Origin of the sequence: Halomonas lysinitropha, assembly GCF_902500215.1 — a bacterium.
Taxonomy (GTDB): domain Bacteria; phylum Pseudomonadota; class Gammaproteobacteria; order Pseudomonadales; family Halomonadaceae; genus Halomonas; species Halomonas lysinitropha.
The window spans coordinates 1-82,581 of record NZ_CABVOU010000041.1 but is presented as its reverse complement, the minus strand read 5'-3'; the positions used below and the strand labels follow the sequence as shown (position 1 = coordinate 82,581).

Annotated in this window: 74 protein-coding genes and 3 pseudogenes; 28 read left to right on the top strand and 49 right to left on the bottom strand. The window is 63.2% G+C overall.

Annotated elements, in window-relative coordinates:
- Positions 1-743 precede the first annotated feature (743 nt).
- Positions 744-959: pseudogene (locus HALO32_RS18320) on the top strand (ISL3 family transposase); the annotation flags it as partial.
- Between the two features lie 191 nt (positions 960-1,150).
- Here HALO32_RS18320 and HALO32_RS17995 read toward each other — a convergent pair.
- Positions 1,151-1,600 (bottom strand): hypothetical protein, encoded by a 450-nt coding sequence (locus HALO32_RS17995; protein ID WP_192576525.1) that lies wholly within the window; start codon positions 1,598-1,600, stop codon positions 1,151-1,153.
- A gap of 597 nt (positions 1,601-2,197) precedes the next feature.
- On the opposite strand from HALO32_RS17995, the gene HALO32_RS14630 reads away from it, so the two are divergent.
- From HALO32_RS14630 to HALO32_RS14620, 3 genes and pseudogenes are all read left to right on the top strand, one after another.
- Positions 2,198-3,051, top strand: a protein-coding gene (locus tag HALO32_RS14630; RefSeq protein ID WP_151444641.1) for an IS5 family transposase whose coding sequence is annotated in 2 segments (ribosomal slippage) — positions 2,198-2,540 and positions 2,540-3,051 — 855 coding nt in all. Because the reading frame shifts where the segments join, the coding sequence is not laid out codon by codon here.
- A 3-nt stretch (positions 3,052-3,054) separates the two neighbouring features.
- Positions 3,055-3,150: pseudogene (locus HALO32_RS14625) on the top strand (transposase); the annotation flags it as partial.
- Between the two features lie 173 nt (positions 3,151-3,323).
- A complete protein-coding gene (locus HALO32_RS14620) occupies positions 3,324-3,743 on the top strand; it encodes a hypothetical protein (protein ID WP_151444640.1) in 420 nt (139 codons plus the stop codon).
- A 563-nt stretch (positions 3,744-4,306) separates the two neighbouring features.
- On the opposite strand, the gene HALO32_RS14615 is transcribed toward HALO32_RS14620, so the two are convergent.
- The 6 genes from HALO32_RS14615 to HALO32_RS14590 form a co-directional block, all read right to left on the bottom strand.
- A complete protein-coding gene (locus tag HALO32_RS14615) occupies positions 4,307-5,452 on the bottom strand; it encodes an OST-HTH/LOTUS domain-containing protein (protein ID WP_151444639.1) in 1,146 nt (381 codons plus the stop codon).
- Between the two features lie 181 nt (positions 5,453-5,633).
- Positions 5,634-6,119 (bottom strand): hypothetical protein, encoded by a 486-nt coding sequence (locus HALO32_RS14610; RefSeq protein ID WP_151444638.1) that lies wholly within the window; start codon positions 6,117-6,119, stop codon positions 5,634-5,636.
- A 5-nt stretch (positions 6,120-6,124) separates the two neighbouring features.
- Complete coding sequence (locus HALO32_RS14605) at positions 6,125-6,454, bottom strand: hypothetical protein (RefSeq protein WP_151444637.1); 330 nt, start codon at positions 6,452-6,454, stop codon at positions 6,125-6,127.
- Positions 6,447-7,781, bottom strand: coding sequence for a GIY-YIG nuclease family protein (locus HALO32_RS14600; protein ID WP_151444636.1), 1,335 nt, complete (start codon positions 7,779-7,781; stop codon positions 6,447-6,449). Before HALO32_RS14600 ends, HALO32_RS14605 begins: the two co-directional genes overlap by 8 nt.
- Positions 7,778-9,853, bottom strand: a complete 2,076-nt coding sequence (locus HALO32_RS14595; RefSeq protein ID WP_151444635.1) for a DEAD/DEAH box helicase — start codon at positions 9,851-9,853, stop codon at positions 7,778-7,780. Before HALO32_RS14595 ends, HALO32_RS14600 begins: the two co-directional genes overlap by 4 nt.
- 3 nt (positions 9,854-9,856) lie before the next feature.
- Positions 9,857-12,604, bottom strand: a complete 2,748-nt coding sequence (locus HALO32_RS14590; protein WP_151444634.1) for a DNA methyltransferase — start codon at positions 12,602-12,604, stop codon at positions 9,857-9,859.
- Between the two features lie 472 nt (positions 12,605-13,076).
- Here HALO32_RS14590 and bioA point away from each other — a divergent pair, with 472 nt between their 5' ends.
- Positions 13,077-14,360, top strand: a complete 1,284-nt coding sequence (gene bioA, locus HALO32_RS14585) for an adenosylmethionine--8-amino-7-oxononanoate transaminase (RefSeq protein ID WP_151444633.1) — start codon at positions 13,077-13,079, stop codon at positions 14,358-14,360.
- A gap of 12 nt (positions 14,361-14,372) precedes the next feature.
- Here the strand turns inward: bioA and HALO32_RS14580 are convergent, their stop codons facing one another.
- Both HALO32_RS14580 and HALO32_RS14575 read right to left on the bottom strand, forming a co-directional pair.
- Positions 14,373-16,397: a CocE/NonD family hydrolase gene (locus HALO32_RS14580; RefSeq protein WP_151444632.1), complete on the bottom strand. Its 2,025-nt coding sequence runs from the start codon at positions 16,395-16,397 to the stop codon at positions 14,373-14,375.
- 26 nt (positions 16,398-16,423) lie between these two features.
- Positions 16,424-17,728, bottom strand: coding sequence for an ATP-grasp domain-containing protein (locus HALO32_RS14575; protein WP_151444631.1), 1,305 nt, complete (start codon positions 17,726-17,728; stop codon positions 16,424-16,426).
- A gap of 238 nt (positions 17,729-17,966) precedes the next feature.
- Here HALO32_RS14575 and HALO32_RS14570 point away from each other — a divergent pair, with 238 nt between their 5' ends.
- The 5 genes from HALO32_RS14570 (at position 17,967) to HALO32_RS14550 (ending at position 24,022) form a co-directional block, all read left to right on the top strand.
- Positions 17,967-18,965: a hypothetical protein gene (locus HALO32_RS14570; protein WP_192576524.1), complete on the top strand. Its 999-nt coding sequence runs from the start codon at positions 17,967-17,969 to the stop codon at positions 18,963-18,965.
- A gap of 17 nt (positions 18,966-18,982) precedes the next feature.
- Positions 18,983-19,285, top strand: a complete 303-nt coding sequence (locus HALO32_RS14565; RefSeq protein ID WP_151444630.1) for a winged helix-turn-helix domain-containing protein — start codon at positions 18,983-18,985, stop codon at positions 19,283-19,285.
- A 5-nt stretch (positions 19,286-19,290) separates the two neighbouring features.
- Positions 19,291-20,349: an alpha/beta hydrolase gene (locus tag HALO32_RS14560; RefSeq protein WP_151444629.1), complete on the top strand. Its 1,059-nt coding sequence runs from the start codon at positions 19,291-19,293 to the stop codon at positions 20,347-20,349.
- Positions 20,350-20,696: 347 nt separating this feature from the next.
- Positions 20,697-22,628 carry a hypothetical protein gene (locus HALO32_RS14555; RefSeq protein WP_225810058.1) on the top strand — a complete coding sequence of 644 codons (1,932 nt, stop codon included), beginning with the start codon at positions 20,697-20,699 and terminating at the stop codon, positions 22,626-22,628.
- Between the two features lie 146 nt (positions 22,629-22,774).
- Positions 22,775-24,022 (top strand): ATP-grasp domain-containing protein, encoded by a 1,248-nt coding sequence (locus HALO32_RS14550; RefSeq protein WP_151444643.1) that lies wholly within the window; start codon positions 22,775-22,777, stop codon positions 24,020-24,022.
- Between the two features lie 148 nt (positions 24,023-24,170).
- Here HALO32_RS14550 and acuI read toward each other — a convergent pair whose 3' ends face one another.
- Positions 24,171-25,154: an acrylyl-CoA reductase (NADPH) gene (gene acuI / locus HALO32_RS14545; protein ID WP_151444627.1), complete on the bottom strand. Its 984-nt coding sequence runs from the start codon at positions 25,152-25,154 to the stop codon at positions 24,171-24,173.
- A gap of 222 nt (positions 25,155-25,376) precedes the next feature.
- On the opposite strand from acuI, the gene HALO32_RS14540 reads away from it, so the two are divergent.
- Positions 25,377-25,784: a hypothetical protein gene (locus HALO32_RS14540; RefSeq protein ID WP_192576523.1), complete on the top strand. Its 408-nt coding sequence runs from the start codon at positions 25,377-25,379 to the stop codon at positions 25,782-25,784.
- 40 nt (positions 25,785-25,824) lie between these two features.
- On the opposite strand, the gene HALO32_RS14535 is transcribed toward HALO32_RS14540, so the two are convergent.
- A complete protein-coding gene (locus tag HALO32_RS14535; protein ID WP_151444626.1) occupies positions 25,825-26,193 on the bottom strand; it encodes a hypothetical protein in 369 nt (122 codons plus the stop codon).
- A 188-nt stretch (positions 26,194-26,381) separates the two neighbouring features.
- Here HALO32_RS14535 and HALO32_RS14530 point away from each other — a divergent pair, with 188 nt between their 5' ends.
- Positions 26,382-26,858, top strand: a complete 477-nt coding sequence (locus HALO32_RS14530; protein WP_151444625.1) for a nucleoside deaminase — start codon at positions 26,382-26,384, stop codon at positions 26,856-26,858.
- 9 nt (positions 26,859-26,867) lie between these two features.
- On the opposite strand, the gene HALO32_RS14525 is transcribed toward HALO32_RS14530, so the two are convergent.
- From HALO32_RS14525 to HALO32_RS14500, 6 genes are all read right to left on the bottom strand, one after another.
- Positions 26,868-27,719: a glutathione S-transferase N-terminal domain-containing protein gene (locus tag HALO32_RS14525; RefSeq protein WP_151444624.1), complete on the bottom strand. Its 852-nt coding sequence runs from the start codon at positions 27,717-27,719 to the stop codon at positions 26,868-26,870.
- A gap of 192 nt (positions 27,720-27,911) precedes the next feature.
- A complete protein-coding gene (locus tag HALO32_RS14520) occupies positions 27,912-28,877 on the bottom strand; it encodes a zinc-binding metallopeptidase family protein (RefSeq protein ID WP_151444623.1) in 966 nt (321 codons plus the stop codon).
- Between the two features lie 186 nt (positions 28,878-29,063).
- A complete protein-coding gene (locus HALO32_RS14515) occupies positions 29,064-30,875 on the bottom strand; it encodes an acyl-CoA dehydrogenase C-terminal domain-containing protein (RefSeq protein WP_151444622.1) in 1,812 nt (603 codons plus the stop codon).
- 204 nt (positions 30,876-31,079) lie between these two features.
- Positions 31,080-31,847, bottom strand: a complete 768-nt coding sequence (locus HALO32_RS14510) for an SDR family NAD(P)-dependent oxidoreductase (protein ID WP_151444621.1) — start codon at positions 31,845-31,847, stop codon at positions 31,080-31,082.
- 16 nt (positions 31,848-31,863) lie between these two features.
- Entirely contained in the window at positions 31,864-33,519 is a 1,656-nt protein-coding gene (locus tag HALO32_RS14505) for an AMP-binding protein (RefSeq protein WP_151444620.1), read from the bottom strand.
- A gap of 267 nt (positions 33,520-33,786) precedes the next feature.
- Positions 33,787-34,356, bottom strand: coding sequence for a TetR/AcrR family transcriptional regulator (locus HALO32_RS14500; protein ID WP_151444619.1), 570 nt, complete (start codon positions 34,354-34,356; stop codon positions 33,787-33,789).
- Positions 34,357-34,491: 135 nt separating this feature from the next.
- Between HALO32_RS14500 and HALO32_RS14495 the strand changes: the two genes are divergently transcribed.
- A complete protein-coding gene (locus HALO32_RS14495) occupies positions 34,492-35,679 on the top strand; it encodes an acetyl-CoA C-acyltransferase (RefSeq protein WP_151444618.1) in 1,188 nt (395 codons plus the stop codon).
- 470 nt (positions 35,680-36,149) lie between these two features.
- Here HALO32_RS14495 and HALO32_RS14490 read toward each other — a convergent pair whose 3' ends face one another.
- The 3 genes from HALO32_RS14490 to HALO32_RS14480 form a co-directional block, all read right to left on the bottom strand.
- Complete coding sequence (locus HALO32_RS14490) at positions 36,150-37,010, bottom strand: sensor domain-containing diguanylate cyclase (RefSeq protein ID WP_151444617.1); 861 nt, start codon at positions 37,008-37,010, stop codon at positions 36,150-36,152.
- Between the two features lie 128 nt (positions 37,011-37,138).
- Positions 37,139-37,942, bottom strand: a complete 804-nt coding sequence (locus HALO32_RS14485; RefSeq protein ID WP_151444616.1) for an ABC transporter permease — start codon at positions 37,940-37,942, stop codon at positions 37,139-37,141.
- Entirely contained in the window at positions 37,933-38,547 is a 615-nt protein-coding gene (locus HALO32_RS14480; protein WP_225810056.1) for an ABC transporter ATP-binding protein, read from the bottom strand. Before HALO32_RS14480 ends, HALO32_RS14485 begins: the two co-directional genes overlap by 10 nt.
- A 176-nt stretch (positions 38,548-38,723) precedes the next feature.
- On the opposite strand from HALO32_RS14480, the gene phnD reads away from it, so the two are divergent.
- The 11 genes from phnD (at position 38,724) to HALO32_RS14425 (ending at position 48,180) form a co-directional block, all read left to right on the top strand.
- On the top strand, positions 38,724-39,692 hold the full coding sequence (gene phnD, locus HALO32_RS14475; protein WP_151444614.1) for a phosphate/phosphite/phosphonate ABC transporter substrate-binding protein: 969 nt from the start codon (positions 38,724-38,726) through the stop codon (positions 39,690-39,692).
- 79 nt (positions 39,693-39,771) lie between these two features.
- Positions 39,772-40,596 carry a phosphonate ABC transporter ATP-binding protein gene (phnC, locus tag HALO32_RS14470; RefSeq protein WP_151444613.1) on the top strand — a complete coding sequence of 275 codons (825 nt, stop codon included), beginning with the start codon at positions 39,772-39,774 and terminating at the stop codon, positions 40,594-40,596.
- Entirely contained in the window at positions 40,593-41,402 is an 810-nt protein-coding gene (gene phnE / locus HALO32_RS14465) for a phosphonate ABC transporter, permease protein PhnE (RefSeq protein WP_151444612.1), read from the top strand. The genes phnC and phnE (HALO32_RS14465) overlap by 4 nt, the downstream gene beginning before the upstream one ends.
- Entirely contained in the window at positions 41,399-42,232 is an 834-nt protein-coding gene (gene phnE, locus HALO32_RS14460; RefSeq protein ID WP_151444611.1) for a phosphonate ABC transporter, permease protein PhnE, read from the top strand. The genes phnE (HALO32_RS14465) and phnE (HALO32_RS14460) overlap by 4 nt, the downstream gene beginning before the upstream one ends.
- 91 nt (positions 42,233-42,323) lie before the next feature.
- Positions 42,324-43,409 (top strand): ACR3 family arsenite efflux transporter, encoded by a 1,086-nt coding sequence (gene arsB, locus HALO32_RS14455; protein WP_151444610.1) that lies wholly within the window; start codon positions 42,324-42,326, stop codon positions 43,407-43,409.
- A gap of 3 nt (positions 43,410-43,412) precedes the next feature.
- Positions 43,413-43,697 carry a CC/Se motif family (seleno)protein gene (locus HALO32_RS14450; RefSeq protein ID WP_151444609.1) on the top strand — a complete coding sequence of 95 codons (285 nt, stop codon included), beginning with the start codon at positions 43,413-43,415 and terminating at the stop codon, positions 43,695-43,697.
- Between the two features lie 50 nt (positions 43,698-43,747).
- Positions 43,748-44,950 carry an MFS transporter gene (locus HALO32_RS14445; protein WP_151444608.1) on the top strand — a complete coding sequence of 401 codons (1,203 nt, stop codon included), beginning with the start codon at positions 43,748-43,750 and terminating at the stop codon, positions 44,948-44,950.
- 111 nt (positions 44,951-45,061) lie between these two features.
- Positions 45,062-46,246 carry a thiolase family protein gene (locus tag HALO32_RS14440; RefSeq protein WP_151444607.1) on the top strand — a complete coding sequence of 395 codons (1,185 nt, stop codon included), beginning with the start codon at positions 45,062-45,064 and terminating at the stop codon, positions 46,244-46,246.
- Entirely contained in the window at positions 46,243-46,821 is a 579-nt protein-coding gene (locus tag HALO32_RS14435; protein WP_192576522.1) for a sigma-70 family RNA polymerase sigma factor, read from the top strand. Before HALO32_RS14440 ends, HALO32_RS14435 begins: the two co-directional genes overlap by 4 nt.
- 94 nt (positions 46,822-46,915) lie before the next feature.
- Positions 46,916-47,926 carry a permease gene (locus tag HALO32_RS14430; RefSeq protein ID WP_151444605.1) on the top strand — a complete coding sequence of 337 codons (1,011 nt, stop codon included), beginning with the start codon at positions 46,916-46,918 and terminating at the stop codon, positions 47,924-47,926.
- A 17-nt stretch (positions 47,927-47,943) separates the two neighbouring features.
- Positions 47,944-48,180, top strand: coding sequence for a thioredoxin family protein (locus HALO32_RS14425; protein WP_151444604.1), 237 nt, complete (start codon positions 47,944-47,946; stop codon positions 48,178-48,180).
- A 288-nt stretch (positions 48,181-48,468) separates the two neighbouring features.
- Here HALO32_RS14425 and HALO32_RS14420 read toward each other — a convergent pair whose 3' ends face one another.
- On the bottom strand, positions 48,469-49,065 hold the full coding sequence (locus tag HALO32_RS14420; RefSeq protein ID WP_151444603.1) for an inorganic diphosphatase: 597 nt from the start codon (positions 49,063-49,065) through the stop codon (positions 48,469-48,471).
- A 118-nt stretch (positions 49,066-49,183) separates the two neighbouring features.
- Between HALO32_RS14420 and HALO32_RS14415 the strand changes: the two genes are divergently transcribed.
- Together HALO32_RS14415 and HALO32_RS14410 are read left to right on the top strand one after the other, a co-directional pair.
- On the top strand, positions 49,184-50,164 hold the full coding sequence (locus HALO32_RS14415) for an arsenic resistance protein (RefSeq protein ID WP_151444602.1): 981 nt from the start codon (positions 49,184-49,186) through the stop codon (positions 50,162-50,164).
- Between the two features lie 36 nt (positions 50,165-50,200).
- Complete coding sequence (locus HALO32_RS14410) at positions 50,201-50,983, top strand: ZIP family metal transporter (protein ID WP_151444601.1); 783 nt, start codon at positions 50,201-50,203, stop codon at positions 50,981-50,983.
- A 168-nt stretch (positions 50,984-51,151) separates the two neighbouring features.
- Here HALO32_RS14410 and HALO32_RS14405 read toward each other — a convergent pair whose 3' ends face one another.
- The 13 genes and pseudogenes from HALO32_RS14405 to HALO32_RS14350 all read right to left on the bottom strand — a co-directional run bounded on the left by HALO32_RS14405 (position 51,152) and on the right by HALO32_RS14350 (position 62,822).
- Complete coding sequence (locus HALO32_RS14405; RefSeq protein WP_151444600.1) at positions 51,152-51,466, bottom strand: chaperone modulator CbpM; 315 nt, start codon at positions 51,464-51,466, stop codon at positions 51,152-51,154.
- 3 nt (positions 51,467-51,469) lie between these two features.
- A complete protein-coding gene (locus HALO32_RS18250) occupies positions 51,470-51,826 on the bottom strand; it encodes a DnaJ C-terminal domain-containing protein (protein WP_267902499.1) in 357 nt (118 codons plus the stop codon).
- A gap of 58 nt (positions 51,827-51,884) precedes the next feature.
- Positions 51,885-52,379 (bottom strand): annotated as a pseudogene (locus HALO32_RS18245) (DnaJ domain-containing protein); the annotation flags it as partial.
- 192 nt (positions 52,380-52,571) lie between these two features.
- Complete coding sequence (locus HALO32_RS14395) at positions 52,572-52,868, bottom strand: metalloregulator ArsR/SmtB family transcription factor (RefSeq protein ID WP_233279921.1); 297 nt, start codon at positions 52,866-52,868, stop codon at positions 52,572-52,574.
- 157 nt (positions 52,869-53,025) lie between these two features.
- The gene (gene arsJ, locus HALO32_RS14390; RefSeq protein WP_151444598.1) at positions 53,026-54,252 is read right to left on the bottom strand and encodes an organoarsenical effux MFS transporter ArsJ; all 1,227 of its coding nucleotides are present in this window, start codon (positions 54,250-54,252) and stop codon (positions 53,026-53,028) included.
- Positions 54,245-55,261 carry an ArsJ-associated glyceraldehyde-3-phosphate dehydrogenase gene (locus tag HALO32_RS14385; RefSeq protein WP_151444597.1) on the bottom strand — a complete coding sequence of 339 codons (1,017 nt, stop codon included), beginning with the start codon at positions 55,259-55,261 and terminating at the stop codon, positions 54,245-54,247. Before HALO32_RS14385 ends, arsJ begins: the two co-directional genes overlap by 8 nt.
- Positions 55,262-55,325: 64 nt before the next feature.
- Positions 55,326-55,751 carry an arsenate reductase ArsC gene (locus HALO32_RS14380; protein WP_151444596.1) on the bottom strand — a complete coding sequence of 142 codons (426 nt, stop codon included), beginning with the start codon at positions 55,749-55,751 and terminating at the stop codon, positions 55,326-55,328.
- A gap of 68 nt (positions 55,752-55,819) precedes the next feature.
- Entirely contained in the window at positions 55,820-57,022 is a 1,203-nt protein-coding gene (chrA, locus tag HALO32_RS14375; RefSeq protein WP_151444595.1) for a chromate efflux transporter, read from the bottom strand.
- Positions 57,023-57,065: 43 nt separating this feature from the next.
- Positions 57,066-57,908 carry a phosphate ABC transporter ATP-binding protein PstB gene (gene pstB / locus HALO32_RS14370; protein WP_151444594.1) on the bottom strand — a complete coding sequence of 281 codons (843 nt, stop codon included), beginning with the start codon at positions 57,906-57,908 and terminating at the stop codon, positions 57,066-57,068.
- A 27-nt stretch (positions 57,909-57,935) separates the two neighbouring features.
- The gene (gene pstA / locus HALO32_RS14365) at positions 57,936-59,102 is read right to left on the bottom strand and encodes a phosphate ABC transporter permease PstA (protein ID WP_151444593.1); all 1,167 of its coding nucleotides are present in this window, start codon (positions 59,100-59,102) and stop codon (positions 57,936-57,938) included.
- Between the two features lie 18 nt (positions 59,103-59,120).
- On the bottom strand, positions 59,121-60,377 hold the full coding sequence (gene pstC / locus HALO32_RS14360) for a phosphate ABC transporter permease subunit PstC (protein ID WP_151444592.1): 1,257 nt from the start codon (positions 60,375-60,377) through the stop codon (positions 59,121-59,123).
- A 105-nt stretch (positions 60,378-60,482) separates the two neighbouring features.
- Entirely contained in the window at positions 60,483-61,511 is a 1,029-nt protein-coding gene (locus HALO32_RS14355; protein ID WP_151444591.1) for a substrate-binding domain-containing protein, read from the bottom strand.
- A 126-nt stretch (positions 61,512-61,637) separates the two neighbouring features.
- Positions 61,638-62,822, bottom strand: a complete 1,185-nt coding sequence (locus HALO32_RS14350) for a Bcr/CflA family multidrug efflux MFS transporter (RefSeq protein ID WP_151444590.1) — start codon at positions 62,820-62,822, stop codon at positions 61,638-61,640.
- Between the two features lie 134 nt (positions 62,823-62,956).
- Between HALO32_RS14350 and tal the strand changes: the two genes are divergently transcribed.
- Positions 62,957-63,895, top strand: coding sequence for a transaldolase (gene tal, locus HALO32_RS14345; protein WP_151444589.1), 939 nt, complete (start codon positions 62,957-62,959; stop codon positions 63,893-63,895).
- 14 nt (positions 63,896-63,909) lie between these two features.
- Here the strand turns inward: tal and HALO32_RS14340 are convergent, their stop codons facing one another.
- The 9 genes from HALO32_RS14340 to HALO32_RS14300 all read right to left on the bottom strand — a co-directional run bounded on the left by HALO32_RS14340 (position 63,910) and on the right by HALO32_RS14300 (position 76,690).
- Positions 63,910-64,419: an STAS domain-containing protein gene (locus HALO32_RS14340; protein WP_151444588.1), complete on the bottom strand. Its 510-nt coding sequence runs from the start codon at positions 64,417-64,419 to the stop codon at positions 63,910-63,912.
- The gene (locus HALO32_RS14335) at positions 64,406-65,620 is read right to left on the bottom strand and encodes a PP2C family protein-serine/threonine phosphatase (protein ID WP_151444587.1); all 1,215 of its coding nucleotides are present in this window, start codon (positions 65,618-65,620) and stop codon (positions 64,406-64,408) included. The genes HALO32_RS14340 and HALO32_RS14335 overlap by 14 nt, the downstream gene beginning before the upstream one ends.
- Positions 65,621-65,632: 12 nt before the next feature.
- Positions 65,633-66,400 (bottom strand): MlaA family lipoprotein, encoded by a 768-nt coding sequence (locus tag HALO32_RS14330; protein ID WP_151444586.1) that lies wholly within the window; start codon positions 66,398-66,400, stop codon positions 65,633-65,635.
- A 37-nt stretch (positions 66,401-66,437) separates the two neighbouring features.
- Complete coding sequence (locus tag HALO32_RS14325; protein WP_151444585.1) at positions 66,438-67,559, bottom strand: beta-ketoacyl-ACP synthase III; 1,122 nt, start codon at positions 67,557-67,559, stop codon at positions 66,438-66,440.
- Positions 67,556-71,524, bottom strand: a complete 3,969-nt coding sequence (hrpA, locus tag HALO32_RS14320) for an ATP-dependent RNA helicase HrpA (protein ID WP_225810059.1) — start codon at positions 71,522-71,524, stop codon at positions 67,556-67,558. The genes HALO32_RS14325 and hrpA overlap by 4 nt, the downstream gene beginning before the upstream one ends.
- Positions 71,525-71,795: 271 nt before the next feature.
- Positions 71,796-73,472: an AMP-binding protein gene (locus tag HALO32_RS14315; protein WP_151444583.1), complete on the bottom strand. Its 1,677-nt coding sequence runs from the start codon at positions 73,470-73,472 to the stop codon at positions 71,796-71,798.
- Between the two features lie 101 nt (positions 73,473-73,573).
- Positions 73,574-74,362 (bottom strand): class II glutamine amidotransferase, encoded by a 789-nt coding sequence (locus HALO32_RS14310; protein ID WP_151444582.1) that lies wholly within the window; start codon positions 74,360-74,362, stop codon positions 73,574-73,576.
- A complete protein-coding gene (locus HALO32_RS14305) occupies positions 74,355-76,208 on the bottom strand; it encodes a vWA domain-containing protein (RefSeq protein ID WP_225810055.1) in 1,854 nt (617 codons plus the stop codon). The genes HALO32_RS14310 and HALO32_RS14305 overlap by 8 nt, the downstream gene beginning before the upstream one ends.
- Positions 76,209-76,243: 35 nt before the next feature.
- Positions 76,244-76,690 (bottom strand): hypothetical protein, encoded by a 447-nt coding sequence (locus HALO32_RS14300; protein ID WP_151444581.1) that lies wholly within the window; start codon positions 76,688-76,690, stop codon positions 76,244-76,246.
- A 71-nt stretch (positions 76,691-76,761) separates the two neighbouring features.
- Between HALO32_RS14300 and HALO32_RS14295 the strand changes: the two genes are divergently transcribed.
- Positions 76,762-79,023, top strand: coding sequence for a S9 family peptidase (locus HALO32_RS14295; RefSeq protein ID WP_151444580.1), 2,262 nt, complete (start codon positions 76,762-76,764; stop codon positions 79,021-79,023).
- Positions 79,024-79,027: 4 nt separating this feature from the next.
- On the opposite strand, the gene HALO32_RS14290 is transcribed toward HALO32_RS14295, so the two are convergent.
- The 6 genes from HALO32_RS14290 to HALO32_RS14265 form a co-directional block, all read right to left on the bottom strand.
- Positions 79,028-79,477: a YcgN family cysteine cluster protein gene (locus HALO32_RS14290; protein ID WP_151444579.1), complete on the bottom strand. Its 450-nt coding sequence runs from the start codon at positions 79,475-79,477 to the stop codon at positions 79,028-79,030.
- 107 nt (positions 79,478-79,584) lie between these two features.
- Positions 79,585-79,896 carry a YcgL domain-containing protein gene (locus tag HALO32_RS14285; RefSeq protein ID WP_151444578.1) on the bottom strand — a complete coding sequence of 104 codons (312 nt, stop codon included), beginning with the start codon at positions 79,894-79,896 and terminating at the stop codon, positions 79,585-79,587.
- Positions 79,893-81,020: a ribonuclease D gene (gene rnd / locus HALO32_RS14280; protein ID WP_151444577.1), complete on the bottom strand. Its 1,128-nt coding sequence runs from the start codon at positions 81,018-81,020 to the stop codon at positions 79,893-79,895. Before rnd ends, HALO32_RS14285 begins: the two co-directional genes overlap by 4 nt.
- 26 nt (positions 81,021-81,046) lie before the next feature.
- Positions 81,047-81,652 (bottom strand): recombination mediator RecR, encoded by a 606-nt coding sequence (gene recR / locus HALO32_RS14275; protein ID WP_151444576.1) that lies wholly within the window; start codon positions 81,650-81,652, stop codon positions 81,047-81,049.
- A 13-nt stretch (positions 81,653-81,665) separates the two neighbouring features.
- Entirely contained in the window at positions 81,666-81,992 is a 327-nt protein-coding gene (locus HALO32_RS14270; protein WP_151444575.1) for a YbaB/EbfC family nucleoid-associated protein, read from the bottom strand.
- 45 nt (positions 81,993-82,037) lie between these two features.
- On the bottom strand, positions 82,038-82,581 hold a 544-nt coding region (locus tag HALO32_RS14265), incomplete at its 5' end, for a DNA polymerase III subunit gamma/tau C-terminal domain-containing protein (RefSeq protein ID WP_325063460.1).

Genomic DNA, 82,581 nt, shown 5'->3' with positions numbered 1-82,581 from the left:
CGTCCTCTGCCAGGGGAGAGATGAAGCGACTTGCCATGCTGCCGTCCTAAGCTGAAATCCTATCGGCACTATGCATGAAAATATCTGCCTAGTCACTTACCATGATGAGCCCTACGGCGCTGAGTCACGCAGGAGCAGCACAGCATTTTCTGAGAGCAGGTGCTTTGATGGTCCCTCGGCGCGATAACCGAAGGCATGGATGCTCGAGTCCCCGATGCGGTGTTGCACGTTGCGAAAATCGCCATGCCATCAGCCTGAGGCGTCTCGATGAGGACATTGCAATGACTTGGGCAAGCCACATGTGCTTATCAGAACAATAAGCGCATGGTCAATGTCGTAGGTCTCGTATTTGTCGCCAGGGAGCGTCTTGCTTAGGCATGTTTACTATAGCTCACCCCAAGATAAAGCAATTCATTTCTGTGCGAGATTTTTTTTCACGTTACGGGAGTGATTGGTGAGTTTATAACATAAAAGATTGTCGAATATTAGGGCTCTCCGTCGCTGGGTGTGGAATTCGTCCTCTGAGCTGGGCCAGGATATGACCTCCAACGGACAGGAAGTATGGCATGGACGGCACCTTGGTCTGCCCTAGTCTGGTGCTGGAAGAGCTCTGTGTTCTCAATAAGCAGCACTTGGATACTTTCCACCCCACGGCCTCATTATCTCGTCGAGGCCAAGCCAAGCCAAGCCAAACCAGGCAGCCTATTCTGTCAGGAGTGAGAGGAGCAGTAACCGGCCAGGCACTGCTCAAGCCGATACCGAAAGCCCTGACGACGCTCGAGTGCCATGCCGATCAGATATCCGGCCTGACCAACGCTCGCTTGGAAGGCATGACCGGTCTTTTCCAGGCGGACAGGTCACGTGCACGCGGCTACCTGAACGAGGCCGACTCCATAGCGATGATCTACCTGATCGGTAGTTCCGTGGGCCGCCTGCTGGATCAGGGAAAATCTACATGAAACGACGAAGAACCGATGTCAGACCGTCCCGGGCCTCAACCTGTCATCAAAACAGAGATTGCAGCACTCATCGGAAAGGGGAGCCGCTAAATCTAGCCCAGCTCGTAGCTATCCCTAAGACTTTTCCACAACTCGGCTTAGTTGTCGGAGGCCATGATGGACTTCTGACGCACTGAGCTAAGAGGAAGGTCTTACAGTTTCCGATGACGAGTGTGGCCACCAAGCATCAATAGTTCAAATGACAAGGCCAGCTTCGTTGAGCCGGCCTTAATAACGCCAATGGGTGTCAGCAAGCGACTAGCTGCGACCGCCAGGACCACCGCCGTTGCCACCAGGACCACCACCGTTGCCACCAGGACCACCACCGTTGCCCCCAGGACCACCACCGTTGCCCCCAGGACCACCGCCGTTGCCGCCAGGACCACCGCCGTTGCCACCAGGACCACCGCCGTTGCCACCAGGACCACCACCGTTACCGCCAGGACCACCACCGTTACCGCCAGGACCACCACCGGAACCACTGCCTCCAGCACCGCTGCCACCGCCGGAACCACCGCCACTGCCGGCAGCATCAGCGTTACCTCTACCCCCCGCGTTACCTCTAGCGCCGCCAGCAGCGGTGCTGTTAAGACCGCCTGCATTGCCTCGGGCCTCGGTGCTTCGACCCTCACTAGCGGTGTCGCTGGTAGCCTGACCATCGACTCCAACACCACCCTCGGTCACTGCCTCGCTAGCCGTATCGAGGCCAAAGTCGGCCTCATCGGGAGCATTCTCTTCCTGAACATCTGCCAATGTCTCCTGAGCCTGCTGAGTGGGGACGGTCTCAATCTCCTCCACGAGCATCCCATCCACGTCATCGTTCGAAAGGTTCTGGTCCTGGGCTACCACCGCCAGGGGCAGCAATCCGATGGCCAGGGTCAGTGAGGTCAAAATTTTTGCCTTCATGTCATGTCCTCTTTCGCGTGAGGCGTTGAATCGTATCAGTCACTTGGGTATGAGCCCCTTAGACAACGTTTCACCCTTCAGTCACTTGCGGCCGGCCTCTTGTCACTCGAGCCCTGTTATCAGGCTGCGCTTGAACCTGGGAGTAAGCAAGTAAGCAAGCGCTCATTTTTATCACTCGTGGACTAAAAGAATGTTGGGCTCAGAAGTCCCTGACGGGTGGTGCAACTAACTAGGCTTTGTCCGAAAACTCGAATTTGCTAATGTCACCTATGCTGCTGAGGCATAAGTGACCCATGGCAGGACGCTACGAGATCTCCGAGAACGGCTGGGACCTCATCGAGGACATCGTGTCGCCACCGCAGAGAACAGCGCGCCCCCGCCGCGATGACCGCCAGGTGCTGAACGGTATCTTCTGGATCCTCTGCTCAGGCGCCAAGTGGCGCGATCTGCCAGAACGCTACGGTCCTTGGAAGACGGTCTGCGATCGCTTCCGTCAGTGGCGCGACGATGGCACCTTCGAGGCCATCCTGGCGCGCCTCCAGCTTCGCTTGCGAGAGGATGGCCTGATGGACCTGGACACCTGGATGATCGATTCGACATCGATCCGAGCCACCCGAGCCGCCTCAGGAGGCGGTAAAAAGGGGGACATCAAGAACCCATAGACCATGCCCTGGGGCGCAGCCGAGGCGGCCTGACGACCAAGATTCACATGGTATGTGATCGGCATGGATGGCCGCTGACCTTCACGCTCTCGCCTGGGCAGGACTCGGATACACGGCACTTCATCCCGGCCATGGAACACGTTCATCTGCCTGGAACGAGGGGCAGGCCACGTAAACGCTGTCGCCATATTGTGGCGGACAAGGGCTATGACAGCGATACGCTTCGCCGCTACTGCGACCAGCACCGCATGAAGCCGATCATTGCCCAGCGTAAGATGAAGCGAAAGCCGAGCCCTGGCGCCCCAAGGGGCTTTGACAAGCCCCGCTATCGAGAACGCAACATCATCGAGCGCTGTTTCGGCTGGATCAAAGAACTGCGCCGCGTCTGCACCCGCTACGACAAGTTGGCCAGCAGCTTCAAAGCGATGGTATGCCTGGCCTGCATAGATCGCTGCTTGCGTGCCAACTTTTCAGACAGAACCTAGATCCTATGTTCGGGCGCCAAGTGGCACGACCTTCCTTAGCGTTACGGTCCTTGGAAGACGGTCTATGACCGTTTCCGACACTGGCGACATGACGGCTCCTGCCTGGCCACATGGTAGGTTCATCAAGAGGAGCAGGTAAATCCGGTGCCAATCAGGCGGTGAATACATCTGGTCGTTCACCAAGTGTCTGAAGCAGCGATACGAAAATAAAACTCTTCCCCTTGACACTCAACATTGGTTAAAATCCGCATCTCACCTAACGGAGCACCTTAATGAACCAACAAACAGACCTTTCGGCTCTCAAGGAAAAGCTAAATAAACTGCGTGAATACTTTTCCGAGTATCTTTCGGCTGCCGAGCTAGCTTCAAATTTACCAACCACCCACAGCCCTGAGGAGATCCATTCAGCCTTGCTGCTTGCTGGCATGCAATCCAGAGATAAGCAAGGAAAGTATTTTCTTACCGACTCCGGGAAATCTTGGGGTGCGTATGACAGCACAACTCAAGAGAGCGTATGGGAAAAAGATGTCATCGGAATAATCTATCCATTCCTTCAAATCTCAGATGCCATTAAAAATGGATGGTTAGATTATGGTATGGAGAGCATGATAGAAATGCTCGCCACTTACGAAGCAGACGATAAAGCCAAACTTAGCTTATGGAAAGACTTAAACTCCATAATCGATATTTAAAACTCTAAAATATTTATTCAAGGGATCGCTAAAAAACTTTTCGGCTCTTCGTCGTTCGATCGGGAATTCGCTCCCCCTTAACTTGGCCAGTATATGACCCCACGAGGAAATAAACCATGTTATGGGCAACACTCAGGTTCTGTCCCATGGCCTGGGCCTCTTCAATTCAAACCATAAACGCAGCGCCTGCATACTTCCCACCCCCGCCTTGATCTCCATGGCCAGGCCATTCACCCTAGTTTGTCAAGAGTGTGGAGGGCAGTAAGCAGCCAGGCACCGATCAAGAAGATGGCAAAGGCCCTAACGACGCTGGAGCCGTAAGCCGAGCAAGAGATGAAGCGCTGGATCGACCACCGCACGTCTGGAAGGCATGACGGTCTGTTCCGGGCAGCCCGATCACGCGCACAAGGCTACCGGAACAAGGCCAACTTTATTGCGATGGTCTACCTGATTGGTTGTTCCGTGGGACGCAGGCTTGATCAGGCCAAATCCACATGAAACGACGAAGAACCAACTTATGGCTGTTTTTCAGTGGCCATATCGATTCACATCATTTTCGCTGACTATCTAATCCTAACATGTATTTCGTATGACTCAGGACTATTTTTCATTGGAGCCTCACTCACCTCAACATAATCTAGAGACTTAATTAAACCAGACAACTTCTTGAACCCATAATTTTTGGGTTTGAACAGGGGGTCTTTTTGGTAAACCAAGCTCCCAACACTCCCTAACTTTGCCCATCCTTCATCATCTGTTTTGGCATTAATCGAGGAAGTTATCAGGAAGCGAACTTCATCAATTTCTCTAAATTCAGCTTTCGGGTGATTCTCTTCATCCTTTTCGTTCTTATTGCTATAAGTGCCTTCAGCATCTCCCAAATCATTCTGATCACAAATTAAAAAACCAGTAACGTGCCCGTAAAAACTAATTTCAATGACATTATGTGCCTTTCTCAAATGCTTTCTATATTTCTTCTGAGCATCGAATACTGATTTACACAGCTTGCATGCATATGATTCTTTCTGCTCTATTTCTTTCTTTTTTACAGCATACTTCTTCCTGACTCCATCTGATTCTTTTCTTAAAGAGGCCCTTCGCTCTTCTATATACCGTGCACCATCGATCTTTGCCATCCTTCCTTGAAATATCATCTTTAATTCAGAATCATTAACCGGCCATATCTCTTTTGTTGAAGTGTCAGTAAAACACAAGATACCGGCAAAGCGTCTAGCATCGCCTTTCAATGTAATGGAGTATATTCCACCATCTTCGAAACCACCTTTGACGTTTGTTGTGAGGAATTCTTGTGAAAATCTGCACGAATCCACTACAAATAATTTAGTTGACTGGCTTCGATATTTTTGATTTCCATTTCCTGATTTAAAAAGTGCTCGCCTTTCCTCGCCGGCAGTTTCATAATCGAAACATGGATGCTTATACCAAGGAGGTGAGAGAGGCGGATCTAGCCAAACCGAGCCTCCATTATGCCTAATAAAAAACACATTACTTCCACACTTCGGACATGTAGTTGCTCGGTTATCAGTTTCCGTATCACTGTAAGTTGTAAGACTGTGGTTCATTCTACCTATTGCGTATCCACCGCCTTGCCAACCACCGGGGCTTTTTCCTTTATGACCATCACCTCCCCATCCACAACGACAACCTGGCGGATGGTTCCAAGCATTACATCCCATAGCAACTCCCAAACTTTGTTTATCCTTATTTCTTCACTAGACGTCTATTCGTATTATCCATACGATTCTGCGCGACCGTGCCACCTATAATCCGCTTAAGGATCTCCCTTGCCGTGCCCAGCTCTACGTCAAACCACTCGCCGGGGCGATAATCACCCCATTTCAGCTATGCGCCGAAAACCGTGTTGGCCACTCAAGGGGCCTCGGAACTCAACCGCTTGCGTTCCTGTTCGACGACATCTCGGAAGAAGGCATCCTCTGCTCCGATGCCCCGCTTGTCGGGATTCGGCAAAAGCACACTGATCAAGACGTAGCGCACCGTGTTTGGGTAGCTCACCAGCAAGGCCTCGAGCTGCTCCTGGATGGCGTTGTGCCACTCGAACGCGAAATCTCTGGCTTCGACGAACTCGTCTTCCCCGAACAATGTGACTTGTTTGCAACTGGTCTTGTGCTCGCGCAACCAGGCTAGCCGAAAGCGTGCGGCCAGCAGGTCGTGGAGCCACTGAAGGTCACAGTGGTCGTAGGTCTCGATCGGCAAAAAGGGGGGCAGCTCCGGTGCGAGGTCATCCACACGGTGCACCAGGCATTGCACTAGAATCTGCAGGACACTCCAGTAATCGTCGTGCTGTTTCCCGGCGAGCGCCATGTCATCCGCCTCGAACCAGTAGCTCACGATCACGCCGGCTAACTCTTGACTGTCGGTTTATGAATGACGGGAACGGTGCCGTAGTGCTCTTCATCGACCACCAGCCAGAGCTTGGAGCGGCAGCCTTGGCAGATGATCGTTTCCTTTCCGTCCAGGCGAGCGTCTTCCAGCACCTTGGGATGGAACTCATTGGGACAATTCGGGCACTCCTGCGGCTCCATGGCTTCACGATTGATCCACCTGACGTGCTCCATCCCCATCTTACGGATCAAGTCAGGGATCTCATCTCGCGGAATGCCGGCGCGAAGAAGGCGCTCGTAGACGAGGCTCCACTGCACCGTATTGGTAAGCTCACGGCGACTAACCATGGCGCTTCTCCACTAGACGCCCTGTCGTATTGTCCATCCGATACTGCGCAATCGTGCCGTCCACGATTCTCTTGACGATCTCCCGTGCGGCATCCAACTCGACGTCGAACCACTCACGAGGCCGGTAGGTGCTCCCATCTCGGCTGTGCAACAAGACGTTGACGCGCTGGTGGTGAAGCATGGCGTGGACCAGACGCTCGAACCTGCGGGGATCGAGGTTGTAGCACTCAAAAGACGCCACGGTCTGCACGGGCGCTTCCAGATAGGTCTGCTGCCGCTCTGCCCCGGTGATACGCTTGTCCAGTTCCTTCTCTGTGTAGCCGATCTTGTGGAGGTTGCGGATGCCACGCAGTGCCGTGTCTTGGCTCAGCGAGCGGAGGATGTAGATCACCCCGGTGCGCTTGTCGTGGTGCGTGATGCCCTGCATGACATCAAGGGTTGTGTCGGGACGCAAAATTCGCCGCCCCGTCTCGTCCTTGTAGAGCGCCCTGGCGAGTGAGCGCAGCAGCAGGTTGGACTCGGTGCCGTTGTCAAAAACGACTCTCAGGCGGGGGTTGAACTTGCGGCCTGCGCCTACGCTCTCTTCGCCCACCTGATCGGCGATACACAGCATGCCGTTGAGGACGAACATGTCGCCCTCGTCGATCTGCGACTCCATTTGGAACGGCACTGCCTCGGCGTCACCTTCACGCAGCTCCTCACGCACCTGGTCGAACAGGTTCTCGAAGCGGTAAAAGTCGTCACAGTGGGCTCGCTGGGCGATCTCGTCCGGCATGTCCCGCTCGTTGCCCTCGGGCACATGGGTCAGGTCAAAGATCGACTCGACGCTATCGTCGCCTCCGCTCAGCAGCCCGAGGGTGTCGCTGTCCCAGATGTCGTCCAGCGAAGTGACACTATCCGGTGAGACGGGCGCTTCCTTAGGAGTGGCAGGAGAGGCTTCCGATGTATCATCGCGGCCACTTTGCCCTGCCCTTGCGCTCTTGGCAGGCTCGTCTTGGCTCGCATCCTCAGAATCGCCCGTAGAGCGTCCCAGGAGGCCGAGCGTGTCCCAGTCAGCCAATCCCTCCACTTTGCTAAGATCGCGCCTCAGAGCGGCCAGTTGGACGGCTAGCGTGGCTTCGTTGAGGTCTTTCGCATCCTGCTGTGGTTTGCGTCCGTTCTTGGTTACGAATGCCTCGATGTTCTGAAGCGTCGCCACCAACCGCTGATCAGAACTCGGTGCTGACGACCTGGGTGGTGCAACAGTCAGCAGACCCAACTCATCGGACTCGGCGAAGATGTCGTCCAGCGAGCGTCGTTTGGGCGGCTCTCGACGGGTGCGAATCATGCCGACGCACTCCTCATCCGCTCCCGCTTCTTCTGCTGTATATAGGCCAGCGCCTCGGCATAGCGGACCTCCATGTGATCATCACTGTGCACCGAGGGCGGATGTCCCTGCTCCTTGGTGAAGGCGACGATCTTGGGCCACAGCACCACCGCTTCTTCTTCGGTCATTTGCGTGCGATTGCCGACCACCGTGTCCTGAATGGTCTTGAGGACGGGGGCAGTAAGCGCCTTTGACAAGATCTCGTAGGCACCCTGGAAAGGATTGATCTGGTTGATCAGGTCGATGTTGAGGTGCTCGATGTTGACGAACTTCTCGCCGATCTTGAGGAACTGACGGTTGCCCTGGGGTTCGCCGTCGTCGGCGTCATCACCGAGATTACGGCCATCCGGAGCGGCACCGGGATCGACAGGCACGCCATCGTCGCCGTAGACCTGCCCTGGCTCGTGAATCTCTGCTCCCTCTGGCAGCTCATCCTCATTAAACAAGCCACCCGTGGCTCGGGCGCCCATCGTCGTCACCACGGTTTCTCGCAACAGCTCACGCTCACCATCATCGAGGTCGGGATGAAGTTGCTCGATGATCTTCGGCAACTCTACCTGGTTGATCACCTCGGGTTCGGTGGTAACCGTCACCGCAGCGGCGGCCACCTCGGGCTTCTGAAGCAGTGCGGCGATGATGTCCTCCTGCCCGCCGGATTCCAGAATGCCCATCACCTTGTCGGAGACAGGCGCCTGGGTGTCCTCAATGATCACGGTGCCCGGCTCTCCCTTCTCGTCCGGCCTCATGCGTGAACGCGGCTTGAACGACACGCTGGGGGCCAGCACCTGCTCCATGAGCAACGAAACCGTAATGGCCTTGAGTAGGTTGTTGACGCTGACTTTCACGTCCTCGTCGTCGGCATCAGGCTGGGCAATCAGGTTCGTGAACTGCGCATGGGTCTTGCCTTCACTGTCACGAGTAGCACGCCCAATGATCTGGACGATCTCGGTCATTGAGTTGCGGTAACCGATGGTCAGCACATGCTCGCAGAAGGGCCAATCGAAGCCCTCCTTGGCCATGCCCAGGGCGATGATGACGTCGACGTCCTCGAGCTTGGTAACATTGCGAAGGTATTCCTGCACATCGCGCCGGATGGGGGTGTCGGTCACCAGATCGGCAACTTTGAGCAGCTTCCCAGATGGATGACGCACCGTCACGATGCCGGTCTGGCTGTCCTGCACCTCAACATCGCCCAGCGCATCGAGGATGTGGTCGACCTCGCCATACTTATCCTTGGTGCTCTCGCCACTGTTGACGTTGGGGATATGGACGATGGTCTTCTTGTCCGGGTCCAGGACTTCGTGGACCGCCTTGATGTATGGCCCTTGATAGAAGTGGTAGCCAATCCCCAGGGACTTCAGATAGCGGTAGCCGTTGAGCTGCTCGTAGTAGGTGTAGGTCACCTTGTCGAAGCGAGCTTCATCGTCGGGCAACAGGATCGGGGCGGCGTCGCCTCGGAAGTAGCTGCCCGTCATCGCGACGATGTGCGCGGTGGAGCCCTGCATCAAGTCATCAATCAGCCCACCGAGCTTGTTACTCTCGTCGACAGAGACATGGTGGAACTCATCGATGGCCACCAGGCAGTTATCGAAGTCCGAGGACTTCAGCTTGGCGAAGGCGTAGCGCAGCGTGGCGTGGGTGCAGACCAGGATGCGGTCGTTGGGGTCGGCCATGAAACGACAGAAGGCATCCACCTTGCCGCTGTCGTTGCCTGCACGGCACAGGTCGTTGCGATCCTCGACGTGCCAGTCCCAGTAAAAACCATGAGAGGTGAGATCGGTGTCCTTGAACGACGCCCCGTTGGACATCTCGGGCACCGCCACGATGACCTTGCGCAGGTCCAGGCGGTTGAGCTTGTGGAGGGCCAGGAACATGAGCGCCCGAGACTTGCCGGAGGCTGGCGGTGCCTTGAGAAGCAGATACTGGCTGTCACGCTTCTCGTAGGCTCTCGCCTGCATCTCGCGCATCCCCAGCGCGTTGCTGGTGGCGCTCTTGCCGGTGCGCTCGTATTCGACCTTGATCAGCTCCGCCATGCCTTAGCCCTCCATGGTGGTGGCTTTGCGGGTTTTCTTGTTTCCGCCAACCTTGGCCGCCTTCTCGGCTTCGATCAACTCCTCGTAGCGGGCCAGCAGATACTCCTGTCGCTCGGCAGTGTCACGAAAAGGTCGATCGCGGTAGAGATTCTCCAAAGCCTGGTCGAGCACTTGGTGAGCCACCAAGAGATTATCGGGCATCTTGCTGGGGTCGTAGAGCTGCGCCATTATCTTGTCAGGGTGCGCTGCGCGAGCGAGGATGACCTCACGGCCTAGTCTCTCAATATCTCGGCGCTGGCGTTCAGTGACCTCGGGCCAAGGGAAGGTGTTGTAGACAAGCGAGGCTGAGTATCGATAGTCGCTTTTAAGACGCCCCCCTACAAGTCGAAGCCAGTCCATGTGAATTTGCGAGGAAAGAATGGAAAATTCGTAGAGAGAGCCCTGAGGTATCATTAGGTTGGAGTCGCCGCAAATAACCGAATGGTCGTAAAACCCTACCGGGGCATAATATCTTTTCTCGGAAGTGTGACGCGGAACTAGGATGTAGTTCCCTGACGCGGGCTGAGCGAGCTGACCAAATACATGAGGAGTATTTGCCATCTCTCGGGTAGAAGATGCTTTGCTTTGCTCGCGCATCTTCCTCACTCCGTTAACACGCTCTCTCACAGCAGGCTCTTTCATTACATCTTCAAGTTCATAATCTGCCATCCAAAGGCACCACCTCTCCTTACCTTTGATGAATTCGTCCGAGCCTATCCAAGACCTGATAAATTTCTCGGAAGCTGGTGAGCGCGCGACAAGATCATCCTTTTCCTCTTTTGTCAGGAAAAGAAACCCTCCATCTCGCGCCATACTACCAAACACCATCTTGGGGCGACCACAAAGTGATGTGCCGCGACTTTGAACAACAATGTCATCACCCTCTATTAGGTAGGGCGAAATATTCCTGACTTCCTGGATATGCCAAGCATTATCAATATTCCGATAAATATTACGCCTAACGATACAATTTTTTGATAGCCCCACAATTATAACGTGGACTCCAGCGTTTCCAGCGGCATTGTTTTTCCATGGAAACGTATGGTAAGCAAAGCTTATATGAACACCGGACTCAAGAACCAAGGGCCACAAAATGCATACTTGCTCTCCTTGGCAGATTGAGTTCGTGGCGACGAAAGCGAGCTCCGAGTTCTCATTGAGGTAGCGTGCACCCTTGAAGAACCATGACCCAACGTAGTCCATTTTCTTATAGCTATTTACGCCATGATACAGATATTCCATATCCTCGAGCTGGCTTTGCGAGCGGCCGCGTCCTCTCCCAGCAAACGGAGGGTTACCGCAAACATAGACTTCATGACCACCATCATTCGGGCAAACATTCTGCCATTCAATCTTCAGGCTATTGCCTAACACGAGATTACCTGAATCTTTCAAGGGCAATAGTGGCTTAACATGTCCGAACTCCTTGGCAAACAAGGTGTTCATCTGATGTTCGGCGAGCCATAGCGAGAGTTGTGCAACCTCATGAGCGAAGTCATCAATCTCGATGCCGTAAAACTGGCTCAGCCGAATCCCACTAATTAACATCTCTTGCTGGCCGGACACATCCTGTAGCGCCCGAAAAACCGCCATTTCTAGGCGACGGACCTCCTTATAGGAGATGATCAGGAAGTTGCCGGAGCCCATCGCCGGATCGAAAACGCGAATCCGCGTCAGTCGCTCCAGCAGCGCCGCTAGTTTTTTGCGGCTGCCTTTCGCCTTGTGCAGCTCCGTGTAGAGCTTGTCGAGAAACAGCGGACGGATCACCTTCATGATGTTCGGCACGGAAGTGTAGTGCTGCCCCAGTGCGTCGCGGCTCTCCTCATCTACAACTGCCTGGAACATCGAGCCGAAGATGTCGGGGTTTACCGCTTCCCAGGCGAGCTGACCGCACTCGATCATCATCCGGCGACCCTTGCCACGAATCTCAGGCACGGGTATGTCATCTCGGAACAGACCGCCGTTGACGTAGGGGAACTGGGCTACGTGGACAGGCAGATCAGACGGGCGCTCACCCTCTGGCTGGTTCATCACCTGGAACAGCTGGGCAAGCAGGTCCGACAATCCTTCCCCGCTCTCACCGCTGGCCTCGGTGATGACCTTGGTGAAGGCGTTCTTCGGGAAGATCCCAGTGTCCTCGGCAAAGTAGCAGAACAGCAACCGCGTCAGGAAGACGTTGAGGGCATGCAGCTGCTCCGGGGTGCTGAACTCGTTGACCTCCTTCAGACGGTCGAACAGCCGCCCCATCTTGGCTGCCGCCTTCAGGTCGGCAGACGCCTCCTCGAAGTGCTTGGTGCGTTCCAGGCCCGCCATAGGGGCGAAGAACAGGTATTGAGACGCCAGATCACTGAAGGGCACCTCTAAGCGCTCATCTGTCCTGGTGTCCAGTGCCGTGAATTCCCGCCAGTCGGTCACCACCAGGAAGCGGCACTTGTGACGTGGAGGTTCTTCCTCGTCTGCCAGCACCTGCAAGGCCTCGTGGACGCTCTCACCCTGTCTGACCGGCATGAAGTAGAGCCAGTTCTTCAGGGCAACGTGCCCCTCTTCCTTGCGGCTGGCCACGTTGCGTTGGCCACCGTTGCGGACCTGGGTGATGGTTGCCCTGGGGAAGCCGTAGGCATCGAGGAAGGCGTAGATGAACTCACCGCTGTCGGCATCAGGCCGGGTCGCAGCGGTGAGGGTGTCCATGCAATAGGTCTGATCGAAGGCCATGTGCCCTGTGCTCCCTGCGTGCTGGCTTTGGTGAAGCCTGTAATTCGTTATTCTTAGAGACTACTCATGCACACAGGGGATGTCACTCGAGCGGAGCGCTGGAGGCTGGGGGCAGTCAGCAATTGGGGCAAACCGGTATCTCAGATGACGAGCGCTGCCCAATGACGCTGTAAACCAGCAGAAGAGCAACTAGGTTACACCTTGCCGTCACGCTCACGCCTCGCTAGGATAACCGCACCAACCCACTCACTGTTGGGTGTCACACTTCCACACAGCTGGTTAGCAATCGCTAACCCTCAAGGTTATGATCCATGGGCAGTTTTGGTGCCGGTTGGCGTAGTGAGTTCCCCTCTCCCCATCCGCACCATCTGTTCTCCCCGTTAGCTATACGCACCTCTCCGTCATCTCTCCGAGATGTGCGGCGTTTTCGCGTGGCCCTCATACCGCTTCACCGCTGCCACGGAGTCCTCTGATGACCGCTCCCCTCTCCTCACCCGTCTGGCACCCCTACGCCCATCTCAAGACCCAGCGCGCGGCTCCCAAGGTGGTCGGCGGCGAGGGGCCGCGCTTCACCCTGGGGAGTGGCGAGACGCTGCTCGATGCCACCTGTTCCTGGTGGTGCATGATCCACGGCTACGCCCACCCGCGGCTGGTGGCGGCAATCCACGAACAGGCCGGCGAGCTCTGCCACGTGATGCTCGGCGGGCTCACCCACGAACCCGCCGACCGCCTGGCCCGGGAACTGGTGCGCGTCACCCCCGAGGGGCTCAACCACGTTTTCTACTCCGACAGCGGCTCGGTGGGCATGGAGGTCGCCATGAAGATGGCCGTGCAATACCACCAGCTGCGCGGCAAGTCGGCTAAGCACCGCCTGCTCTCACTGATGAAGGCCTACCATGGCGATACCGCCGGCTGCATGGCGGTCTGCGACCCCGAGGAGGGAATGCACTCGCTGTTCGCCGGCTACCTGCCCCACCACCCCTTCGCGCCGGCGCCTACCGCCCCCTTCGATGCCGAGCCCGAGGCGGTGGCGTCGGATCTTGCCGCGCTGCGCGAGGTACTGGAACGCCACCACCACAAGGTCGCCGCCCTGCTGATGGAGCCGCTGCTACAGGCGGCGGGCGGGCTCAACATGACCTCGCCCCTCTATCTGCGGGGAGCGCGCGAGCTGTGCGACGAATTCGATGTGCTGCTGGTCTTCGACGAGGTGGCCACCGGCTTCGGCCGCACCGGGCGGATGTTTGCCGCCGACCATGCCGACGTCACGCCTGACATCATGGTGCTCTCCAAGGGACTCACCGGCGGATATCTCGGCCACGCAGCAACGCTGGCCACCGATCGGGTCCACGATGCCTTCGTCGGCGACACCCCCGAGCACGCCTTCATGCATGGCCCCACCTTCATGGGCAACCCGCTGGCCTGCCGGCTGGCCCTGGAAAGCCTGGCGGTGTTCGAGGAGGAGGACTACCTCGGCAAGATCGAAGAGCTCAATCGGGTACTGCGCGAGACCCTACTTGAAGACGTTGAACTCGCGGTGCACCCGGCGGTGGCCGAGGTGCGAGTGCTGGGCGCCACCGCGGTGATCGAGACCCACGAAACGGCGGACCTCGCCGGGGTGGGCGACTGGGCTCGCGAACAGGGCGTATGGCTGCGTCCCATCGGCCGCTGGCTCTATACCATGCCCGCCTACATCACCGAGGAGCGCGACATGCGTCGCATCACGTCAGTGATGAAGGCGTGGTTCCTGAGACGCTGATCGCGCCGGTCGCTAGACCAGCCGACGCGGAATCGTCAGATCCCAGCTGCGGCAGTGAACGCGCCGCTCGCCCTCATAGGCATCCAGGGTGGCATGCAGCTCGAAGGCCACGGCTGTCGACGTCAGCACGGTGCGGGTCACCGTGCTCACCTCCCAGTCGCCCCGCTTCAACGAGCGCTCCCAGAGCGTAGTGGCCTTCAGGGAGTCGAAATCATCGTCCCGGGACTGATAGGTCTCGACCGCGCGTGTCGCCACCTCCAGCCCGCTGTCCTCGAGCCGAATCCGGCCGCTGTCGTTGATCACCTCGAGCGTCGAGAGATCCTCGGCGAGATCGCGATGGACATACCAGTTGTGGTGGCCGGGCTCGAGCTGCGTGGTGTCGATAGAGGGGGCGGCCTCGGCCTCGGCAAACGCAGGCAACTGGTCATCCTCGTCGCGCGGCGGGCGCTGGGGCAGGTGCAGCGCGCTACCCTTGTCGAAGATCGTCAGTCGCACCCGCTCGGGAGGCGCCCACGCCAGCGGCCAGTAGGAGGTGGAAAGCGAGAGCCTGAGCCGGTGGCCGCGGGGAAATACCTGGGCGGCATCGTTGAGCTGTACGCGGACCCGGTAGCGACGGCCCGGCTCCAGGGCGGAAGGCGCCTCATTGCTGTCGCGATGGGTCAGATTGAGCAGGCCATAGGTCACTCGGGTGGCCTTGTCGTCCGGCGCCACGTCGGAGAGCCGGACCGCCAGCATGGCCACGGGGCGGTCGGCCGAGAGCTCCAGCTCCACTTCCGGCGCTCCCATTATCTCCAGGGCGTCATCGAGCGGCGGCGTGTCGAAGGTCAGGGCGCCGCCATCCTCCTCCCGCTGATCATGGGCCAGGTCGGGGCCCGCCGCATAGGAGCACCACTTGCCGGCGAACAGGCCACAGGTCAGGGGTGACTGCATGGTGAGCGCAGTTTCCTCCCGGCGCCGCTGGCCATCCAATGCCAACCTCCCTGGTGCCAGCGGCAGGCGCCAATGGGTCACATTGGGCGATGGCCAGCTGGGCTCTGCCACCCAGCGTCCGGGCCGGCAGCCCACGCTGGTCGTCGGCGGGATGCTGTCCTGCATCCAGACCCTCACCGCGGGGTCCTGCTCCACGCCGCGGTCTATACCCTTCAGGCACTGGTCCCACCAGCGCAGGCACTCCTGCAGGAAACCGATGGCCGGCCCCGGCTCGCCGAGATGGGGATACTTGTGACTCCAGGGCCCAATCAACCCCTTGCAATGCTCAGGCAGGTTCGCCACCAGCCGCTTGACGGCGTTGGAGTAGCCGTCCGCCCAGCCGCTGACGGCCAGTACCGGCACCTCGACGCGGGAGAAGTCTTCGCAGATGGAGCCATGCTGCCAGTAAGCATCACGGTGCTGGTGTTCGAGCCAGGTCGCAAGCCATAGACCACTGCCCTCGAGCCGCTGGTGCCACATCTCTCGCCAGGCGTCACCGACCACGGTGGGATCCGGCGGCAGCGAATTGTAGGCGAACATGGTGGAGGCCCAGGAGAGATTGTCGCCCAGCAAGCAGCCGCCCATGTAGTGCACATCGTCCGCGTAGCGGTCGTCCGTGGAACAGACGCTGACCACCGCACCGAGTTCCGGGGGGCGCCGATAGGCCAGCTGCAGGCCATTGAAGCCGCCCCACGAGATGCCGATCATCCCCACCTTGCCGTCACACCACGGCTGGGCGGCAATCCAGCGCAGGATCGCCTCGCCGTCGACCAGTTCCTGTTCCAGATATTCGTCGGTGAGTACGCCACCGGAATCCCCGCTGCCGCGAATGTCCACCCGCAGCGAAGCATAGCCATGCCCGGCAAAGTAATGGTGGTGCATGGCATCCCGCCGCGCTGAGCCATCACGCAGGCGGTAGGGGATATATTCCAGAATGGCGGGGACCGGCGCCGTCTCGACGCCCTCCGGCAGCCACAGGCGGGCACAGAGTTCGATTCCGTCATCCATGGGGATCCAGACGGGATCCCGGCATTCGACCGCATAGGGAAAGTCGGTTACGACGCGCACGACGGCCTCCTAAAAGAAGTGAACGTTCAGGAATGATCCGAAGAAGAGAGTGGCTCGATCTCGAAGGAGAGCATCTGTCGGCACTGCTCGATCCGCTCCGCCAGCGCCTCACGGTTTTCCCCGCCGATGAACAGCACGCCGAGCTCAAAGGAGAAGGAGTCCTGGTGCCTGAGGTCCGAAAGCTGCATGCCTTCATGCACGTTGAGGTCCACCAGGGTACCCGGAAACCTCTCCTCGACCTGGCGGATCTCCTCGTCCGACGGCACCCGTCGCACCCAGCCGTCCTCGAAGACACGCAACATCTGCTTGGCAGCGATGGGGTAATCGCCCTCACGGTGGGGCATGCGGGGCGGAATGCCCAGCGCCGTGTCTACCATCACCTGCATGTGCGGCGCGCCGTCAACCAGCTGGAAGATCGCCGCATGGGAGCGCGAAATCCGGGCATTGATCTCGAGCAGCCAGATACGATCGCTCTTGTCGTCCAGGAAAAACTCGATATTGAACGGTCCATCGTCGTAGCCGATCCAGGTGAGGAAGCGGCGTGCAATCGAGAGCAGCTGCTCCTTTACCGCGTCGGGTAGCGAAGAAGGATACTCGTAACGCAGCAGCACAGAGGGGTGCGTGTCATCCCGCAGGCTATCAATGATGCCTACCTTGTGAACCTCCTCGTTCTGAACGTAGCCCTCCAGGGTGCATTGGCGACCGGCGGAGATGATTTCCTCGGCGATACAGTGATGCCCGGTGACAGCCGCCACCTCCGCGGGGAGCTCGGCCAGCGCCATGACCTCATCGAAAGGCCGGCCGAAGCGTCCGATGCCACGGCGAATCGACGGCAGCACCTCGCGCAGCTGATCGCCATTCTCGACAAGAAAACCGAGATGCGAGGAGTGGGCCTTGATCGGCTTGATCCAGAAAGGGAAGTCGATACTTAAGGATTCGACGGCCTGGTCGTCGAAAGGGTCAATGGCCTGGAAGGCCGGCACGCACTCCGGTACGGCTCGGGCCTGTTCAAGGCGGCTCCAGTACTTGTGCTCGCACTTGAGGAAGGCTTCAAGCGATGGGCCGGGCAGGCCCTTTTCCCGGCGCAATACAGGCAGCAGGCCGCTGGTGGGGAAATCCCAGTACCCGACGATGGCATCCACCGAGCCGGAAAAGCGCTCGAGCTGCGCCAGGGCGGTCGCCGTGAGGCGTTCAAAAGGATACTCATCGGCATGCACGACCTCGTCGAACGACAGCAGCTCATGGAAAGCATAATCCTCGACATGGCGCAGATGCGGTAGCATCTGCTCGCTCAGCGCATCGTGACCGATGATAAAGACATTCCAGCTCATATAGCTTCCTCACTACTGCATGGACGACGCTGATGGCAAAAGCCCACCAAGTACAAAACAAGATTTCTTCTATCTCCTACAAGCATGGCAACTGAGCTGTCAGCATGCCTTAATATAGATCAACGTATTCTTGTCTGATGCACGCACCGGGGTGGCCATGCAAAGAAGGCGCGTGGCGATGGTGGAAAGGGTAGCAAAGCCGGTAGACTTCCCCGAAACAGGGCGAGTGAGGTGAGAAATGACGGAATTCCGGCTACTGGTCGCCATTTCGCTGGTGGCCCTCGGCCTCACTGCCCATGCCGACACACCGGACGTCGACGACGATGACAGCGACCTGCCGGAATGGGCCGAGGAACGGATCGGGCCCTTTCATACAGGCCTTTCGCGCTGGGTGGAGAGTACCTCCCGTCGCATCGATGGCTTCTTCGGTACCACCGATGCGCTGTCCGTGGACACCGATTCCTATCTCCGCCTTAGCCAGGAATGGGACTGGCGCGAAGGCCGGCCCTTCGATCAAGACCTGGGCGCTCGTTTCCGCCTCGACCTGCCCACTACCGAGGAACGCCTGCGACTGATCATCGAAAGCGAGCCCGACGAGACCCGCGGCACCCTGTCGGAAAGGGAGTCGGCGCTCACCGATGACCGTGCCGATAGCGTCAGTGACCTGCTGGTGGGCCTGAGCCGGCTCGGCGACAAGGACAAGAGCCGCCACTGGAACACCCGGGTGGGGGCCGGTATCAAGTTGCGCCTGCCGCCGGAACCTTACGCTCGCCTGACCAGCCAGCGACTCTGGACGCTGGAAGAGGGCCCCTGGCAGCTGCACAGCGACAACCGTTTTTCCTGGTTCAACGAAGACGGTTACTCGGCGCGTACCCGCTGGGATCTGGGCCGCCCCGTGGACGAGAAACGTCACCTGCGCTTTCTCACCAACGTTCAGTGGCGCGAGACGAAGGATACCCTGGAGTTCAGCCAAGCCGCCGAGCTCAACCAGCGCATCAACGACCGCAGTGTACTGCGCTACTCCGCCGCAGTGCTTGGTGAAAGCCTCTCCCACACCACCATCGAGGACAGCTACTTGCAGTTGCGTTTCCGCCGCGATATCCACAAGGGGTTCACCTTTCTGGATGTCGCACCCTCGCTGCACTTTCCCCGGGATGCCGACCGCGAGCCGCGCTGGGGATTGACCCTACGCCTGGAGATGTATTTCCGCCGCCATATCGACCGCGTCAGCCTGTAGCGCCAAGGATCCTTTGCATGTCCCTGAGCAAGACTCGCACCAGCTTCTACCGCCGTCTCTATGTGGCTCACCTGGTGGCCACCGGTACCGCCAGCGTTCCGGCGATCACCGTGGCCACCGGCATGCCCCGGCGCACCGCCCAGGATACTCTCGGGGCGCTGGGTGAGCTGGACATCCGCTGCGAGTTCGAGCATCAGCCCGGCGAGCGCCACAACATCGGCACCTACGTCATCCGGGACTGGGGACCGATCGACCCGGCGTGGGTAGCGGCGCACGCCGAGCGGCTGCGAGACACCCTGGGCTATCCGCCTCGGCCATGAGGAGCATGGTGAAGGCCTGGTCCGGCGCAAAGACACTCATCGCCCGGCGGCTCGCCCTGGAGCTGGTACCGCTTGGCGTGCTGCTCCTGCTGGCCGGCTGTGGCGAAGGGGCCGTCCGCGAGCCGCCAGTGCCTGGCGTCGAAGAGGCCCGGTTGGCGGAGAACCAGGTGATTACCGAGGACGGCTACCGGCTGCCACTTCGCTACTGGCCAGGCGATGGCGAGCCACAGGCCATCGTGCTGGGAATCCACGGTTTCAACGAGCACGGCGGCACCTTCCAGCTCCTCGCCGAGGCCCTATCACCCCGAGGCATCGCCCTTTATGCCCATGACCAGCGCGGCTTCGGCAGCACCGCCCAAAGAGGCATCTGGCCCGGTCACGCGCGACTGGCGGACGACGTCACCCTGCTCGCCAAACTGCTGAGCGAGCGCCATCCCGCGACCCCGCTCTACCTCGTCGGCCATAGCATGGGCGGTGCCGTGGCGATCCTCGCCCTGAGCGGCGACAACCCGCCCCCCGTAGAAGGCAGCGTGCTGATCTCACCCGCGGTGTGGGGCTTCGAGGTCATGCCCTGGTACCAGCGCCTGGGCCTGTGGCTGGGCGTGCGTCTCTTCCCGGCACTGAGCTTCTCCTCCAGTGCGGTGCAAAACCTCGGCATCGAGCCTACCGATGACCCCGAGATCAAGCGCCGGCAGGCCGAGGACCCGCTGATCCTCAATGATGCGCGAGTCGACACCTTGCACGGAGTGAGCCTTGCCATGGACGCCAGCCTGGACGCCGCCCGTCGCATGCCCGCCCCGGCGCTGATCCTCTACGGTACGGAAGACCACATCATCCCGCCGGAGGCGATCTGCGCCCTGCTCGAGCGTCTGCCCGAGAAGGCGGCCATCCGCCTGGTGGTCTACCCACAGGGCTATCACATGCTCACCCGCTACACGCAGCGCGAACGCACCGAGGCCGACATCGCGGCCTGGCTGAGTGACCCCACCGCTCCCCTGCCCTCCGGTCACGAACGAAACCGCCGGGAGGCACGCCAGGCCCTCTGCGATGATGTCTCCGGTTGATGCCCACGGCATGCAGTCGTGCATGGGCTCGATGCGTCAGCGCAGCCTCGCCCGGTATCAGGGACACCACGACCCGGCGTGGTACGCGGAGCGCCGTCTCGTCCGGGATGAGCAGACCATCGCCAGCCTGACAGCTCAGAGAAAGCAGCTTTTTTATAAAAGAAATAGATTAAACAGGATTTTACGCGAGTATTTGTCGTTGTCACAGCGGCTGGCGCAGCACGATATCCTGCGCCTGGCCTATCCAAATGCGATTGACATGTCGCGAGCTAGGACGGATTGTAGGATAAATGAGAGAAAATGTTGATGATTCCTCCCGCCATGACGATGGCTCTTCAGACGCGCTGGTGAGGCAGCTTGACGCGGCGATCGAACGCCTGTCCGCCGCCAATGCCATTGCCGAAGTCTCTCCTGTATTCGAGGTCATCGATGCGGCACGCCCCCTGATGTTCGATGCCAGGGGACTGGAAATTCTCTATTCGCGAGTACCGGCGATAGAGGCCGCCGGCTTCTTCGGTGGCAGCGACTGGGATTATCCCCAGACACTGGTGCCTTCGCTCGCCGTTCGTACCGTGCGTCATGGCGACCCGGTCGCCACCCTGGTCGAAAGCCTGAGCCAGATTCGTCTGCTGGCCGTCGCCAAGGGAGACTATTCGCACCCGTCCATTTCGGCTGAACATGCTCATCACTTTCTTGCTCAGGTGATGGCCATGAACCTCGACATCGTGGTCAGCGAACTGCAAGAAAGCGACCGGCTGCGGCCTGACCGGCTCGGTTACGCAGTACAGACCCTATATCACTACCTGCTTCAGCACCTCGGATACCAGAACCTTCTGGGTCACCTGGTGGCCGAAGTCTGGCGAATCCTGGCGCAGCGTCCGGTCCAGGTCGATGGCGTCAAGCAGATGGTGACCCAGATTGCCATCTGCCTCCATAATCCCGACGCGGCAACCGGCGAGGCTGGAGACGATGCCGTGCAGCTGATCGATGCCGTGTTCAGCCCCACCGAGGGCTGCCGCGAAGATCCCGGCTTCGACGTCTACGCCGAGCGTCTGGCGAACATGGACGATGCCGCCCTGTTGCAGGAAGCCATTGCCTTTGCCCAGGCCATGCACAGCACCGGCCTGGTCTCGCCCTACATGCCGGGATTCATACGCTACTTGCGCAACCGGTGGAACGAGCTGATCCCCACGGCGCTCGGCCTGAGCTACACGGGGGCAGACGCCTTTCATTGTTACCCGGCGTTGATTCACAAGCTGATCGACGAGGCAATCTTTGCCGAAACCAGCCAGGCCGCCTATGGTCTCGCCATGATGCTCGAGCGCGGCATTCTGTACTCGCCGCCCGTGGCCCCGTCGCTGTGGCGGCAGCTGAGACTATCAGTGTGCGATGCCGCGGCACAGAAGATCGCTGACGTCTTTGGAACCCGTCGCTCGCCAGAGTGCTTTCTGCTCGCCGACGTTCTCAATGTGCTCGGTCGTCCGCTGGGCGTGGGTCAGGGTAATTACCCCACCTGCCAATCGACGCGCGCCTTGTCCATGTGGGCCTTTAATACGCCGGCCGACCTGCTGAGGATCGTCGCCTGGGCGGCACGCGACGACGAGATCGTGATGCGCTTCGAAGGGAACAATATTTCCTCCCGCGAGCTCGGTGCCGGCCTGTCAGCCGAGCCCCCCGTCGATGTGGACGCCGTCTCTTTGCTTACCGTACCCCACCTGGATCGCATCTACTTCGAGATGGGACGCCGCAGTGTCGGGCGCGGAGAGGACCCGCACAAGTGGGTCAACCCCGAGTTTCATGGCGACTATGTCGGCCATGGATTCCGCATCGCCGTCGATGTCTTTACCTGTAAATTGAAGGACTTCGAGGGATTTATCCGCGACTTCTACGCGGCGTACCACCCCTTCTACAACGGCAACATCCCGGTGATCAATCCGCAGCCAGCGGGCATTGCCGTGACCGATAGCGCCAACCGTTTTCTCGGCTGGCACGCCATCACCATCCAGCGCCTTGCGCTCGACCCAAGCCAGGTCATGCGCGTGTACTTCTTCAACCCCAACAACGACAGCGGGCAGGACTGGGGACAGGGGATCGTTACCTCGACCCAGGGCAATGGCGAACTCTACGGGGAGGCCTCACTACCGGTTACCCAGTTCGCATCACGACTCTACGTCTTTCATTACGACCCGCTCGAAAAGGGAGACCCGAGCCTTATTCCAACCGATGAAGTAGATCGGGCCATGCGTCTGGCCCAGGATAGCTGGGCATCGGGGCGATAGCCCCTGGATGCCCGGCACTATAAGCTCGACAGGACCGCTAATAATCGAGCGTCAATTTCCTGCTAAACGCAGAAGGAGTGCACTGTATGTCATCAGTACCAGAAACCCCCATCCCCGAGCACGTTTCGAGCTGGACCGACCCGACCATGGATTCGGTGCGCGGAACCGAAACACCCAAGGATCCCAACAAGGGCTACATTGCGCTGCTGGGCTGGAGCGTCAACGCCATCAAGGCCGCTCAGAAATTCGACCGCCGCTACGTGGTGGTAGCGCCCGATTGGGCCGCCGACTTCTGCGAAGCCAACAAGATTCCGTTCATTCCCTGGGATTTCATTCGCCTGAATGATCGATCCCTGGAGATTGCGGAACGGCTCAAGGAGGAAGGCGTCGATGTGGCCATCCCGCTGTTCGAGGAAACCGTCGAATGGTCAGGCGCAATAAACTCCGTGCTGATGGACAACCCGCGCATGTACGGGCAGTCCATCCTGTTCCGCGACAAGGCACTGATGAAGCGCCGCGCTCAGCTTGGCGGCATTCGTGTGGGGATCTTCGAGGAAGCCCACGAGAAGGAGGACGTCGTTCGTTTCATGAAGCGCGTCAATCAGACGCTGCTCAAGCTCGATGGCGACCCTGATGACCCGATTCACGTCAAGGCCTTCGACAAGGCCGGGTGTCTCGGCCATCGCATGATTCGTACGATGGAAGAAATCGAGCATATTCCGGATGAAGAGTATCCGCTGCTGATGGAAAGCCACCTGGACGGCTGGGAGTTTGCCGTGGAGGCCTGGATCCATGACGGCAAGATCAAGTTCCTTAACATCTCGGAATACGTCACCCTGGGCTATTCAGTGTTCGTTCCCGCCACGAAGGAGCTCGAGAGCTGGCGCAACGCGATCACCAAGCAGATCGAATTGCTGATCAAGACCTTCGACATCAAGTTCGGCTTGATCCATCCCGAGTACTTCGTCACGGCGGACGGCGAGATGTATTTTGGTGAAGTCGCCTATCGTCCGCCCGGTTTCAAGGCCTTCGAGCTCATCGAGCGCGCCTACGGTTTCAGTGCCTATCAGGCATCGATGCTGGTCTTCGATCCCAAGAGCACCAAGGCAGAGGTCGATGCCTTCTTCCCCAAGGAAGTGGAAGGCGCGCAAGGCTATGCGGGTTGCTTCGGCGTCTATCCGCGCCGTCGTGTGGTCAGCAAGCTGGAGATGCCCAAGGAAACCATCGAGCATCCCTACTTCGAATCCCACGAGCTGGTGGCACCGGCCGAAGAGACGGTGCCGGACCGCTCGGCGTTCGGCACTCACTGGGGTCTGGTGTTCTTCTTCGGGGATGACCCGATCACCATGCGGGACCTGCTCAAGGCCCAAGAGGACCTGGACTTCTACGTCTAGTGACGCCTCGACGGCCGTCTCGAATGGAAACGGCCTCTGACCAGGGGCAGGGCTCAGACCCTGCCCTTTTTCCTGCAAGCTGATTCATCAGGGCGGCGACGAAACTCGCCCTCTCCCCCACCGTCCGCTGGCCCCGCTATCCGCCCGTCTAGCGAGCCATGTCGACCACGACGCGTCCGCGGACCTTACCCGCCAGCAGGTCGCCGGCCTTGTCAATGGCTTCGTTCAGGGCAATCGTATCGGTGATGGCCTCCAGCTGTTCGGGAGCCAACAGCTCACCTAGCCGCCGCCAGGCTTCGACGCGATCCTCATAGGGCCGCATCACACTCTCGATCCCCACCAGCGTCACGCCTCTCAGGATGAAGGGTGCAACACTGGCTGGCAGATCCATTCCCTGTGCCAGTCCGCAGGCCGCGACGGTACCGTCGTAGCGGGTCCCGGCCAGGACATTGGCCAGGGTATGGCTGCCCACCGAATCGATAGCCGCCGCCCAGCGCTCCTTGGCCAGGGGCCGCCCCGGCTCGGAGAGCGTCTTGCGCTCGATCACCTCCTGGGCCCCCAGGCTTTCGAGATATGCCGTTTCCTCCAGGCGTCCGGTGGAGGCCACGACCCGGTAGCCCAACCGTGCCAGAAGCGCGATGGCGTAGCTGCCGACGCCGCCATTGGCGCCGGTGACCAGCACCTCGCCCCGCTCCGGCGTGATGCCCTGACGCTCCAGTGCCATCACCGACAGCATGGCGGTGTAGCCGGCCGTGCCGATGGCCATGGATTGCCGAGCGCTGAAGGTGGTCGGATGAGGAATCAGCCAGTGACTGTCCAGCCGGGCCTTCTCGGCCAGGCCGCCCCAGTGCGTTTCCCCGACACCCCAGCCATTGAGCAGCACCCTGTCGCCGACCTGGTAGGCCTCGGCCTGCGAGCTCTCGACCGTGCCCGCCAGGTCGATCCCCGGCACCATGGGAAACGAGCGCACCACCGGCCCCTTGCCGGTAATGGCCAGGGCATCCTTGTAGTTGAGCGTGCTGCATTCGACCCGCACCGTGACGTCTCCCTCGGGGAGCCGCGACTCCTCGAGGGTTTCCAGCGCCACGTGCTGGCCGTCGTCTTGCTTGTCGATCAGGATTGCCTTGAACATCTTGAACCTCCTTGATAAGCCGATTGATAGACCGGTTGACCCTTAGACGACTTCACCCGACACCCGAGCCCGCCCGGCCCCATTTATCGCGAAAGTCTGGACGGAAGCGACGGGCTCCGCCACTCTCATGCCTGCCCCACGGACCCACATTGACAGCCAGGGCCAGCCGAGCCTATTATCGATAATTATTCTCATCAAAAGAGTGTTGCCGGGTCGGCCAGCATGAACGCCAAACATTCCAGGACGTACTATACCGTCGTCTTCCTGCAAGTCTCCTTCCAGGCCATCAAGCACTCCATGGCCGGCAAGGCGAGCGACGAGCTGCCCTGCTGGCTGGACGGCAGGATGTTGAAGATGCTCTGTCGCGACCTGAAGACATGCCGCGACCAGGCCCCCGCCCATGAGGAGGCCCATCGAGGCCTGGAAGCCGCCTGTGCCCAGTGCGATGCATTGCTGGCCCACTGCCCGGGGGGTCTGAACAGCACCCTCTGCCACCGACACCTGGATGCCATCCTCGTCGGCCTGCAGCGCGCTCTTCTCGCGCTGGACGCCCCGCCGCCCGTCGAACACCCCGGTCTCTGGCACAACGCCGCCCGCCATCTGCTTCAGGGCTGGCGGCGCCTTTCGTGATGGCGTCTTTGCATGATAAGGGTCAGCTCAAAGGGCAAGTTCAGGCCCCGGGAACTGACCTGACCCGATAGCCCAGCGCCTCGAGCGAGCGTTGCCACGAGGACGTCATTGCCGGGGCATGATGATCGCTCGCATCTCCCTCTTGACCCGTCAGCACCGCCACGCCAGCTTCCTCATGGGCGCACAGCAAGCGCTCGCGGCATCGCCGGCATGCCCAGCAATCCCCTCCGCCGGCTTGCGGGGAGACATCGAGTTCGTCGGCACCCTGGCCAATCTGGATGGCATCCAGCGGCCAGAAGGTAACGGGCTCGTCAACGGCATCCAGGCCGAGGCCAAGGGGAGCACCGCATACCAGCAGCGATACCGCCCCACAGTCACACGCGATTTGCCCGTAGGGTCCGTTGCTCATGAAGCGCTCCCTGTCGAAAAAGGGTCAATTTCAGAACCAAGCAACTCGCCCCCCTTCCCTTGCAAGAACCCCAGCCTAGCTCAGTCGTCTTCGGGATTCCAAGGGCAAGCCTCAACAGCCTGGGCAGTGAAATTTTTCAACCGCGCCCCTATGCTGGGAATCAATGCGAACCTCATGGAGCAAGGACGATGATCACCACAACTGACAGACAACATCTTGAGCGCTGCGTGGAACTGGCCGAAGAGGCCCTGGAGGCCGGCGACGAACCGTTCGGATCGGTGCTGGTGAGTGGCGATGGTGAGGTGCTGGTGGAAGACCACAACCACGTGGCCGGCGGGGATGCCACCCAGCATCCGGAGTTCTTTCTGGCACGCTGGGCGGCGGAGAACCTGCCCCCCGAGGAGCGCGCGCGGGCCACCGTCTACACCTCCGGAGAGCACTGTCCCATGTGCGCGGCAGCCCACGGTTGGGTAGGCCTTGGACGGATCGTCTATGCCAGCTCGTCCGAGCAGTTGGAGACGTGGCTCGAGGCGCTGGGCGCGGCTCCGCCCAGGGTTCGCCCGTTGCCGATTCAGGCCATAGTGCCGGATGCCCAGGTCGAAGGCCCGGAGCCGGAACTCGCCGAGCGCGTGCACAGCCTTCACCGTCGGCTGCATGACACCTGAACCCGCGAATCAGCCTCCGGCCAGCACCTGCTCGACATAGGCCTCACAACGCTGGTGGGCCGGCCGCATCCGCAGCCCTTCCCAGTAAACCTCGAATTCGGGCCGGCGAGGAAGGGTGCCGAAGTGCATGCCCCAGCCGAGGTGCGAGCCAACGTAGACGTCGGCGGCACTGAACGCCTTGCCGGCGATATAGCGACGACCCTTGACGGCAGACGCCAGGGTGTCGATCAGAACCCAGTAGTCACCACAGCCCAGCTGGCCCTGCTGCTCGACCGTGGGCTGCACGCCAAGGTTGTTGAGCGAGATGGCCGTCTCGAGTGGGCCGGCGGCGAAGAACAGCCAGCGGTAATAGTCGCCCCGAACGGCAGGCGGCGGCGCAAGGCCGGCCTCAGGGAAGGCATCGGCGAGATAGGCGCAGATAGCAGGCGCCTCAGTGACCACCGTGTCTCCATGCCGAATGGCCGGCACCTTGCCCATGGGATTGAGGGCCAGGTAATCCGGCGACTTCATGCTGGTGCCATATTCGAGAATCACCGTGCGATAGGGCACGCCGAGTTCCTCGAGCATCCAGTGGACGATCCCGCCCCGGGAGAGCGGGTGGGTATAGAAGGTGATCTCGGCCGGCTCCCGCGCAGCGGGCTCGGCCAGTGCCACGGGAGGCAGTGTCACCTCGGGAGGCAGCACATAGCCCTGGCCGGGCGTGTTAACCACCTCGATCCCCACCGCCCGCAACGCGGCGATATCCTGGTAGAGAGCCCTCAGGCCGATCCCCAGACTCTCGGCGAGTTCCGGCCCGCCGATCGGGTCGGTGTGGTGGCGCAACACCCGGATCAGGTCTTGCAGGCGGGTCGTTCGGGACATGGGAGCAGCTCCTCGGGCAGGTGACAGTCTCTCGCCGCCTCAGGGAGCGTCGAGGCGGTCATCATGCCTCTGACTCGGGATCGATACCAGTCAACCCGCCAAGAAACGGCAGACACCATCCCTGGCGTCGGGCCTTCTCCGAGGCCAGGCAACGGCACCCCCTGGAAGCCCAATCCAGAGTTTGAATCCGACTCAAAGCCCTTGAGCGCCTCGACGGAGCCAGTCGTGCATGAAGACCAGCTTGCGGCGAACCTTTTCGGAAAGCACGAAGGGATAGAGATCCGGCAGCCCCATGGCGCGATTGATGTGGTTGACCGCCATGACCTGGTGAGTCGCAATGTGAATCAGGTTCTCGGCGTCTGCCTCCATGTAGGGATCCCAACCGAGATGCGGCAGGTCAGAGGAGGACAGGCCGGCGGCAACGAAGCTATCGGCGATATCCGTAAGGTGCAGCAGGTGGGACGCGGTTTCGGCCCAATCCTCGTGGGGATGTGCCGAGGCATAGGTGCTGACGAAGTGCGAGCGCCAGTCGGGGGGTGGCCCATTGTGGTAATGGCGTGTGAGTGCGGCGGGATAGTCCTCCCGCTCATCACCGAACATGGCGCGGAAGGCGTCGAGGAAATCGTCCCTCAGGCTGAGACGCCACCAGAGCATGTGACTGATCTCGTGACGCATGTGACCGATCATGGTGCGGTAAGGCTCTTCCAGGGCCTCACGCCGCGTGGTGCGCAGGACAGGGTCGGCCTCCGCCACACTGATCGTCACCACGCCTCCGACATGCCCCATGGGCACCGGGGTGTGCCCCTCGGCCAGCATGTGAAAGACAGGCCGCGCGCCCGGATCCTCGGGCCGAAACCAGTTCCAGCGCCCCAGGTTATCGAGCACCCAGCGCTTGGCGGCCTCGGTCTGGGCCCAATGGGGTACGGCATTGGGAATGGACGTATCCGGGGCCAGCTCCGTCATGGCACAGGCGCGACAGAAGGCGCCCTGCTTGGGGGCGATCCAGTTGCAGCCGATCACGTCGCGATTCGCGCAATACGGCGGCATGGTGATGAAAGCCCTGGCCTGAGGGTCGTAGGCAACGGGCGTGCCGGTAGCGGTCGCGAGGTTGTCGAACCAGAGGGACCCGGCACCGACCGGATTGGCGAACACACGCATAAGGAAGTCACTCCAGGAAGAACGGCAGAGCGAAGAGATCGCTCGACGCATTACGTAGCATCCTGATCTTCTCGCGCCCGACAATCAAACCGTCAGTGCCGTACCGCACATAGGGTAAGAAGGCCGTAAAGGCCATCCCCCTCCTCCACAGCGATCCTTGCCGATCGGGAAGGAACCCGATTCGTATCAGATCTCGAAGCCCAGGCCGAAGTCCTCGGCACTGATCGCCATCAGCGGCTCGGCGCCCGCCTCGATGGCCGCCTTGTGGGCGCGGGTGCGTGGCAGCAGGCGCTGGTAGAAGAAGCGTGCGGTATCGAGCTTGGCGCGGTAGAAGGCCGCCTCTTCGGTGCCCTCGGCCAGGGCGACACGGGCCTGTTTCGCCGCACGAGCGAAGAGGTAGGCCAGGGTCACATAGCCGGCATACATCAGGTAGTCGACGCTGGCCGCCCCCACCTCCTCACGATCGTTCATGGCCTTCATGCCGATGGCCATGGTCACATCGCCCCACTCCTGATTGAGCTTGGCCAGCGGACGCACGAATTCGGCCAGGTCGCTGTTGCCCTCCTCGTCCCGGCAGAACCTGTGGATCTCCCGGGTGAAGACCTTGAGGCTCTCGCCCTGGCTCATCAGCACCTTGCGGCCCAGCAGGTCGAGGGCCTGGATGCCGGTGGTGCCCTCATAGAGACGAGTGATGCGCGCATCGCGTACCAGCTGCTCCATCCCCCACTCCTGGATGTAACCGTGGCCGCCGAACACCTGAACGCCCTCGTTAGTGGCCTCGAAGCCCACCTCGGTGAGAAACGCCTTGACGATAGGGGTCAGCAGACCGAGCAGGGTCTCGGCACGCGCCTTCTCGGCGGCGTCAGTGCCGTGTTCGACGGTATCGATCATCTGCGCGGTGTAGAGCACCAGCATCCGGCCGCCCTCGGCGAAGGCCTTCTGGGTCAGCAGCATGCGGCGTACGTCCGGATGGACGATGATCGGGTCGGCGGCCTTCTCGGGCGCCTTGGCCCCCGAGAGCGCGCGCATCTGCCATCGGTCACGAGCGTAGGCCAGAGCGTTCTGGAAGCTCGCCTCGATAAGCCCCAGGCCCTGGATACCGACGCCGATTCGCGCGGCGTTCATCATGGTGAACATGCAGGCCAGGCCCTTGTGGGGTGCACCCACCAGGTAGCCTTTCGACGCGTCGAAGTTCATCACGCAGGTGGCGTTGCCGTGGATGCCCATCTTGTGCTCGAGCGACCCGCATACCACGCCGTTGCGCTCGCCCGGGTTGCCGTCGGCATCGGGAAGGAACTTCGGCACCACGAACAGCGAGATCCCCTTGGAGCCTTCAGGCGCATCGGGCAGCTTGGCCAGTACCAGGTGGACGATGTTCTCGGCCAGGTCGTGCTCGCCGGCGGAGATAAAGATCTTCGTTCCCGTTACCGCATAGCTGCCGTCGTCATCGGGCACGGCGCGGGTCTTGATCAGGCCGAGATCGGTGCCGCAGTGCGGCTCGGTGAGGCACATGGTGCCGGTCCAGGTGCCCTCCACCAGCTTGCTCAGGTAGGTGGCCTTCTGCTCGTCGGTGCCGTGGTGGCGCAGCGCATCGGCGGCACCGTGGGAAAGACCCGGGTACATGCCCCAGGCCAGGTTGGTGGCACAGACCATCTCGTTGAGCACCATGGCAAGCGACGGCGGCAGCCCCTGCCCGCCATGCTCGGGTTCGGCGGCGAGGCTCGGCCAGCCGCCCTCCACGTACTGGGCGTAGGCCGCCTTGAAGCCCTTCGGCGCCTTCACCTCGCCGCCCTCCAGCCGGCAGCCCTCGCGATCGCCGCTCTGGTTCAGCGGCAGCAGCACCTCGCGGGCGAAGCGCCCACCCTCCTCCAGGATGGCGCCGACCACGTCGGGGCTGGCCTCTTCACCGCCGGGCAGGCGGGCGTAGTGGGCCGGATAGTCCAGCATCTCGTCCATCACGAAGCGAAGATCGCGCAGGGGGGCCTGGTAGTCGGGCATCTCGAACTCTCCATAATAGGGCGCCTGCAGTCGGGCGCAGGAAGACGGCAGCCGCCGCTTTCAAACATGTGTTTGAAATTAGCCGCCGACAGAAAGAGAGTCAAGCGTTCGTTTAAAGAAGAGGGAAGCATCAAGGGGTCAAGGTGCAAGGAAACCTCCCCTTGCGGCCTTGACCCCTTGATTCCTGGCGACTGGCCGAAGGCCTTACTGCATCCGGATACCGCCGTCCAGGCGAATCACCTCGCCGTTGAGCATGGCGTTGTTGATGATCTGCTCGGCCAGGCGGGCAAACTCGTCGGGCTTGCCGAGCCGCTTGGGGAAGGGCACGGAGGCGGCCAGGGCCTGGGCAGCCTCGTCGGGGATCTCGCTCATCATCGGCGTCTCGAAGACGCCGGGCGCAATGGCCATCACCCGAACCCCGTGGCGCGAGAGCTCCCGGGCGGCCGGCAGACTCATGCTCACCACGCCGGCCTTGGAGGCGCTGTAGGCGCACTGCCCCACCTGGCCGTCGAAGGCGGCAATGGAAGCGGTGTTGATGATGACGCCGCGTTCACCGTCTTCTCCCGCGGCGTTCTTCGCCATGGCCGCGGCGGCCAGGCGCATCACGTTGAAGGTACCCACCAGATTGATCTGGATGGTGCGGTTGTAGGCGTCGAGGTCGGCGGGGTTGCCCTCGCGATCGACCAGCTTGGCTACGCTGACCACACCGGCGCAATGCACCACCCCGGCGAGGCCGCGGCCTTCGCTAAGTTCGACGGCGGCGTCCACCGCCGCCTGGATCTCGTCGCCGGAGGTCACGTCACCGCGTATCGCCCGGGAGGCCTCGCCCAGCCGTTCGGCATGGGCCTCCACGGCATCACTCAGGTCGCAGAGCACCACGCGTCCGCCGGCGGCAACCAGGCGTTCGGCAGTGGCCGCCCCCAGCCCGGAGGCGGCACCGGTAATCAGGAAGGTATTGTCCTTCACTTGCATGTCAGGGTCCTCATCGTCATTTGGCCGAGGCCGGGTCGGCGGCATCGGCGCGCAGCTTGAAGCGCTGGATCTTGCCGCTCGGCGTCTTGGGCAGCTCCTCGACGAACTCGATCACCCGCGGGAAGGCGTGAGTCGAGAGACGCTCGCGCACCAGTTGGCGAATCTCGTTGGCCAGCTCGTCGCTGGCCTCGAAGCCCTCGCGAAGCACGATATAGGACTTGATGATCTCGCCGCGAATCTCGTCAGGCTGACCGACGGCGGCGGACTCTGCCACCGCCGCGTGGGTCATCACGCTGTTTTCCACGTCAGTGGGCCCGACACGATAGCCCGCGGTGGTAATGATGTCGTCGTCGCGGCCGGCGAACTGGAAGGTGCCGTCCTCGTTCTTGATCACCACGTCGCCGGTCAGGTAGTAGCCCTCGGCGAAGGGGTGCTTCTCCTGCCAGGTATAGCCCTGAAAGAAGTGGACCGGGGAGTTCTCGATGTCCACCGCCAGCACGCCGGGCTCGCCCGGGGGCAACTCATTGTACTCGGCATCAAGGATCGCCAGGCGGTAGCCGGGCATCGGCACGCCCATGGCCCCGACATGCTTGGGATGATCCAGCGCATGGTGGTTGTTGCAGGTCATGCCAGTCTCGGTCTGGCCGTAGTGGTCCATGACCGGGCAGCCCAGCGAGCGCTCGACCCAGGTGACCACCTCGGTGTTGAGCGGCTCGCCGGCCGAGCTTGCGGCGCGCAGCTCGAGGGTCTGATGGGCGTCGTCGAACAGGCCGGAGGCCTTCATCAGCCGGTAGGCGGTGGGCGCAGCGGCGAAGTTGGTGATGCGATGGCGCTTCATGAAGGCCATCGCCCCCTCGGCGCTGAAGCCTGCCTCGCAGAAGTGGGTCGTCACGCCCAGCAGCAGCGGCCCGGCAATGGCGTAGTAGAGGCCATAGGCCCAGCCCGGGTCGGCCATGTTCCAGAAGCGATCACTCTCGCGCAGGTCGACGGCCAGTTCCATATAGAGGGCGAAGGCCGGCATGCCGGCCAGTGGCACCGCCACGCCCTTGGGCTTGCCCACCGTGCCGGACGTGAACATCTGCAGGAAGGGCTCGTCGCGGGAGAGGCGGGGCGGAGTGGCCTGGATCGGCGCATGGTCCAGTGCATCCTGCCAGTCCAGGTCGTCGGCGTGTCCGGCGTCGGGGCCACCCACGGCGAGCACCGGCGGACACTGGGTCAGGCCATCGAACTTGAAGCGGTTGGCCTGATCGGTGATCAGCAACCTGGTGTCGGCGCGTCCCAGGCGGTAGTCCACGGCATCCGGACCGAAAGCAGTGAACAGCGGCTGGTAGACGGCGCCGATGCGCCACGTCGCCAGCACCGCCACCAGCAACTCGGGCGAGCGCGGCAGCATGCAGGCGATGCGATCCCCGACGCCCAGGCCACGCTCGGCAAACCAGCCGGCGAGCTTGGCGCTCTCGGCGTCGAGTTCGGCGTAGGTCAGGGTGTTGACCTGGCCCTGGGTGTCCTCGTGCACCAAGGCCAGGACATCGCCCCGGCCGGCGCGCAGGTGGCGCCCGCAGCAGGATTCGAAGGCGTTGGCCTTGCCGTCGCGGTGGTCATCGAGGCGCGCGATGACGTCATCGACGGAGAAGGTCTCGAGGTAGCTCTGGTAGTCGGGAAGGGTGCTCATGTACTGCCCTCTCGCGGGTTGTGCTTGTAGTGGCGACAAACGTTGACGAAAAATGCTGGCAAAGAAGGAAACGGCAGCGCCGACGCTGGCGCACGCGCCTGCCTTCTGATTAGATGCAGTTGACGTAAGCGTCAACCTAGCAAGCGCTTGGTACAAGCTAGAGGCTCCCGAGGAACGGGGCAAGCCCTGAACGGCAGGAGAGGACTAGACGATGGTCGAGCGTGACCGACGACGTCGCGCCAAAACGCTTTTTCGGGAACCGAGGGGTCAGACGGGCCGATGAGTAATCATGGCAACCAGCTCATGGGCCAGGTCATCCGGTGAACGTGGACCAGAAGGATCGTACCAGCGCACCGTCCAGTTCAGCGCGCCCATCACGAAGCGGGCCACCAGGAAGCGGTCACCATGGATCAGGCCGGCGGCCAGGGCCTCGTCGATCACCGTTTCCCAGAGCGCCTCGTAGGCATCGCGCAGATGGCTCAGGTGATCGCGGGCCTCGGGGTCGAGGCGGCGCCACTCATAGAGGGCGACGACATGGGCGTTTCGGTCGGTGAGCAGGGTTTCCAGGTGCGCGCGCGCCATGGCCTGCAACCGTGCTTCGGCAGAGTTGTCGCATTGTTCGAGGGCTGCCTTGGCGATGATCAGGGCGTTCTGGGTGCCCTCCTCGATCACCGCCGTCAGGATCTCCTGCTTGTCGCGGAAATGATGGAAGAGGCTACCGGACTTGATACCCATCTCCTGGGCGAGCATGCGCACCGTCGTGCGGTCGAAGCCCGCCTGAACGAACAGCTGGGCGGCCTGGCGCGTCAGTTCCTTGCGGCGCGGTGAGTCATTCATTACATTCATCGGAATTTACACTAGCGCTTGCTTGGTTGACCCTGAGAAAACCACAGCCCCGATGCCGGGTCAACGTGGCACACCATCACCACGCGGCTCCATCGGGAACCGCACGCTACACCGGGAGAACCCACCATGAGCCACTCCAACGATATCGTTTTCCTCTCTGCCGCACGCACGCCCATGGGCGGCATGCTCGGCAGCCTCACCAGCCTCACCGCACCGCAACTGGGTGCCACGGCGATCAGCGCCGCCATCCAACGCGCCGGCATCAGCGCCGACAGCATCGACGAAGGCATCATGGGCTGCGTGCTGCCAGCCGGCGTCAAGCAGGGGCCGGCACGCCAGGCCATGCGCCAGGCCGGCATCCCCGACAACATCGGCGCCACCACCATCAACAAGCTGTGCGGCTCGGGCATGAAGGCCACCATGCTGGTCCACGACCTGATCCGCGCCGGCAGCGGCGAGGTGATGCTGGCCGGCGGCATGGAGTCCATGTCCAATGCGCCTCACGTGCTGACCAAGGCCCGTGCCGGCTATCGCCTGGGCCACGGTGAGTTGAAGGACCACATGTTCCTTGATGGCCTGGAAGACGCCGAGACCGGCAAGCTGATGGGGGGCTTCGCCCAGGACGTCGCCAGCGACCGGGGCTACGGCCGCGAACGGCTCGACGACTTCGCTATCGCCTCGCTGGAACGCGCCATGGAGGCCACCAACGCCGGCCACCTCGACGCCGAGATGGCCCCGGTCACCGTCACCAGCCGCAAGGGCGAGAGCGTGGTCGACCACGACGAGCAGCCTTTCCAGGCCAGGCTCGACAAGATCCGCGAGCTGCGTCCCGCCTTCGCCAAGGACGGCACCATCACCGCCGCCAACTCGAGCTCCATCTCCGACGGTGCCTCGGCGCTGATCCTGGCCAGCCAGGCGGCGGCCGATCGCCTGGGTGCCAAGCCCCTCGCGCGCATGCTCGGCCACAGCACCAATTCGCGTCACCCCAGCGAATTCACCATCGCCCCGGTGGGCGCCATCGAGAAGCTGATGAAGAAGCTCGACTGGAGCGTGAACGACGTCGACCTCTTCGAGATCAACGAGGCCTTCGCCGTGGTGACCCTGATGGCCATGGACGACCTGGGCCTGCCCCACGACAAGGTCAACGTCTTCGGCGGTGCCTGCGCCCAGGGCCATCCCATCGGCTCTACCGGCTCGCGGATCATCGCGACCCTGATCCATGCCCTGCGCACCAAGGGCGGCAAGCGGGGCATCGCCAGTCTGTGCATCGGCGGCGGCGAAGCCACGGCCGTGGCGGTCGAGCTGGTCGATTGAATGGCGCAGGAGTTCTGGGTCGACACCCCTCAGGGGCGGATCTTTGCCACCCGCTGGCAACCACAGGGACGCCCTGGAAGGGGCACCCCTGTCGTGCTGCTGAATGACTCCCTGGGCTGCGTCACCCTGTGGCCAGGCGTGCCCGGGAGAGCGCCTGCACAGAGTGTGATGCGCTGGTGGGTTACTGCCCCGGGGGCCTAGACAGCTCCCTCTGACACCGCCACCTGGATGCTATCCTGGTGGCACTGCACGAGGCGATCGATATACTCGACACACCACCGACAGCGACGCCTTCGCGCTTGTGGCAGAGTGCGGCCCAGCATCTACGCCAGGGCTGGCGACGCATCTCGTGAGGCGCCTTTCCTCCACACTCCAGAAACCCCTCGTCGAGGGGCCGGTGCCGGCCTTCGCCGAGCGACTTAGCGAGCTGCATCACCGGCTTCACGATGCATGACTGGCCTCCAGAAAAGTCACCTAACTGCCGAACGGCGCCTTTTTATCCGGTACATATCGCCATCCGCATGGCTCAGCAGGGTATCGACATTCTCTCCATCCGCAGGATAACAGGCCACGCCGATACTGCAGGACGGCGTGATCCCCGCTAACTCAGCACCCAGCGGTTCGGCGATGACCGAGAGAATCTGATTCACCTTCGCGGACACGTCATCCACCGACCTGATGTCCGTGAGCAGAACGATGAATTCATCACCGCCCATCCGGGCCACCGTGTCGGTCTCGCGGATACAGCCTTCCAGCCGTCGTGCCACCGAACAGAGCACACGATCCCCCATGGCATGACCATGGACATCATTGATCACCTTGAAGTCATTCAAATCCAGAAACAGCAAGGCCAGATAGCTCTGGTGACGGTGGGCCGCATGAAGGGCCGAGTCCAGACGATCATAGAACAACGAGCGGTTGGTCAACCCTGTCAAGGGATCATGATGGGCGAGGAAGCGCAATTCGTCCTCGGCCTGCCTGAGTGCCGTCACGTTGCGAGCCACGCCGATGCGAACGCCCTCTTCCTCGACCCAGCGAGCCGACCAGAGGATGTATACGATACCGCCGTCCTTGCGGATATAACGGTTGCGAAAATCGGTATGGGGCTGACCGGTCATGACCCGCTGGGCTGACGCCAGGCTGGCCTCCAGATCCTCGGGATGCATGTAGTTGGTGATCAAGGTGCCGGTCAACTCGTTGGCACGGTAGCCAAGCAGCGACTCACAGGCATCGCTGACGAAGACGATCTGGTAGTCATCATCGACCACGAAGACCGTATCCAGCATCAGGTTGATCAGTTTGGGATAGAGCGCTTGAAGATCGACAGGCATGAGTCAAGGGAGTCCGGTTTACGTGCCAAGATTGTAGCCCGATCGTGAACGAGGCGGTAAGGAATACTGCCGACGTCCAGGGCAACACTGCAGCAAGGCGCGTCGAATTTCCACAACCGTCACTCCCCTCATGATCTGGGTGTCGAGAGGCGGTCGAGGCGCAGTCGCTGGCGGCCGTCGAAGAGTCGCCGACTCCCCGCCGCCACCGCGGCCAGGGTGCCGAAGCCGGTTCCCAGGGTAATGGTGAACATCACGAGTATCTGGTACTTCACCGCCAGGGCGGGCGGGCTGCCGGCAAGGATCTGGCCGGTCATCATGCCGGGGAGGCTGACCACCCCGGCGGCGGCCATGGCGTTGATCATCGGCATCAGGCCGCTGCGCATGGCCTCACGACGAATGTCCCCGATGGCCTCCTGCCAGCGCTGGCCGAGCATCAGCCGGTTCTCGATCACCGCCCGCTGTCGCCAGGCGGTGTCGGTGAGGCGATCCAGCGCCAGGGCCACCCCGGTCATGGTGTTGCCGAGCATCATGCCCAGCAGCGGGATGGCGTACTGCGGCCGATACCAGGGCTCGGAGCCAATGATCACGGTGAGCGTCAGCACGGTCACCGTAAACGACGACACGAACATCGCCACCGTGCCGATACCGAAGGCCCAGCCGCCGATCAGCCGTCGCTTCTGGCGGGCCATGACCTCGCGCCCGGCGATCAGCAGCATGGTAAAGGCCATCAGCGCCACCCAGAGCAGGCGCTCGGCGGCGAACAGCGCTTCGAGTACCAGGCCGATCAGGGCCAACTGGATCACGGTACGCGCCGCGGCAATCAGCAGGCTGCGGCTCATCCCCAAGCGCATGGCAGCCGTGCAGCCAGCGAGCGCCACCACCATCAGCGCCGCCAGGGCCAGCTGCCACCAGGTCAACTCGATCACGTCCATGTCGGCACCTGACTAAGCTCGGCCCCATCGATATGCCAGTGGTGGTTCGCCACCCGGGCGATCTGGGCAGCATCGTGGGCTACCCAGAGTGTCGGCCAGCCTCTCTCGCGGATTCGCTCGTTCAGCCAGGCCTCCACCCGGCGGGTGGTGGCCTCATCAAGGTTGGCGGTGGGCTCATCGAGCAACAGTGCCGAGGGCTCGCGGCTGATCGCCCGCAGCAGGGCCAGGCGCTGCTTCTCCCCGGAGGAGAGCCTGGCCACCTGCCAGTTCAGCACCTCGGGGGTGAAGCCCAGCACCTCGAGATCGGCGGGGTCGGCTTGCGGCAGGTGCTCGCCCACATGGTCTGCCCACCAATGGCTTTCTGCCGGCACCAGCATCACCCGTGCGCGCCACTCGTGGGCCGGCAACGACGCCTGGGCAACATCGCCCAGCCATGCCTCGCCATCATGGGGCTCAAGATCCGCCACGGCGCGCAGCAGCCGGCTTTTACCGGAGCCGCTGGGCCCCGACAAGCAGTGAACCTCGCCGGGAGCGACGATAAGGCTCACCTCGGCAAGCTCGCCGATGGCAAGCCGCTCCAGGCGCAGGGCATCGGTGGTGGGCAAGGCAACCTCCAGGCAGAAAGGTATGGCGCGATGGTAGCAGCTTGCGCTTGCCGGGGAGTGCGACATGGCGTCGTCAACACCGCGTCATCTCACCGCCATTTCACTGACTTACCACTGTCACAGCTGGCTTCCAGGATACCCCTGCGTTCCATTTCCCATGACGAAGGTGGTATCCCATGCAGATCCTGACTCGCTCCCTGATCGCCGGCGGCGTGGCCGTCGCCGTTCTCTCTGTCGGCATGACCCAGGCCCAGGCACAGTTCACCCTCAGCGATCGCTACACCGATGCCGATGGTGACCTGGTGGCCGATATCCCCGAGGACGAGAGCCAGTGGCTCGACCCGGGCACCCTGGTGTTTGCCTATACCCCGGTGGAAGACCCCGCCGTCTACGCCGAGGTATGGGACGGCTTCCTCGAGCACATGGAGGAGGTCACCGGCAAGAGGGTGCAGTTCTTCCCGGTCCAGTCCAATTCCGCCCAGATCGAGGCGATGCGCGCCGGACGCCTGCACATCGCCGGTTTCAATACCGGTTCCAACCCCCTGGCCGTGGCCTGTGCGGGCTATCGTCCCTTTACCATGATGGCCGCCGAGGACGGCAGCTTCGGTTACGAGATGGAAATCATCACCCACCCGGGTTCCGGCATCGAGGAGGTCGAGGATATCCGCGGCCGCACCCTGACTCACACCTCCGAGACCTCCAACTCCGGCTTCAAGGCGCCCACGGCCCTGATGGCGTCCGAGTTCGGCATGGCGTCCGGCGAGGACTACGAAGTCGACTTCTCCGGCAAGCACGACAACTCCGTGCTAGGGGTGGCCAACCAGGACTATGCGGTCGCTACCGTGGCCAACTCGGTGAAGAACCGCATGATCGACCGCGACGTGATCGACGCCGACCAACTCGAGGTGATCTACCAGTCGGATACCTTCCCCACCACCAGCTATGGCACCGTCCATAACCTGACACCCGAGCTGCAGGAGGCGATCCAGGAGGCCTTCTTCAGCTTCGAGTGGGAAGGCAGCGCGCTGGCCGAGGAGTTCGGTCGTAACGGTGAGGAACAGTTCATCCCCATCACCTTCAAGCAGCACTGGGCGGTCATCCGCCAGATCGATGAGGCCAACGGCGTCGAATACGACTGCAACTGAGCTTCATGCCAAGGAGGGCGCGGGCGCGGCATATCGCCCGCGTCTTCGCGTAGGTGAGATATAGGGGAGAACCTGCCAAGTGCTTACCATCGACCAGCTAACCAAGACCTATACGGGCGGCGACACCGCACTGCGTGAGGTGACCTTCCGGGTGCCGCGGGGCCAGGTCGTGGGCCTGATCGGCCCCTCGGGAGCAGGCAAGTCGACGTTGATTCGCTGCATCAACCGCCTGGTGGAGCCCTCCAGCGGCGCGATTCGCCTGGGCGAGACCGATCTGGTCAACCTGGGCGGCCGCGAGCTGCGCCAGGCGCGACGCCGCATCGGCATGATCTTCCAGGAGTACGCCCTGGTGGAGCGCCTGACCGTGATGGAGAACGTGCTCTCCGGGCGACTGGGCTATGTCGCCTTCTGGCGCAGCTTCACGCGGCGCTTCCCGGGCCGGGACATCGAGAATGCCTATCGCCTCCTCGATCGTGTGGGGCTGCTAGAGCACGCCGACAAGCGGGCCGACGCCCTTTCCGGCGGCCAGCGCCAGCGGGTGGGCATCGCTCGCGCCCTGGCCCAGGAGCCCGAACTGTTGCTGGTGGACGAGCCCACGGCAAGCCTCGATCCCAAGACCAGCCGCCAGATCATGCGGCTGATCACCGAGATCTGCGCCGAGCGCCAGCTGCCGGCCATCGTCAACATCCACGATGTGCCGCTGGCCCAGCAGTTCGTCGATCGCCTGGTGGGGCTGCGTGCCGGCCAGGTGGTATTCGATAATGCCCCGGACCGTCTCGACGAGGAGACACTCACCGAGATCTACGGTGCCGAGGACTGGACCGCCACCGACCAGGACGACGAGGAGCCTGACTTCGCCAGCCAGGCACAGGGCTCGTTGCGACTGGTAGGGACGGCGATATGACGGCAAGCACGTCCTATCCGCGCCGCTGGCGGCGACCGCCTCAGCTGGTCAAGACCCGGCGCTGGCGGCTGCTGCTTCCGCTTCTTCTGCTGGGCTACCTGATACTGGCGCTAAGTTCGCTGGAAATCGACGCCGGCCGTGTTGTCGAGGGGCTGTCGCGCGGCGCCCGCTTCGTCCAGGGTTTCCTGCAGCCGGACTTCACCAGCCGCTGGCAGGATATCCGCCAGGGTCTGATCGAGAGCTTGACCATGACGCTGACCGCCACCGTGGTGGGCGTGCTGGTCTCGGTGCCCATCGGTATCGGGGCGGCGCGAAATCTCTCGCCGCGCGCCGTCTATCTGGTGTGTCGCTCGATCGTTGCCGTCAGCCGCTCGCTGCAGGAGATCATCATCGCCATCTTCCTGGTGGCGATGTTCGGCTTCGGTCCCTTCGCCGGCTTTCTTACCCTGGCCTTCGCCTCCATCGGCTTCGTGGCCAAGCTGCTCGCCGACGACATCGAGGAGGCCAGCGCCAGCCAGATCGAGGCGATCCGCGCCACCGGGGCCAGCAGGTGGCAGTTGATCCACTACGCCGTTCAGCCCCAGGTCATGCCGCGGTTGATCGGTCTGTCGCTCTACCGACTGGACATCAACTTCCGCGAAAGTGCGGTGATCGGCATCGTCGGTGCCGGCGGCATCGGCGCCACCCTCAACACCGCCATCGACCGCTACGAGTACGACAGTGCCGGCGCCATCCTGCTGCTTGTCATCGCCATCGTCATGCTCTCGGAGTATGGCTCCAGCCACCTCAGGAAGTATCTGCAATGAGCGCTCTCGATACTCGCCCCGGCGAGCCCCCCCACTATTCGCAGGTCTGGACCTTTCGCACGCCTCGCGCCCGGCTGGCGCTGTGGGTGGGCTGGGTGGCCCTGGTGGCGCTCTTTGTATGGTGCTGGCAGTTGATGAACGAGAACACCCTGTGGATCTTCGTCACCGATGCACCGAGCCAGGCCGCCGACATCGGCAGCCGCATGTTCCCGCCCCGACTGGCCTACCTGCCCGAGCTGCTGATGCCGCTGTGGGATACCCTCAACATCGCCACCCTAGGCACGATGGGTGGCGTCATCCTGGCGGTCCCGGTGGCCTTCCTGGCGGCGCGCAACACCACACCCTCGGCGCTGCTGGTTCGCCCGGTGGCGCTGTTCATCATCGTGACGTCGCGTTCGATCAACTCGCTGATCTGGGCGCTGCTGCTGGTGGCGATCATCGGCCCGGGGCTGCTGGCCGGCATCGTTGCCATCGCCCTGCGCTCCATCGGCTTTGTCGGCAAGCTGCTGTACGAGGCCATCGAGGAGACCGACGCGCGCCAGGTGGAAGCCGTGACCGCTACCGGCGCCGCTCGATCCCAGGTGATCCACTACGGCATCGTGCCCCAGGTGCTGCCCGCCTTCTGGGGCATCTCGATGTTTCGCTGGGACATCAACATCCGCGAGAGCACCATCCTGGGGCTGGTCGGCGCCGGCGGCATCGGCATGAAGCTGCAGTCCTCCATCGACACCCTGGCCTGGTCCCAGGTGGCGACCATCCTGATCGTGATCCTGGGCACGGTGGTGGTCAGCGAGACCGTCTCGGCACGGGTGCGACAAGCGTTGATCTGAGTCGCCATCCTGTCCCGACACATGGTCATCCCCGCCAAATGGCTTTAACATATGAAAATCCATATATTATGCCCGGCGAGAGGACGTGTCCATGACCCCACACCAGGAATCCCAGTCACCCAGCACGGCGGAGGGCATGGGGCGCTTCGAACGCTTTCTCTCGCTTTGGGTAGCGTTGGCCATTGTTGCCGGGGTGCTGCTTGGACAGTTCGCACCAGCAATTCCCGACGCGCTGTCGCGTTTCGAGTACGCCCAGGTATCGATCCCGGTGGCCATCCTGATCTGGGCGATGATCTTTCCCATGATGGCGCAGATCGACTTCACCGCCGTACTCGGCGTGCGCCGCCAGCCCAGGGGGCTGATTATCACCACCACGGTGAACTGGCTGATCAAGCCCTTCACCATGTTTGCCATCGCCTGGTTCTTCCTGACGGTGGTGTTCCAGCCGCTGATCCCTGCGGATCTCGCCAGCCAGTACCTGGCCGGCGCCATCCTGCTGGGCGCCGCGCCCTGTACCGCCATGGTCTTCGTGTGGAGCTACCTGACCCGAGGCGATGCCGCCTATACCCTGGTGCAGGTTTCGCTCAACGATTTGATCATGCTGTTCGCCTTCGCCCCCATCGTGGTCTTCCTGCTCGACGTCTCCAACATTCAGGTGCCCTGGAACACCGTGGCACTGTCAGTGGTCCTCTACATCGTGATTCCGCTCGCCGCCGGCTATCTGACGCGGCGTACGCTGATCTCTCGCCACGGCAGCGAGTGGTACGACAACGTCTTCATGAGACGCATCGGCCCGATAACCCCGGCCGGGCTTATCCTGACGCTGGTGCTGCTGTTCGCCTTCCAGGGGGAGGTGATCCTCGAGGCGCCACTGCATATCGTGCTGATCGCCGTTCCGCTGATCATTCAGACCTTCTTTATCTTCTTTATCGCCTACGGCTGGGCCAAGGCGTGGAAGGTGCCCCACAACGTCGCCGCCCCCGGGGCGATGATCGGTGCCAGCAACTTCTTCGAGCTGGCCGTCGCCGCCGCCATCTCGTTGTTCGGCCTGCAATCCGGCGCCGCCCTGGCCACGGTGGTAGGCGTACTGGTGGAGGTGCCATTGATGCTTGCCCTGGTGCGCATCGCCAACAAGACGCGTCACCACTTTCCCGATGCCAGCACGGAACCTCGCTAAGCCATGACCATCGAGGTGACCCCTCGGGCCCGTGAGTGGCTCAACAAGAAGGGAGGCGTCGCCACGGTGCGACTATCGCCCCGCCGCGGTTGCTGCGGCGGCAGGGCCGATATCGCGGTGGCCGAGGCCAGGCCGCCAGACTCACCCGAACGCTATGTGCGCCTCGAGTTCGAGGACATGACGCTCTACGTCGATCCGACGCTGGTCGACCAGGGGCTGACCCTCGATGCCGAGGGCTTCCTCGGCCTCAAGCACCTCTTCGTGGAGGGCGCTCCCTTGACGCGGTAGGTTTTGATCTACTTCTTGCCTTGGGGCCCCTTGCCGGCGAGGATCCATGAATGACTCCGACCCTAGTGCACCGCCACCCGCTGGCCGTCATCGTGCTTGCCCAGCTCTGCGGCACCTCGCTGTGGTTCTCCGTCAACGGCGTGGGGCTGTCGCTGTCGCGTGACCTGGGTCTCTCCGAAGCGGACCTGGGCCGATTGACGCTCACCGTGCAGGCAGGCTTCATCACCGGCACCCTGTTCATCGCCACCACCGGCCTGGCCGATCGTTTCCGCGCCAGCCGTATCTTCGCCACTGCCTGCCTGGCCGGTGCCCTGGTCAATGCCGGCTTCGTGCTGGTGGCCGACCAGATGACCCTGGCACTCACGCTGCGTTTCTTCACCGGGCTGTGCCTGGCCGGCATCTATCCGCTGGGCATGAAGCTGGTCATCGGCTGGACACCCCGATACACCGGCGCGGCACTCGCCTGGCTGGTGGGCATGCTCACCCTGGGTACCGCCCTGCCTCATCTTCTTCGCGGCTCTACCCTGGGCTTGCCCTGGGAGTGGTCGCTGCTGGGTGCTTCCATCCTGGCTCTACTCGGCGGGATGGGCATTTTCGTCCTGGGGGATGGCCCACATCTGCCACCGTCAAGCGGCAAAGCACGGCTGCTCGACGGGCTGGCCGCCTTGCGGGAGCCCCGTTTCCGCGCCGTGGCCGGCGGCTACTTCGGCCACTGTTGGGAACTCTACGCCTTCTGGACGCTCGCCCCCTTCCTGGTTGCCCGGGAAGTAGCGCGGCTCGGCGCTCCCGAGGCCTGGATTCCCTGGCTGTCGTTTACCGTCATCGCGCTGGGGATGGCCGGCTGCGTAGGTGGCGGGCAGTTAAGCCGCCGGCTGGGCAGCCTCTGGGTGGCGCGCCGGGCCCTGGCCGCTTCCGGGCTGATCTGCCTGGTCTACCCGCTGATCGGCTGGCTGCCCCCAGGGCTGCTGCTTGGCCTACTCGTCCTGTGGGGGCTGACCGTGATTGCCGACTCGCCACAGTTCTCGGCGCTGGCGGCGGCCAGCGCGCCGCGCGAGCGAGTGGGCTCGACCCTGGCGGTGATGAACGCCGTGGGCTTCGCCCTGACCGTGCCGGCCATTTACCTCACCACCGCCCTGTGGGAGTTGCAGGGCGCCTGGGTGCTGTGGTGGCTGCTGCCGGGGCCGATTATCGGCCTCTGGGTATTGCGTCCTCTTTCGACATGCAAAACCGCACCAGAAGGCGACCTACCCTGAACCGTCACCAGGCCCTGAGCTTGATATGTATCACGGTGACGATGCCAGTGATGTGCTATACCAAGGACCACACCTTCGAGATCATTTCCTTATCATAACGAGAATTTCACCATGCCATCTCGCGACGTCGTCATCTGCCAGCCCGTACGTACCGCCATCGGCACCTACGCCGGCAGCCTCAAGGACACCCTCGCCACGGACCTGGGGGCGCGGGTCATTCAGGAAACCCTGTCTCGATCCGGCTTGGCCCCCGACAAGGTCCAGTCGCTGATCATGGGGCACGTCATCCAGGCAGGCTGCCGGATGAACTCCGGTCGCCAAGCCGGCATCGCCGGCGGGCTGCCGGTGGAGGTCCCGGCGCTCACTGTCAACCGCGTCTGTGGCTCCGGCGCCCAGGCGGTGGCCAATGCCGCCATGGAGATCTGGAGCGGCATGGCCGACTGCGCCATCGCCGGCGGCATGGAGAACATGGACCGCGCCCCCTATGTGCTTCCCCAGGGCCGATGGGGGGCGCGCATGGGTGACGTGACCATGTTCGACAGCATGCTGCTCGACGGGCTGAACGACGCCTTCAGCAACAAGCACGCCGGCTGGCATACCGAGGACCTGGTCAGCCGCTACAGCATCTCCCGGGACGACCAGGACGCCTGGGCGCTACGCTCCCAGCTCAATTTCTCGAAGGCCCAGGAAGCCGGCCACTTCGACGCCGAGATCGCTCCCGTGGAGCTCACCACGCGCAAGGGCACCACTACGTTCGCTCGCGACGAGCACAACCGCGGCGACACCACCGCCGAATCCCTCGCGAAGCTCAAGCCCGCCTTCCGCAAGGACGGCACCATCACCGCGGGTAATGCGCCGGGACTGAACAGCGGTGCCTCGGCGATGATCGTCGCCGAGCGCGACTGGGCCGACAAGCAGGGCCTCGCCCCCATGGCCCGACTCGTGGCCTTCGGCGTCGGCGCCGTGGATCCTGACTACTTCGGCATCGGCCCGGTGCCGGCGGTCAAGCAGGCCCTCGAACGCGCCGGCTGGTCGGTGAGCGACCTGGATCGTGTGGAGATCAACGAGGCCTTCGCCGCCATCGCCCTGGCCTGCCAGCGCGAACTCGGCCTGCCGGAAGAGATCGTCAACGTCGAGGGCGGTGCCATCGCCCACGGCCATCCCATCGGCGCCAGTGGCGCGGTGCTGACCACCCGCCTGCTGCATGCCATGCAACGCAATGGCGAGCGCCGCGGCATCGTCACCCTGTGTATCGGTGGCGGGCAGGGCATCGCCCTGGCGCTGGAACGTCTGTGAGCCGAGCTGTCACGAAGACGCCGCAACGCTCGGCGCCTTGCGTCGAGTCTGCCTGGTGGGAGCATCACCGCGAGCTGCAGCGCTTCCTGATCCGCCACTGCGGCGACCGAGAAGACGCAGACGACCTCTTGCAGCGTGTCTATGCCAAAGCGCTGATACATCGCGACCAGTTCTGTGAGCTGAGAAAACCGCGCGCTTGGCTTTTCCGCGTGGCCCGCAATCAATGGATCGACGATCAGCGCCGCACCGGGCAGCTGATTGACGGCAACCCGCCCGAAATGCCGGCGGACAATACTCCGCCGGCACCACTGGGTAGCCTCGCCGACTGCATCGCTCGAGCCCTTCCCCACCTGTCGCAGGAGGATCAAGACATCCTGCAGCGCTGCGATCTCGAAGGGAACAGACAGGCAGACTATGCCCAAAACCATAGTTTAGGCCTTCCGGCCACCAAGGCGCGGCTACGCCGGGCACGGCAACGGCTGCGTGAACGGCTGATCGAGCAGTGTGACATCGTCTTCGACGCCGAGGGCCACGTCTGCTGCCACAAGGCCGAAGAGCTGAGGGACCTCTCTTAGAGCACCGGCCAGTTCGAAAAACGCTGGGTGAGTATCTTTTTGCCGACTCCTGCGTCTTCTGATTAGCGACACTCATGAGACAGGAGTCAAAGACATGCTGGAGGTCTTTACCGGGTTGGCCGACTGGCTGGTCTACGGGTTGGCCGGTCTGGATCCCGAGAGCAAGCTCGGCACCTCGCTACACTTCTTCGTCGAAGACACCACCAAGATCTTCGCGCTGCTGGTGGTGATGATCTATATCATCGCGCTGATGCGCGCTTCCCTGAACCTGGAGCGCGTTCGCCATTATATCCAGCAGAAACCCCGCCTGGCGGGCTATGGCCTGGGCGCCGGCTTCGGCGCCATCACGCCCTTCTGCTCCTGCTCGAGCATCCCGCTGTTTCTGGGCTTCACCAGCGCCGGTATTCCACTGGGCATCACCATGGCCTTCCTGTTCACCTCGCCGATCATCAACGAGGTGGCGGTGATCATGCTGTGGAGCCTGCTGGGCTGGGAGTTCACTATGGTCTATGTCGTGATCGGCATGGCGGTGGGCATCGGCGGCGGCATGGTGCTCGATGCCATCAAGGGCGAGCGCTGGCTGAAGGATTTCGCCGCCAAGGCCTACCAGCAGGCCGCCGAAACGCCCCAAGGTGACGAGACCGCCCCCGAAGCTCCCTTCCTCACCCTGAAGGACCGCCACGACTTTGCCCGGGACGAGCTCAAGGAGATCGTCGGGCGGATCTGGAAATGGGTGATCATCGGCGTCGGCCTGGGCGCTGCCCTTCACGGCTTCGTGCCGGATGGCTGGTTCGCCGACCACCTCGGCAGCGGCCAGTGGTGGAACGTCCCGGCAGCCGTATTTGCCGGTCTCCCCCTGTATTCCAACGCCACCGGCGTCATTCCGGTGATGGAGAGCCTGATCCTCAAGGGCCTGCCGGTGGGTACAACCCTGGCCTTCTGCATGAGCACCGTGGCGGCCAGCTTTCCCGAATTCATCATGCTCAAGCAGGTCATGCAGTGGCGTCTGCTGGCCACCATCTTCGTCATCCTGCTGGCCAACTTCATGATCGTTGGTTGGCTGATCAACCTGCTGAGCCCCTGGCTGTTCAGCGGTTTTCACTAAACGGAAAGGAGCAAGACATGAAGAAGATCGAGGTTCTGGGCACCGGCTGCAAGAAGTGCGTCAACACCGCCGAGGAATTCCAGGCGGTAGCCAGTGAGCTGGGCATCGAGGTCGAGGTGGAAAAGGTGACCGATCCGGCCAGCATCATGGGCTACAAGGTCATGTCGACGCCTGGTGTGGCCATCGACGGCAAGCTCGTTCATAGCGGCAGCGTGCCGAACCGCGACAAGATCGAGACCATGCTGAAGGCGTGAGCGCAGCATGTTGGCCGAGAAGCCGAGCAACAAACCCAACTTGGCTACATCGCCGTCATGTGCACAGTAAAACTGTTCTTCGTCGTTGGGTTATGACCTCCACGACGAGGGGAAGCATGGTTTGGATGGCGCCGCATGCGCATCAGCAACCTCCGTATTCGAGCGCTTCGGAAACGGGGGTCTGAAATGATGGGCCTGCCTTGATTAGCCTTAAATGACCGAGCTCCAGCGGCCAGCATCGCCGCTGGCCGCTGAATTTACGGGGCTTTCTCAGGTTAGCCGTCAGTTCTAATGGGCCTGCTGGTAGGCTTCCAGGGCCTGAGCCAGGATCTCACGAGCCTCGCTGGCATCGCCGAAACCGTTGAGTTCGATGTCACCACCGTCCGGCAGGTCCTTGTAGACGCGGAAGAACGCGTTCAGGCGCTCGACTTCCATGCCCGGCAGATCGTCCATGCCATCGATATCGGCGTAGGTAGGATCGACGTCATCGGCGGGAACCGCGATGATCTTGTCGTCGGCCTCGCCGTCATCGATCATGCGCAGCACGCCGATCGGCTTCACCTTGATCACCGCGCCGGGGTAGATGGCGTCACGCGTGATCACCAGGGCATCCAGCGGGTCGCCATCGCCGCCGGCCGAGCTGGTGATCGAACCATAGTTCGCCGGATAGCGCACTGGCATCGACACATAGCGGTCGACGATCAGCTGACCCTGGTCGGCATTGATCTCGTACTTGGTAAAGCCACCGGCGGGTATTTCATTGACCACATGGAAGGTCGCTGGCGCGTCCTCGGTCTGTGGGTAGTCGAATACGTTCTGGGCCTGGGCGGCTGTGGTGCTAAGCAGGCTGGCTGCTATCAGCGGCAGGACGGCAGGTTTGATCATGAGATTACCTCCGATGCTGAAAGGGTTCGTTGATACGCTTCCAACCTAGCCAGCTTCCATGAACCCTCGATGACAGTGACACGACATCGTGATGTCCAAGTCAGACGGATGCAGCCCCATGCGCGATTGGATGGAACGTCGACAATCCTGGATCTATCTGACCTGCATCCTGGCGGGCCTGGCCAGCGGGCTGAGTCATCCCGATACAGCAGCGCGGCTGGAAGCCTTCCTCTGGCCACTGCTCGGTGCTCTGCTCTATGCCACCTTCACCCAGGTTCCGCTGACGCGGATCGGTCAGGGCCTCAAGGATTGGCGTTTCCTGGCGGCCCTGATGCTCGGCAACTTCGCGGTGATTCCCCTGGTGCTGGGCGGACTGATGGCCATGATGCCCGTGTCGACGGCCGTGCAGGCCGGCGTACTGCTGGTGCTGCTCGTCCCCTGTACCGACTGGTTTATCAGCTTCACCCACCTGGGCAAGGGCGACACCGGCCGGGCGATCGCCGCCACACCGGTGCTGTTGCTGGTGCAGTTGCTGGCCTTGCCCGCCTATCTCTGGCTCTTCCTGGGCGCGGAGTGGTTTCAGGCCGCGATCAGCCGCCACCTGCTCAACGCCTTTGCGGGTTTGATCCTTACTCCCCTGGCCCTGGCCTGGGTGACCGAGCGTCTGGCCGAGCGCAGCCTCAATGCCAGACGGCTGGTGCATGGCCTGGGTATACTGCCCGTGCCATTGCTCGCACTGGTTGTCTTTGTCATCGCGGCATCACAGGTAACGACGGTGGCCGGCCTCAGCGGAGTGTTGATGCAGGTATTGCTGATCTTCATCGGCTACCTGGTCTTCGCCGCCTTACTGGGCAAGACGCTCGGGGGGCTTTTCCGGCTACCGACACGTTCCGCCAGGACCCTGACCTTCAGCTTCGGCACGCGCAACTCCTTCGTGGTACTGCCCATCGCCTTGACCCTGCCCGAGGCCTGGCACGCTGCCGTGGTGGTCATCGTCTTCCAGTCGCTGGTCGAGCTGTTCGGCATGGTGGCCTACCTGAACTGGGTGCCGAGCAAATTGATTCCGGATACCCTCCCCCCCAGCGAGACGGCTCCGTGATACCTCTTGGCCGTATTCATCCACATGAGCAGCATTATGGAAGATATGTCACCCGTCATGCTCGGGTTCCTGGGTAGTCTCGTCGCCGGCTCGATGACGGCCATCGGGGCACTTCCCGTCCTGATCAGCAAGACGCCCAATCGCGGTATCCGCGATCTGGCGCTCGGTTTCGCCGCGGGTGTCATGCTGGCGGCGTCCTTCTTTTCCCTGATCATCCCCTCCCTGGATGCCTCTGAGCTGCGCTATGGCGGTACCGTCGTGCCTGCCGCTATTGCCTGTGCGGCCATACTGATGGGGATGGGGCTGATCGCCCTGCTGAACGAGCGACTTCCCCACGAGCATTTCGAGCAGGGGCGTGAAGGGCCGGAGGCGGCATCGCTTCGCCGCGTCTGGCTGTTCATCATTGCCATCACGATCCACAACCTGCCAGAGGGCCTGGCCGTCGGCGTGGCCTTCGGTGCGGGAGGCCGCGAGGGAGGATTACCGCTTGCCCTCGGCATCGGCCTCCAGAACATGCCGGAAGGCCTGGCAGTGGCGGTAGCGCTACTCGGGGAGGGCTATTCACGCTGGCGATCGTGGATCATTGCCTCCCTTACCGGACTGGTCGAACCGCTGGGTGGTCTTCTGGGGGCGGGCGTCGTCAGCATGTCACAGGTTCTGCTTCCCTGGGGGCTGGCCTTCGCCGCCGGCGCGATGCTCTATGTCATCAGCCACGAGATCATTCCCGAGACCCACCGCAGTGGTCACCAGAACAAGGCAACCCTGGGCCTCTCGGTAGGCTTGGTGCTGATGCTGTTCCTGGATGTTTCGCTGGGCTAGTACGTGGGCACTCATAAGACGCCATCCCCGTCCGGTGAGAGCCCCCAGGGCATTCTCGCCGTCCCAAGGGAGCGTGACGCCACCATGGCCTTGGCGCTCATGGAGCGCTTCCACGACTGGCTGGCCTCCATGACCTTGACAATGGGTGATGAGCCGCCTGAAAGAGGCTCAATCGTCAACCAGCCCAGCGGCCCGCAACCGCGCCTTCAGGCGCTGGTTCTCCTCGATCAGATCGGTCGCCAGAGCGGCAAGCTCGGGCGCAGCCTCGAAGTCACGCTCCAGTTGACACATGCGTCGAGCACGGGTCAGGTCATGACTGGTAAAGCGCCAGCTCGCCACATAGGGTGAACCGTCGGCCAGCAGGCCGCTCTCTATGCGCTCGATGACCCAGTCGGTGTCTACCGCGCAGGCCCTCGCCAGATCCTCGAGAGTGAGGGTCGCCTCGTCGATGAGTTCACCGCTGACGGTACGCTGCTGAGCCATGGCCTAGCCTCCTCTCCGTTGGCGCGGGTCGAAAGCGAGCTCATGCGCCATGGTTTCATAGAGCTCCCTTGCCTTGTCGGTATCGGCCGGGGGCAGCACCACCTCGAGTTCCACGTAGAGATCCCCCGGTTCCGGTCCGGGGATACCACGACCCTTCAGGCGCAATCGACGACCGGTCTGTGACCCGGCCGGTACCTTGAGCTTTATCACGCCCGACGGGGTCGGGGTCTCGATGCTGGCACCCAGAGCGGCTTCCCAGGGCGCCACCGGCACCGTTTGATAGACATCGCGCCCCTCGACTCGATAACGCTTGTCCGGCGTGAAGTGAATCTCCAGGTACAGATCCCCCCGCCGGGCCACCTCCCATGCCCGGACTGCCCTGGCCGGCGAGCCGGATATGCTGGTCCTCCTTCACCCCACGGGGAATGCGCACGTTGAGGCTGTGATCCCGGGAGACCACGCGCCCCTGCGCGTCGACCTCGGGCACTTGCAAGGTGATCGTCCGGCTCGCGCCCTGGAAGGCATCAGCCAGGTCAATGAAGACCTTGGCGTGACGATCCTCACCGCGCATCTGATAGGCGCGCCTTCCCGGGCCTGATCGGCCACCCTGGCCAAACAGGTTGGCAAAGAAGTCACTGAACTCTCCGAGATCGGCCTCCTCGAAACCGCGACCGCTGTATTCGAAGCCTGCATCCCAGTCCGGCGGAGGCTGGAAGTCCTGGCCCGAGCGGTACTGCTCGGCCAACTGGTCATAGGCGAGACGCTTCTCCGGATCGGTCAGCACCGCCTTGGCCTCGTTGATTTCCTGCATCCGCTGTTCGGCTTCGGGCTCCTTGCTGACATCGGGATGATACTTGCGGGCCAGCTTGCGATAGGCCTTCTTGATGTCCTCGGTGGTCGCAGTCTTCGTCACACCGAGTACCTGGTAGTAATCCTTGAATTCCACGTGTGAACACTCCGGCAAACGCCATGATCCTCCAGAAGCGCAATGACGCAGCTACCGCTCGTGACAGGATCCAGCAGGTTGCTTCAAGGCTAGTCGAAATGGTAGCAGGCGGGGGAGAGCGAGTCGGCCGATGAAAAGACAGGAAACGCCGAGGGCGTCTCAGCACATCGCCAGACGACGCTCGGGCCGGTTGCCCATGTTGGATAGGCGAACCTGAAGGCTCGAGAGGCGCTCGTTCTGACCCTTCTCGGCGGCCAGAAGAACCTCGCTGATCCAGTCCGGCAGCGCATCTGAGAGGCGATAGTAGACCCACTGGCCCTCGCGACGATCGCTGAGCAGGCCGCAGTTGCGCAGCTGAGCCAGGTGCCGCGACACCTTGGGCTGGGATTCCTGCAGGGCGTGGGTCATCTCGCAGACGCAAAGCTCCTCCTCGCGGCGAATCAGCAGCGTCAGCATCAGGCGCGTCTCGTCGCCCAGGCACTTGAACAGTCTTGCGGGGTCGAGCGGGGTCAAGAGCTATCCTCTCGCGGTAAAAAAATAAAAAACTCATGTTACGCCAAAGCCTGAACGGCCGACAGCGGCACCTGGTCGTGTTATGCCGATGCGATGCACTTCAGGCAGTGGCCTCCCGCGGCAGCGCCAGGGCCATCAGGGCGCTGGCTGCCACCAGGGCCGAGGAGATCCACAGGCAGGCCGCGAGTCCGTGGACCTGATAGACCCAACCGGAGAGCAAGGTACCCAGCAGGCGCCCCATGGCATTGGCCATGTAATAGAAGCCGACGTCCATGGAGACACCATCGGCCCGTGCGTAGTGGACGATCAGGTAGCTGTGCCAGCTGGAGTTGATGGCAAACAGCACGCCGAAGACCAGCAGCCCTGCCACCAACCAGCCCACCTCGGCGAGGGGCAACATCGCCAGCATCGCCGGCAGGCCGGCCAGCGCCAGCGCCCAGAACGCCGTGACGGCCCGGGGGCCGCTCTTGATCAGACCGGTCAGGCGAGGCGCCTGGGTCTGCACGCCACCGTAGCCGATCACCCAGATGGCCAGCAGGCCGCCCACCGTCCAGTGGCTCCAGCCGTGCTGGTCATAGAGGAATACCGGCAGGGCCACCACGAACCAGACGTCCCGGGAGGCGAACAGGCACAGCCGCGCCGCGGAAAGCACGTTGATGGCGCGTGACTTGGAGAACACCTCGGTGAACTTCGGCTTGCGCTTCTGACGGCCAAGATCCGCCCGAAGCCGCCAGAGCGACAGCCCCAGCACCACCATGAGCATCACGGCCATGATCACCATGGCGCCACGGAATCCGATCAGCGTCAGCAGCACACCGCCGAGGAAGAAGCCGGCGCCCTTGAGCGCATTCTTGGAGCCGGTAAGGATCGCCACCCAGCGGTAGAGCGCGCTCCGGGCGCTGACACTGTCCTTGGGCACCAGCACCTTGACCGCGCTCTTGGCACTCATCTTGTTGAGGTCCTTGGCGATGCCCGAGAGCGCCTGGGCCGCCATCACCCAGGGTACGGTCAAGGCCGCGGAAGGCACCATCAGCATCGTCAGGGCCAGGACCTGCAGTGCCAGGCCGGCATTCATGGTGCGGTTGAGACCCAGGCGCGCCCCCAGCCAGCCTCCCACCAGGTTAGTGACCACGCCGAAGGCCTCGTAGAAGAGGAACAGCATGGCCACTTCCAGTGGCGAGTAGCCCAGCTGATGGAAATGCAGCACCACCAGCATGCGCAGGGCGCCGTCGGTCAGGGTAAAGGCCCAGTAGTTGCCGGTAATCAGCAGGTACTGACGTACCTCGAAGGGCAGCGCCTTCAGGCGTGCGACAGGCGATTCAACCACGACTCACCTTGAGCGCCAATTCGGCGGTGCGGTTAGCGTAGCCCCACTCGTTGTCGTACCAGGCATAGAGCTTGAGCTGGGTACCATTGACCACCATGGTCGAGAGCGCATCGATAATCGCGCTGCGCGGGTCGGTGCGGTAGTCGATGGAGACCAGCGGACGCTCCTCATAGCCCAGGATGCCGTAAAGCTCACCCTCGGCGGCGGCCTTCAGCGCCGCATTGACCTCCTCCACCGTCACCTCGCGTTCCAGCTCGAACACCATGTCGGTCAGCGAGGCGTTGGCCAGGGGCACCCGCACGGCGTGGCCGTTGAGCTTGCCGGTCAACTCCGGGAAGATTTCGGTGATCGCCTTGGCCGAGCCCGTGGTGGTGGGAATCAGGCTCATGCCGCAGGCCCGGGCCCGACGTAAGTCCTTGTGGGGCGCATCCAGGATCGTCTGGGTATTGGTGATATCGTGCACCGTGGTCATGGAACCGTGACGAATGCCGTAGGTTTCGTGGATCACCTTGATGACGGGCGCCAGGCAGTTGGTGGTACAGCTCGCCGCGGTGACGATGCGATGGGCCTCGGGATCGTACCTGTCATCGTTGACGCCGACCACCACGTTGAGCACCGCCTCTTCCTTGATCGGCGCACTGACCACCACGCGCTCGACGCCCTGGTCGAGATAGGCCTGGAGTGCGTCGCTGCCCTTCATCTTGCCGGAGCACTCGATGGCCACCTGGCAGCCGGACCAGTCGCTCTCTGCCAGTGCCTTGTGCGCGCTGAAGGCGATACGCCGGCCATCGATCACCAGAGCGTCGTCTCCCGCCTGAAGGCCCTGCCCCGGCGACCAGTGGCCGTGAACCGAGTCGAACTCGAGCAGGTGGGCGAAGGTGGCAGCGTCGCCGCCCGGATCATTGATGCGCACCAGTTCGACCTCGCCGGCCTCCACGCGAGGCCAGAGGCTGCGCAGCACCAGACGACCGATGCGGCCAAAGCCGTTGATGCCGATTCGTACTGTCATGATGTCCCCTAGAGAAGAAGTAAAACACGCGATGTGATGAACAAGAGAGCGCTCCCCGACATCTTCAGCGCTGAATGTCGTCCCGCGCCTTGATCTGCAGCCACAGCGAAAGGCGACGACGGATCTCCTGCAGGGCCTGTTCGTAGGCATCGGCTCGACCGATCAGGCGCGGGTCACGGATGTCCCAGTAGATGTGCTCGTCGCTGGTGCCCTGCCAGTCGCGGCATGCCTGCTGGGCCTTGTCGCATAGCACAATGACGGCATGGAAATGTTCGCCGGTGAAATCCTCCAGCGACTTGCTGGCCAGACCCTCGGTGGAAATTCCCTGTTTCTCCAACGCCTCAAGGGTCAGCGCAGCGGGCTCATCGGGTTCGCTGCCCGCGCTGAGGGCCTCGAACTTGTCGCCGGCCAAGTGGCGCAACATCGCCTCGCCCATCAACGAGCGGGCGGAATTGGCATTGCAGAGGAAAAGCACGCGCTGTTTGTCCATGGGGTGGCTCCTTGCTATATATGACTTTTCATATATAACAATGGTAAATGTCAATCTCATGACAGTGGTCAGGGCGCGATAACGATGCCGGACACGGCCAGCAGCCCCACCACGGCCCAGGCGGGCAGCTGCCAGCGCACCAGTAGCAGGAAACCCGCCAGCGCCAGGGCGAACTGCTCGGGCCCGAGGATGGCGCCGGTCCAGACCGGGTGGTAGAGCGCCCCTCCCAGTATCCCTACCACGGCCGCATTGGCCCCTCGCATCGCCGACTGGGCAGCAGCCCAGTGACGAAGGGTGTTCCAGAACGGCATGACGGCCACCAGCAACAGAAGACCCGGCACGAAGATGGCAATCAGTGCCAGGGCGGCCCCCGTTAGTCCGCCCGGCCCGATCTCGAGCACACTGCCCAGGTAAGCAGCAAAGGTGAACAGCGGACCGGGCACCGCCTGAGCGGCGCCATAGCCGGCCAGAAAAATGTCCGACGAGAGCCAGCCCGACTGCACCACCTCGGCCTCGAGCAGCGGCAGCACCACATGCCCTCCACCAAACACCAGGGCCCCGGCCCGATAGAAGGCGTCCAGCAGATCAAGGGTCGGTGAGACGGTGGCCAGCGTCAGGACCGGCAACCCACCCAGCAGCAACAGGAAGGCCACCAACGCAAGGCTGCCGGCCCGATGAGAAACTGGTAGCGCCAATGGTGCTCGCGGCGACTCGTCACCGCCACTGCGACAGAGCGCCAGACCAGCCAGCACGCCCACCAGAATCGCCGTCACCTGGCCGAGCGGTCCAGCCACCAGCACGACAGTGAAGACCGCCGCCAGCGCGATGCCGGTGCGTCGGTGATCCGGACAGAGGTTCCTGGCCATGCCCCAGACGGCCTGAGCGACGATGGCCACCGCTGCCACCTTGAGGCCGTGAACCAGACCCGCACCGACGGTGCCTTCAAGACGGCTCGCGCCCAGCGCAAAGGCCACCAGCAACAGCGCCGACGGGAGCGTGAAGGCCACCCAGGCCAGCGCGGCGCCCCAGGGACCGGCGCGCAGAAGACCGAGGGCGAACCCCACCTGGCTACTGGCCGGCCCCGGCAGGAACTGGCACAGGGCCACCAGGTCCGCATAGTCCTGCTCGCCGAGCCAGTTTCGACGGGCGACAAACTCATGGCGAAAGTAGCCTAGATGCGCGACGGGGCCGCCGAACGAGGTCAGGCCGAGCAGCAGGAAGGCCTTGAACACCTCAAGGGGCCGGCCCCGGTGGGATGGCGAGCGGCTCATGAGCAAGCTCCTTACCGGCGCCTGGCCGTAGGCTCGTCCGCGCTTAACCGTAGCGGCCGGTAATGTAGTCTTCCGCCTTCTTGGTGGCCGGGTTGGCGAACATCGTCTTGGTATCGTTGTACTCGATGATCTCGCCCAGATGGAAGAAAGCCGTGTAATCCGCCACCCGCGCCGCCTGCTGCATGTTGTGCGTCACGGTGATGATGGTGAACTTCTCCTTCAGGCGATCCATCAGGTCCTCGATGGTGGCCGTGGAGATCGGGTCCAGGGCCGACGTGGGCTCATCCATCAGGATGACATCAGGCTGAACCGCGATCGCCCGGGCAATGCACAGGCGCTGCTGCTGACCACCGGAGAGCGAGGTGCCCGGCTGATCCAACTTGTCCTTGACCTCTTCCCAGAGACCGGCGTCGCGCAGCGCCTTCTCCACCAGTTCGTCCTGCTCCGGCTTGCGGCTCACCAGGTCGTGCATGCGCGGGGCATAGACGACATTGTCGTAGATCGACTTGGGGAAGGGATTGGGCTTCTGGAACACCATGCCCACCCGGCGGCGCAGCGCCACCTCGTCCATCTTGGCGGCGTTGACGTCGCGACCGTCCATCTCCACCAGACCCTTGATTCGCACGCTGGGAATCAGGTCGTTCATGCGGTTCAGGCAGCGCAGGAACGTCGACTTGCCACAGCCGGAGGGGCCGATCAACGCCGTGATATTCCTCTGGAAGATATCGATGTTGAGGCTCTTGAGCGCCTGTGTTTCGCCATACCAGAGGTTGAGATCGCGGACGCGAATGCTCAGCTCATGGTTGGCATGGTTATTTCGGCTGACGGGCTGCCCAACATTTGGCGTGGGCTGCGGCGTGTGCTGGCTAGCGGCTTGAATATTCATGTCTGATTCCTCTTTGGCGTGCCGGGCCTACCAGCGACGCTCGAATTTCTTGCGCAGGACGACGGCGGTGGCATTCAGGAAGATTAGGATCGCCAGCAGCACGAGGATCCCGCCGGCAGTCTTCTCGACGAAGGCCTGCTCTGGCTCGCCCGCCCAGGTAAAGATCTGGGCCGGCAGCACCGTGGCCGCCTCGGTGAAAGAGCCACCCGCATCGGGTATGAAGGCCACCATGCCGACGATGATGAGCGGCGCCGTCTCACCCATGGCCTGGGCCAGACCGATGATGGACCCGGTCATGATCCCCGGCATGGCCAGCGGCAATACGTGGTCGCGCACCACCTGCCAGCGCGAGCAGCCCACCCCGAAGGCGGCATGGCGGATCGAGTCCGGCACGCTGCGCAATGCCGTTCGCGTGGCAATGATGATCACCGGCAGGGTCATGAGCGCCAGCGTCATGCCGCCAACCAGTGGCGATGATCGTGGCACGCCGAAGAAGTTGATGAAGATCGCCAGGCCCAACAGGCCGAACAGGATCGACGGGATCGCCGCCAGGTTGTTGATGTTGATCTCGATGATCTGGGTAAGGCGGTTGTCGGGGGCGAATTCCTCCAGGTAGACCGCCGTCATCACGCCAATGGGGAAGGCGATCGCCAGCGTCACCAGCAGGGTCATCACCGTGCCTACGGCAGCGGAGAGGATGCCCGCACGCTCCGCCATCTTGGAATCGCCACTGGTAAAGAAGGTGGTATTGAACTTCAGCGCGACCTGGCCATTGTCGACACGCTCATCGATGGCGGCTTGTTCGTCATCACTCAGCGAGTTGCGGTGGCCCTTGAGATACTGATCTGCTTCGCTGTTGGTCAGCACCCAGCGGGTCTCGGTGGTGCCCAGCAGGTCGGAGTTATCACGGATCATGCCCGGTATCAGTCGCTCGAAGCTGCGGCTGACCAGGGGGGCGATATCGGGTTCCAGCGCCGCTCGCCCCATTTGCCGGGCGTCCTCGTTGTAGTCGATCTCAACCTGGACGTAGGCCTGCTGAAACGCCGGCAGCCCCCTGTTGAGCATGTCGGCAAAGAACAGCGCCAGGAACAGGCCGGCGAGGCCCAGCGCCCCCATGGAAATCCACTTAAGCCGCGACGAGCGGCGATGGCGCTTATGCAGCTGGGCGCTGATGTCGTCGAAGGAGTGTCTCATCTCGTCGATTCCTCGGCGTTACAGGTTGTTGACGCGATACTTCTCGCGGAAACGGCGGATCATGAGTACCGACACCAGGTTCAGGCTCAACGTGACGGCAAACAGCACCAGACCCAGGGCGAAGGCCGAGAGCGTCTCGGAGCTCTCGAACTCCAGGTCGCCGGTCAGCGCGGCGACGATGCGCACCGTGACCGTGGTCATGTCTTCCAGCGGGTTGGCGGTGAGGTTGGGCCGCATGCCCGCCGCCATCACCACGATCATGGTCTCGCCCAGCGCACGCGATACCGCCAGCAGCGAGGCGGAGATGATGCCCGGCAGCGCCGCCGGAATGACCACATCGCGGATGGTCTCGCCCTTGGTCATGCCCAGTGCCAGCGAGCCTTGTCGCATGCTGTCGGGCACTGCGCTGATCACGTCGTCGGAAAGCGAAGAGATGAAGGGGATGATCATGATGCCCATCACCACCCCCGGTGCCACGGCGTTGTTGAAGGAGGCATCCAGGCCGAAGAAACCGGCCACGTCAACGATGATCGGTGCCACCGTGATGGCGGCGAAGAAGCCGTAAACCACGGTGGGAATCCCGGCCAGCACCTCCAGGGTCGGTTTGGCCAGGGTGCGCACTCGACTGGGCGCAAACTCCGCCATGTAGATGGCCGAGAGCAGTCCCACCGGGATCGCCACCAGCATGGCGATGGCCGTGATCATGAAGGTACCGGCGAACAGCGGTACCGAACCGAACTGGGCAGTGCTGCCCCCCTCATCACCGCGCCCCGCGGCGGCCAGGAAGCTATCGCCCGGGCTCCAGACGGTGCCGGTAATAAACTCCCAGAAGCTGTGCATCTGGAAGAAGCGCAACGCCTCGAAGACGATGGAGAAGAGGATCCCGAAGGTGGTGAAGATCGAGATCATGGCCGCGGCGACCAGCACCCAGCGAATGACCCGCTCGATGGCCTGGCGGGCATGGAAGTCGGGCTTCACCTGACTCATCCCCACCAGCAGGCCGATGGCCGCGATCACCAGGCTGCCGGCCAGCAGGTAGAGGGTGGGGATTTCGGCGCCCAGCAGAAGCATCAGGAAGGCCCCGACGGCACCCACGGTAATCGCCGGGCCGGCGGTGGCGACCACGGCGAACCAGGCGTACTGATCGGGCTGGGCATACATGGCCGTGCCACTGGCGCGCACCCGCGCGGCCTTGGCACGGCCCAGGAAGAAGGCTAACAGACCCAGCAGCAGCAGAACGCCGCTGAACATGGCGAGGAGTTGGTTGGTCTGCATAGATCTCTCTCGGTGAATAACGGCGGCAGCGTGCCTGCCGGAACGTGCAACGGCCGGCAGCCGTGGGCTGCCGGCCGGTTCAGGCGTCCCTGCCCAACGGCGGGGTTACTTGAGGTCGTCGACCTCGAGCTGTGCCCGGTTCTCGACCTTCTCGCGAGTCTGCTCACGCTCGGCTTCCGGCAGCACGATCAGGCCAATGTCTCTCAGGTAGCCACCGTTGCCAATCATGGTCTCGGAGACGAACATGTCGACATAGTCATACAGCGGCGGCACGTCGTCAGCGTGCTGGTTCTTGACGTAGAACCACAGCGAGCGGGCAATCGGGTAGTCACCGGCGCTGATCGCCTCGGGTTCCGGCGCCACGCCTTCGATGGCCGTGCCGACCAGAGTATCGGTATTCTCTTCCAGGAAAGAGTAGCCGAAGATGCCGAAGGCATCGGTGTCTTCGCTCAGGCGCTGGACGATCAGGTTGTCGTTCTCGCCAGCATCGATGTAGGCGCCGTCGGAACGAACGTCAGTGTAGGCCTCACCACCATAAGCTTCAATTTCCTCTGACGGGACTTCCATGGCGAGCTCTTCGAAGGCGTCGCGGGTGCCGGACGTGGTGGGCGGGCCATAGATGGAAATCTCGCGATCCGGCAAGGAGGCGTCGATCTCGCTCCAGTTGGTATAGGGGTTATCGACCAGTTCACCATCGACCGGCACCTTGGCCGCCACCGCCAGGAACAGCTGTTCGAGGGTCAGCTCGATAGCGTCGTTCTCGCTGGACTGAGCGAACACGATACCGTCAGAACCGATCTTGACCTCGGTGATATCGGTCACGCCGTTCTCGATGCAGCGCTCGAGCTCGGAGAGCTTGATGCGGCGAGACGCATTGGTAATGTCGGGAGTGCCCTCGCCCACGCCGTTACAGAACAGGCGCAGACCACCACCGGAACCGGTGGACTCGATGACCGGGGTCGGATACTCGGTCACGGCACCGAACTCCTCGGTCACGTAACTGGCGAACGGGTAGACGGTGCTGGAGCCGACGATGCGGATCTGATCACGGGCATGTGCCACGGTAGCCACACCGATAACGGCGGCGGCGATGGCAGTGGTCTTGAAAGCACGGTTGTTGAGGATGCGATTCATGGAGCGATCTCCTGGTTGGGATAGTGTGCAACCTTCGCAGGACACACCTTGCCGCAGTCAGATGACAGCTTCGTGACAAACCGCCATAAATTCTAGCCCCTTTCCCGCCTCTTGCCAGCGCGTGGATCAGGCCCTTTCGGGACGCCCTGCCAGTAGGCGTATACCGAGGTTGGCCAGCAACGAGGCGCCGAGCATGGTGGCCACCATCGGCCAGGCGCTGTCCACCTCGAAGGCACCCACCAGCACGCCGGCCAGGGCGCCGCTGGAGAACTGCAGGCTGCCCTGAAGGGCGGCTGCGGTGGCACTCATGTGATGGAAGCGGTCGAGCAGCGAGGTGATGGCGTTGGGGGCAATCAACCCGATGGTGCCGGCGAAAAGCACGATCAGCGGCACCATGGTGGCAAGCGACTCCAGGCCGCTGGCCACCATGAACACCAGGCCGAGGCCGGCGGCCAGCTGGATGCCCAGTCCCAGTCGCAGGTTCTGCAGGGGCGTGCGCCACCGCAGCAGGCGGATGTTGAGGCGGTTGGCGGCCACCATGGCCACCACGTTGACTCCGAACACCAGCGGATAGAGCGATGGCGTAAGATCGAAATGTTCGAGATAGAGAAACGGCGAGGCGGTGATGAAGGCGAATAGCCCGGCAAAGGACATCGAGGCAGCGGCGATGAAGCCCATGGCCCGACGATCGCGCAGTACGCTGGCGTAGTTCGCCAGTACCTTGGCCGGCGTGGAGGCTGATTGACCGGGCGGTCGCGTCTCCGGCAAGCGGGTACCCAGCAGCCACATCAGGAAACCGGCATAGACGGCAAGGAACACGAAGATCAGCCACCAATCGGCGAGATAGAGCAGCCCGCTACCCACCATCGGCGCCACCAGCGGCGCCATCAGCATGATGATCGCCATGGTCGACATCACCTTGGCGGCTTCACGGCCTTCGAAGCAGTCGCGCACGATGGCCGCCGAGTTGACCACGGTCGCACCGCCGCCCAGCGCCTGGACGAAACGCCATGCCAGCAACTCACCCAGCGAGCCCACCGTGGTGATCATCAGGCTGGCCAACAGGAAGACCACCAGCCCACCGAGCAGCACCGGTTTGCGTCCCACCCGATCGGACACGGGGCCGAACACCAGCTGCCCGAGGGCGAAACCTGCCAGGAAGGTCGAGAGAGACAGCTCTGTATGATGGATGCTGGCCCCGATGTGTCCGGCGATCGCCGCCATGGCCGGCAGGTAGGCATCGATGGCAAAAGGCGCCAGGGCCGTATTGGCGGCCACCAGCAGCGCCACACGTCGAGGGTTCAGGGTCAAGGCGCCTCCCGGGCAGCATGGGGTGAAAGGTAGAAAGCTAATGATACCCCAAACCCCGCTCGCTGCCTTAGCCATCTGTATTCGGCCACCCTGCCTTGCTAGAGTGGCCCGACGACAACCGGAGGGATCCCGACATGGCAGATGACCTGCTTTCACAACTCAAGACCATGACCACCGTGGTCGCCGATACCGGTGACCTCGAGACGATTCGCCGCTTCCAGCCTACCGATGCCACCACCAACCCCTCGCTGATCCTCCAGGCAGCCCAGCATGAATCTCGACGCGCGCGGTTAGCCGAGATCGCCCGTCATGCCACCGACATCGACGATGCCCTGGACGCGGTAGCCGTGGAGATCGGTAGTGAAGTCAGTGCCCTGATACCGGGCTATGTCTCCACCGAGGTCAGTGCCCGCCTCTCCTTCGATGCCGACGCCACCCTGGCCAGGGCCCGTTCGCTGATCGAGCGCTACGCGCGCCATGGCGTTGGACCGGAGCGCATCCTGATCAAGGTGGCCTCTACCTGGGAAGGCATCCGCGCCGCCCGGACCCTCGAGCGCGAAGGCATCCACACCAACCTCACCCTGCTGTTCAGCTTCGCCCAGGCACGCGCCTGTGCGGATGCAGGCGTCACCCTGGTGTCGCCTTTCGTCGGTCGGATTCTCGACTGGTACAAGGCACAGGAACCCGATGCCGACTTCAGCGGTGACCGCGACCCCGGCGTGCAGTCCGTGAGGCGCATCTACGAGCACTTCAAGGGGCATGGCTACGATACCATCGTGATGGGCGCAAGTTTCCGCAATGCCGGCGAGATCATCGCCCTGGCCGGCTGCGACCGTCTGACCATCTCGCCCAAGCTGCTGGAAGAGCTGGCCGACACCACCGGCAACCTGGAGCGTCGGCTCACGCCGCTGGACGCCGAGACCCGTGCCCCGGAGCCCCAGGATGAGGCCGAGTTCCGCTGGGAAATGAACGAGGATGCCATGGCCACCGAGAAGCTGGCGGAGGGCATCCGCAAGTTCATGGCCGATCAGCGCAAGCTGGAAAGCCTGCTGGGAGAGCTGAGGAGGGAGTAAGCGACGAAGACCGGTCAGTGGTTGTGGGAAGCGGCCTCCTGGGCCTCCAGCATCTCGACGAGCGGCTGGAACTCTTCGCGATTGTGTTCATTCAGGCGCATCAAGATACGGTGCGCCTCGAGGACCCGCTGACGGGTATCCTCGACGTCGGTGGGAATCTCGGGAAGATCGCAGAGCTCGCAGGTCTCGGTGATCGGCGTCTCCACCAGGGTGAAGATACGCGAGAAGCCCATGACGTCGAGCATCCGCTGGACGTCGGGATTGTCGGCGATGATGGTCGGGCGCTCGGTGACGCGACCCTGCACCGCCATGGCCACCTTGGCAAGGAAGCCCAGGGCGGTGGAATCCACGTTGGTGGTGTCACGCAGGTCGATGATCAGCGTCTCGAGCCCCGGTGTTTCGGCCAGCTGCCGGGCCTGCCGGTCCAGGGTGGCACACAGCGTCAGCCGAACGTCCCCAATCAGCTTGAGGACAAAGACCCCGGAATCGAATGCCGCCTTGATGCGGCCTTCATGGTTTATCATTGCCAAATCCGCTCAACATCATGATCGTCAGGTCGTCTGGCAGTTCCTCATGCCCCGGGGCGCTCTCGGCGACGCTTTCATCATCGTCCGACAAGGCACCCAGTGCAAGGCTGCCACGTAAGTCCTCCAGCGTCTCGCTGGTCAGGACCCGCCGCTCGAGTTCCCTGAGCCGCATATCAAGCGTGTCACCCGGCAGGCACTCCAGTATCCCATCCGAACATAGCCACAACCGGAAATGCTCCGGCAGCTCGCAACCCAGCCACGGATAGTCGACCCCCGGAAAGAGACCGACCGGCATGCCTTCGCCGGATAGCGGTGTCACCTGACCGTCGGTCACCAGCAGCGGCATGGGGAGCTGAGCGCCCAGCGAATAGTGGAGATATCGCCGCTGATGGTCAATGACCCCGACGAACAGGGTCGCATGCTTACCGATACCGGCATCCAGCAGTTCGCGATTGAGCGCGGCCAGCCAGCGCGGTGCCAGGGCTTCTGGATGCTCGCCATCCCACTCGTGCTGCCAGTGATTTGAGAGATATTTCAGCAGCACCGTCACGAAGGCCGAGGAGGCACCGTGCCCCGAGACATCGGCAAAATAGAACAGGCTATAGCGCTCATCGAAGGCCTGGAAATCGAGAAAGTCTCCGGACAGGTAGAGCGATGGCGCCAGCCAGTAGTCGTAGGTGACGTCATTCAGGGTCTGTGGCCGCTGAGGTAGCAGCTTGCGCTGGATCTGCCCACCGGCCTGCTGGTCGAGGCGCAACATCGCAAGGTGGGTCTCGAGACTCTCGTTGAGCTCCTCCAGGTCTTCGTTGAGCTGAGCCAGGCGGGCACGGTCATGCTCACGCTCCGCGGCCAGGTGATGCACCTCGATGGCCTTGCCGATCATGCGCCGCAGCAGGGACCCATGACGCAGCGGGTCGATAATATAGTCCACCAGGCCGGCATCGACCGCGCGCAGCAGGTCAGCATCCTGGCGCTCATCGCTGACCACCAGGGTCGGCAGGCGTCCGGCGAGCCGTTTCCAGTCGGCACTGGGCACCGCTCTTGAGTGAGCCACGATGAAGGCGGTTTCCGGAGGAAGTCCTTCGATGCTGTCGGCGGCATACACCGCCAGGCCGTCTCGGGCGATGGTCTCGGCCAGTGCATCGCGCTCAGGCCCCGGCACATCGATCACCCCGATCAATTGCTTGGCTGGTGGCATGCTGTCATGGCCTCATTCGGCGAAGGCGTCATCGAAATCCGCGTCATCGAAGTCAAACTCGTCGCTGGCGAAGGGATCCTCGCCCATCTCACCATCGCTGACCTCGAAGCGACGCTGCTGCAGGTAAGTGTCGCGAATGAAACTGTAGCGGTCTCCGCGAATCATCTTTTCCTGGTCGAGCAGCCCGGCCCGGGTATCGATCACCCTCAGGGCGGTGAGCCCCATGCGCACCTCGTCATCCTCCACGTAGGTGGTGGGATATGTCACCATGTCCACCGGCAGGCCGGCAGTATCGCGAACCGTGCTCGGGCCGAGCAGCGGCAGCACCAGGTAGGCGCCTTCTCCCGCCCCCCAGGCGCCTAGGGTCTGACCGAAGTCCTCCTCGCGCCCGGTGATCTCCAACGGCGTGGCAACGTCGAACAGGCCACCGAGGCCGATGGTGGTGTTGATCAGGAAGCGCCCCGTCGCGATGCTGGCGTTGCTGCCCTTGCCCTGCAGCAGGCTGTTGAGTGCCGTACGCGGCTCCCCCAGGTTGGAGAAGAAATTGCCCACACCGGCCTCGACCGGATCCGGGGTGATGAATCGATAGCCCTTAGCCACCGGCTTGAGCGCGTAGCGGTCGATCACATCATTGAAGGCGAATACCTTGCGGTTGAAGCCCTCCCAGGGATCGTCGGGATTTCGCTCCTGCACCTCACCGCTGGCGGCACAGCCCGCCGTGGCCACCAGCGACACCGCGAGTGCTCCACGCCCGATCCATCTTGTCAGAAACTGCTTCATCGGTTTCTCGCCTCCCAGCGATTCCCTGTCGTGCCGCTCATTGACGACGCACCACCACGCTGCCGGCACTGTATCCCGCGCCGAAGGAACAGACCACCCCGAGCGCGCCGCTCGGCAGGTCGTCCCGATGCAGATGAAAGGCGATGATCGAGCCTGCCGAGCTGGTATTGGCATAGCGATCGAGGATGATCGGCGCCTGTTGAGGATTTGGATCATGACCCAGTACGCGCCGGGCGATAAGGTCGTTCATGTGACGGTTGGCCTGATGAAGCCAGAGCCGCGACAGGTCGTCACCCGCCAGTTCGAGGCTCGCCAGGTGATCAGTGATCAGCGCCGCCACCAGAGGACAGACCTCCTTGAAGACACGCCGACCCTCCTGGACAAAAAGCTTGTCGACGGCCTGCGGATCGCTGTCGGAAACCCGGTTGAGGAAGCCGGCGTTGTTGCGTATGGCGTTGGAGAAGCGCGTCACCAGCCGCGTACCGAGGATCTCGAAGCGTGCCTCGGCCGTCGCCACGGCGTCGCTTTCCAGCACGATGGCGGTACAGGCATCTCCGAAGATGAAGTGGCTGTCGCGATCCCGGAAGTTGAGGTGTGCCGAGCAGATCTCCGGGTCGACCACCAGGGCACGCTTGACGCTGCCGGCGCGGATGGCGTTGGCGGCCACCTCGATGGCAAAGGTCGCCGAGCTGCAGGCGACATTCATGTCGAAGGCGTAGCCGCCCGCACCGAGCGCCTCCTGGAGTTCCACTGCGACGGCCGGATAGGGCCGCTCCAGGTTGGAGCAGGCGACGATGACCAGCTCGATATCCTCTGCGCCTACCCCTGCCTGGCCCAGGGCCTCGTGCGCCGCGACCAGGCCCATCTCGCACTGGAGGGAGGGCTCGTCATTGCCGCGCTCCGGCAGCCGGGGCCGCATGCGCTCAGGATCGAGGATGCCTTCGGCGTCGAGCACGTAGCGGCTGTGGATGCCCGAGGCCTTGACGATGAACTCAGTACTGGAGTGCGGCAGCGGCTCGCGCTCGCCGGCGGCGATGGCCTCGGCATGGTGCGCATTCTCGGCGTCGACCCAGGCGTTGAACGAGGCCACCAGGGCCGCGTTGTCGATGGCATGCTCCGGAGTGAAGAGGCCCGTTCCGGTGATCACCACTTGGCTCATGCTGTTCTCCCTGTGAGTTCTGTCCAGCGCTTCTCGAGACGCTTGGTGGAAACCGGAAACTTCGTGCCCAGCTGCTGCGCGAAGAGTGAGACCCGCAGCTCCTCGATCCACCAGCCGAACTCCACCAGTGCCGGATCCTCAACATCACCGCGTCGCTCGCTCTCGCGACGCGCGTCAAGTCGTGCCTCGAGGTCCCGAACCTCCTGCATCTGCATCTGGTCGCGCATGCGTTCCCGCGGCGCTTTTTCCAGGCGAATCAACGCCGCTTCCATGTACCGAGGGTACTCCTCGAGCCACTCCCCGGCCTCGCTGACGAAACCGGGATGCACCAGTCGCTGCATCTGGGCCTTGAGGTCACTGTAGACCAGTGCCTGGGCCAGGTTCAGCTGCCCCTTCAGCGCCTTGCTCACGGCCAGGTGCCCCTTGAGTGCCTGCTCCAGGGTGGCCACCAGGGCCTCCGCTCGGGGCAGCAGCGCATCGCGCTGCGCCTCGAGGCGCTGGTCCAGCTCGCTCCGCGAGCGCGGCAGCGGGTCGGTGGCTACCACCTGGCGGAACACCGCTGCCACCACATCCTCGATAAGCTGACGCTTGCTGCCCACCTTGGCGAACAGCAGCGCACAGGTCTCCAGCCCCTTCAGGCCCTCGATAGCCCTCACCTGGTCAGACAGACCTTCCATGGCCGCTCGAACCACGCCGCGGCGATGGGCTTCGCGGGCCTTGTCGGGATGGTCGAAAAGCTCGACCCGGAAGGCATCCTTGACGGGCACCAGGGCCGGGTAGGCCTCCACCCGGATGCCGGCCTGGGTGGTGACCCGGGACTCGGGCAAGGGCGACTCGGGCAGGGCCTCGAGGTCACCCTCGCTGCTGGCCTGTGCGGCCAGGGCCCGGGCGCCCTCCCCCGCGGCAGCCTCGAAGCGACGTTCCAGTTCACGAGCATCGCGGCCCTGTCCCAGGGTCCGGCCCTGGTGGTCGACCACCCGCAGGTTCATCAGCAGGTGGGGCTCCAGCTGATCGAACCGCCAGTCATCGGGATGTACACGCAACCCGGTGCGGCGGCGCAGGAACTCGCCCAGCGCCTCGGTGAGCGGCTTGTCGTCCGGGGTCAGGGACTCGAGGGCGGCGTCGACCCAGTCGGGAATCGGCACCACCTGGCGGCGCACCGACTTGGGCAGCGACTTCATCAGCGCGATGCACTTCTCGCGCAACAGGCCCGGGACCAGCCACTCGAGCCGTGCCAGGGGCAGCTGGGGAAGCATGGCAGCCGGTACGGTCAGGGTCACGCCGTCATTCACGGCACCGGGCTCGAAGTGATAGCTGAGCGGGTAGCGCACGCCGCCCAGCAACAGCTCGTCGGGGTAGTCGGCCCGGGTGATCTCCCCGGCCTCCCGCGCCAGCAGGGCCGCACGGTCGAACTTCAGGATGTCGGGATTCTCGCGCTCGGCCTTGCGGCGCCAGGCCTCGAAACCCTTGCCGTTGACGATGTCCGCGGGGATGCGCTCGTCGTAGAAGGCGAACAGGGTCTCTTCGTCGACCAGGATATCGCGCTTGCGGGCGCGATCCTCGAGATCCTCGACCTCTTCCACCAGCGCCCGGTTATGTGCGAAGAATTCGCCCTTGGTGCGAAACTCGCCCTCCACCAGCGCCCGGCGGATGAAGATCTCCCGGGCCTCCTGCGGGGCGATGGGGCCATAGTGGACCTTGCGTCCGGCGACGATCGGCAGGCCGAAGAGCGTGACCTGTTCGCTGGCGACCACCTGGGCACGCTTCATCTCCCAGTGCGGCTCGGCATAGGAGCGCTTCACCAGGTGGCCCGCCAGCGGCTCGATCCATTGAGGCTCGATCCTGGCCACGGTGCGCGCGAAAAGCTTGCTGGTCTCGACCAGCTCGAAGGCCATCAGCCACTTGGGAGACTTCTTGGCCAGCCCCGACCCCGGGTGGATCAGGAACTTGCGGTTGCGGGCTCCCAGGTACTCGCGATTCTCGGTGAGCAGCCCTAGATGAGATAGCAGCCCGGGGAGCAGGGCCTTGTGCAGGGCCACGCCGCTGTTGCGATGGGCGTCGCGGCGAGCCTGGTCGTCCATTTCCGGCTCATCGGCAGCAGGCCGCGGGGCCGGCGGGGGCACTTCGATCTCCATGTCGCGCAACAGCTGGCGCAGCTGTCGGAAGGTGTCGTGCCACTCGCGCAGGCGCAGGTAATTGAGATAATGGTCCCTGCACCAGCGCCGTAGCCGATTGCCCGAGAGCTCCTCCCGGGCGGCCTCGAAGCCGTTCCAGAGATTGAGCAGGGCCACGAAATCGGAGTCCGGATCCTGCCAGCGCCGGTGCGCCTGGTCGGCGGCCTGGCGCTTGTCGGCCGGCCGGTCACGAGGGTCCTGCACCGCCAGGCCGGCGACCACGATCAGCACCTCGCGCAACCCACCCTGCTCGGCACCGGCCAGCACCATGCGTGCCAGGCGCGGATCGATGGGCAGCCGCGCCAGCTTGCGTCCCAGCGGGGTCAGGCGGTTGTCCGCATCCACGGCCCCCAGCTCGAAGAGCAGCCGGAAGCCATCGGTGACGAAGCGTGAATCCGGTGGATCAACGAAGGGGAAGGCCTCGATGTCACCGAGCTTCAGCGACAGCATCGAGAGGATCACCGAGGCCAGGTTGGTGCGGCGGATCTCGGGGTCGGTGAACTCGGGCCGGGCAAGAAAGTCCTCCTCGTCGTAGAGGCGAATACAGACCCCTTCGGCCACGCGCCCGCAGCGCCCCTTGCGCTGGTTGGCACTGGCCTGGCTGACCGGCTCAACCGGCAGGCGCTGGATCTTGGCCCTGTAGCTATAGCGACTGAGCCGCACCAGGCCCGGATCGATGACGTAGCGGATGCCGGGCACGGTGAGCGAAGTCTCCGCCACGTTGGTGGCGAGCACGATGCGCCGCCCCGCATGGGGCGCGAAGACCCGGTTCTGCTCGGCGTTGGAGAGCCGCGCGTAGAGCGGCAGGATCTCGGTGCCCTTGAGGTCGGCGCGGCGCAGGGTGTCGGCGGTCTCGCGGATTTCGCGCTCCCCCGGCAGGAACACCAGGATGTCGCGCGGACCATGAAACCAGCGCTTGTCCCGCTCGACCTGCTCGATCTCCTCCACGGCGTGGAGGATCCCCTCCTGCAGAGTGCGATCTTCCTCGTCGTCCTCATCGCGGACCAGCGGGCGATAGCGTACCTCCACCGGATAGGTTCGCCCGGTGACCTCCACCACAGGCGCCGGCTGGAACCGTCCCTGGTCGTCCGAGCGACCGAAATGCTCGGCAAAGCGCACCACGTCAATGGTTGCCGAGGTAATGATCACCTTGAGATCGGGGCGCCGCGCGGTGAGGCGCTGGAGGTAGCCGAGCAGGAAATCGATGTTGAGGCTGCGCTCGTGGGCCTCATCGATGATGATCGCCTCGTAGCGCATCAGATCCGGATCGTGACGGGTCTCGGCGAGCAGGATACCGTCGGTCATCAGCTTGACCAGGGTCTCATCACTGCTCTGGTCGGTGAAGCGCACCTGGTAGCCCACCTGCTCGCCCACCGGCACCTGGAGCTCCTCGGCTAGGCGGCTGGCCACCGAGCGCGCCGCCAGGCGCCGTGGCTGGGTGTGACCGATCAGCCCGCGGCGCCCCAAACCCAGCTCCAGGCAGATCTTGGGCAGCTGAGTGGTCTTGCCCGAGCCGGTCTCGCCGGCCACCACCACCACCTGATGCTCGCGCAGGGCCTCGAGGATATCCTCCCGACGCTCGGCCACCGGCAGGGAGGGCGGATAATCGAGGGTCACCGGCTTCGCGCGGCGACGCTCCACCTGCTGCCGGGAACGCTCGAGCGCGCGACGCACCTCGGCGAGTCCGCGATCCACGGGTTTGCCTTCCCTCAGGCGACGGCGTAACCCGCGCAGTCGCTTGTCCAGCGTCGGGACATCGCGCCGCAGGGCATCGGCAAGGTCGCGGCTCAGGGTCTCGAGCTCGGCGACATCCTGGGCAGTCGTGGCGGGGGCCTGGCGGGTCTCGGTGGTCACGGTCTCTACGGTCTTCTCCGGGTCTCGATCATCATAAAAAACCGCCCGCCCGGGACTCCCGGAGCGGGCAGTGCATTGTAACGCCGAGGTCACGATGGCGCCTAATCGGGACCATCAAGAGTGGCTATCAGGCTGCAAGGTGGCAACTATCGACCCTCGCACTTCCCCCTGGCCGTGACAGCGACCCGGGCAGCCAGGGCTGCCCGGGTCATCCGCCAGTGTTCTCGCGCTCTTCGTCACGCAGTTGGCGTCGCAACACCTTCCCCACATTCGTCTTGGGCAATTCATCGCGGAACTCCACGTACCGGGGCACCTTGTAGCCGGAGAGATCCTTCTTGCACCAGGCTCGCAGAGACTCGGCATCGAGGCTCTCGTCCCCGGCGACGACAAACAGCTTGATCGCCTCGCCGCTGGTCTCGTCGGGAACCCCCACGGCGGCGGACTCGATCACGCCGGGGTGGTCGGCCACCACATCCTCGATCTCGTTGGGGTACACGTTGAAGCCGGAGACCAGGATCATGTCCTTCTTGCGGTCGACGATGCGGATATAGCCGTCCGGCTGGAGCACGGCAATATCGCCGGTACGGAACCAGCCCGCGTCGTCGATCGATCGCGCGGTCTCCTCGTCCCGGTTCCAGTACCCCTTCATCACCTGAGGCCCTCTGACGCAGAGCTCTCCGGCGGTATCGAGGGGGGCATCCTGGCCATCGGCATCCAGCACCTTGACCTCGGTGCCGGCCACCGGCTTGCCGATGGTGCCGAGCTGGATGGCATCCACGGGATTGAAGCTGACGATGGGCGAGGTCTCGGTCAGACCGTAGCCCTCGGCCACCGGACAGCCGGTGACCTCCTCCCAGCGCTGCGCGGCAGCATGGGTCAGGGCCATGCCGCCGGAGATCGTCAGATGCAGCCGGGAGAAATCGAGACGGCGGAAGTCCTCGCGGTTGCAAAGGGCGTTGAAGAGGGTGTTGAGCCCGATGAAGCCGGTAAAGGAGACCCCCTTGAGGGTCTTGACGAAGCCATCCAGGTCGCGAGGATTGGTGATCAGCACCGAATGGTTGCCGGTCTCCATCATGAACAGGCAGTTCACCGTGAAGGTATAGATATGATAGACGGGCAGCGGGGCGATGATGGTCTCGGCGCCGTCAGTCAGGGCCGGGCCGATGGCCTGGCGGGCCTGGAGCATATTGGCCACCAGGTTGCGGTGGGTCAGCATGGCACCCTTGGCAAGCCCCGTGGTACCGCCGGTGTACTGCAGCGCGGCGATATCGTCCGGACCGCGCGAGACATCCTCATGGCGACGCCCGGCACCGGCGCGCAGGGCTCTTCGCATCGGTGTGGCACCGGGCAACGAATAGGCCGGCACCATCTTCTTGACGTGCTTGACCACGGCATTGATCAACTGGCGCTTCGGGAAGCCGTGCAGGTCCCCCAGCTCGGTGATCACCACATGCTGGATATCGGTACGCTCGAGAATTCGTTCGAGCTTGTCGGCCATGTTGGCCAGGATGACGATGGCCCGAGCGCCGGAGTCCTTGAACTGGTGGACCATCTCTCGCTCGGTATAAAGCGGGTTGGTATTGACCACCACCAGCCCGGCTCGCAGGGCACCGAAGACCGCCAACGGGAACTGCAGCACGTTGGGCAGTTGAATGGCGATGTGGTCGCCGGGTTGCAGGGTGGTCTCATGCTGCAACCAGGCGGCAAAGTCAGCGGAGAGGCGATCGAGCTCGGTATAGGTCAGCACCCGCCCCATGCAGCTGAACGCCGGCTTGTCGGCAAAACGGGCCACGGAGGAGTGGAAGACATCCATCACCGAGGCATAGTCATCGAGCCCCTCCAGGGGCTGACCGGACAGGATGGCGGGCTTGGCGTTCTCGCTCATGGGCAGTCTCCACGCTGCGGCTGATGTCATCAGCAGGCTTGTTGTTTTGTACCTCTACCTTATACCAGCGGTTTTGCGGCTGTAAAACATACGATTGAAACTCACGTTTTAAATCGTGCTTGGATTACCCCGCCCTGCCAGACCAGCAGCTCGCCAGGCACCATTCGCACCCACGACTCATTGTCAGTGAGCGGCTCGGTAGCGATCACCGAGACCACATCGTCGGGCGTGGTGTGCTCGGCGAAATTGACGGCCAATTCAGCGTCCGAGAGGCTTGCCCGGCCGAAGGGTGCCCGCCGCGTGATGTGTGCCAGCTTGGTGGAACAGAACGTGTAGAGGTATTCGCCATCGGCCAGCAGCAGATTGAAGACCCCCAGACCGCGAAGACGTTCGCAGAGACCGTGAAGGATCCGCCAAAGGGCATGATGCTGGTCATCGTCATCCGGCGGTTCGGGGAAGGCACCGCGCAGCTCGCCGAGCAGCCAGCAGAAGGCATGCTCGCTGTCGGTGGTTCCCACTGGGCGGTAGAAGGAGTGCGGCAGCGACTGCCAATCGGTGAGCTGGCCATTGTGCGCGTAGCACCAGGGGCGCCCCCACATCTCGCGGACAAAGGGATGGGTATTGGCCAGGCGAACCTGGCCAACATTGGCCTGACGAATATGGCTGATCACAATCTTCGACTTGATCGGGTAGTCGCAGATCAGCCGCGCGATGGGCGAGTGCACCGAGGGGTGCGGGTCGCGGAAGTCTCGATAGCCGCCCTCCTCGTAGAAGGCGATGCCCCAGCCATCGCGGTGAGGCCCGGTGCCACCACCACGGTGCAGGAAGCCGGTAAAGCTGAAGCAGATATCGGTGGGCACATTGGCGCTCATGCCCAGCAGCTCACACATGGGGTTCCTCCCGGTGTACCGGGCGTCGCACACGGCGACGCCGAATCAGGCTGACCACCAGCCAAAGCACCACCATCATCGCCACGGCCGCGACGGCACCCCAGAGGCGCGGATCACGGCCATGTAACTCCCATAACCGCTGCAGGCCGGGCACACCCGCCTGCCAGAGAGCATGCGCCTTCGCGGGCAGGCGATTGATCCAGGTGACGAAGTGGTCGGCCGCTGTCTCGGAAGGCGGCAATGAGGTATCCCTCCGGCCTCCGTCATCGAGGCGCTCGGTACCCAGGCTCGGCCCGCCCACATCCGCCAGGTCGATGCCGACGCGGCCTCCGGGGTTGAGCATCAGGCGCGGCAGGGAGAGTTCGCGGGTCTCGCCGTCCAGCTCGATGGTGGCATTGAGCAACATAGGCCGACTCAGTGCCTCGTCGCGCTCAGGCAGGTCGAGATGCCAGCGCGAGCTCCCGGCTGTTCGGGCCTCGATACGCTCCCCCTGCAGCTCGCCATGGATCTCGGTGTTTTCACGATTCAGCCGGGGATGCTCCGCGGTCAGGACCACTCGTTTGTCACTGGGCCGATACGCCGCGCTGATGGCCGGCAGCACGTTCACCGCCTGCACCCGCTGACGCTGGAACGCCTCTCCCTCGGCACGGATCACCAGGTGCGCATTGCCGGTCAGGGCCGGCGCCGGCAGGCGGCCATGGAAACGCCCCGCCTCGGCCTGCAGCGTTACCCGCGACTGCACCGTGCCCTCGGCATCCTGCAGTGAGACTGAAAGGGTAATCTCCTCGTCTCCCTGGCCTAAGGGGCCATCATCGCGCTCCACCCAGGCCTCCAGGGGGACCTCGAAGCCCAGATAGAGGGTGGCCGGCAGTTCGGCGGTGCGCAGGTGAAGCGGGGAGGCGACGTTGATACGACTGCCCTCGCCCACCGGCCCCACTAGGCGCCACTCACCAAGCTGGGGATCGGGCACCCGGATCAGGTCGAAGCGCGGCTCCACCCGCCAACGAATGACATCCGGCGCCTCGTCGGCCCGGTAGCGCGTGCCGTCCGGCGCGACCAGGGTCAGGGGGCCATCGTCGGGCTCATGGAAGACCAGCGCCGAGAAGGTCTCCACCTCGTCGTCGATGACGAAGCGTCCCGCCTCCAGCGGCACCTGATCAGCAGGGAAGATACGCTCGATGATATCGAGAAAGGCGCCCAGCAGGCTCTCGGGATTCTCAGCCAACGCCGCCAGCCCCCCGGTAGACTGGGCGAGTCGCTCCACCAGCGCCAGGTCGGCCTGGTCGGAAAAGGCGACGGCATGAATGGCCACGCCCTGGTCGGCCAGCTCAGCGGCCAGCTCATCCACCAGGCGTACCCGCGAGGCATCATCGATCTCGGGCTTGCCTCCCCGGGCTGGCGGGAGGTCGATCACGCCGTCGGTGAGCAGTACCAGGTGCCTCCAGCCATTGGCCTCGGCCCTTGATGCTTCGCGCAGGGCCACCTCGATATCGGTGTACTGCTGGTATTCCTGCAGGGCGGGCGGCAGGTCCAGAGCCCGCTCGCGCCAGGCCGCGTCCACCTCGCCCAGCGGCAGAGGGTTGTCAACCGTCTGGCCGAAGGTCCAGACCCCCGCGGTAGCGCCATTCGGTAGCAGCGCCACGAGCATGTCCAGAGCACTGAGCGCCAGACGCTCGGGGTCGTTCTTCTTCATGCTGCCCGAGACATCGACCACCACTCGGACGTCCGGATGCTCCTCCTCGCCGAGTTGTGCCAGCGTTGAGCTCGCCCATAACCAGAGGACACAGCCGATGGCCAGCGTCCAGCTCATCTGGCTAGAGGGCCTTTCCATGCCAAGCCCGCGCATTGGGGCTCCTTGTTAACCGAGTATTAGCGGAAGATTCAGCCGATGACTGGCTCCTGGCGCTCATCGCGGCCACCCTGACGGGAGCCGTTGGGCGCATTGTCAGGCATGTCCACGTAGTCATCGTCGTCGAAGGTGCGGCGATGACGGCCGCGCCACCACAGCAGCAAGCCCACCAGAAATCCCAGTCCTGCCCCCACCGCGACCAGCAAGGCGGACGGCATGAGGCTCGCACGACTACCCTCGAAGAGGGCCACGGCCGCCACCACCACCGCCGGGGCGAAGCCGGAGTAGAACTCGCCCTCCTCCAGCAGCGGCAGGCGAAAGTGGGATGGCATCCACATCACGCCGGCCACCAGCCAGGTGATCACCAGCCGCGGCAAGCGCGGCAGGAAGGCCAGCCCCAGGTAGCCCGTCAGCAGCACGACCAGCGACAATACGCCGTAGACCAGCCATAGTAGGGATATTGAATCCGAAATCAGCATCACGACCTCGCGACCTTGGCGTCCAGAACGCACGTTCTTGAAAATACACTGAGTATGGTACATCTCGCGCAATGAAAGCACAGCCACCACGTGACCAGGCCACCGAGACGACTGCCGTCGATCCCGTCAACCGCTTCCGCCATACCGACGACCCGGCATGGCACTGGCTGGAGAACCACGATGACCCGGAAGTCAGCGATTTCCTGGAAGCCGCCAATCAAGAGTTGCGCCGCTGGTTCGCTCCCCTCGACGATCTGGTCGAGCGCCTCTACCACGGCCACCTGGCCCGCCGCGAACTCGCCGTCCACGGGCTGAGGACCCCGCTGGATCATTACACGGTATGGAGCGAGACGGCGGTGGACGCCGACTATCCGGTCTGGTGGCGTCACCCCAATGACGCCCCCGATGCCGCAGAGTGCTTCCTCGACCTGCAGGCCCGGGCCCGCGAGCACGACTTCCTCGAGGTGGGTGACATGGCCCTCTCCCCGGATGAGGCCTGGCTGGCCTGGACCGAGGACACCCGCGGCGATGAGACCTACAAGCTCTACCTCAAGCAACTGCCCGACGGTGAGCCCAGGGTGCTGCTCGAGGAGATCGGCCCCGAGATCGGCTGGGCCGAGGACAATGTCACCCTGCTTTTCACCCGCTATGACGCCACCCAGCGTCCGGAGAGCATCTGGCGCCTGGTCATGGAAGAAGGCAGCGCCGGGGAGCCGGCACTGGTGCTGCGCGAGGAGGACCCCGAGTTCTGGCTGGGGCTCGGCAAGACTCGCTCCCGGGAATGGCTGATCCTGGAGAGCTCTTCCAAGGACACCAGCGAGAGCTACCTGATTCCGGCTCGGGCACCGGCGACCGCGCCGCGCTGCTTCCGGCCCCGGGAAAACGGCGTGGAGTACGCCCTGGACCACCGCCCGGGCCACTTCTACGTCCTGCACAATCGCGAGGCCACTCACTTTCAGCTGGACGTGGTGGCGGAAGCGCGGCTGGGCGAGTCGGATCCCGCGAAGGACTGGCAGCCGCTGATCGCCCATCGCGACGACGACACCCTGGAGGGCGTCGACGCCTTCGACTGGGGGCTGGTCATCACCGAGCGCGACCATCACGAAGCCCAGGTGCACCTGCGCGTCCTCGAGCTGGATGGCGACAACGCCATCACTCGCGATGAACGACTGCCGTTGCCGGAGCTGCACTGCAGCCTGGCACTGGGCGACGCGCCCCACTTCGACACGCGACGCCTGCGCCTGCGCGAGGAGTCCTTCATCCTGCCGGTGACCTGGCTCGAGCATGACCTCGACACTGGCCAGCGGCGTCTACTCAAGCAGCAGCCCATCCACGGCGACCTGAAGCCCGAGCAGCTGGTCTGCGAGAGGCTCTGGGCGACCTCCCACGACGGTGAACGCGTCCCCGTCTCGGTGGTGATGCGAGCCGACCTGGCCGGTCACCCGTTACCCACCCTGCTCTTCGGCTACGGCGCCTACGGCGAGGTGCTCGATCCCTGGTTCTCGGTCGCACGGCTGGAACTGCTGGCACGCGGCGCGGCCTTTGCCGTGGCGCACGTGCGCGGCGGCGGCGATCGCGGCGAGCCCTGGTACCTCGCGGGCAAGCTCGAGCACAAGGCGAACAGCTTCCACGACTTCCTCGCCGCCCGCGATGCCCTGGTCGAGAAGGGCTTCGGCGACGGCGAGCGGATTGCGGCCTACGGCGCCAGTGCCGGCGGGCTGCTGGTCAGTGCCAGCCTCAACCTGGCCCCTGAGTCCTTCTGTGCTGCCGTTCTCGACGTACCCTTCGTCGACGTGCTGCGCACCATGGAGAACCCCGACCTGCCGCTCACCACGGCGGAATACACCGAATGGGGTGACCCCCGTGAACCCGAGGCACGACGGCGCATCCGTGACTACTCACCGCTGGACAATCTCTCGGCACAGCCCTGGCCGGCGGTATTCCTGCAGGGCAGCTGGCACGACACTCGGGTGCCCTACTGGGAACCCGCCAAGCTCTATGCCCGCCTCAAGGAGCTGAGCCGTGACCAGGGTGGGGAGGGCCCCACATCGACAAACCGCCCCGCAGAAGGCCGCCCCGCGGAAGGCCGCCCCGCGGAAGGCCGCCCCATCCTGATGCGGATCGATATGGCCGCCGGCCATGGCGGGGCCTCGGGGCGCTTAGAAGGCCGCCCCGCGGAAGGCCGCCCCGCGGAAGGCCGCCCCATCCTGATGCGGATCGATATGGCCGCCGGCCATGGCGGGGCCTCGGGGCGCTTCAAGGCCTGGCACGACAACGCCCGTCAGGATGCCTTTCTCCTCTGGGCGCTGGGGCTCGAGCAGCGCGATAGCTGAGCCCTCAGCCATCGATGGGCAGAATGGCGATGATGTGCTCCTCGAGTTCCTCCTCGGGAACCTCGCGCTGCGAGACGGCGAAGCTGCGCACGCTGATACCCTTGCGGTGCATCCGTTCGGGTCCGCCGGCGATCAGCGGGTGCCAGGCGGCCAGCTTGCGCCCCTCCGCCACCCGACGATAGGCGCAGGATTTCGGCAGCCAGCGGAAGTCGTCGATGCGCTCGGGGGTGAGTTGCGTGCAGTCCGGTACCTTCTCGAACCGATGCGCATAGTCGCTGCAGCGACAGCTGTGGATATCCAGCAGCTCGCAGGCAACGTTGAGCACCGCCAGCTCGCCAGACGTTTCGTCCTGGAATTTGAGCAGGCAGCACTGGCCACAGCCGTCGCAGAGCGCCTCCCACTCTTCGTTGGTGAGCTCTTCGAGGTCGAAGCGCTCCCAGAACCGTTCTCTCATTGTTGCTCGCCCCCTGGGATTCGCCTTTCACTATGTTTCAGTGGAGCTCAGGGTCAGACCCGTACGCCGTCACCCGTACTCCGTCACCCTATTCCATTCCCGCGCGGCTAGTACCTCGCCTCGGTGGGGGTGCGATAAAGGTCCAGCAGATAATCCTCCTTGGCCGGCGGCATCTGCAGGTAGTAGCCCTTGTCGCGGATAGCGGCCATGACGTCTGCAGCCCTGGCTCGTCCCAGCGATTTCTCGGGGGTGAGAATCAGCGTCATGGCCGGCAGCGGCTTGCCGAACGGTTCGAGCAGGGCTTCGGGCACCGCCTCTAGGCCCTGGCGTTTGTCCACGTAGAGATACATCTGCTCCTTGCGCGAGCTCTTGAAGACCTCGCACAGCAGCTTGTCGCCACGCATGCGGTCATCGCTCATCGGGATACCTCCTCGAGGGCCGCCACCAGGCCCGCATTCAGTCGCTCGCCGCGCCAACCCTCGGGCAGCGATAAGGGCTGACCCATGAGATCGGCACCCACCAGGGCCTCCAGATCGCGGCGCTTGAGCAGCACCTCCGGCGCCACACCGAGCGCCAGCGCTTCGGCATTGACCACTTTCTTCAGCGCCTTGAGGCGTTGCTTGAACGCGGGCGCCATCGGCGAGAGCGGCGCCGTCGGTAGCTCGCTTTCGTCGACGTGCAACGCCTCGCTTACCAGCCTGAGCAGCTCGTCACCCTCACGCTTGACCAGCGGCGGCTTGATGTCCTCGATCCGAGCCAGCTCGAAGCGGTTGTCCGGCAGTTGTTCGGCGATGGCGTAGAGCAGCCGGTCAGGCACCAGCCAGCCACGTGGTACATCGCGGCGCCGGGCTTCTCCCTCACGCCAGCGGGTCAGGCGCCGATAGGCTTCTACCTGACGCGGCGAAAACCGCCACAGCTGGCGATGGCGCAGGTACCACTGGCCATCGGCGGTGGCACTGCGTGCCGACAGGGCGACCAGGTCCGCACAGTCCGCCTCGACCCAGGAGAGCCGCCCCTGGTGCTCCAGGGCCTCGCGCTGGTGTTGCCACACCTCCAGCAGGTAGACCACGTCCAGAGCGGCATAGAGCCGCTGGGTCTCGCTTAGCGGGCGCTTGAGCCAGTCGGAACGGGTTTCGTCCTTGGGCAGGGTCTCGCCGACCCAGAATTCCACCAGCTTCTGATAGCCCATGGACGGCACCTCGCCGAGCAGCGACTGGGCGATCTGGGTATCCACCAGCGGCACGACCGGCACCCCGGCCCAGTGGGCGAAGACCTCGAGATCCTCACTGGACGCATGCAGCAGCTTGAGCGGCCCCGACGAGAGCAGGCGCTGGAAGGCCTGGGTACAAGCCACTTCCAGGGGGTCCACCAGGTAGGCAGGGCCGCCCGCGGCGAACTGGATCAGCGCCGGCACCGGGTGGAAGGTGCTCTCGCGAAAGAACTCGGTGTCCAGGGCGATGACCTCGGTCGACGACACCTCGGCACAGGCGGCATCCAGGGCCTCGGGGGTATCGATCCAACAAATCTCGGGGGTCAGTGGCATGCAGGGTTCCAGCAGGGAAAGGGGCGTCACTCGCCCCGGAAGGGCAGGCGACCGTTGAAGGCGCGGCTCAGGGTGCCACCATCGACGTATTCGAGCTCACCGCCCATGGGGACACCGTAGGCCAGCCGCGAGAGCCTCACGTCCAGCGAAGAAAGCTGAGCGGCGATGTAATGGGCGGTCGCCTCGCCTTCCACGGTGGGGTTGGTGGCAAGCACCACCTCTTCCACGGCTCCCTCGGCGACGCGTGCCTCGAGCTGATCGAGCCCGATATCCTCGGGGCCGATGCCGTCCAGGGGCGAGAGATGGCCATGCAGCACAAAGTAGCGTCCACGGTAACCGCCGGCCTCCTCGATGGCCAGCTGGTCGGCGGGAGATTCCACCACGCAGAGCAGATCATCGTCACGCCGCACACTCGTGCAGATGCTGCAGACGTCCTCCTCGGTGAGCGTACGACAACGACGGCAATAGCCGACCTGCTCCAGTGCCACGCCCAGCGTCTCCACCAGGCGCCGGCCGCCTTCGCGGTCACGCTCGAGGAGATGCATCGCCATGCGCTGGGCCGTCTTGGGCCCGACCCCCGGCAGCACGCGCAGCGACTCCATCAGTCTCTCGACCAGCGGGGAAAAGCTCATCGGCGATTCACGCTCAGAAGGGCATCTTGAAGCCCGGTGGCAAGTCGAGACCGGCCGTGGCCTCCTCCATCTTGGCCTTGGAGCTGGCCTCTACCTTGCGCACGGCATCGTTCACCGCCGCGCCGAGCAGGTCCTCGAGCAGCTCCTTGTCCTCTTCCATGATGCTGGGGTCGATATCGACCTTGCTCACGTCGTGGCGTCCGTTCATGGTCACCTTGACCATGCCGGCTCCTGCCTCGCCCTGGACCTCGGCCTTGGCGACCTCCTCCTGGGCGCGCTGCATCTTTTCCTGCATTTCCTGGGCCTGCTTCATCAGGTTACCCATTCCACCCTTCATCATGGCGGATTCCTCTCTCGTGGTTAGTGATCGACGGAGCGGCACGGCTCAGCCGCGCACCTGGCCAACGGTGGACTTGACCGTGGATTCGATCAGGCGTGCACCGAAGGCCTGCTGCAGTCTCTGTACATGGGGGTCACGGTTCAAGGCTTCAATCGCCTCGCTATGCCGCTGGCCAGCCAGGCGGTCGGCCTGCTGCTTGGGGGTCTCGACCTCGGAGGGCAGCGGCCCCGGGGACAGTATCAGACGACGCTCGATGCCGATGGCCGCCAGCGCCTCGCGAATACGTGTCACGTGGACTTCGGCCTGCATTGCCTCCTGGGAAGGGTCAAGCCGCAGTGTGAGCCGCTCACCGTCATCGGCCTCGACCACGCAGTGGGCAGCCAGGTTTCGGGTCAATCCCCCGAGTCCCAGTGAATCGAAGCAGGCCAGCCAGTCGGTATGACCAAAGTGCCCTTCAGCGACGGGCGCGGGGGCCTCTGCACCCTCCTCTTCCCGCTCGATCCAGGGGGGTGGCTCATCGTCCGGCGCCGGGGCCGGCACGGCCTCGACGGCCGGCCGCGAGGGAGGGGGATCGGGCATGGGACGGGGA

Bases quoted from the DNA above. Each gene is read 5' to 3' on its own strand.
- HALO32_RS14560 (WP_151444629.1), top strand. From the start codon at position 19,291: ATGGTGAAGGCCTGGTCCGGCGCAAAGACACTCATCGCCCGGCGGCTC.
- HALO32_RS14415 (WP_151444602.1), top strand. From the start codon at position 49,184: ATGCGCGATTGGATGGAACGTCGACAATCCTGGATCTATCTGACCTGC.
- phnE (WP_151444611.1), top strand. From the start codon at position 41,399: ATGAGCGCTCTCGATACTCGCCCCGGCGAGCCCCCCCACTATTCGCAG.
- HALO32_RS14310 (WP_151444582.1), bottom strand. From the start codon at position 74,362: ATGTGTGAGCTGCTGGGCATGAGCGCCAATGTGCCCACCGATATCTGC.
- HALO32_RS14300 (WP_151444581.1), bottom strand. From the start codon at position 76,690: ATGCTGATTTCGGATTCAATATCCCTACTATGGCTGGTCTACGGCGTA.
- HALO32_RS14285 (WP_151444578.1), bottom strand. From the start codon at position 79,896: ATGAGCGATGACCGCATGCGTGGCGACAAGCTGCTGTGCGAGGTCTTC.
- HALO32_RS14305 (WP_225810055.1), bottom strand. From the start codon at position 76,208: ATGCGCGGGCTTGGCATGGAAAGGCCCTCTAGCCAGATGAGCTGGACG.
- HALO32_RS14330 (WP_151444586.1), bottom strand. From the start codon at position 66,400: ATGAAGCAGTTTCTGACAAGATGGATCGGGCGTGGAGCACTCGCGGTG.
- HALO32_RS14395 (WP_233279921.1), bottom strand. From the start codon at position 52,868: ATGCTGACGCTGCTGATTCGCCGCGAGGAGGAGCTTTGCGTCTGCGAG.
- tal (WP_151444589.1), top strand. From the start codon at position 62,957: ATGGCAGATGACCTGCTTTCACAACTCAAGACCATGACCACCGTGGTC.
- HALO32_RS14420 (WP_151444603.1), bottom strand. From the start codon at position 49,065: ATGATCAAACCTGCCGTCCTGCCGCTGATAGCAGCCAGCCTGCTTAGC.
- HALO32_RS14410 (WP_151444601.1), top strand. From the start codon at position 50,201: ATGGAAGATATGTCACCCGTCATGCTCGGGTTCCTGGGTAGTCTCGTC.
- HALO32_RS14620 (WP_151444640.1), top strand. From the start codon at position 3,324: ATGAACCAACAAACAGACCTTTCGGCTCTCAAGGAAAAGCTAAATAAA.
- HALO32_RS14525 (WP_151444624.1), bottom strand. From the start codon at position 27,719: ATGTCCCGAACGACCCGCCTGCAAGACCTGATCCGGGTGTTGCGCCAC.
- HALO32_RS14430 (WP_151444605.1), top strand. From the start codon at position 46,916: ATGCTGGAGGTCTTTACCGGGTTGGCCGACTGGCTGGTCTACGGGTTG.
- HALO32_RS14425 (WP_151444604.1), top strand. From the start codon at position 47,944: ATGAAGAAGATCGAGGTTCTGGGCACCGGCTGCAAGAAGTGCGTCAAC.
- HALO32_RS14510 (WP_151444621.1), bottom strand. From the start codon at position 31,847: ATGCAAGTGAAGGACAATACCTTCCTGATTACCGGTGCCGCCTCCGGG.
- pstC (WP_151444592.1), bottom strand. From the start codon at position 60,377: ATGCAGACCAACCAACTCCTCGCCATGTTCAGCGGCGTTCTGCTGCTG.
- arsB (WP_151444610.1), top strand. From the start codon at position 42,324: ATGACCCCACACCAGGAATCCCAGTCACCCAGCACGGCGGAGGGCATG.
- HALO32_RS14595 (WP_151444635.1), bottom strand. From the start codon at position 9,853: ATGGCGGAGCTGATCAAGGTCGAATACGAGCGCACCGGCAAGAGCGCC.
- HALO32_RS14385 (WP_151444597.1), bottom strand. From the start codon at position 55,261: ATGACAGTACGAATCGGCATCAACGGCTTTGGCCGCATCGGTCGTCTG.
- phnD (WP_151444614.1), top strand. From the start codon at position 38,724: ATGCAGATCCTGACTCGCTCCCTGATCGCCGGCGGCGTGGCCGTCGCC.
- HALO32_RS14530 (WP_151444625.1), top strand. From the start codon at position 26,382: ATGATCACCACAACTGACAGACAACATCTTGAGCGCTGCGTGGAACTG.
- HALO32_RS14335 (WP_151444587.1), bottom strand. From the start codon at position 65,620: ATGCCACCAGCCAAGCAATTGATCGGGGTGATCGATGTGCCGGGGCCT.
- HALO32_RS14295 (WP_151444580.1), top strand. From the start codon at position 76,762: ATGAAAGCACAGCCACCACGTGACCAGGCCACCGAGACGACTGCCGTC.
- HALO32_RS14325 (WP_151444585.1), bottom strand. From the start codon at position 67,559: ATGAGCCAAGTGGTGATCACCGGAACGGGCCTCTTCACTCCGGAGCAT.
- HALO32_RS14520 (WP_151444623.1), bottom strand. From the start codon at position 28,877: ATGCGTGTGTTCGCCAATCCGGTCGGTGCCGGGTCCCTCTGGTTCGAC.
- HALO32_RS14340 (WP_151444588.1), bottom strand. From the start codon at position 64,419: ATGATAAACCATGAAGGCCGCATCAAGGCGGCATTCGATTCCGGGGTC.
- rnd (WP_151444577.1), bottom strand. From the start codon at position 81,020: ATGCCACTGACCCCCGAGATTTGTTGGATCGATACCCCCGAGGCCCTG.
- HALO32_RS14485 (WP_151444616.1), bottom strand. From the start codon at position 37,942: ATGGACGTGATCGAGTTGACCTGGTGGCAGCTGGCCCTGGCGGCGCTG.
- HALO32_RS14405 (WP_151444600.1), bottom strand. From the start codon at position 51,466: ATGGCTCAGCAGCGTACCGTCAGCGGTGAACTCATCGACGAGGCGACC.
- HALO32_RS14450 (WP_151444609.1), top strand. From the start codon at position 43,413: ATGACCATCGAGGTGACCCCTCGGGCCCGTGAGTGGCTCAACAAGAAG.
- HALO32_RS14355 (WP_151444591.1), bottom strand. From the start codon at position 61,511: ATGAATCGCATCCTCAACAACCGTGCTTTCAAGACCACTGCCATCGCC.
- HALO32_RS14540 (WP_192576523.1), top strand. From the start codon at position 25,377: ATGAACGCCAAACATTCCAGGACGTACTATACCGTCGTCTTCCTGCAA.
- HALO32_RS14270 (WP_151444575.1), bottom strand. From the start codon at position 81,992: ATGATGAAGGGTGGAATGGGTAACCTGATGAAGCAGGCCCAGGAAATG.
- HALO32_RS14590 (WP_151444634.1), bottom strand. From the start codon at position 12,604: ATGGCCTTCGATCAGACCTATTGCATGGACACCCTCACCGCTGCGACC.
- HALO32_RS17995 (WP_192576525.1), bottom strand. From the start codon at position 1,600: ATGCAGGCGGTCTTAACAGCACCGCTGCTGGCGGCGCTAGAGGTAACG.
- HALO32_RS14600 (WP_151444636.1), bottom strand. From the start codon at position 7,781: ATGATTCGCACCCGTCGAGAGCCGCCCAAACGACGCTCGCTGGACGAC.
- bioA (WP_151444633.1), top strand. From the start codon at position 13,077: ATGACCGCTCCCCTCTCCTCACCCGTCTGGCACCCCTACGCCCATCTC.
- HALO32_RS14380 (WP_151444596.1), bottom strand. From the start codon at position 55,751: ATGGACAAACAGCGCGTGCTTTTCCTCTGCAATGCCAATTCCGCCCGC.
- HALO32_RS14505 (WP_151444620.1), bottom strand. From the start codon at position 33,519: ATGAGCACCCTTCCCGACTACCAGAGCTACCTCGAGACCTTCTCCGTC.
- HALO32_RS14550 (WP_151444643.1), top strand. From the start codon at position 22,775: ATGGATTCGGTGCGCGGAACCGAAACACCCAAGGATCCCAACAAGGGC.
- HALO32_RS14440 (WP_151444607.1), top strand. From the start codon at position 45,062: ATGCCATCTCGCGACGTCGTCATCTGCCAGCCCGTACGTACCGCCATC.
- HALO32_RS14570 (WP_192576524.1), top strand. From the start codon at position 17,967: ATGACGGAATTCCGGCTACTGGTCGCCATTTCGCTGGTGGCCCTCGGC.
- chrA (WP_151444595.1), bottom strand. From the start codon at position 57,022: ATGAGCCGCTCGCCATCCCACCGGGGCCGGCCCCTTGAGGTGTTCAAG.
- acuI (WP_151444627.1), bottom strand. From the start codon at position 25,154: ATGTTCAAGGCAATCCTGATCGACAAGCAAGACGACGGCCAGCACGTG.
- HALO32_RS14565 (WP_151444630.1), top strand. From the start codon at position 18,983: ATGTCCCTGAGCAAGACTCGCACCAGCTTCTACCGCCGTCTCTATGTG.
- HALO32_RS14495 (WP_151444618.1), top strand. From the start codon at position 34,492: ATGAGCCACTCCAACGATATCGTTTTCCTCTCTGCCGCACGCACGCCC.
- HALO32_RS14490 (WP_151444617.1), bottom strand. From the start codon at position 37,010: ATGCCTGTCGATCTTCAAGCGCTCTATCCCAAACTGATCAACCTGATG.
- pstB (WP_151444594.1), bottom strand. From the start codon at position 57,908: ATGAATATTCAAGCCGCTAGCCAGCACACGCCGCAGCCCACGCCAAAT.
- HALO32_RS14315 (WP_151444583.1), bottom strand. From the start codon at position 73,472: ATGAGCGAGAACGCCAAGCCCGCCATCCTGTCCGGTCAGCCCCTGGAG.
- recR (WP_151444576.1), bottom strand. From the start codon at position 81,652: ATGAGCTTTTCCCCGCTGGTCGAGAGACTGATGGAGTCGCTGCGCGTG.
- HALO32_RS14605 (WP_151444637.1), bottom strand. From the start codon at position 6,454: ATGGTTAGTCGCCGTGAGCTTACCAATACGGTGCAGTGGAGCCTCGTC.
- HALO32_RS14515 (WP_151444622.1), bottom strand. From the start codon at position 30,875: ATGCCCGACTACCAGGCCCCCCTGCGCGATCTTCGCTTCGTGATGGAC.
- phnE (WP_151444612.1), top strand. From the start codon at position 40,593: ATGACGGCAAGCACGTCCTATCCGCGCCGCTGGCGGCGACCGCCTCAG.
- HALO32_RS14445 (WP_151444608.1), top strand. From the start codon at position 43,748: ATGACTCCGACCCTAGTGCACCGCCACCCGCTGGCCGTCATCGTGCTT.
- HALO32_RS14500 (WP_151444619.1), bottom strand. From the start codon at position 34,356: ATGAATGACTCACCGCGCCGCAAGGAACTGACGCGCCAGGCCGCCCAG.
- HALO32_RS14290 (WP_151444579.1), bottom strand. From the start codon at position 79,477: ATGAGAGAACGGTTCTGGGAGCGCTTCGACCTCGAAGAGCTCACCAAC.
- HALO32_RS14575 (WP_151444631.1), bottom strand. From the start codon at position 17,728: ATGAGCTGGAATGTCTTTATCATCGGTCACGATGCGCTGAGCGAGCAG.
- pstA (WP_151444593.1), bottom strand. From the start codon at position 59,102: ATGAGACACTCCTTCGACGACATCAGCGCCCAGCTGCATAAGCGCCAT.
- HALO32_RS14535 (WP_151444626.1), bottom strand. From the start codon at position 26,193: ATGAGCAACGGACCCTACGGGCAAATCGCGTGTGACTGTGGGGCGGTA.